Origin of the sequence: Streptosporangium sp. NPDC049046, from assembly GCF_040649155.1 — a bacterium.
GTDB lineage: Bacteria > Actinomycetota > Actinomycetes > Streptosporangiales > Streptosporangiaceae > Streptosporangium.
This window is the reverse complement of record NZ_JBEZEZ010000006.1, coordinates 55,648-170,990: the sequence shown is the minus strand read 5'-3', so window position 1 is coordinate 170,990 and position 115,343 is coordinate 55,648. Positions and strand designations below refer to the sequence as shown.

81 protein-coding genes (1 of these 81 running past the window's edge) are annotated in these 115,343 nt (G+C 69.8%); 36 read left to right on the top strand and 45 right to left on the bottom strand.

Annotated features, from left to right (window positions below; translation table 11 throughout):
• From atpD to thrC, 22 genes are all read right to left on the bottom strand, one after another.
• Window positions 1–120, bottom strand: the beginning of a protein-coding gene (atpD, locus tag AB0B96_RS10450) for a F0F1 ATP synthase subunit beta (protein WP_350948569.1). The gene continues 1,308 nt to the left of window position 1, outside the view; only the first 120 of its 1,428 coding nucleotides appear in the window; its start codon is at window positions 118–120; the stop codon falls past the left edge of the window.
• 1 nt (window position 121) lies between these two features.
• Window positions 122–1,024, bottom strand: a complete 903-nt coding sequence (locus AB0B96_RS10445) for a F0F1 ATP synthase subunit gamma (RefSeq protein WP_362897513.1) — start codon at window positions 1,022–1,024, stop codon at window positions 122–124.
• 3 nt (window positions 1,025–1,027) lie between these two features.
• Window positions 1,028–2,677, bottom strand: a complete 1,650-nt coding sequence (gene atpA, locus AB0B96_RS10440) for a F0F1 ATP synthase subunit alpha (protein WP_362897511.1) — start codon at window positions 2,675–2,677, stop codon at window positions 1,028–1,030.
• A 23-nt stretch (window positions 2,678–2,700) separates the two neighbouring features.
• Window positions 2,701–3,510 carry a F0F1 ATP synthase subunit delta gene (locus AB0B96_RS10435; RefSeq protein ID WP_350948566.1) on the bottom strand — a complete coding sequence of 270 codons (810 nt, stop codon included), beginning with the start codon at window positions 3,508–3,510 and terminating at the stop codon, window positions 2,701–2,703.
• Window positions 3,511–3,556: 46 nt separating this feature from the next.
• Window positions 3,557–4,102: a F0F1 ATP synthase subunit B gene (locus AB0B96_RS10430; RefSeq protein ID WP_362897509.1), complete on the bottom strand. Its 546-nt coding sequence runs from the start codon at window positions 4,100–4,102 to the stop codon at window positions 3,557–3,559.
• Between the two features lie 31 nt (window positions 4,103–4,133).
• Window positions 4,134–4,358, bottom strand: a complete 225-nt coding sequence (atpE, locus tag AB0B96_RS10425) for an ATP synthase F0 subunit C (protein WP_362897508.1) — start codon at window positions 4,356–4,358, stop codon at window positions 4,134–4,136.
• A 65-nt stretch (window positions 4,359–4,423) separates the two neighbouring features.
• A complete protein-coding gene (atpB, locus tag AB0B96_RS10420; RefSeq protein WP_362897507.1) occupies window positions 4,424–5,212 on the bottom strand; it encodes a F0F1 ATP synthase subunit A in 789 nt (262 codons plus the stop codon).
• 67 nt (window positions 5,213–5,279) lie between these two features.
• Entirely contained in the window at window positions 5,280–5,495 is a 216-nt protein-coding gene (locus tag AB0B96_RS10415) for an AtpZ/AtpI family protein (protein ID WP_343975662.1), read from the bottom strand.
• A gap of 72 nt (window positions 5,496–5,567) precedes the next feature.
• Window positions 5,568–5,993, bottom strand: coding sequence for a hypothetical protein (locus tag AB0B96_RS10410; RefSeq protein WP_350948562.1), 426 nt, complete (start codon window positions 5,991–5,993; stop codon window positions 5,568–5,570).
• Window positions 5,994–6,145: 152 nt separating this feature from the next.
• Window positions 6,146–7,525, bottom strand: a complete 1,380-nt coding sequence (locus AB0B96_RS10405) for an undecaprenyl/decaprenyl-phosphate alpha-N-acetylglucosaminyl 1-phosphate transferase (protein WP_350948561.1) — start codon at window positions 7,523–7,525, stop codon at window positions 6,146–6,148.
• Between the two features lie 57 nt (window positions 7,526–7,582).
• The gene (gene glyA, locus AB0B96_RS10400; RefSeq protein WP_362897506.1) at window positions 7,583–8,848 is read right to left on the bottom strand and encodes a serine hydroxymethyltransferase; all 1,266 of its coding nucleotides are present in this window, start codon (window positions 8,846–8,848) and stop codon (window positions 7,583–7,585) included.
• Between the two features lie 218 nt (window positions 8,849–9,066).
• Window positions 9,067–9,447: a hypothetical protein gene (locus tag AB0B96_RS10395; RefSeq protein WP_350948559.1), complete on the bottom strand. Its 381-nt coding sequence runs from the start codon at window positions 9,445–9,447 to the stop codon at window positions 9,067–9,069.
• Window positions 9,448–9,621: 174 nt separating this feature from the next.
• The gene (locus AB0B96_RS10390; RefSeq protein WP_362897505.1) at window positions 9,622–12,435 is read right to left on the bottom strand and encodes a hypothetical protein; all 2,814 of its coding nucleotides are present in this window, start codon (window positions 12,433–12,435) and stop codon (window positions 9,622–9,624) included.
• Window positions 12,436–12,602: 167 nt separating this feature from the next.
• Window positions 12,603–13,268, bottom strand: a complete 666-nt coding sequence (locus AB0B96_RS10385) for an L-threonylcarbamoyladenylate synthase (RefSeq protein WP_350948557.1) — start codon at window positions 13,266–13,268, stop codon at window positions 12,603–12,605.
• Window positions 13,269–13,278: 10 nt separating this feature from the next.
• Window positions 13,279–14,133 (bottom strand): peptide chain release factor N(5)-glutamine methyltransferase, encoded by an 855-nt coding sequence (prmC, locus tag AB0B96_RS10380; RefSeq protein WP_350948556.1) that lies wholly within the window; start codon window positions 14,131–14,133, stop codon window positions 13,279–13,281.
• A gap of 9 nt (window positions 14,134–14,142) precedes the next feature.
• Entirely contained in the window at window positions 14,143–15,195 is a 1,053-nt protein-coding gene (gene prfA, locus AB0B96_RS10375; RefSeq protein ID WP_350948555.1) for a peptide chain release factor 1, read from the bottom strand.
• A gap of 104 nt (window positions 15,196–15,299) precedes the next feature.
• Window positions 15,300–15,518 (bottom strand): 50S ribosomal protein L31, encoded by a 219-nt coding sequence (gene rpmE, locus AB0B96_RS10370; protein WP_350948554.1) that lies wholly within the window; start codon window positions 15,516–15,518, stop codon window positions 15,300–15,302.
• Between the two features lie 277 nt (window positions 15,519–15,795).
• Window positions 15,796–16,440, bottom strand: coding sequence for a response regulator transcription factor (locus AB0B96_RS10365; protein ID WP_350948603.1), 645 nt, complete (start codon window positions 16,438–16,440; stop codon window positions 15,796–15,798).
• Between the two features lie 13 nt (window positions 16,441–16,453).
• On the bottom strand, window positions 16,454–17,773 hold the full coding sequence (locus AB0B96_RS10360) for a sensor domain-containing protein (RefSeq protein ID WP_362897504.1): 1,320 nt from the start codon (window positions 17,771–17,773) through the stop codon (window positions 16,454–16,456).
• A gap of 271 nt (window positions 17,774–18,044) precedes the next feature.
• Complete coding sequence (gene rho, locus AB0B96_RS10355) at window positions 18,045–20,093, bottom strand: transcription termination factor Rho (RefSeq protein WP_362897503.1); 2,049 nt, start codon at window positions 20,091–20,093, stop codon at window positions 18,045–18,047.
• A 466-nt stretch (window positions 20,094–20,559) separates the two neighbouring features.
• Window positions 20,560–21,546, bottom strand: coding sequence for a homoserine kinase (locus tag AB0B96_RS10350; protein ID WP_350948551.1), 987 nt, complete (start codon window positions 21,544–21,546; stop codon window positions 20,560–20,562).
• An 81-nt stretch (window positions 21,547–21,627) separates the two neighbouring features.
• Window positions 21,628–22,686, bottom strand: coding sequence for a threonine synthase (gene thrC, locus AB0B96_RS10345; RefSeq protein WP_350948550.1), 1,059 nt, complete (start codon window positions 22,684–22,686; stop codon window positions 21,628–21,630).
• A 213-nt stretch (window positions 22,687–22,899) separates the two neighbouring features.
• Between thrC and AB0B96_RS10340 the strand changes: the two genes are divergently transcribed.
• A complete protein-coding gene (locus tag AB0B96_RS10340; RefSeq protein ID WP_362897502.1) occupies window positions 22,900–24,471 on the top strand; it encodes a glycosyltransferase in 1,572 nt (523 codons plus the stop codon).
• An 85-nt stretch (window positions 24,472–24,556) separates the two neighbouring features.
• Here the strand turns inward: AB0B96_RS10340 and AB0B96_RS10335 are convergent, their stop codons facing one another.
• Window positions 24,557–26,335 (bottom strand): glycosyltransferase, encoded by a 1,779-nt coding sequence (locus tag AB0B96_RS10335; RefSeq protein WP_362897501.1) that lies wholly within the window; start codon window positions 26,333–26,335, stop codon window positions 24,557–24,559.
• Window positions 26,336–26,745: 410 nt separating this feature from the next.
• Here AB0B96_RS10335 and AB0B96_RS10330 point away from each other — a divergent pair, with 410 nt between their 5' ends.
• The 4 genes from AB0B96_RS10330 to AB0B96_RS10315 are packed head-to-tail and all read left to right on the top strand — an operon-like array spanning window position 26,746 to window position 32,757.
• Window positions 26,746–27,228: a hypothetical protein gene (locus AB0B96_RS10330; protein WP_362897500.1), complete on the top strand. Its 483-nt coding sequence runs from the start codon at window positions 26,746–26,748 to the stop codon at window positions 27,226–27,228.
• Entirely contained in the window at window positions 27,225–28,964 is a 1,740-nt protein-coding gene (locus tag AB0B96_RS10325; protein ID WP_362897499.1) for a glycosyltransferase, read from the top strand. The genes AB0B96_RS10330 and AB0B96_RS10325 overlap by 4 nt, the downstream gene beginning before the upstream one ends.
• Window positions 28,964–30,898 carry a glycosyltransferase gene (locus AB0B96_RS10320; RefSeq protein ID WP_362897498.1) on the top strand — a complete coding sequence of 645 codons (1,935 nt, stop codon included), beginning with the start codon at window positions 28,964–28,966 and terminating at the stop codon, window positions 30,896–30,898. The genes AB0B96_RS10325 and AB0B96_RS10320 overlap by 1 nt, the downstream gene beginning before the upstream one ends.
• Window positions 30,895–32,757, top strand: a complete 1,863-nt coding sequence (locus tag AB0B96_RS10315) for a glycosyltransferase (protein WP_362897497.1) — start codon at window positions 30,895–30,897, stop codon at window positions 32,755–32,757. The genes AB0B96_RS10320 and AB0B96_RS10315 overlap by 4 nt, the downstream gene beginning before the upstream one ends.
• 153 nt (window positions 32,758–32,910) lie before the next feature.
• Here AB0B96_RS10315 and AB0B96_RS10310 read toward each other — a convergent pair whose 3' ends face one another.
• The 6 genes from AB0B96_RS10310 to AB0B96_RS10285 form a co-directional block, all read right to left on the bottom strand.
• Entirely contained in the window at window positions 32,911–33,759 is an 849-nt protein-coding gene (locus AB0B96_RS10310; RefSeq protein ID WP_362897496.1) for a polysaccharide deacetylase family protein, read from the bottom strand.
• A gap of 301 nt (window positions 33,760–34,060) precedes the next feature.
• Window positions 34,061–35,353, bottom strand: coding sequence for a homoserine dehydrogenase (locus AB0B96_RS10305; protein ID WP_350948542.1), 1,293 nt, complete (start codon window positions 35,351–35,353; stop codon window positions 34,061–34,063).
• A 60-nt stretch (window positions 35,354–35,413) separates the two neighbouring features.
• Window positions 35,414–36,796: a diaminopimelate decarboxylase gene (gene lysA, locus AB0B96_RS10300; protein ID WP_362897495.1), complete on the bottom strand. Its 1,383-nt coding sequence runs from the start codon at window positions 36,794–36,796 to the stop codon at window positions 35,414–35,416.
• 353 nt (window positions 36,797–37,149) lie between these two features.
• Complete coding sequence (locus AB0B96_RS10295; RefSeq protein ID WP_362897494.1) at window positions 37,150–37,962, bottom strand: neutral zinc metallopeptidase; 813 nt, start codon at window positions 37,960–37,962, stop codon at window positions 37,150–37,152.
• Window positions 37,963–38,005: 43 nt separating this feature from the next.
• Window positions 38,006–38,761 (bottom strand): DALR anticodon-binding domain-containing protein, encoded by a 756-nt coding sequence (locus AB0B96_RS10290; protein WP_362897493.1) that lies wholly within the window; start codon window positions 38,759–38,761, stop codon window positions 38,006–38,008.
• Window positions 38,762–38,949: 188 nt separating this feature from the next.
• Window positions 38,950–40,857 (bottom strand): glycosyltransferase, encoded by a 1,908-nt coding sequence (locus tag AB0B96_RS10285; RefSeq protein WP_362897492.1) that lies wholly within the window; start codon window positions 40,855–40,857, stop codon window positions 38,950–38,952.
• Window positions 40,858–40,928: 71 nt separating this feature from the next.
• On the opposite strand from AB0B96_RS10285, the gene AB0B96_RS10280 reads away from it, so the two are divergent.
• Together AB0B96_RS10280 and treS are read left to right on the top strand one after the other, a co-directional pair.
• Window positions 40,929–42,587, top strand: a complete 1,659-nt coding sequence (locus tag AB0B96_RS10280; RefSeq protein WP_362897491.1) for an asparagine synthetase B family protein — start codon at window positions 40,929–40,931, stop codon at window positions 42,585–42,587.
• A gap of 554 nt (window positions 42,588–43,141) precedes the next feature.
• Window positions 43,142–44,863, top strand: a complete 1,722-nt coding sequence (treS, locus tag AB0B96_RS10275) for a maltose alpha-D-glucosyltransferase (RefSeq protein WP_350948536.1) — start codon at window positions 43,142–43,144, stop codon at window positions 44,861–44,863.
• 75 nt (window positions 44,864–44,938) lie between these two features.
• On the opposite strand, the gene AB0B96_RS10270 is transcribed toward treS, so the two are convergent.
• The 3 genes from AB0B96_RS10270 to AB0B96_RS10260 all read right to left on the bottom strand — a co-directional run bounded on the left by AB0B96_RS10270 (window position 44,939) and on the right by AB0B96_RS10260 (window position 48,667).
• Entirely contained in the window at window positions 44,939–47,218 is a 2,280-nt protein-coding gene (locus tag AB0B96_RS10270) for an FtsX-like permease family protein (protein ID WP_362897490.1), read from the bottom strand.
• A 193-nt stretch (window positions 47,219–47,411) separates the two neighbouring features.
• Window positions 47,412–48,164, bottom strand: coding sequence for an ABC transporter ATP-binding protein (locus AB0B96_RS10265; protein WP_362897489.1), 753 nt, complete (start codon window positions 48,162–48,164; stop codon window positions 47,412–47,414).
• Window positions 48,161–48,667 carry a PadR family transcriptional regulator gene (locus tag AB0B96_RS10260; protein ID WP_350948533.1) on the bottom strand — a complete coding sequence of 169 codons (507 nt, stop codon included), beginning with the start codon at window positions 48,665–48,667 and terminating at the stop codon, window positions 48,161–48,163. Before AB0B96_RS10260 ends, AB0B96_RS10265 begins: the two co-directional genes overlap by 4 nt.
• Window positions 48,668–48,795: 128 nt before the next feature.
• Here AB0B96_RS10260 and AB0B96_RS10255 point away from each other — a divergent pair, with 128 nt between their 5' ends.
• The 6 genes from AB0B96_RS10255 to AB0B96_RS10230 all read left to right on the top strand — a co-directional run bounded on the left by AB0B96_RS10255 (window position 48,796) and on the right by AB0B96_RS10230 (window position 55,163).
• The gene (locus tag AB0B96_RS10255; RefSeq protein ID WP_362897488.1) at window positions 48,796–50,070 is read left to right on the top strand and encodes an ABC transporter substrate-binding protein; all 1,275 of its coding nucleotides are present in this window, start codon (window positions 48,796–48,798) and stop codon (window positions 50,068–50,070) included.
• A 103-nt stretch (window positions 50,071–50,173) separates the two neighbouring features.
• On the top strand, window positions 50,174–51,502 hold the full coding sequence (locus AB0B96_RS10250) for an ABC transporter substrate-binding protein (protein ID WP_362897487.1): 1,329 nt from the start codon (window positions 50,174–50,176) through the stop codon (window positions 51,500–51,502).
• A 12-nt stretch (window positions 51,503–51,514) separates the two neighbouring features.
• Window positions 51,515–53,137: an ABC transporter permease subunit gene (locus AB0B96_RS10245; protein ID WP_362897486.1), complete on the top strand. Its 1,623-nt coding sequence runs from the start codon at window positions 51,515–51,517 to the stop codon at window positions 53,135–53,137.
• Window positions 53,134–54,009: a carbohydrate ABC transporter permease gene (locus AB0B96_RS10240; protein ID WP_350948529.1), complete on the top strand. Its 876-nt coding sequence runs from the start codon at window positions 53,134–53,136 to the stop codon at window positions 54,007–54,009. Before AB0B96_RS10245 ends, AB0B96_RS10240 begins: the two co-directional genes overlap by 4 nt.
• Before the next feature lie 83 nt (window positions 54,010–54,092).
• On the top strand, window positions 54,093–54,770 hold the full coding sequence (locus AB0B96_RS10235) for a uracil-DNA glycosylase (protein ID WP_362897485.1): 678 nt from the start codon (window positions 54,093–54,095) through the stop codon (window positions 54,768–54,770).
• A 36-nt stretch (window positions 54,771–54,806) separates the two neighbouring features.
• Window positions 54,807–55,163 (top strand): hypothetical protein, encoded by a 357-nt coding sequence (locus AB0B96_RS10230; RefSeq protein WP_362897484.1) that lies wholly within the window; start codon window positions 54,807–54,809, stop codon window positions 55,161–55,163.
• 166 nt (window positions 55,164–55,329) lie between these two features.
• On the opposite strand, the gene AB0B96_RS10225 is transcribed toward AB0B96_RS10230, so the two are convergent.
• Window positions 55,330–56,643, bottom strand: a complete 1,314-nt coding sequence (locus AB0B96_RS10225; RefSeq protein WP_362897483.1) for a deoxyribodipyrimidine photo-lyase — start codon at window positions 56,641–56,643, stop codon at window positions 55,330–55,332.
• Window positions 56,644–56,778: 135 nt separating this feature from the next.
• Here AB0B96_RS10225 and AB0B96_RS10220 point away from each other — a divergent pair, with 135 nt between their 5' ends.
• Window positions 56,779–57,729 (top strand): MerR family transcriptional regulator, encoded by a 951-nt coding sequence (locus AB0B96_RS10220; RefSeq protein ID WP_362897482.1) that lies wholly within the window; start codon window positions 56,779–56,781, stop codon window positions 57,727–57,729.
• A 268-nt stretch (window positions 57,730–57,997) separates the two neighbouring features.
• Window positions 57,998–59,602: a DUF1722 domain-containing protein gene (locus AB0B96_RS10215; protein ID WP_362897481.1), complete on the top strand. Its 1,605-nt coding sequence runs from the start codon at window positions 57,998–58,000 to the stop codon at window positions 59,600–59,602.
• A 57-nt stretch (window positions 59,603–59,659) separates the two neighbouring features.
• On the opposite strand, the gene treZ is transcribed toward AB0B96_RS10215, so the two are convergent.
• The 4 genes from treZ to AB0B96_RS10195 all read right to left on the bottom strand — a co-directional run bounded on the left by treZ (window position 59,660) and on the right by AB0B96_RS10195 (window position 69,687).
• On the bottom strand, window positions 59,660–61,387 hold the full coding sequence (treZ, locus tag AB0B96_RS10210; protein WP_362897480.1) for a malto-oligosyltrehalose trehalohydrolase: 1,728 nt from the start codon (window positions 61,385–61,387) through the stop codon (window positions 59,660–59,662).
• A gap of 3 nt (window positions 61,388–61,390) precedes the next feature.
• Entirely contained in the window at window positions 61,391–63,961 is a 2,571-nt protein-coding gene (gene treY / locus AB0B96_RS10205; RefSeq protein WP_362897479.1) for a malto-oligosyltrehalose synthase, read from the bottom strand.
• Window positions 63,954–66,059, bottom strand: coding sequence for a glycogen debranching protein GlgX (gene glgX / locus AB0B96_RS10200; RefSeq protein WP_350948521.1), 2,106 nt, complete (start codon window positions 66,057–66,059; stop codon window positions 63,954–63,956). The genes treY and glgX overlap by 8 nt, the downstream gene beginning before the upstream one ends.
• Window positions 66,060–66,348: 289 nt before the next feature.
• Entirely contained in the window at window positions 66,349–69,687 is a 3,339-nt protein-coding gene (locus tag AB0B96_RS10195; RefSeq protein WP_362897478.1) for a BTAD domain-containing putative transcriptional regulator, read from the bottom strand.
• A 184-nt stretch (window positions 69,688–69,871) separates the two neighbouring features.
• Here AB0B96_RS10195 and mscL point away from each other — a divergent pair, with 184 nt between their 5' ends.
• The 4 genes from mscL to AB0B96_RS10175 all read left to right on the top strand — a co-directional run bounded on the left by mscL (window position 69,872) and on the right by AB0B96_RS10175 (window position 74,749).
• Window positions 69,872–70,300, top strand: a complete 429-nt coding sequence (gene mscL / locus AB0B96_RS10190) for a large conductance mechanosensitive channel protein MscL (protein WP_362897477.1) — start codon at window positions 69,872–69,874, stop codon at window positions 70,298–70,300.
• Between the two features lie 131 nt (window positions 70,301–70,431).
• Window positions 70,432–73,500, top strand: a complete 3,069-nt coding sequence (locus AB0B96_RS10185) for a BTAD domain-containing putative transcriptional regulator (RefSeq protein ID WP_362897476.1) — start codon at window positions 70,432–70,434, stop codon at window positions 73,498–73,500.
• A gap of 246 nt (window positions 73,501–73,746) precedes the next feature.
• Entirely contained in the window at window positions 73,747–74,484 is a 738-nt protein-coding gene (locus AB0B96_RS10180) for a hypothetical protein (RefSeq protein ID WP_362897475.1), read from the top strand.
• 73 nt (window positions 74,485–74,557) lie between these two features.
• Window positions 74,558–74,749 carry a hypothetical protein gene (locus tag AB0B96_RS10175; RefSeq protein WP_350948516.1) on the top strand — a complete coding sequence of 64 codons (192 nt, stop codon included), beginning with the start codon at window positions 74,558–74,560 and terminating at the stop codon, window positions 74,747–74,749.
• A 41-nt stretch (window positions 74,750–74,790) separates the two neighbouring features.
• On the opposite strand, the gene AB0B96_RS10170 is transcribed toward AB0B96_RS10175, so the two are convergent.
• The 3 genes from AB0B96_RS10170 to AB0B96_RS10160 all read right to left on the bottom strand — a co-directional run bounded on the left by AB0B96_RS10170 (window position 74,791) and on the right by AB0B96_RS10160 (window position 77,422).
• The gene (locus AB0B96_RS10170) at window positions 74,791–75,168 is read right to left on the bottom strand and encodes a cellulose binding domain-containing protein (RefSeq protein WP_362897474.1); all 378 of its coding nucleotides are present in this window, start codon (window positions 75,166–75,168) and stop codon (window positions 74,791–74,793) included.
• Between the two features lie 882 nt (window positions 75,169–76,050).
• The gene (locus AB0B96_RS10165; protein WP_362897473.1) at window positions 76,051–76,869 is read right to left on the bottom strand and encodes an anti-sigma factor; all 819 of its coding nucleotides are present in this window, start codon (window positions 76,867–76,869) and stop codon (window positions 76,051–76,053) included.
• A complete protein-coding gene (locus AB0B96_RS10160) occupies window positions 76,853–77,422 on the bottom strand; it encodes a sigma-70 family RNA polymerase sigma factor (protein WP_350948513.1) in 570 nt (189 codons plus the stop codon). The genes AB0B96_RS10165 and AB0B96_RS10160 overlap by 17 nt, the downstream gene beginning before the upstream one ends.
• Before the next feature lie 128 nt (window positions 77,423–77,550).
• On the opposite strand from AB0B96_RS10160, the gene AB0B96_RS10155 reads away from it, so the two are divergent.
• From AB0B96_RS10155 to AB0B96_RS10145, 3 genes are all read left to right on the top strand, one after another.
• Window positions 77,551–78,150: a hypothetical protein gene (locus tag AB0B96_RS10155; protein WP_362897472.1), complete on the top strand. Its 600-nt coding sequence runs from the start codon at window positions 77,551–77,553 to the stop codon at window positions 78,148–78,150.
• 937 nt (window positions 78,151–79,087) lie between these two features.
• A complete protein-coding gene (locus tag AB0B96_RS10150; protein ID WP_362897471.1) occupies window positions 79,088–86,473 on the top strand; it encodes an RHS repeat-associated core domain-containing protein in 7,386 nt (2,461 codons plus the stop codon).
• A 16-nt stretch (window positions 86,474–86,489) separates the two neighbouring features.
• Window positions 86,490–86,993: an Imm26 family immunity protein gene (locus AB0B96_RS10145; RefSeq protein WP_362897470.1), complete on the top strand. Its 504-nt coding sequence runs from the start codon at window positions 86,490–86,492 to the stop codon at window positions 86,991–86,993.
• A 1,401-nt stretch (window positions 86,994–88,394) separates the two neighbouring features.
• On the opposite strand, the gene AB0B96_RS10140 is transcribed toward AB0B96_RS10145, so the two are convergent.
• Window positions 88,395–89,618, bottom strand: a complete 1,224-nt coding sequence (locus AB0B96_RS10140) for a helix-turn-helix transcriptional regulator (protein ID WP_362897469.1) — start codon at window positions 89,616–89,618, stop codon at window positions 88,395–88,397.
• A gap of 334 nt (window positions 89,619–89,952) precedes the next feature.
• Here AB0B96_RS10140 and AB0B96_RS10135 point away from each other — a divergent pair, with 334 nt between their 5' ends.
• From AB0B96_RS10135 to AB0B96_RS10125, 3 genes are all read left to right on the top strand, one after another.
• Window positions 89,953–90,099, top strand: coding sequence for a hypothetical protein (locus tag AB0B96_RS10135; RefSeq protein ID WP_362897468.1), 147 nt, complete (start codon window positions 89,953–89,955; stop codon window positions 90,097–90,099).
• 255 nt (window positions 90,100–90,354) lie between these two features.
• The gene (locus AB0B96_RS10130) at window positions 90,355–90,699 is read left to right on the top strand and encodes a hypothetical protein (RefSeq protein WP_362897467.1); all 345 of its coding nucleotides are present in this window, start codon (window positions 90,355–90,357) and stop codon (window positions 90,697–90,699) included.
• Window positions 90,656–91,300, top strand: a complete 645-nt coding sequence (locus AB0B96_RS10125) for an ATP-binding protein (protein WP_362897466.1) — start codon at window positions 90,656–90,658, stop codon at window positions 91,298–91,300. The genes AB0B96_RS10130 and AB0B96_RS10125 overlap by 44 nt, the downstream gene beginning before the upstream one ends.
• A gap of 557 nt (window positions 91,301–91,857) precedes the next feature.
• Here the strand turns inward: AB0B96_RS10125 and AB0B96_RS10120 are convergent.
• Window positions 91,858–92,838, bottom strand: a complete 981-nt coding sequence (locus tag AB0B96_RS10120) for a Gfo/Idh/MocA family oxidoreductase (RefSeq protein WP_362897465.1) — start codon at window positions 92,836–92,838, stop codon at window positions 91,858–91,860.
• A 95-nt stretch (window positions 92,839–92,933) separates the two neighbouring features.
• Complete coding sequence (locus AB0B96_RS10115) at window positions 92,934–94,517, bottom strand: peptide chain release factor 3 (protein ID WP_362897464.1); 1,584 nt, start codon at window positions 94,515–94,517, stop codon at window positions 92,934–92,936.
• A gap of 251 nt (window positions 94,518–94,768) precedes the next feature.
• Between AB0B96_RS10115 and AB0B96_RS10110 the strand changes: the two genes are divergently transcribed.
• From AB0B96_RS10110 to AB0B96_RS10085, 6 genes are all read left to right on the top strand, one after another.
• Window positions 94,769–95,530 (top strand): protein phosphatase 2C domain-containing protein, encoded by a 762-nt coding sequence (locus tag AB0B96_RS10110; RefSeq protein WP_350948602.1) that lies wholly within the window; start codon window positions 94,769–94,771, stop codon window positions 95,528–95,530.
• 623 nt (window positions 95,531–96,153) lie between these two features.
• Window positions 96,154–96,720, top strand: a complete 567-nt coding sequence (locus tag AB0B96_RS10105) for a hypothetical protein (RefSeq protein ID WP_350948508.1) — start codon at window positions 96,154–96,156, stop codon at window positions 96,718–96,720.
• Window positions 96,721–96,733: 13 nt separating this feature from the next.
• Window positions 96,734–98,875, top strand: a complete 2,142-nt coding sequence (locus tag AB0B96_RS10100) for a flotillin family protein (RefSeq protein WP_350948507.1) — start codon at window positions 96,734–96,736, stop codon at window positions 98,873–98,875.
• Entirely contained in the window at window positions 98,872–104,049 is a 5,178-nt protein-coding gene (locus AB0B96_RS10095) for a DNA repair ATPase (protein ID WP_362897463.1), read from the top strand. Before AB0B96_RS10100 ends, AB0B96_RS10095 begins: the two co-directional genes overlap by 4 nt.
• A 50-nt stretch (window positions 104,050–104,099) precedes the next feature.
• A complete protein-coding gene (locus AB0B96_RS10090; protein WP_362897462.1) occupies window positions 104,100–104,480 on the top strand; it encodes a DUF488 family protein in 381 nt (126 codons plus the stop codon).
• 197 nt (window positions 104,481–104,677) lie between these two features.
• Complete coding sequence (locus tag AB0B96_RS10085) at window positions 104,678–105,508, top strand: phosphoribosylaminoimidazolesuccinocarboxamide synthase (RefSeq protein WP_362897461.1); 831 nt, start codon at window positions 104,678–104,680, stop codon at window positions 105,506–105,508.
• 148 nt (window positions 105,509–105,656) lie between these two features.
• Here the strand turns inward: AB0B96_RS10085 and AB0B96_RS10080 are convergent, their stop codons facing one another.
• Complete coding sequence (locus AB0B96_RS10080; protein WP_350948503.1) at window positions 105,657–106,460, bottom strand: PP2C family serine/threonine-protein phosphatase; 804 nt, start codon at window positions 106,458–106,460, stop codon at window positions 105,657–105,659.
• Between the two features lie 84 nt (window positions 106,461–106,544).
• Between AB0B96_RS10080 and AB0B96_RS10075 the strand changes: the two genes are divergently transcribed.
• The 3 genes from AB0B96_RS10075 to AB0B96_RS10065 all read left to right on the top strand — a co-directional run bounded on the left by AB0B96_RS10075 (window position 106,545) and on the right by AB0B96_RS10065 (window position 110,513).
• The gene (locus AB0B96_RS10075) at window positions 106,545–108,536 is read left to right on the top strand and encodes an N-6 DNA methylase (protein WP_362897460.1); all 1,992 of its coding nucleotides are present in this window, start codon (window positions 106,545–106,547) and stop codon (window positions 108,534–108,536) included.
• A 25-nt stretch (window positions 108,537–108,561) separates the two neighbouring features.
• The gene (locus AB0B96_RS10070; protein ID WP_362897459.1) at window positions 108,562–109,455 is read left to right on the top strand and encodes a serine/threonine-protein kinase; all 894 of its coding nucleotides are present in this window, start codon (window positions 108,562–108,564) and stop codon (window positions 109,453–109,455) included.
• A 125-nt stretch (window positions 109,456–109,580) separates the two neighbouring features.
• Window positions 109,581–110,513, top strand: a complete 933-nt coding sequence (locus tag AB0B96_RS10065) for an MBL fold metallo-hydrolase (RefSeq protein WP_362897458.1) — start codon at window positions 109,581–109,583, stop codon at window positions 110,511–110,513.
• 81 nt (window positions 110,514–110,594) lie between these two features.
• On the opposite strand, the gene ctaD is transcribed toward AB0B96_RS10065, so the two are convergent.
• Window positions 110,595–112,262 (bottom strand): cytochrome c oxidase subunit I, encoded by a 1,668-nt coding sequence (gene ctaD / locus AB0B96_RS10060; protein WP_362897770.1) that lies wholly within the window; start codon window positions 112,260–112,262, stop codon window positions 110,595–110,597.
• 449 nt (window positions 112,263–112,711) lie between these two features.
• Between ctaD and AB0B96_RS10055 the strand changes: the two genes are divergently transcribed.
• Both AB0B96_RS10055 and AB0B96_RS10050 read left to right on the top strand, forming a co-directional pair.
• Window positions 112,712–114,082: an NAD(P)/FAD-dependent oxidoreductase gene (locus AB0B96_RS10055; RefSeq protein WP_362897457.1), complete on the top strand. Its 1,371-nt coding sequence runs from the start codon at window positions 112,712–112,714 to the stop codon at window positions 114,080–114,082.
• 181 nt (window positions 114,083–114,263) lie between these two features.
• Window positions 114,264–115,229 carry an LLM class F420-dependent oxidoreductase gene (locus AB0B96_RS10050; RefSeq protein WP_362897456.1) on the top strand — a complete coding sequence of 322 codons (966 nt, stop codon included), beginning with the start codon at window positions 114,264–114,266 and terminating at the stop codon, window positions 115,227–115,229.
• Window positions 115,230–115,343 lie beyond the last annotated feature (114 nt).

Below are 115,343 nucleotides of genomic sequence, written 5' to 3'. Positions count from 1 at the left end.
GTCCACCTTGAGGGCGTTGTAGATCTCGGGCATCGCCTCGACGGGGAACTCCACGTCGACGACGGGACCGGTGACCCGCGCGACGCGGCCCACGCCGGTCTCAACAGTCTGTGCAGTCATTTCACTCTTTCCCCGCTGCGGAGTCGGCCAGCGCGTTCGCGCCACCGACGATCTCGCTGATTTCCTGGGTGATCTCGGCCTGGCGGACCTGGTTCATCTGCTGGGTGAACACGCGGATGAGCTCGTTGGCGTTGTCGGTGGCCGACTTCATGGCCCGGCGGCGCGAGGCCTCCTCCGAGGCCGCCGACTGGAGCAGCGCGCTGAAGATGCGCGACTCCACGTAACGCGGCAGCAGCGTGTCGAGGACCTCGCCCGCGTTGGGCTCGAACTCGAAGTAAGGAAGCGGCGTGTCGGACGCCTCCTCCACGCTCTCCTCGACCTCCAGCGGGAGGATCCGCTTGACCACGACCTCCTGCGTCAGCATCGAGACGAACTCGGTGGAGACGATGTGGATCTCGTCCACCCCGTCGTCGTCCGAGAACGCCTCGATCAGCGTGCCGGCGATCGCCTTGGCGTCGGAGTAGGCGGGCTTACGGGAGAACCCCGTCCACTGCCCGCCCATCTCACGGTTGCGGAAGGTGTGCCAGGCGACGCCCTTGCGACCCGTCACGTAGGGCACGGGCTCGACGCCCCTGTCCCTGAGCAGGTTGCCGAGCGCCTCCGCCTCGCGAAGGATGTTGGCGTTGAAGCCGCCGCAGAAGCCGCTGTCGCTGGTGACGATCAGGACGGCGGCCCTGGAGGGCTGCTCCTTGGCCACCGTCAGCGGATGGTCGGTGACGGTGGTGTTGCTGACCACGCTCGTGACGGCGTGGGTGATCTCGCGCTCGTACGGCACCGCGGCCTGCATCCGCTGCTGGGCCTTGACGATGCGGGACGAGGCGATGAGCTCTTGGGCGCGGGTGATCTTCGCCGTGGACTTGACCGACTTGATCCTCCGCCGCAGCAGTCTTAGCTGGGCACCCATCGGCTACTTCTTCTCTACCGAGCGGACTCGCTTCGTGATCTTCTCCTGGCCGACCTCGGCCTCGCCGAGCGCGGCGACCGGCTCGTCGTTGACCAGGTACTCGCCGGAGGAGGTCTCGAAGCTCTTCTTGAACTCGGTGATGGCGTCCTTGAGGACGGTGATCGTGTCGTCGGACAGGTCACGGGTCTCGCGGATGCCGTCGAAGACGCCCTTGTTCTCACGGCCCAGGTAGTCGAGGAACTCCGTCTCGAAGCGGCGGATGTCCTCGACCGGGACGTCGTCGAGCTCACCGGTGGTGCCGGCCCAGACCGACACGACCTGCTTCTCGACGGGGAACGGGCTGTACTGGGCCTGCTTGAGCAGCTCGACCAGGCGCTGACCGCGCTCCAGCTGGGCGCGGGAGGCCGCGTCCAGGTCGGAGGCGAAGGAGGCGAACGCCTCCAGGTCACGGAACTGCGACAGCGACAGACGCAGGGTGCCGGCGACCTTCTTCATCGCCTTGATCTGCGCCGAGCCGCCGACTCGGGAGACGGAGACACCGACGTTGATGGCCGGACGCACACCCGCGTTGAACAGGTCGGTCTCGAGGAAGCACTGGCCGTCGGTGATGGAGATGACGTTGGTGGGGATGAACGCCGAGACGTCGTTGCCCTTCGTCTCGATGATCGGCAGGCCGGTCATCGAGCCGGATCCCATGTCCTTGGAGAGCTTCGCGCAGCGCTCAAGGAGGCGGGAGTGCAAGTAGAAGACGTCGCCGGGGAACGCCTCGCGGCCCGGCGGACGGCGCAGCAGCAGGGAGACCGCGCGGTAGGCGTCGGCCTGCTTGGTCAGGTCGTCGAAGACGATGAGGACGTGCTTGCCCTGGTACATCCAGTGCTGGCCGATGGCCGAACCGGTGTAGGGCGCGAGGTACTTGTAGCCGGCCGGGTCGGAGGCCGGCGCGGCGACGATGGTGGTGTACTCCATCGCGCCCGCCTCCTCAAGGCGGCCCTTGACCTGGGCGATCGTGGAGCCCTTCTGGCCGACCGCGACGTAGACGCAGAGAACCTGCTTGTCGGGGTCGCCGGAGAGCCAGTTCTCCCGCTGGTTGAGGATGGTGTCCACGGCGACGGCGGTCTTGCCCGTGCCACGGTCACCGATGATCAGCTGGCGCTGGCCGCGGCCGATCGGCGTCATGGCGTCGACCGCCTTGAGGCCGGTCTGCAGCGGCTCCTTCACCGGCTGGCGCTGGACCACCGAGGGGGCCTGGAGTTCGAGGGCGCGCAGGCCCTCGGCCTCGATCGCGCCCTTGCCGTCCAGGGGGACACCCAGGGGGTCGACCACCCGGCCGAGGAAGCCGTCGCCGACCGGCACGGACAGGACCTCGCCCGTCCGGCGGACCGACTGGCCCTCCTCGATCTTGCTGAAGTCGCCCAGAACGACGACACCGATCTCTCGGACGTCCAGGTTCAGTGCCAGGCCACGCGTGCCGTCCTCGAACTCAAGCAGCTCGTTCGCCATCGCCGAGGGAAGGCCGGAGACATGGGCGATACCGTCGCCGCAGTCGACGACGGTCCCGATCTCCTCGCGCGCGGCACCTTCCGGCTCGTACGCCTGGACGAAGCGCTCAAGTGCGTCCCGGATCTCGTCCGGCCGGATCGTAAGCTCCGCCATCTCTCTTCAGTCTCCCTATTCGCCTAGCCGGCCAACCGGCGGCGGACTTCTTCGATTCGTCCCGCGATGGTGGTGTCGATGAGGTCGTCCCCGATGTGGACCGAGAACCCTCCCAGCACCCGCGGATCCACCTCGACGTTCAGATGAACGTCGCGGCCGTACGAGGTGCGCAGCCACGTGGCGAGACGCTGCTTCTGCACCTCCGAGAGCACGACGGCGCTGCGCACCACCGCGACGAGGCGCTGCCGCTGGGCGGCGACCAGCCTGCCGAACTCGGCAAGCCCACTGTCCAGGCTACGTCCTCTCGGATGCAGCACAAGCTGGATGAGCAGGCGCAGGGTGGTGGGGGCCACCTTTCCTGCCAGGAGGGAGTTCAGGAGCTCCCGCTTGGCCGGTGCCGGGGCCGCCGGCGCGGTCAAGGTCCGGTAAAGCTCCAGGTTCGAGGCGGTGATCCGCCCGAACCTGAACAGCTCGTCCTCGACGTCGTCGAGCCTGCCCTGTGCCTCCGCCTCGGCCGCGGCGGCGATGACGCCGAGGCGCTCCAGCGCGTCGGCCAGGTCGCCCAGGCGCGCCCACTTGGCGGACACGGCCGCGATGACCGTCTCCAGCGCGGCACCGCTGATCTTGCCCTCCAGCAGCACCCGTACGACCTGCGCCTTCTGGGCCGCGGGACGTGCCGGGTCGGAGAGGTTACGGCGGAGCCCGTGCTCACGGTCCAGCAGGTCGGCGACCGAGAAAAGCTCGTCGGCCAGCGTGCCGAGGTCGGCGCTTCCCGCCACGGCGTTGAAGCGCTCTTCGACCTCGGCCAGCGAGGCCCTGCTCAGGCCCCTCATCGGCTGCTCACCGACACTCGCGCGTCACGCCCGGTTCGCCGCGTCATCAGCGGACCGCCGCGCTGCTCGACTCGAGCTCCTCAAGGAACCTGTCGACGGTGCGGCGCTGACGCGCCTCGTCCTCCAGGGACTCCCCGACGATGCGGCCGGCGAGCTCGATCGACAGGCGGCCGAGCTCGGTGCGGAGCTGGGCGAACGCCTGCTGGCGGTCGGCCTCGATCTGCAGGTGCGCGGCCTCGACCAGGCGGCGGGCCTCGGCCTGCGCCTCCTCGCGGAGCTCGGCCTTGATCTGCGCGCCCTGCTCGCGGGCCTCCTCACGCAGCCGCGAGGCTTCGTGACGGGCTTCGGAGAGCTGGTCCTTGTACTGCTTGAGCAGCGCCTGGGCCTCGGCCTGGGCGTCCTCGGCTCGCTTGATGCCGCCCTCGATCGCGTCGGTCCGCTCGGCCAGGGTCTTCTGGATGCGCGGGGTGAGGATCTTACCGACGACGAAGAGGACGACGAAGAACGCGAAACCGCCGACGACCAGCTCGTAGACGTGCGGCATGAGCGGGCTGTTGCCCTCGGCCGCCAGGAGCTTAGCTGCGGTAGTCATCGATGCAGCCTTCCGTCAGAGGTGTTTTCGATCAGCCGTAGATGAACGGCGCGACAAGACCGATCAGAGCCAGCGCCTCGACGAGCACGAAGCCCAGCAGCATGTTCTGGCGGATCAGGCCGTAGGTCTCGGGCTGGCGGGCGATGGCCTGCAGACCGTTACCGAAGATGAGACCGACACCGATGCCGGGGCCGAGCGTGGCGAGTCCGTAACCGATGGAACCGATGTTGCCGGAGACCTCAGCGATGACGTTCATTGCTGTTTCCTTTACAAGATGGCCGGTGAACGAGTCTCACCGGTCTGAACTGGACGAGAAGGGTCTTAGTGCTCGGCGTGCAGCGAGCCGCCGATGTACATCGCGGCGAGCAGCGCGAACAGGAAGGCCTGGAGGAACTGGATGAACAACTCGAACCCGGTCATCGCGATCGTCATGATGACGCCGACGACACCCACCGGAGCTCCGAGCGGCGTGAGCTGCTCGAAGAGGAACCAGAAACCGACGGCGCTGAAGAAGGCGAGGATGATGTGGCCCGCGAACATGTTGGCGAAGAGTCGCACGGCGTGGGTGAACGGCGCCACGATCATGTTGGAGAGGAACTCGATCGGCGCGAGCAGCACGTAGATCGGCTTGGGCAGGCCGGGCGGGAACATCATGTTCTTGAAGTAGCCGAGTCCGCCCTGGTGCTTCATGCCCAGGTAGATCTTCAGCACGTAGATGCTCGCCGCCAGGACGATCGGGAAGGCGATGTGCGAGGCGATCGGGAACTGCAGGAAGGGGACGACCCCCATCAGGTTCCAGATCCAGACCAGGAAGAACAGGCTCAGCAGCAGGCCCATCCAGCGGTCGGCGTCCTTACCGAGGAAGGGGCGGGCCACCTGGTCGCGGACGAACGTGTAGCCGATCTCACCGATGTTCTGGATGCCCCTGGGGACCAGCTTCGGGTTGGCGAAGGCCGACCAGCAGAAGGCTATGACCAGGAGCGAGCTCAGCAGAGCGAGCAGGACCGGCTTGGTGAACCAGGTGACGCCGGGAATGATCGGGGGGAAAACGAAGAGATCAAGCCCGGGGGCCTTGAACTCGTCGGCGGCGAGGACCGTCAGCGCCTTCACGCGGCGTTCCCTTCAACGTGGTAGTGGATCAAGATTGCTTCCTCAGCGAAGCGACCGCCGCGCGAGGTCAGCGACCGTATTTCCGGTAGACCAGGTAGATGGCGAGAACGACACCGACGATCACTCCGATCGGTGTGAACACAGCCACGCCGGTCCAACGGCTCAGCAACCAACCACCGCCGCCGTACAGAATGATCCCGGAGAGAATGTAACTGGGAACCGACCAGGCAGCATTGGCGAAGTCGCGGCCATCGCTCTCGGGCCTGCGTTCTTGTTCGCTCATTGCGGGCATGACAATAGCAGCCAGGCAGATGACTAGTCATATCGGGTGCCCACCGCCCGGTCATAATACGCCTCACCGGGGGTCGCCCCGACCGGGAACGGTCGCACTCGGGTCGACGTAGAGCATCTTCGTCTTCATGAACCCCCACATCTCACCGGCCGTCCAGACGACGGTGCAGATGATCGCCGACCAGCCGAAGGCGCGGGGCTCGAAGGCGGTGGCACTCTCGAAAGTTTTAAGGAGCGCCATGATGATCAGGACCTTCACCGCGTAGGTGACGATCGCGGCGACCATCATCATGGCGGGAGAGATCCTGCTCGCGTAGGAGACCGCGACCAGGCTCACCGTGAAGAAGACCGCCACCACCAGGAGGCCGAGCGCGGCCCCCAGCGCCCCCTTGCCACCGGAGAGCAGCGTCGCCGCGAGCACGACGACCACGCCCGCGGCGGCGGTGGGTATCACGGCCCCTTTGAGGACGCGCACGTCGTTGGCCTGCATCGGCACTCCCTGTGGCTGTTATCAAGCGAGCGATTGCTACGTCGTAGATCCGGCTGGCCCCCGGACCCGTTAGTGAAAGCTATCACAAGCTCTCGGAAGGCCGCCTTTACCTGCTGTTTCAAGTAAACGATCAAGGTGTTGGCGAAAACGGCTCAAAGCGGCGTCTCAGAGTTCGAGAAACCCTGGCGGGGAGCGCTGAGCGACAGGTCGGGCAGCGCCGAGAGCGTCGCCGTGTCGTCGCCGGCGGCGGCCGGACGGGGTCCCGACGCCTCCGAGGGATACGGATGGGGCCTGCCCCGGTGCGGCTGCCCGCCGGGACGCGCGTGCCGCCCCGGCCCCTCCGCCGGACCCGCGGGACCCGTGGGAGAGGCGGGATCCGGCCCACCACGCCCCTCGGTCCCCCCCTCGGCCTCGCCCTCGGCCCCGCCGAGGTCGCGGCGGGCGCGCCAGCGGGGCAGCGCCATCATCACCAGCACACCGATCGCGAGCAGCACGGTGAGCGGGAACAGGATGAGCGGGACGCCCTCGATGGACAGCGCCACGACCGCGAAGGCGAACAGGAAGGTCCACGCGTACATGATCATGACGCTGCGGCGGTGCGAGTGGCCGATGTCCAGCAGCCGATGGTGCAGATGCCCCCGGTCGGGCGAGAACGGCGACAGGCCGTTGGACGTGCGCCGGATCACCGCCATGATCAGGTCCAACAGCGGGAGCACCAGGATCGCGACCGGCACGAGCAGGGGAAGGATGACGGGGAAACGGTTGATGCTGCTGGAGTCGAGCGGCGTGACCAGGATCATCGTGGAGGCGAGGACCAGGCCGATCAGCATCGCCCCCGTGTCACCCATGAAGATCTTCGCCGGGTGGAAGTTGTGCGGCAGGAAGCCGAGGCAGATCCCGATGAGCACCGAGGCGATGACCGCCGTCGCGTTGATGCTGGTGTTGCCGTAGTCCTTCGACAGGGCCACCGAGTACGTCCACGTGGCCATCGCGGCGATGCCGACGATCCCCGCGGCGAGCCCGTCGAGCCCGTCGACGAAGTTGACCGCGTTGATCATGACGACCACGATCAGGATCGTGATCAGCGGGCTCAGCGTCGAGTCCAGGATGGTCTGCCCGCCCAGCGCGGTGGGCAGCGGGAGCCACGGCAGGCTGACCCCGAAGGTGACGAGCACCCCCGCGGCGCCGATCTGCCCGGCGAGCTTGACCAGCGCGTCCATGCCCAGCCAGTCGTCCAGGAAGCCGGTCAGCGTGATCAGGCCACCCGCGGCGATCAGCGCGATCACGGTCTTGCCCTGGCCCTCGGCCGCCAGCTTGCCCCCGGCGTAGGGCAGCTCTCCGGCGATCAGCAGACCGGCGACCAGGCCACCGTACATCGCCAGGCCACCGAGCCTGGGGGTCGGCGTGGTGTGCACGTCACGGCTGCGAACCTCGGGCATGGCGCCGATCCGAACGGCGAAAACGCGGATCAGGGGAACCAGCAGGTACGTCACCGCGGCCGCGACGAGCGCCATGAGTAGGTATTCGCGCACGGAACCAGTTTCGCGGATAGTCCGGCCACCTGTGACCGGAAAACGACACAGAACAGCTCATAGTTCGCTGGGATATATCTGATGAGCCCTCGTCAACACCTCGACGCGCTCCCGTATCTCCCCCGTCGCGTCCGGATCTCGGATGGCCTGCGCGACCATCGAGGCCACTTCCTTCATCTCCTCGGGGCCCATTCCCTGAGTCGTGACGCAGGGGGTACCGACCCGGATCCCCGAGGTCACCGTGGGCGGCTCGGGATCGTAGGGGATCGCGTTGCGGTTCAGCGTGATCCCGGCCGCCTGGCACCGCTGCTCGGCCACCGCTCCGGAGATCCCGACATCGCGCAGATCGATCAGCGCCAGATGGCTGTCGGTGCCCCCGGAGACCGGCCGCATGCCCTCGGCGGCGAGCGCCTCGGCCAGCACCTGGGCGTTCGCCACCACCTGTCGCGCGTACTGTGCGAACTCCGGCCGCAGCGCCTCGCCGAACGCGACCGCCTTGGCCGCCACCGCGTGCATGAGCGGCCCCCCCTGCACGAACGGGAAGACCGCGCGATCGATCCTGGGTCCCAGCTCCCCCGTGCACATGATCCCGCCGCCTCTCGGACCGCGCAGCGCCTTGTGCGTGGTGAAGGTCACCACGTCCGCGTACGGCACGGCGGACGGCAGGGCCAGTCCGGCCATCAGGCCGACGGTGTGCGCGACGTCGGCGAGCAGCCAGGCGCCCACCTCGTCCGCGATCCCGCGGAAAGCGGCGAAGTCGATCTCACGCGGATAGGCGGTGGCGCCACAGATGATCATCTTGGGCTGGTGCCGAAGCGCCAGCTCCCTCACCTCGTCGTAGTCGATCAGCTCGGTGTCCCTGCGCACGCCGTACGCCACGACGTCGAACCAGCGTCCCGAGAAGTTGACCTTGGAGCCGTGGGTGAGGTGGCCGCCGTGCGACAGCTCCATCGCGAGCATGGTGTCGCCGGGCTGGAGCAGGGCCGCGTAGGCAGCCAGGTTCGCCGAGGCGCCGGAATGGGGCTGCACGTTGACGTGCTCGGCGCCGAACAGCAGCTTGGCGCGGTCGATCGCGAGCCGCTCGGCCCGGTCGACGACCTCGCACCCGGCGTAGTAACGCCTGCCGGGATAACCCTCGGCGTACTTGTTGGTGAGCGTCGAGCCGAGCGCGGCGAGCACGGCGGGTGAGGTGAAGTTCTCGCTCGCGATCAGCTGGACGCCGCCACGGAGCCGGTCGAGCTCGTCGAGGAGCACACTCGCGATCTCCGGGTCCTCGCGCTGCAGGAGACCGAAATCCGGCCCGTAGTACGGTTCTGCGCCCATGGCTCACACCCCGAAGACGACGACTCACCCCCACTGTAAGCCCGCCCGCCCCGGTTGTCCCAGGTCAAGGACGTGCCGCCCCGGAAGGCGTGTCGCGAGGGAGCGCCCTCATCGCAGAGACCGCATCGCAGGAACACCCGTCAGGCAGACGCGACGCCGCCCGGAGAACCGTCCCACGAGACCGCGTGTCCGGAGGTCGGCACCCCGACGGGGCCGCCTCACGAGAACGCGTGCGGGGCTCCGGATCTGACCGGCACCCACCTCGGCGTGTCGGCCGCCTGGTCGCTGATCGACGTCAGGACCGCCTGCCGGTAGAGGCCAAGGCGGGTGCGCCACTCCGTCATGTCCTCGACGTAGCGGCCGGAGACGGGCGCGTCCCAGACGTCGCTGCTCCTGGCGAGCTGGTAGGCCTTGTCCAGGCTGGAGGTCAGCGTGTCGAGCACGGGGAGCACCTGCCTCCACATCATGACCAGCCGCTGGTAGTCGGGGTTGAACTCCCACGACGTGGCCGCGTCCGGGGACGGCAGACCGGTGCTGGCCGAGGCCGGAGGGGTCTCCCCCGGCTGCATCGGCTGCGGTGCGGGTGGATCCACGAACATCACAGGCTCCTCACCCTCGCTGACACGCTCCCTGCCTCCTGCTCACTGACCCTCTTCACTCGCCGACCACGCTCAAGGACGAGGACGAACCGCCGACACACTCACCGCCTGCCGCCCTTCGCTTCCCAGGCGCCTCTCACCCACCCGCTCGCCGCCTCGACGCCTTCGCGACGGTCACCGGCCGTCCCCCGGAGGCGGGATAGGCCGCAGCGGATCTCCCGCTTCCACGTCACCCGCAGGACCGTCGGGCCGGATGTCCATGGGCGCCCAGGCGCCCTCGCCCCAGGTCTCCCCGTCGGGCACGCTCACGCCGGGCATCTCCAGCGGTTCGATCTCTCGGGCGTTGTCGGCGAGCGTCCTGAGCGCGTCGAGGTCGAGCGGACCCGCCTCCGCGGTGACGACGTCGCTGCCGTCGTTCGCCCACCGGGCGACCGAACCCCCGTCCTGCTGTGCGACCGGTTGCGTGTCCGGTCGCACGGGCGGCTGCGCGTCCGGTCGCACGGGCGGCTGCGCGTCCGGTCGCACGGGCGGCTGCGCGTCCGGCTGTACGGCCGGTTGCGCGGACACACCCTCGGGAGCCGCTCCCGCCTGTCCGGAAACCCCCGCCGCATCCTGCGCCACAGCGGAAACCGCGTCGCCGACGGCCGGCACCCGCATCCCGTCCGGCCGCGCGGCGGCCTCACCCGAGGTCGTATTCGCCGTCTGGATCGCGGGCTCGCCCGAAGCCGTCCCGACGGGCCGGAGCGCGGCCTCACCGGTGGACCGGGAAGGGGAGTCTCCCTGCGTCACATCGGCGGGCCTCGGGACGGGATCGCCCGAGGTCGTACCCGTGGACTGGGGAGTCGCGTCGCCACCGGTGCCCGGCGGCTGGACGGTCTGGTCCGTGGTCGGGCCCGCCGTGTCGAGGAGCGGGTACGCGGGCTTGGCGGAATCGAGCGGCTGGTGCGGCTCGACCCAGCCGGGCTGCCCCCCGGTGACGGAGACGTTGTCGACACCCGGCATCTCCAGCGGCGGGATGTCCTCGATGTTCTTCAGCAGCTCGTCGACCTCGGCCGCCGTGGGCGCGTCGAGCGGGATCTGGAGCACCTTCACCCCGTCGACCTCCACGACCTTCGCCCTGGAATCGCCGCTCTGGTCGATGTCGTCGGGGTGATCCTTCCTCGGGGTGTCGAGAACGGTGTCGCCGGACGACCCTCCCCCGTCTCTGGGCGAGCGCTCGTCGCCCTTGGAGCCGGTGTCACTCTTGGCGTCGGAATCGTTCACCGGCACGGTGCCGGTCGAATCCTGCCCGCGCGGCGTCGTCTCATCACCCTTGGAGCCGGTGTCGCCCTTGGCGTCGGAATCGTTCACGGGCGCGTTCCCCGTGGAATCCCCACGCGGCGTCGTCTCATCACCCTTGGACCCCGTGTCGCCCTTGGCGTCGGAATCGTTCACCGGCACGGTGCCGGTCGAATCCTGCCCGCGCGGCGTCGTGTCGCCCGAGTTGATGACCTCCCTCCCCCCGTCGTCGGCCCTGGGCGGCTCCGGCGTGGGCGTGGAGTCCCCCTGCGGCGCCCCGGGCGCGGGGGCGGTGTCCGGGTTGGGAGCCCCGGGCGTACGCGGGAGGTCGGGCGTCTCGCGCGGCGCGGTGTCGACGGGCTGCCCTCCCCCCTGCGGGTTCTCCCCCGGTCCGGGAACCGCGGGCTTCAGATCCTCGACCCTCGGCGTCTCAGGATGCGTCCCCTCGGTTCTGGGGACGTCCGGCGCGGGCGCGGAATCCTGCCTGGGCATCTCCGCGCCCTCGGCGTTCGGGGCACCCGGCGTGGGCGCGCCCTCGACGTTCGGCATCTCGGGGACGCGACCCGGTGCGGGGGCCTCCGGCCGGGTGTCCTCGCCCCTCGGCACGTCCGGTACGGACTGGGAGTCCGGGTTGTACACCTCCGACGGAGGCACGGCATCGTCCCTCGGAGCCTCCGGCACGGGGTCCGGGCGGGGAGGCTCAGGACGCGGCTCCTCGGCCTTCGGAGGCTCGGGACGTGGTTCCTCCGCCTTGGGAGGTTCGGGACGGGGCTCCTCGGCCTTGGGCGGCTCAGGTGTCGGATCGGGCCTGGGAGGCTCAGGACGCGGCTGCTCCGCCTTGGGCGGCTCAGGCGTGGGATCGGGCCTGGAGGTCTCGCGCGGCGCGGTCTCAGCCGGTTTCGCGGTCTCCTTGGGCTTCTCCCGCTCCTCCTTGGACTTCTCCCCCTCCCGCTCCTCCTTGGCCTTCTCTCCTTCACGCGGAGAGGTCTCGTCGGCCTTCGACCCCGTTTCCGGTTTCCGGTCGTCGGCCCCGGACGTCTCGGGTTTCCGCGTCTCCTTCCGATCATCCCGCTCATCCCGCGGGGAGGTCTCGTCGCTCTTCGAACCGGCCTCCGGCTTGGCCTCGTCGGCCTTCGGAGAGTCGTGCTTGCCGTCGGGCTTGGACTCGTGCTTGGAGTCAGGCTTGCTGTCGTGTTTGGAGGAGTCTTTGGGATCGTCGCGCTGGGTGGCCTCCGCCGACTGGTCGCCGACGCGGGGCTTGTCGTCCGCCCCGACGGCCGGCTTGAGCTCGTCCGCCTTCGGGGTCTCGGGCTTGGCCCCGTTCTGAGAACCGCTCTCCGGCTTGGCGCCGTTCTGAGAGCCCGACTCGGGCTTGGCACCGTTCTGGGCGTCCGTCTCCGGCTTCGCGCCCTCGCCCTGGGAACCCGCCTCGGGCTTCGTGTCCCCGGCCTTCGGCTCGGTGGGGGGCGCCGTCCCGTTCTGGCTGACCCTCTTCTCCAGCAGCGCCACGCGGGCGGAGACGTCGCGGACCATCACGTCGCACGCGTCGGCGATCTGGACGGGTCTGTGGGTCGACTGAGAGGACAGGCCCGCCCCGCTCATCATCTGCGAGACCTTGCCTTCGACGTCCCGCATCCGCTCGGCCGCCCGCTGAACCTCGGACAACAGATCGCGGACCAGCTTGGGGTCCATTCCTTCGAACTTGCCCATGGACGTCTCCCAGGAAGTGTCGGCCCACTTCAAGGTACCGGGGAGACAGCCCGGCGTCACGGTGATAATCAGATGGCATGGATCACGGCATATGCCGGAGACGCGCGCTCAGACATCGGGGCGCCCCCGTGGAGGCGCTCGCCCGTGTCCTCACACCGCCCTCACCGTCAGTCGCCGGGCTCCGGGCCCGCGTCCGTGGCGACGTAGCCGATCACGCCGCGCAGCTTCTCCACGCTGATCGCCCCACGCCGCAGGAGCCTGGGCACCGCCGTGGTCAGATCGAGGATCGTCGAGGGGATGTCGCTCTCGCACGGCCCGGCGTCGAGATAGACCGACACCGAGTCGCCGAGCTGCTTCTCCGCGTCGGCGGCGGTGGTCGCCGCGGGGGCACCCGAACGGTTGGCGCTGGAGACGGCGAGCGGGCCGGTCTCCTTGAGCAGGTCGAGGGCGACCGCGTGCAGCGGCATCCGGATCGCGACGGTGCCCTTGGCGTCGCCGAGATCCCACGACAGCGACCGGTTCGCCCGGCAGATCAGCGTGAGCGGTCCCGGCCAGAAGGAGTCGATGAGATCCTGGCCGTACGGACCGAGGTTCTCCACCAGGGCGTTCGCGGCCCGGACGGTCCCGACCAGCACGGGAACCGGCATGTCACGGCCGCGTCCCTTCGCGTCAAGCAGTGCGGTGACCGCGGCGGGCGTGAAGGCGTCGGCGCCGACACCGTAGACGGTGTCGGTCGGGAGCACCACGAGCTCCCCCCGCTGGAGGGCGGACGCGGCCTCGAGTAGGCCCGTGGCGCGCTGGGTGGCATCCATACAGTCAAAACGTCGGCTCACGGCGTGCATCCTATTCCTGGCCGAATCGAGCGGTGACGAAGCGGTCCCTGCGAGTCAGGTCCTGGCGGCTGCGAACGTCGCGCCAGCCGTTCTCCTCAGAGAAGATCAGATAGACCGGAGTGCCCTGCTGGTCGGCGTGTTCCACGGCGACGAACCCGCCGGGGCGCAGCAGCCGCCTCGCGGTCCGCTCCACCGCCCTGACCTCGTCGAGGCCGTCGCTGCCCGATCCGTACAGCGCGCGGTGCGGGTCGTAGTCGCGGACCTCGGGATCACGGGGGATCGCGCCCGGCGGGATGTAGGGCGGGTTGGAGATCACCAGGTCCACCTGGCCGTTCAGCTCCGAGAGGGCGTCGGCCAGGTCCTCGGGGTGCAGGTGGACACGGCCCTGGCCGTGTTCGATGATGTTGCGTTTCGCCCAGGTGTAGGCGCCGGGATCGACCTCGACCGCGTGCACGGTGGCGAGCGCGACCTCCTGGGCGATGGACAGCGCGATCGCGGCCGAACCGGTGCCGAGATCCACGACCACGGGCGAGGCGACGTCCATCTCCCGCAGCCGATCGATCGCCCAGCCCACCACGACCTCGGTCTCCGGGCGCGGCACGAACACGCCTGGCCCGACCTCCAGGGACAGGTAGCGGAAGTAGGCCCGCCCGGTGATGTGCTGGAGCGGCTCGCGGGACTCCCTGCGGGCGACGCCCTCCCAGAACAGGGCGTCGAAGTCGGAGTCCTTCACCATGTGCAGCTCACTGCGGCGTACGCCGTGCACACACGCGGCGATCTCCTCGGCGTCGGTGCGCGGCGACGGCACACCTGCCTCGGCGAGCCGGGCGGTGGCGAGGGCGATCTCGTCCAGCAGAAAGGTCATGGGCGCGTTCTATGAATGGGCGGCGAGCTTCTCCGCCATCTCGGCGTCGAGCAGGGACTGGATGACGGCCGTGAGATCCCCGTCGAGCACCTGGTCGAGGTTGTAGGCCTTGAAACCGACGCGATGATCGGAGATGCGGTTCTCGGGGAAGTTGTAGGTGCGGATGCGCTCGGAGCGGTCGACCGTGCGGATCTGGGACTTGCGCTCGGCCATGGCGGCGGCGTTCGCCTCCTCCTCGGCGATCGCCTGCAGGCGTGCCCGCAGGATGCGCATCGCCGACTCCTTGTTCTGGAGCTGGCTCTTCTCGTTCTGGCAGGAGGCGACGACACCCGTCGGCACGTGGGTGATCCGCACGGCCGAGTCGGTGGTGTTGACACTCTGCCCGCCGGGTCCGCTGGAGCGGTAGACGTCGATACGGAGATCGTTCGGGTCGATCTGGACGTCGACATCCTCGGCCTCCGGGTAGACGAGCACGCCGGCGGCGCTGGTGTGGATGCGCCCCTGCGACTCGGTGACCGGGACCCGCTGGACGCGGTGCACGCCGCCCTCGAACTTGAGCCTCGACCAGACGCCCTCGTCGCCCCTCGCCTTCAGGGCGATCGTGACGTCCTTGTAACCGCCGAGGTCGGAGTGGGTGGCGTCGATCAGCTCGGTCTTCCAGCCGATCCGCTCGGCGTACCGCAGATACATCCGCAGGAGGTCTCCGGCGAACAGGGCGGACTCCTCGCCACCCTCGCCCGCCTTGATCTCCATGATGATGTCCTTGTCATCGTTGGGATCGCGCGGGACGAGCAGGTGCCTGAGCTTCTCCTCCAGCTCGGGAATCCGGGCCTCCAGCTCCTTCGCCTCCTCGGCGAACCCCTCGTCCTCCGAGGCGAGCTCCCTCGCCGTGCCGAGGTCGGACTGGACGCCCTCAAGCTCGCGGTAGGTGGCGATGATCGGGGTCAGCTCGGCGTAGCGCCTGCCGAAGGTGCGCGCCTGCTTCTGGTCGGCGTGCACGGAGGGGTCGGCGAGCTTGAGTTCCAGCTCGGCGTACTCACTGAGCAGCTCGTCGAGATTCACCGTGCGTCCTTCCTTGAAAGCCCTTGTCAGCCTGCCTCATCACCACGAACGCCGACCCGGGCACCCCGCGAAGGGGGTTATCCGAGCCGGCGCCGAGATGAGAGCTACTGGCCCGCGGGCTTCTTGCCGAAGCGCTTCTCGAAGCGCGCCACCCGGCCGCCGGTGTCCAGGATCTTCTGCTTGCCCGTGTAGAAGGGGTGGCAGGCGGAGCACACGTCGGCGTGGATCACGCCGTTCTTGGCGGTGCTGCGGGTGGTGAAGGAGTTACCACAGGTGCAGGTCACCTGCGTGGCGTGGTACTCCGGGTGGATGTCGGGCTTCATGTTGCCTTTTCCTCTCCAAAACGCGGTCGCCGGGTCGCCACTGTCTCTCGCCTGTAGGGCTTGCGCGCTGAGCACACCGAGGTGCGCGCGGGCGGGAACCGGAACCGCTACGGTTCGGCTACCAGTGTGCCAGATCCTCCAACCATCCCAGGCCACAAGACATTCCCCGCCCCCGTGACCTGCCCCTTCAGGCCACTCACGGCCCCCGCCTGGCCCGATATCCGCAAGGAGGCCGCGCCAGGTGGACCTCCGCGAGGAAGCCGGGCGCTCCAGGCTGTCACCGTCCCAGGTACGCCAGCACGGCGAGAACACGGCGGTGATCGTCGGCGGCGGGCTCCAGCCCGAGTTTGCAGAAGATGCTGGAGATGTGCTTCTCCACGGCGCCCTCGGTGACGAGCATCCGTCCGGCGACCGCGGTGTTGGAGCGCCCCTCCGCCATCAACGCCAGGACCTCGCTCTCCCTCGCGGTCAGGGACTCCAGGGGATCGCCCCTGCGCTGGCGGCTCAGGAGCTGTCCGATCACCTCGGGGTCGATGACCGTCCCACCGGCCGCCACCCGGCGTACGGCGTCGAGGAACTCGGCCACGTCGGCTATCCGCTCCTTGAGCAGGTAGCCGACCGCCGCGGCGCCGCCGCCGATGAGTTCGGTGGCGTACTGCTCCTCGACGTACTGCGACAGGACGAGAATCGGCAGCCCCGGCCGCCTGGACCTCGCCTCCAGTGCGGCGCGTAGCCCTTCGTCGGTATGGGTCGGCGGCATCCGCACGTCGACGACGGCGAGGTCCGGGTCGTGCTCGTCGACCACCGCCACCAGCCCGGGACCGTCGCCCGCCACCCCCACGGTCTCGATGCCCCCGTCCGCCAGGAGTCTCGCCAGTCCCTCACGCAACAGCACCGAGTCCTCGGCGATCACCACCCGCATGGGTCCCACGTTCTCACCATTCGCAGGGCAACTCCGCCCTGATCATCGTGGGACCGCCCAGCGGGCTGTCGACGCTCAGGGTGCCGTCGATGGTCGCGGCCCGGTCCGCCAGCCCGGCGAGGCCACTGCCCGGCCGCGGCACGGCGGCGCCGACCCCGTTGTCGTAGACCTCGACGATCACCCGCTGCCCCTCGCGGCTCACCCGGACGAACGCCTCGGTGGCCTCGGAGTGCTTGGCGAGATTGCTCAGGCACTCGGCCACGACGAAGTAGGCGATGCTCTCCACCGCGGGCGGCGGCCGGTGGGAGACCTCCACCGACAGGTCCACCCGTACGGGCGCGCGGGCGGCGAGCGACGACAGGGCCGCACTCAGCCCCCTGTCGGTGAGGATCGCCGGGTGGATGCCCCTGGCGAGGTCACGCAGCTCGGCGATGGCGGCCTTGGTGCCCCGGTGCGCCTGGGCGAGGAGCTCCCTCGCGGCGTCGGGGTCGGAGTCCAGCTTGGCCTGGGCCCGGCCCAGGTCCATCGCCACGGACAGCAGCCGCTGCTGGGCGCCGTCGTGCAGGTCCCGTTCGATCCGGCGCCGCTCGGCCTCCGCCGCGTCCACCCCGCGGGCCCTGCTGGCCCTCAGGTGGGCGGCGCGGGCCGCCAGCCGGTTCTTCTCACTCGTCCCCAGCAGGGCGACGCCGAACAGGACGTGCAGCCAGGCCATGCCCCGGGTCGCGTACAGGGCGGCGAGGAGGAAGCAGGCCCCGATCAACGCGCACAGCAGCACCCTCGGCCCGCTGTCGATCGGCAGCCCGCCGATGGGTGTCATCGGCTGCCCGGCCAGCAGCAGGGGCAGTGGCGCGAACGTCAGGCCCAGCCCGAGGACCCACAGGACCGCCGTGACGGTGAACTCCGCGATCCCGACCGGCAGCAGCAACAACAGGTAGAGCAGGTCCTTCCAGGTCGCGGGGTCGACGAACATGTCCTTCCAGCGCAGGAACAGGTTGTCGCCCTCGGAGGGCCGGTAGGGGCTGGGGATGTCGACGCCGAAGGCCAGGCGCAGGAACCGGCGCTCCAGCATCGCGGCGCCCCGCCAGGCGAGCATGGTCAGGGCGAGCAGCGGCAGCCCGATCCACACGAGCACCATCACCAGGGAGGCCGGGATCACGGACGCGAGGAACGCGAAGCAGGCGAGACCGTAGAACACGCTCACCAGCAGGTAGGGGACGGCCCGCCAGGTCATCGGGTCGACGAGCATGCCCAGGGGACCGTTCGGCCCGAGCGGGACACGCCATCTGAGCGGCGTCCTGACCGGGGTCGTGCCTCCCAGCGTCTCGGCCGTCATGCGCCTCCTCCGCCCCCGGTGCCCACCCTCGTCATCTGTGCCCCCGACGTTCCCGCCGTTCCCGCTGTCCCCGGCGTCTCCCCGCGCCCGTCCGCCCCGGTGCGCCGCCCTCCTCGCGTGCCGTCCGCACTCGCGACCGTCCCGGGCACGAGAGTCATGGGGAAAGGGGTCCTGAAGTAGGGATATCCCGAAGTACCGGGTCACACAAGGGCTTTGGAAAACGTGAACGCCCCGGCCGGAGGGGCCGGGGCGTTCGACGTGCGGCGGACGATCAGTCGCGGTCGGAGCTGACCGTCGTCTTCTGCACCTGGAGCAGGAACTCCGCGTTGGACTTGGTCTCCCTCATCTTCTCCAGGAGAAGCTCAAGGGCCTGCTGCATGTCCAGGGCGTGCAGCACGCGGCGGAGCTTCCAGATGATCTGGAGCTCGTCCTTACCCATGAGGATCTCCTCCTTACGGGTGCCGGACGCGTCGACGTCCACCGCGGGGAAGATCCGCTTGTCGGCGAGCTGCCGGTTGAGCTTGAGCTCCAGGTTGCCGGTGCCCTTGAACTCCTCGAAGATGACCTCGTCCATCTTGGAGCCGGTCTCGACCAGCGCGGTGGCGAGGATCGTCAGCGAGCCGCCGTTCTCGATGTTGCGGGCGGCACCGAAGAAACGCTTCGGCGGGTAGAGCGCGGTGGAGTCGACACCACCGGACAGGATGCGGCCGGAGGCCGGGGCCGCCAGGTTGTAGGCGCGGCCCAGACGGGTGATCGAGTCGAGCAGCACGACCACGTCGTGGCCGAGCTCCACCAGGCGCTTGGCGCGCTCGATGGCCAGCTCGGCGACCGTGGTGTGGTCCTCGGCGGGGCGGTCGAAGGTCGAGTGGATCACCTCGCCCTTCACCGACCGCTGCATGTCGGTGACCTCTTCCGGACGCTCGTCGACGAGGACGACCATGAGGTGGCACTCGGGGTTGTTGCGGGTGATCGCGTTGGCGATCGACTGGAGCACCATCGTCTTGCCCGCCTTGGGCGGGGAGACGATGAGACCGCGCTGGCCCTTGCCGATCGGCGCCACCATGTCGATGATCCTGGTGGTCAGGATGTTCGGCTCGGTCTCCAGACGCAGGCGCTCCTGCGGGTAGAGGGGGACGAGCTTGTTGAAGTCGGGCCGCTGCCGCGCCTGCTCCGGGTCCATGCCGTTGACCGTGTCGAGGCGGACGAGCGCGTTGAACTTCTCCCTGCGCTCACCGTCGCGGGGCTGGCGGACGGCGCCGGTGACGACGTCACCCTTGCGCAGGCCGTTGCGACGGATCTGGGCCAGCGAGACGTAGACGTCGTTGGAGCCCGGCAGGTAACCGCTCGTCCGCACGAACGCGTAGTTGTCGAGGATGTCCAGGATTCCGGCGATCGGGATGAGGACGTCGTCGTCGCCGACCACGGGCTCGTTGCTGTCGAACCGCTCGCGGCCACGGCGGTTGCGCTCGCGGAACCGGCCACGGCGGCCACGGCGGTCGTCGTCGTCGCCCACGCCGTGCTGGTCGTTGCGGTCCTGCGGGCCTCGGTTCTGCGGGCCCCTGTCACCACGGTCGCCTCGCTCGCCCCTGTCACCACGATCGCCGCGGTCGTTGGTCCGCTCACCGCGGTCACCGCGGTCGTTGAGACGGTCTCCGCGGTCGTTGGCCCGCTCGCCACGGTCGTTGGTCCGCTCGCCGCGGCTCTGGCCGGTGTCGGTGGCGCGCTGGTCGGGGCGGCCGTCGGTCCGGTTGTCGGGGCGGGTGTCGCCACGCTCGCCACGCTCGCGGCGCTCGCTGTTGCGGCCACGGCGCTCGCCGCGCTCGCGACGGCTCTCGCGCTCGCCACGGCCCTCGGCCGGGGCGGTCTCGATGGTCTGCTGCTCCACGACGGGCTCGGGCGCGACGACGGCGGCCACGGGCTCGGGGGTGGGGGCGGAGGGCGCCTGCTCCACGACGGGCTCGGCGGCCACGACGGGACGGGACCGTTCCCTGCGGGTGCGCGCCGGACGCTCGGCGACCGGCTCGGCCACGACGGCGGGGGCGGCCACGGCAGGTGTCTCCTTGACGGCGGCGGGAGCCTGGGCGCTCTCGGTGGAGACGCCCTGCTTCTCCTGAATGGCCGCGATCAGCTGGCTCTTGCGCATCCGCCCGGTCCCGCTGATGCCGAGCCCGGAGGCCATGGCCTGCAGCTCAGGCAGCACCATGGCGGAAAGGCCGGTGCCGGAGCGACGGCGCGGCTTGGCCGCGGGGCGGGTGGGGGTGTCGCCGGACGCCGGCGCCGTGCCGGTGACGTCGGAGAGGAGTTCGGTGGTGTCGCTCACTAATGGGTCCTTCCCAGGGGTCGGGCGTGGCCATGATCAGCCAATCGTCCCGGTGGTGCGATCGACCCGGTGGGACAGACCGGGTCGGGTTGCACGTTGCGATCCTCGACGGCCCATCGAGAGCCGCCGCCACTGTCGGAGAAGGGCGGATCCAGGCCGTCACCATCGAGAATCGCCGACGGTGGGACTTGGAGGACACCCCCCGGATTGCTACCGGCAACCAGATGTCGAGGTGGTTCGAACGCGCATGCCCCCCTAAACGCCGCTTCTCAATGCCCCTACCGAAATACGGGGCATTCGGAGGCAACGGATTCGGGGAGGCCACTGCGGCGCCCATGTCTCACCAGGTGAGACATGGCACAGCGATGTGTGGCTGACAAGCACGCACCCAACGCGGGGCACCTGGTGCGGCTATCAGCCTAACATCACCAGCGCACACAGCTATTCCCTGAGGGTCGAAGAGGTGTCAGCGTGTCTCGAGAGAAACAACGCGGGCTCCTCTGGTTTCGACATCCAGTGGCTGGATGTGCCAGTCATTACCCACTTCCGGTGCGATCAAATCCTGCGTATTCACCGTTGAAAACGCAAGAACCGTGGGCCCCGCTCCCGAGACGACAGCGGCGACCCCCGCCTCGCGCAGCCGTCGCACCAGATCGGCGGTCCGCGGCATGGCGGGTGCGCGGTAATCCTGGTGGAGACGGTCCTGCGTGGCGGCGAGCAGCAACTCGGGCTCGGGTCTGGCGGTCAGCGCCGCGACCAGCAGCGCGGCCCTTCCCGCGTTCGCGGCGGCGTCGGCGTGCGGGACGTCCTTGGGCAGCAGCCCGCGGGCGACCTCGGTGGACAGCCGGTGCGCGGGGACGAGGACCACGGGCCTGACGGCCTCGTGGGGCGGCAGCCGCACCAGGTGCGGCACGCCCCCGGCGTCCGTCCACGCCACGGTGAACCCGCCGGCCAGGCACGGCGCCACGTTGTCGGGATGCCCTTCGATCTCGGTGGCCAGCGCGAAGACGGCGTCGTCGGTCAGCTCGGGCGGCCCCTCCGGCGACCGATCCCCGCCACGGTCGTCTCGCGCGTACGGGGTGGCGGCGAGGGCGCGGGCGGCGAGGATTCCGGCGCAGATCGCCGCGGACGAGGAGCCGAGGCCACGGGCGTGCGGGATCCGGTTGAGACAGCGCAGCCGGATGCCACGCGGCCGCGGGAGACCCATCGCGTCAAAGGTCGCGCGCATCGTGGTGACGATGAGGTGCCCCTCGCCCAGGTCGAGCTCCGCGGCCCCCTCGCCCTCGACCACGATGTCGACGCTTCGGGAGTCCGGCCCGCCCTGGGGATCGAACAGCTCCGCCTCGATCTCGTCGTGAAGGTCGAGAGCGAGCCCCAGCGTGTCGAATCCGGGCCCCAGATTGGCCGACGTCGCGGGGACGTGGACGGTCACCTTCGCCGTGCCGCCGGTCATCGGGGTCCTCGGGGGGCCGTGAGGGGCACGTCGCTTCTCCTGAGGTTCACGTGATGTTCACTGGGCGAGCTTGAGGTCCGGCTAGGCGAGTTCGAGGGCGGTGGCCGCCGCGTGCGCGTCGATCGGGATCGTCACCGGCGTCGGGGCGCCCGAGATGGCCCAGTCGGGGTCCTTGAGGCCGTTTCCGGTCACCGTGCACACGATGCGCTGTCCCGGTTCGACCAGGCCCTGCCCGTGGGCCTGGAGGAGGCCCGCCACGCTGGCGGCGGAGGCGAGCTCGACGAACACGCCCTCCTCCTGGGCGAGCAGCTTGTACGCGGCGGCGATCTGACGGTCGGTGACGGACTGGATCACACCGCCCGACTCGTCGCGGGCGGCCTCGGCGAGCTGCCACGAGGCGGGGTTGCCGATGCGGATCGCGGTCGCGATCGTGTGCGGGTGGGTCACCGGCGCGCCGTTGACGATCGGCGCGGCGCCGCTGGCCTGGAAGCCGAACATCCGCGGCGTCCTCGTCGCGACGCCGTCCCCGGCGTACTCGGTGTAGCCCATCCAGTACGCCGAGATGTTGCCCGCGTTGCCGACCGGGATGCAGTGGATGTCGGGGGCGTCCCCGAGCGCGTCGACGATCTCGAAGGCGGCGGTCTTCTGGCCCTGGAGCCGGAACGGGTTCACCGAGTTGACCAGGGCGATCGGGTAGTTCTCCGACAGCTTCCTGGTCATCTCCAGGCAGTCGTCGAAGGACCCCTCGACCTGGAGCAGCCTCGCCCCGTGGACCAGCGCCTGGGCCAGCTTGCCCATCGCGATCTTGCCTCGGGGCACCAGAACGGCGCAGGTCAGGCCCGCCCGGACCGCGTAGGCGGCGGCGGAGGCGCTGGTGTTGCCGGTCGAGGCGCAGATGACGGCCTTCGCCCCGTCCTCGACGGCCTTGCTGATCGCCATGGTCATGCCACGGTCCTTGAAGCTTCCGGTCGGGTTGAGGCCCTCGACCTTCAGATAGACCTCGCAGCCGGTCAGCGCCGACACCCGGTTCGCCGGGACGAGCGGGGTGCCGCCCTCCAGAAGCGTGACAACGGGCGTCGCCGTGGTCACCGGAAGTCGGTCACGGTACTCCTCGATGAGGCCACGCCACGCCCTGGTCATGATTGCTCCTCACCGCGCACGGCCGATCCGTGCGCGTGCTACCTGCGGTATTGGGAAACGAGTCTACGGGCAACGCGCTCGGCTCCGGGATGCGATGTCCACCAGATGGACAAGCCAGGCGTCTCTCCAGGGAACTCTAAGGATCAGCCGATATGGTCTGCGAGCCTTGACAGGGCTTGACAGACGGGGAATCGAGACAAGGGGTGCCACATCATGACGGGCGGCACGGCGGCGGACCTGCCGCCGATCCGGCACAACGACTACTCACCCCTGGACCCGCCCGCGCTCGGCGCGTGGGATCCGGAGCTTTCGGTGAGCGTGATCATTCCGGCCCACGGCGGGCAGCACAGGCTCGACCTCGCCCTCGCCGCCCTGGCCGCGCAGACCTACCCCGATCACCTCATGGAGGTGATCGTGGTCGACGACGGCAGCGACCCGCCGCTGCGGCTGCCGGAGATCGCTCCGAGTGGCGCCAGGATCGTGACCACCGGTTCCTCGGGCTGGGGGATCGCCCACGCGGTGAACACCGGTGCCGCCCTCGCGGAGGGGCGGATCATCCAGCGCCTCGACGCCGACATGGTCGTCTGCCGCGAGCACATCGAGGCTCTGGCCCGCTGGCACCACCTGGCCGGCTACCTGGTCACGATCGGTGCGAAGAAGTTCGTCGAGGAGCCGGCGCTCACGGCCGCGCGGGTCCACGAGGGCGTGCGCGCGGGCTCGCTCGCGTCCCTCTTCGACCTGTCGGCCGCCCTGCCCAGCTCCACCGAGCAGACGATCTCCCGCACCGACGGCCTGCGTGCCAGCCGCAACCCCTACCACGTGTGCACGGGGCCGACGGTGTCGATGCGGCGCGAGATCTTCCAGGCCGTGGGCGGGGTCGACCCCGGGGTGCTGCGGGGTGAGGACACCGAGTTCGCCTACCGGCTGGCCGCGCACGGGGTGGTCTTCGTCCCCGACATGGCCGCCCAGGCCGTCCACCTGGGGCTTCCCGCCCAGCGGCGCGATCCGGGGCGGGCGGTGCGGGTCGTCGCCCCCTACCTGGCCCATCGGGTGCCGCTCCGCCGCGACCTGCGCAAGGACCGGGGCCGTCACTGGCTGGTCCCGTACGTGGAGGTGGTGCTGTGCGCCGACGGGCCCTGGGAGAAGGTGCGCGAGGCGGTGGGCGCGGCGCTCGACGGGTCGCTCGGCGACGTGATCGTCACCCTGGTCGCCCCGTGGTCGAAACTGTCCGGGGAGCGTCGCCCCGTGCTGGACGATCCCCTGTTCGACCTGCGGCTGCTGCGCGAGCACTTCGCCCACGACGAGCGGATACGCTTCGCCGACGAGATCTCCGCGACCCCCGCCCCGATCGCGTTCCGCTACACGGGCCCGGTCTCGGTGCCGCTGGGACGCGAGACGCTGGAGCGGATGATCCGCGTGATGCAGGACGACCGTTCCGGCATGCTCGTCGCCGATCTCGGCGACGACGGCGAGGCGAGGCTGGAGCGGACCGAGGCGCTGGGCCGGGCGAGGCTGCTGGGCGCGGACGACGTCGCCGCGTCGATCGAGGCCACCCACGGCGTACGGCGCGGCGACCGGTCGGAGTTCTGGCCCGCCTCCCCGATCCCCGCTCCTCCGCCCGCCCGGGTTCCGGCCACGTCCGAGAGTCCGGCCCCGGATCGGGGACGGGAACCCGCGAGACCCGTGGCGGAGCGGGCTCCCGGGCAGGAACGGCACCAGGAGGGAAGCCGCCGGGAGGGGCGTGGCTCCCTCCTCGGCAGGCTCCGCACCGCGCTCAGGAGCTGAGCGCGGACGCAGGTCCCCGGGGCGTCTCCTGAACGCGGAGCTCCGCGTTCAGGAGACGAGCGGCGGCCGAGATGCGGTCATGTCGTCAGCGACGGCGGGTGATGGCCCGTTTCACGGAGGACAGCAGCCCGTACTGGACGACCTTCCTGGCCGCCGCCAGCTCCTTGCGCAGGGTGCCGACCTCTCGGCGCAGTTCGACGGTGCTCCTGCGCCAGCGACCCGCCTCGTCGCGCCACTTGACCACCTGTTCACGGAGCCGTTCCGCCTCTTTGGCGAGGCGCGCCACCTCGGCCTCCGCCTCGCTCCTGACCCGGTAGGCGCTGCGGCGGCCGGTGAGGGCACGGGCCTCCGGCGCGAACCCGTAGGTCTCGGCGTCCACCCAGATCACGCCGAAGGTGTCGTCCACGGCGTCGTCGAGATCCTCCCCCTCCCTCGACACGATCGCGGCGCGCGCGAACGCGGCGGCACGTTCCAGCCGCGCCGCGACGACCCCCCGCCCCGAACCCGTGCCGTCGGTGCCGTCAGCGCTGTCGACGCCGGCGCCGTCCTCCTCGGCCAGCAGTACCGAGACCAGGCCGTATCCCTCGTCCACGGCCAGGTCGAGCAGGCGGGCCAGGGTGTCCTCGCCCGGCACCCACCCCGCGGGCAGCCGGAGACGGTACGGAACCGCCGGGGCGGGACTCGGCGAGGACCCCGGCCGGTCCCGGGGAGCCTCGGCGGTCTCGGCGGTCTCGGCGGTCTCGGCGGTCTCGGCGGTCTCGGCGGTCTCGGCGGTGAAGCGGACCCTGGGTTCGTGGGCGTAGTGGCCGCGGATCAGCACCAGGTCCAGGTCGGGGTCTCTCAGGGGGGCGCGCCCCTCGACGCCGACGCGGTCCCACGGCCCGGTGAGGGTGACCGCGACGTCGGGCACGGTGCCCGCCAGCACGGCGTCGACGGTGGCGCGGACCTCGTCGTAGGCGTACTTCCCGGGCCCTCCTGTTCCGCCCGGCTCGACGACCACCTCGACGTACGGCACCTTCCACTGTCTGGCCGGGTGGGAACGGAGCCAGCGGTAGGACGGGATCCGGTCGGCCACGAAGGCGTGGCTGACCCGGTCGATCGGCGCCTTGTCGCGCATGCGCATGGTCGGGCCCAGGTGAAAGGCGCGCGACAGCGGCTCGGGGACGAAGACGGCGCCCGCCTGGGCGAGCCGGTAGCCCATCTCGGTGTCCTGGCCGAGGATCAGGTCGGTGTCCATCGGCCCGGCGGCGGCGAGCAGCGCGGCGTTGACCGAGGTCGCGCCGCCGACGTGCATGCTGAACGCGCGGTGCGGGTTGGCGGTGAGGCCGTCGGTGCGCTCGACGAGGTCGACCAGCCAGGCGTGCGGCTCGGCGGGCTCGAAGAGTTCGGCCAGGTCGTCGGCGGCGGCGACCACCTCGGGGGCCGGCAGCGCCGCCGGGGTGAAGCGCAGGTATCCGGTGACCACGAGATACGGGGCGGCGTGGTGCCAGCGCATGTGCGCCTCGACCGACCTGCGGTCCAGGACGACGTCGGAGTCGAGCCAGTGGATCACGTCGCCGGTGGCGGCCGACAGCCCGGCGTTCCTGGCATGGGCGCGGCCGGGGACGGGGCAGACGATCAGGCGGGTGTTCTCGGGACACAGCGCGGGCAGCCGCAACGGCGGGCTGCTGCCGTTGTCGACCACGATCACCTCGGTCAGGGCCGCGGGGTAGGTCTGGGTGGCCAGCCCGGCGAGCGCGAGGTCGAGTTTCTCCTGGTCACCGTAGGCGGGGACGACGACGCTGACCCGGAGCGAGGGTGTCAGGGAGCCCAGGGCGGCCGGCGTGAGGCTCCGGTAGTCGTTACCGACGATCCGTGCCGTCATGGCACTTCCAGGGCCGGGGTCCGGCGAGGACCGCGTCCCGGGTTCAGGGCGACGCAGGGGAGCCGGCGTCGAGGGGGCCTCGGAACCGGGTGTCGGGGCGGGTGATCCGGGCCGCCGGCGCGGTGGGCGCTCACTCGCGGGAGGCCCGCCGGGGTGGCCGGAGAGGGCGGGGAGGGGGAGGTCGGCTGCGCGGGCACGAGCGAAGGATAGCGAGGCAGGAAGATCCCTTCTCACCACACTTCCCACTTGACATTGAGGATCACTGCTAAAGGCTCACAGCTGTCACACAGGTCACAGGAACCTTCGAATTTCTTATTTGTCGACGTATTTGCACTTGAAGAGCCGATAACCTCATTTACCACTGACAAGGACAGGTAAAGATTACAGAGCGGCACGGAAGGTAAGCGCGGATGTCCACACCCCGAAAACTGACGCTTCTGGCGGCGACACTCGGCCCGGTGTTCCTGATCGCGCTGACGCTGCTCGCGAGCTTCGAGATCATCTCGGTCACCGCGGCCATCGTGCTCGGCGCGATCGCGACGGTGCTCGTCGTCCAGGTGTTCGCGGTCGCGACCGTACGCAGGGTCGACGGAAAAGCCCAGCGGATCGACGCCCGGGTCAAGCGCTACGAGACGGAACTCGCCACGGTCAAGGCGGCCACCCAGCGGCTCGACCGGCGACTCGACGAGATCGTCGAGTTGCTCAAGAAGCACGAGCACAAGCGCGACGAGGATCTGCAGGCGATCCTGGTCTCCCTGGGAGAGGACCGGCTGGCCTCCGTACCCCGGCATCAGGAAATCGAGGAGATGGTTCACGACCTGCTGCCGCGCCTGGCCGCGGTGGAGGCGAGAACCGCACGGGGCGCGGGGGAGAAAGTGGAGGGAAAGGCGTGACCGGGACTGGTTTCGCCACCCCCGACACCGCTTCCCTCACCTCTCCCGCCCACCCGAGCGACGACCGGACCGCCGTCCCGCGCGCCGGGGTGAGGCACAACGACTACGGCTCCCTGCTCCCGCCGGACCTGGGCACGTGGGAGCCCCGGCTCAGGGTGAGCGTGGTGATCCCCGCGCACGACTGCCAGGAGGCCCTGGACCGCACGCTCGCCGGGCTGGCCGCGCAGACCTACCCCGCGCACCTCATGGAGGTGGTCGTGGTCGACGACGGCAGCGACCCGCAGATGCGCGTCCCCGAGATCACCCCGGCCAACACCAGGCTCGTCCGGGTGCCCGAGGGCCGCTGGGGCCGGGGCTGGGCCCGTCAGACCGGCGCCACCGCCGCCGCGGGCGACATCCTGCACTGGGTCGACTCCGACATGATCCTCGACACCGAGCACGTCGAGGCGCACATGCGCTGGCACCATCTCCTCCCCTACGCCGTCGTGATGGGCGACGTCCGCTTCACCCCCGGCGGGATCGGGCCCTCGGCCGACGAGGTCTTCTCGGCCGTGAACGCCCGGGACGCGGAGAAGCTGTTCGACGAGTCCGCGCCGCACGAGTGGCGGGCCGGGGTGCTGGAGGAGACCCGGTGGCTGCGGGACGCGGGCACCGGGGCCTACCGGCTCCACTCCGGCGCCACCACCTCGGTCCCCCTGACGCTGCTGCGCTCGGTCGGCGGCGTGAACACCACCCTGAACATGGCCGAGGACACCGATCTCGGCTTCCGTCTCGCGCAGGCGGGCGCGGTCTTCATCCCCGACCCGCGGGCCCGCGGCTGGCATCTCGGACCGTCCACGGTCATGATCCGGGAGAAGGAGGTGCACCGGCACAACTGGTCGGTGCTGCCCGATCTCATTCCCGACCTGCGATGGCTGCGCACCCACCCGCGCAGGACCTGGCTGGTGCCGTACGTGCACGTCGTCGTCGACGCCCGCGACGCCTCCTACGAGGACGTGCGGGCGAGCGTGGACTCCGCGCTCGCGGGCACCCTCGTCGACGTCGCCGTCACCGTGGTCGGGCCGTGGACGGACCTCCCCGCCGGGCGCCGCCCCTCCCTCGACGAGCCACTGCTCGACCTGCGCCTGGTGCGCAACCTGTACGCCCACGAGCCACGCGTCTCCTTCACCGAGGAGACGCCCGCCGACTCCGCTCCCGCGCCGTTCAGGCTCACCCTGCCCGCCGGATGGGCGCTCGGCGCGGAAAGCCTGGCCGAACTGGTCGAGCTCGCCGAACGCGAGGAGTACGGGCTGCTGAGCGTGGCACTCGACGAGGGGCCCTCCGGGGTGAGGTCGGCCAGGTTCGAACGCACCGCCGCCTTCGCCAGAGCCGCGCTGGTGAGCGGCGATGGGTGCCGGAGCCTCGGCAGTGATCCCGACGGTGACATCGACGGTGGCATCGACGGTGACATCGACGGGGTCGTCCACGAGCTGTTCGGCTCACTCTGGGTGGGCGCCGCCGAGGTCGGCGTGACGACCGCGGGCGAGGCGGAGCCCGTCGCCGGGGACACCGCGAGATGGCGGGCCGACTCCGCGCGCCGGAAGCGTGAGGCGGAGAGCCTGAGGAGCGAGGTGAAGAGCCTCCGCGCCGAGACCGAACGGCTGCGGGCGAAGAACGCGCGCCTGGAGGACGAGCTGCGGCGCGGGCCACTCAAAAAGATCATCTCAACGGCCAGGCTGCGGGGGAAGACCGGCTGATGTCCCTTCTGATCGATCTGGTCCGCGCCGCCAGGGAGCGCGCCGGCAAGCGACGCGTCCTCGTCTACTGCGTGGGCCTCGAGACGCTCGGCGAGCTGGAGGCGTACGGGGCGATGGACCTCGACGGCGACCTCGACGGCCTCCCGCGCGCCGAGGAGGGCGCCGCGGAGATCCTGGTGCTCGCCCGCACCGCGACCGACGTCCGCAGGGCCGCGAGCCTGCAGTCGCTGCTCGCCATGGCCCCCCGGGTCGTCGTCGCCGTACTGGAGACGCCGCACTGGTACACCGCGCCGGTGCTGTCCCCGACCCCGGCCCACCGCTGGCGCGCGCTCGTGGAGCTCCGCGTCCACCAGCCGAAACAGCCCGCCTGGGTGGTCGAGGCGGGCTTCTCCAAACCGGTGCCCGCCGGGCGGACGCTCGCCGCGACCGCGCGGGCGTTCGGCGGACACCGGATGGACGCCGTCGCCGGCCCCGTCGGCGCGCTGGCGGGCCCGGGAGCGGCCCACTGGCGCCCCGGCGACCCGAACGCGGCCCCCGCGCCCCTCACTGGCCCCGTTCCCGACAGGTTCGGCGCCCGCGGCGCCGACCTGGTGGTGCGGGCGGTCGGCGAGGAGCCGCCGCCCTGGTCCGGCGCCGATCCCACCGGCGAGACCACGGTGGACCGCCCGGTCGCCGAGCTGATGACCTGGGAGAGACTCGGCCGCCCCGGTGGCGGCAAGATCCTGGAGAACGGCATCGGCGACCTGTCGGAGCCCTGGACCATTCCCCCGGTCGACAGCCGCTCGGTCAACCCCATGAACTTCGTCACCGTGCCGACCCTCGGCACGGCCGACCTGTCCTCCGAGTCCGGGCGCTGGACGATCACCTGCGGGGGCGGGACGCTCACCTCCTTCGACGCCTCCGGCCGCGTCACGGACGTGGACGTCAGCCGGATCAGGCAGGTCAGGTGCGTACGGGTGGACTGGCGGCACAGCCACACCGGCCCTGCCGCCGCGCTGCGGGTCGTCACCGGACTGGCCGCGGCCGGGGTTCCCCTGATCTGTGAGACCGTGCCGCGCTGGGCGGGCGCCCTCGGCCCCGAGCTGGCCAGACTGATCACCTCGGTCGACGAGCCCGCGCTCAAGGACGACCTGGAGCGCGAGGAGCACAGCATCCGGTTGCGCCGCGAGGCGCTGCGCCTGCACGGGGTCCGCGCCCGATGGGAGCAGCTGGGCGCCCCTGTGGCGCCCGCGCCGACGGTCTCGGTGCTGCTCGTCACCCGCCGTCCGGAGATGGTGGGCTTCGCGCTGAGGCAACTGTCCAGGCAGCGCGGCGCCACGTTCGAGGTGATCCTCGCCCTGCACGGCGTCCCCGCGACGCATCCGGGCGTCGCCGAGGCCCTCGCGTCCTTCGAACGGCCGATCACCGTGGTCGAGGCCGACCAGCAGACCGTGTTCGGAACCGTGCTGAACCAGGCTGCGGCGAGGGCGTCGGGGTCGTTCCTGCTGAAGATGGACGACGACGACTGGTACGGGCCCGACTTCATCTCCGACCTGCTGCTCGCCCACTCCTACTCGGGAGCCCAGGTCGTGGGCATGGTCCCCGAGTTCGTCTATCTCGCCTCGATCGGGGTGACCGTCCACCGCGAGCAGATCACCGAGCAGATCACGAACTTCATCGCCGGAGGAACCATCTTCTCCGAACGCTCCGCATTCGAGGCCGTGGGCGGCTTCCGTCCCCTGCCGGGAACGATCGACGCCCAGTTCCAGCACGCCGTGCAGGCCGCGGGCGGACAGATCTACCGCACTCAGGGACTGGGTTACATCCTGCGGCGCGGCAACGTCGCCAACCACACCTGGCGCGAGCCGATCGGCACGTTCCTGCGGCGCAACAAGCGCCAGTGGCGCGGCTTCCGGCCCAGCGCGCTCATGGAACTCTCCACGGAGACGCCGTGAGCACGCCGCCCCCCTCCGACGCACGGCGTGTCCCCGGCACGCCGTACCCGACACCGACATCGACACCAGCTCCGGCCCCGTCCCCGGCTCCGGCTCCGGCTCCGGCTCCGGCCACGGAAGGCGCTGCGGGCACGTCGCGGGCCCTCGCCGGCGACGCCGTCGCCACGCCCCGGATTCCGGGCAACGACTACGGGGTGCTGCCCGCACCCGCGCCCGGCACGTGGGAGCCGCGCCTGCCGGTGAGCGTGGTGATCCCCGCGAGGGGACGGCAGGACAGGCTCGACCTCACGCTGGCCGCACTCGCCGCCCAGACCTACCCCTCCCACCTCCTTGAGGTGATCGTCGTGGACGACGGCAGCGCGCCCCCGCTCCGGCTCCCCGAGATCGCCCCCGAACACACCCGGCTCGTCGGCAACGCCTCGGGGCGCCGGGGCATCGCCTGGGCCCTGGAGACCGGCGTGGCCGTCGCGGACGGCGAGGTGATCCACCGGATGGACGCCGACATCGTCTCCTACCGGGAGCACGTCGAGGCGCACATGCGCTGGCACCATCTGGCCGGCTACCTGGTGGTGACGGGGACACTGCGCTTCACCGCCATGGCCGGCACCCCGCCCACCCCGGCCGAGGTCCAGATCGCCGTCGCCAAGGACAGGGCCGACTCCCTCTTCGAGGAGGATCCCGAGCACGGGCACGACTGGATCGGCGAGCTCGTCGCCACCCACCGCGACTTCCGCGACGCGCCCAGCTCGCTCCTGCACCGCGTCCACGTGGGCGCGACGGTCTCGCTGCCCGCCGCCCTGCTAAGGGAGGCGGGAGGGCTGGACACCTCCCTCGCCCTCGGCGAGGACACCGAGCTGGGTTACCGGCTCACCCAGACGGGCGCGGTGTTCGTCCCCGACGCCGAGGCGCTGAGCTGGCACCTGGGTACGACGACGGCGATGCGCAGGCCCGCGGACGTCAGGCGGCACAACGACCCGTTCATCGCCGACCGGATCCCGTACCGGCGCCACCTGCGCACCGACGCGGGCAGGCAGTGGCTGGTGCCCTACGTCGACGTCGTGGTGGACGCCGAGGGCGCCTCCTTCGAGGACGTCAGGGCGAGCGTCGACGGGGCGCTGGCCAGCACCCTGCCCGACGTGCGCGTCACCCTCACCGGGCCATGGGGGTCGCTCACCGGCGAACGCCCGGCCCCGCTGGACGACCCGCTGCTCGACCTGCGGCTGCTGCGCGGCCAGTACGCCCACGACGGCCGCGTCTCCTTCGCCGAGCACGTCCCCGCGACCTCCGCGCCCGCACCGTTCCGCCTGCTCTGCCCCGCCGGATGGGTACCGGGGACGGACTCGCTGGCCACGCTGATCGAGCGGGCGGAGAAGGAGGACGAGGGCCTGCTGCTCGTGGCGCTGGACGAGGACGAGTCGGGGGTTCTCGCCGCCCGCCTGGAGCGGACCTCCGCCGTCGCGAGGGCGATGCGCGTGGCCCGCGAGGGCGAGCGGCTCGACGACGTGATCGCCGACCTGCACGGGGCGACCTGGCTGGACGCGGAGTCGTGGAAGCTGCGGCCCGCGGCCCAGGCCTACCCCTACTGGGCCGTCAACCGCAACAGGGAGGCCGCGCGCTGGAAGGCCGCGGCCGAGTCGCGGGCGAAGGAGGCCGAGCGGGCCAAGCGGCAGGTCGCCGCCCTCAAGGCCGAACTGAAGGAGTTGCGCTCCAAGGCCGCCAAGGGCAGCCGGGACACCCTCAGGTGGAAGGAGAAGGCCGAGCAGCGCCGCCTGGAGGCCGTCGCCCTGCGCCAGGCCCAGCAGCGCTCCCTGCTCTCCCGCGCCGCCCGCCGCCTCCGCAGGCTCACCGAGGGCACCTGACGCCCCGCCGCCTCCACAGGCTCACAGGGCACCTGACGTCCCACTGTCTCCGCGGGCTCGCCGAGGGACCTGACGCTCCGCCGCCTCCGCGGGCTCGCCGAGGCTTGCCGCCGCCGAGGACACCCGGATGTCTCCGTGCGGTCTCGGCCGCGTTCACTCCCGCACGGGCAGGGGGCGGTAGCGGGCGCCGACGGCGCTCTGCAGGGTACGCACGACCGTGCCGTGCGACTTCCTGGTCCCAAGCCAGTCGAGGAACTGATTCAGGAGCCTGGGAGTCGTCGAGTAGAGGCCGCAGTCGTCGCAGACGCGGTGGAAGACGAGCGGAACCAGCCCGCCGCCGGTCTTCTCCGCGTTGAGCACCTGCTGCTTCAGGTGCCGCAGCAGGGTGTCCTCGCGGACGGAACCGGAGGTGCGGATGTCGTAGCGGTCCTGCGGGCGGAAGGGCTCACCGGCCGGGCAGCCGGGGCAGCCCCACTCCTTGAGCCCGCCGACCCCGCGGGCCGCGTCGTAGCCGCACCGCCGCGCCACCGCCTTGGCGTCGGAGTCGACCGCGCCGAACGGGTAGGCGAGGGTCGTGGGCCGGTACCCCCACGCGATCAGCGCCCTGCGGTCGTCGCAGATCTGACCCTCCTGCTCGCTCCGGGTGAGCTCGGTGAGGCGGACGTGGGTCAGCGTGTGACCGCCGATCTCGTGCCCCTTCTTCGCGATCGCGGCAAGCTCGCGCCGGGTCAGCTTCTCCTCGCCGCCGACGGTGTCGGTGTTGATGTAGAACGTGCCACGCATACCGCGTTTCTCCAGCATGCGGGCGACGGCGGGGTGGGTGGAGTCGCCGTCGTCGAAGGTGAGCGCGACGATCGTTTTGATCTTCTTCGAGGGACGCGCGGTCGCCGCGTGGGCGGCCGGGCTCAGCGTCGCCACGACGGCCAGCGCCGTGGCGAACGCCACCACCCGGTGGAAGACCTTCACGGTGGACTCCCTTTCGCGGAACGGCAGACAGGGCATGAAAGAACCCTATAAGTCGGTAAAGGCCACCAAATGAACCGTTATCAAATGCCCAGGAACCCGATGCCGAGCCGACACGGCATGATCACCGCGAGTGCCGGGAGAGCCCTCGGCAATGTCGGCGACGGTGCCGACCGACAGCGGTCCGCGCCCGCTCGGCCCGGTGTCGGGCCGAGCGGGCCGACGCCGAACAGGCTCGGGCGGGTGGACCGGCCACGGCGGACCGGCAGGTGCCGCCAGGAGGCGCGTCCCCGCCCTCGACCCGCCGCCCACGCGGAGGAGAACAGTCCGACGGATGCCGCTAGGAGGCGTCCTCGCCCTCCACCCGCATGACGCTCACCACGTCGCGGACGATGTCCAGCTCGCGCAGGCCCTCGATCGTGGCGGAGAGCGCGGCGTCGCTCGCCCGGTGGGTGACCAGCACCAGCTGGGCGTCCGCGCCGTGCCCCTCCTGCCTCACGGTCTGGATGGAGACGTCCTGCTTGGCGAACATGTCGGCGACCCTCGCGAGCACGCCCGGCTTGTCGGCGACGTCCAGGGAGACGTGGTAGCGCGTGACGGTCTCGCCCATCGGGTGCACGACCAGGTCCGCGTATGTTGACTCCTCAGGTCCCCGGGTGCCCGCCAGCACGTTGCGTCCCACGGCCACGATGTCGCCGAGCACGGCGCTCGCGGTCGGGGCGCCGCCCGCGCCCGCGCCGTAGAACATGAGCTGCCCGGCGGAGCGCGCCTCGACGAACACCGCGTTGTACGCCTCGCGGACCCCGGCCAGCGGGTGCGTCCTGGGGATCATCGCCGGATGCACCCGTACGCCGAACGACCTGCCGTCCTCGGAGCGGGCGCAGATCGCGAGCAGCTTGATGACGTATCCCATCGCCTTGGCACTGGCCACGTCCGTCGCGGTGATCTCGGTGATGCCCTCGCGGTGCACGTCGGCGGCCGTCACCCGGCTGTGGAAGGCGATCCCCGCGAGGATCGCGGCCTTGGCCGCGGCGTCGAAGCCCTCCACGTCGGCGGTGGGGTCGGCCTCGGCGTAGCCCAGCGCCTGCGCCTCCTCCAGCGCGTCGGAGAACGAGGCCCCGCTGGAGTCCATCTGGTCGAGGATGTAGTTGGTGGTGCCGTTCACGATGCCGAGCACGCGATGCACGTGATCACCGGCGAGCGACTCGCGCAGCGGCCTGATCAGCGGGATCGCGCCCGCGACGGCCGCCTCGAAGTAGAGGTCGGCGCCACCGGCCCTGGCCGCGGCGTGGATGGTCGCCCCGTGCTCGGCGAGCAGCGCCTTGTTCGCCGTGACGACCGACTTTCCGCTGTTCAGCGCGGCCAGGATGAGTGCCCTGGCGGGCTCGATGCCGCCGATCACCTCGACGACGACGTCGATGTCGTCGCGGGTGACCAGGGCCTCGGCGTCCGTGGTGAGCAGGGCGGGGTCGACGTCGGCGTCCCGCCTGCGGCCCAGGCGCCGTACGGCGACCCCGGCGAGCTCCAGCGGCGCCCCGACGCGGGCGGCGAGGTCGTCGGCCTGCTCGTGCATGAGCCTGACCACCTGGGAACCGACGACGCCGCATCCCAGAAGTGCGACTTTCAGTGCCATCCGGTCACGCCCCCTTGTCACTCACACCGTGGACGGCGCTCTCGGCCGCTCCGGGTCGTTTCACAGCTGTCCTCTCAGCAGGTCGTCCTCGGTCTCCCTGCGGACGATCACGCGAGACACCCCGTCCTTGACCGCGACCACGGCGGGCTTGGGGAGGTAGTTGTAGTTGTTGGCGAGCGAGCGGCAGTAGGCGCCGGTGCCCGCGACGGCGATCAGGTCGCCGGTGGCCAGGTCGGCCGGGAGCCACAGGTCGCGCACGACCATGTCGCCGCTCTCGCAGTGCTTGCCGACCATGCGGGAGAGCATCGGCTTGGCGTCGCTCTCCCTGGAGGCGAGGCGCGCGGTGTAGTCGGCACCGTAGAGGGCGGTGCGGATGTTGTCGCTCATGCCGCCGTCGACGCTGACGTAGGTGCGCAGGCCCTCGACGTCCTTGATCGTGCCGACCTCGTAGAGCGTCACGCCGGCCAGCCCGGCGATCGCCCTGCCCGGCTCGACGGTGAGCTTGGGCACCGGCAGGCCGGCGCCCCTCGCCACCCTGCTCACGATCTCCCGCAGGTTGTCGGCGATCTCCTTGACGTCGGGCGCGGTGTCGCCCTCGACGTACGGGATGCCGTAGCCGCCGCCGAGGTCGAGCTCGGGCAGCACGACGTCGTGCTCGTCCTTGATCTTTACCAGGAGGGTGGCGAGGCGGGCCGCGGCCACCTCGAACCCCGCGGTGTCGGTGATCTGGGAGCCGATGTGGGAGTGCAGGCCGACGAGCTCCAGCTGGGGCAGGGCGAGGATCCGCCGTGCCGCCTCGGCCGCCGCGCCGCTGCTCAGCGAGAAGCCGAACTTCTGGTCGTCGTGGGCGGTCGCGATGAACTCGTGGGTGTGGGCCTCGACGCCCACGGTGACGCGGATCATCACCTTGGGACGCGTGCCGTGCTTGTCGGCGAGGAAGCCCAGGCGGGCGATCTCCTCGAAGGAGTCGGCCACGATGTGCCCGATCCCGGCCTCGACGGCCTTCTCCAGCTCGGCGAGGGACTTGTTGTTGCCGTGCATGGTGATCCGCTCGGGCGGGAACCCGACGCTGAGCGCGACGGCGAGCTCCCCGGCGCTGCAGACGTCCAGGCCGAGGCCCTCCTGCATGATCCAGCGGGCGACCTCGCGGCACAGGAAGGCCTTGCCCGCGTAGTGGACCTCGCCGCCGGAGAACGCGCTCGCGTAGTCACGGCAGCGGGAGCGGAAGTCTTCCTCGTCCACCACGTAGAGCGGGGTGCCGTGCTCCGCGACCAGGTCCCTCACGTCCGCGCCGCCGATCGTGATCGAGCCGTCGGCGCGGCTCGACGTTCGGGGCCAGATGGTCGGATCGAGCGCGTTCAGGTTTGCGGGTGCGTGCGGAGGGCGCTCCTCGGGCAGCACTTCTGCATGCCGGTCACCGGCGGGGTGGACGAATCGACTCACCCGATCGAGGCTATCGGACCCGGTGATCCCCCTGAGACGATTGCCCACCCATCGAGACGCGATCCTGCTCGAACACGCGAACTTTTTACGTTATGGGCCGTTTTGGCGACATATTTTAAGGTCGCACCGCGACACGATCCTCGGGAGAGACCGGGTGAGCGCGTTCCCGGAGGCCGGAGGACCGAGCGCTCGGCGTGGCGGGTACGGCGGGAAGCCGGACGCGCCGAGCCAAGCGTGAGGGTACGGCGGGAAGCCGAACGCGCCGCGCTCGGCGCGGAAGACAGGCCGGGGAGCCGGACCGAGCGCTCGGGTGCGGAGGGTACGGCGGGAAGCCCGGCGAAGGCCCGCCGAGCCTAGGAGACCTGCTCGGCGGGAGCGCCCCAGGTGTTGCAGGACCCCACGGTGCCGCCCTTCTGGCCGCGCAGCATCCACCCGGCGCTGCTCGTCCCCGAGCCGTGCGACTGCCGGTAGCCCGCCTCCGCCCCCTCGTCCGCGCCGGGGCCGCGCCCGGCGAGAAGGCGCAAATTCTCCAGCCGGCGCGGTGCGACGCCTCGCAGCGCCACCGCGGCCAGGCAGTCGGCCTGCAGTTCGAGCCGCCGCGACCACGCCTCGTCGAAGGCCTCGGAACCCCTCTGGTCGGCGATCCCGCTCACCTCCTGGACATGGTGGGCGTACTCGTGCGCGAGGGTGAACATCATCGGGAAGGCCCGCTCGCCCTCGACCAGCACGTTCACCACGCGAGGCCCCGGACAGTAGATCCCGGCCCAGTCGTAGTCGTCGATCCCGCACGCGGCCTCCTCGGGAGCGTCGACCAGCCGCACCTCCCCCGGCGGCTCGTAGTCGATCTCCGCCCGCGCCAGGGTGGCCGCCCACATCCGTTCCAGGCAGCCGGCCAGAGCCTCCAACGACGCCCTGACGTCGGCGTCGATGTCTTTCGGCAGGGTGTCGCAGCGGCCGTCGACCGGCTCGGTGTCCCCGTAGAGGCGATGCTTGGCCGCGGCCGAGATGGGCGAGCCGGGGGCGGTGCCGAGGAGCTCCCTGAGGTCTCCGCCGAGATAGGCGAGCCCGCCGAGGATGACGGCGAAGGCGAGCAGGGTCGGCAGCGTCCGCCGGACCACCCCTGATCGGCGCGGCTCGTGCGCCTCCCAGTCACGAGGCCCGACCATTCACCTCTCCCCTGATCCTTTTGAACTCCTTTGGGAGGGTCTATCACAGTCTCTCGGGCGCCGTCTCGCCGAGCGCCGTCAACGCCTCGGCCAGCACGTCCCGCACGGCCCGCGCCAGGCGCACCCGGGCGGTGTGGAGCTCCGACGGCTCCTCGTCCCCCGAGGGAAGCGCGGCGGCCCCCTCGAACGCGTCGTGGTACGCCAGCGCCAGCTGCTCGGCGTAGGCGGCCCACCCGGGGTCCCGGCTCACCCGCCTGCCGTGGATCTCGGCCAGCAGCCTGAGCACCGCCCGGTCCCTGCGGTCCTCCAGCAACTCGGGCCTGAAATCCCCGCCGACGCCGAGTTCGACGGCCCAGCGCTGTACGGCGACCGCCCGCGCGTGCGCGTACCTGACGACGAACCCGGGGTTGGCCCACGTCCTGGGCAGGTCTCCCCACGCGGCCCCTCCCCCGAGCGTGTCCACGGGAACTCCGCCCTCGGCCACCGGAACGACGGAGGTGTCACCGGGGGCCACGGGGACCTCCCTCGCGGGAACGAGCTTTTCGCCCGTGGGCACGGGAACGGTCGCGCCGATCTCCGTGACGAGTTCGCCGGGAACGGCCACCACGATCTCCAGGAAACCCCGGGGCCGTACCCGGACGGCCGTGATCCCCGGCAGCGCGCGCAGCCGCTCCGCCAGTTCCTCGGGGTCCTCGCCCCTGCGCAGCGCGACCGGGGAGACGTAGACCGCCTCCCCCGCCCACGTCCCCCTGGGAATCGGCGGCAGGCCGAGAACCTCGCCGAGCGTGCCGGGCGTCATCGAAATCCCTCCAGCGTGGCGACCCCGGGCTTCGGCCCCGGAGAGGAAGTCAACCCGGCAGCCTGACTTCCCGGTGAGGTCGTCAGGCGGCGACGGGGGCGGTCGGTGGTCGGTGGTCGGTGGTCGGTGGTCGGTGGTCGGTGGTCGGTGGTCGGTGGCGCCGTCGACCGCCCGACGGTCGCCGGTGTTCAGACCAGGGCGTGCGGGTCGGCCGGACCGTAGTCGACGAGCTGGGCCGAGCCGAGCAGCCAGCGGTCACGGTCGCGGAGGCAGACGTAGCCGAAGCGGTCGGCGGAGAAGACCTTGATCCCGTCCGCGCGGCACTGCCGCATCAGCACGTCGGCCCAGTTGTCCGAGACGTCGGCGAAGCCGATGTCCCGCAGGACCGCGCGGCGGGCCAGCAGGGTGGCTCCCGCGACGTCGGGCAGGTAGGAGTACTCGGCCGAGGGCTGGCGCAGCACGGTCGCCGCGACGTCGCGCAGGTGGGCGTAGTAGGCCGCCTTGCCGACGATGTCGGCACTGGCGAACAGGAACGCCCGGCTGAGATCGGCCAGGTAGTGCTCGCCGTACCGGTCGCGGGCGTCCATGACCGCCACCAGGTCGCCCTGGCACAGGTCGAGGGCCCGGTTGAGCAGGCCGCCCGTGGTCAGGTTGGAGGTGGGGCGGCGCACCGTGACGTGCACGCCGTCGGGCATCGCGTCGCGGGCACGCGCCGCGGCGTCCGAGGCGTCCGACAGCAGCACCAGCTGCACGACGCCCTTCTGCGGCGCGACCTGGGCCAGCGCGTAGTCGAGGTCGCCCCGGTCGATCATGATCACCGAGATGTTCAGGGTGGCCCTGCCGCTGGGCAGGCCGATCGCGTCCAGCAGGTCGTCGACCTTGTTGGTCATCGTGCCCGAGGCGTACGCCTGGCGGAGCGCCAGGTGGGCGCGGCGCGCGTCGGGCTCGGTGCCGATGGGGGTGCCGCAGGCGGCGAGCTCCGCCATCCGCCAGGGCTCCGTGCCCGGCGGGCAGTCGACCGCGACGGGCCAGCGGTAGGAGGTGAGGACGTCCGGGTACGACAGGTGCCCCGGAAGCAGCTCCTCCAGCGAGAGCACCCGCTCGAACCGGTCCCCGGCGAGCGGCAACGGGTTGTGCACGCGCGGCTGGATCGCGAAGGGCAGGATTCCCAGCGAGGGCGCCCGGCGTCCCTGCTCGGGCTCTTGGGCCGCCAGCGCGGCGCCCCACGGCCCCACGGACTTGGGCAGCGCGGTCACGACGTGCTCGAACAGCCGGGCCGCGGCGACGAACTCGGCGGGCGTGCCCCCGGTGTGCCAGAAGACCGTGCGGATGCCCCGCTCCGCGCACCAGGCCAGCAGCGCGTGCAGTCCCTGGCCGGGCCGGCGCAGCTCCTCCGCCCACGGCCCCTCGGTCACCGACTCGACCAGCAGCAGGTGCGGGACCTCGGCGGCCAGCACCCTGGCGAAGTCCTTCGGCGTGAAACCGGTGGTCTGGCGCCACTCGTAGCGCAGCAGCGCCTCGCCGTGCGGCGCGGCGATCACGGCCGCGGTGAGGTGCGGGCGGGTGTTCGGGCCGGTCGGGACGCGGTACGGCTTGAGCTTCACCGGCCTGCCGCCGACGGTCCTGACGGAGCTGGTGGCCTGGAAGGACGCCCCGGGCACCGGCGCCTTGTCGCCCGCCTTGCGCGGCACCGGCTGGCGCTTGGGAGCGGTCGGGCGCTTGGCCGGCTTGGCCGCCCCACGCAGGCCGCGCGCCAGCCGCACCGGGTTGCTCTTGCCCGTCTTGATCGCGTCGCCCAGCCGTGACCAGCGGGCCACCTGCACCGAGGAGAGCTTCCACTTGGCCACCTCGGCCTGGTAGCGCTGCTCCGCCAGCTCCTTGCGGAGCTTCTCCTCGGCCGCGTTCGCGGCCTCGAGGCGCTCCTCGGTCTCGCCCAGCAGCTCCTTCACCCCGCGCAGCTCCTCGGCCGCACGTTCCGCATCGGCGATCTTGGCCTGTGCCGCGTCGAGCAGGCGGGCCAGCTCGGAAGCCCTCTCCGCGTGCGCCACCGCCTCCCGCAACGCCTGTCGTGTGCTTTCGAGTTGCTCGCCCGCCACGCCGTCCTCCGTTTCGTGAGCCGGGCGAAAGGATACCCTTTGGTCAATCGCGACACAGAGGAGTCAGCACGGTGCAGTGGCCGACGTTCAATGTGAGGCCGTACGTCTGCGGCGGCATCGGACACCTCGACGAGGCCGTCCTGGAGAGGTTGCGCGAGGCGGGGCCGCGGGTCAGACCCGCCGTCCAGGCTCAGAACGCGGCCCTGTTCAGTTCCTCCCCGCTGCCCCCGTACCGGCGCGACGAGCGCACCTGGGCCTTCGCCTGGGGTGAGCGCAGGCCCGGCGGCGCGGCGCCGTGGATCACGGTGGCGGAGACCTACGAGACGCCCGGCCTGATCGACGACGGTGAGCGGATCACGCTGCACACCGGAGGTCTCGGCCTCGTGGACGTCTACTACCTGTCCTACGGCGGGGCCGTCTACTTCTCCTCGCTGCTGGAGCCGCTGCTCTCCCTCGCGCGCACGCCTTACGAGATCAACTGGGACGCCTGGGCCTCGATCATCCAGCTCACCTTCCCGCTGCGCGACGACACCCCGTACACGCAGGTGAAACGGCTCGCGGGGGCGAGCGCGCTCGTCTTCGACCGGGCGTCGGACCGGATCGGCGTCGAGCGGATGCTGCCCCGCTGGCTGCGCGAGGAGCCCTACGAGGCGGGCAGGACCGCCGGGGAGATCCTGGAGATCCTGCACGAGGTCTACAAGGAGTTCGACGGGCGCCCGCTGCTGGTCCCGGTCAGCGGCGGCTACGACTCACGGCTGCTGTGCTCGGTGGCGGTGGCGCGCGGCGCCGACGTGGAGTCGTGGACGACCAGCCCCGACGACGGCACCGACACCGACATCGTCTTCGCCAAGGCGATCACCCGCGAGCTGGGCGTACGCCACAGGGTGATCACCCAGGACGCCGACGCCTATCCCGACGACGCGCTGGCCGCGGCGCGGCGACTGGAGTTCCTCACCCCGCACCACGCCTGGTACACCCCGTTCGCCCGCGAGGTGCACCGGGCGGGGCGGACCCTCGTCGACGGGCTGGCCGGCGGGCCGCTGCTGAAGAACTTCATGGTCAGCGGGGCCGCGCTCGGCGCCTCCACGCAGGCCGAGCGCAAGGCCGCGCTGCTCGGCTCGCTCGCGCTCGGCTCCCCGTCCGTGCCGTTCCTGTCGGAGGGGGCCGAGGCGTGGATCACCGACAGCGTGAGGCACGCCTTCACCCAGTCGACCGCGATGCTCAACGGCCACCGGGCCGAGCTGCCGCTCTCGGTCCTGCACACCAGGACCGCGCGGGGCATCGCCCGCTCCCCGGTCAACCTGGTCGGCCCCGAGGCGTCCTTCGCGGCACCGTTCATCCACCCCGCCTTCTTCGACGCGGCGCTCTCGGTCGGCGTGCACCGCAAGGACCAGGGGCGCTTCTACCGCGAGGTCCTGTACGCGGCCAACCCGCGCGTGGCCGCGCTGCCCTCCACCAACGTGGTCAAGCAGCCGCTCCAGCGGGTCCCGCTCCGCTCGGCCGCCGCACCCGCCAGGGAGTACGGCCACCTGATGCTCACCCGGGTCGCCGGCGCCGTGCCCTCGCTGCTGTCGGAGCAGCTCCACGCCGTGGTCGCCGAGGGCCCCGACGCGCTGGCGCGGTTCAACGGCTGGAACGACCGATTCTGGGTGCGCGGCCTGGTGCTGTTCGGCGCCTGGCTCGGCGACTACCGGGACCACCTTCCCGACCTCACCCCGCCCTGGAACTGATCCCCTCCCCTTCCGCGCCGGGAGCGGTCTCCGTCCGTCCCGTGCCCGCCCCGGCCCTTTCCGAGGCGTCCGTTCCGTGAAGGTTTCTCCGTGCCCCGGAGTGCCCCCGGAGTGCCCTGAGAATGCTTTCGGGAATGCTTCGGGGACCCGATGCGCAACATCCGCGCAAAGGACCGGCTCCCGGCCGCGCGGGAGGGTCCGTGTATCGGCCGGATCCCCGGGCATAGGACGAGGTCACCCCTCTGCGGCGTGTCGTGTTTCAGGCAGGAAAACAATCAGCGACGCGACGATTACGCGGTCGTGGCGCGATGCGCGCGAAAATTCCGTGGGGCGGGGGCGATGTACCACACCAAGAGGGCTTCGGGGGTCCCAGGTGGCTGGTAGTGTTCGGCCCAGAAAGCGCCACAACGGACAGCCCTGAATCACAAATTCGTCCTGTCCGCGGCCATGGAGCTCGTGGGGATGACGGCTCCCGCCGGCGCGGTCACCAAACATCATCAGCCGGAGCATCCGGTGACTTCGTCCTGCCCTTCATCACCGTGAGCGAGAACACGATGAACCCATCCCCCCTCCCCTCCCCTTCCCAGGAGTCCGTGGCCGAGGACTTCGTCTCGGCGGATCCCCAGTGGTACAAGCGCGCGGTCTTCTACGAGGTGCTGGTCCGCGGCTTCAAGGACTCCAACGGCGACGGCACCGGTGACCTGCGCGGTCTCATCGAGAAGCTGGACTACGTCGAGTGGCTCGGCGTCGACTGCCTGTGGCTCCTTCCGCTGTACGAATCTCCCCTACGTGACGGCGGATACGACATCTCCGACTACATGAAGATCCTTCCGGACTTCGGGGACCTCGGGGACTTCGTGGAGCTGATCGAGTCGGCGCACCAGCGGGGCCTGCGCATCATCACCGACCTGGTGATGAACCACACCAGCGACAAACACCCCTGGTTCCAGGCGTCCCGGCACGACCCCGAGGGGCCGTACGGCGACTTCTACGTGTGGTCGGACACCCCGACCGGGTATCCCGACGCGCCGATCATCTTCATCGGTGCCGAGGAGTCCAACTGGACCTACGACCCGGTCCGCAAGCAGTACTACTGGCACCGCTTCTTCCACCACCAGCCGGACCTGAACTACGAGAACCCGGCGGTCCAGGAGGCGATGCTGGAGGTCCTGCGGTTCTGGCTGGACCTGGGCATCGACGGTTTCAGGCTCGACGCGGTGCCCTACCTCTTCGAGCGCGAGGGCACCGACTGCTCGGGGCTGCCGGAGACCCACGCCTACCTGAAGAAGATCCGCGCCGAGGTCGACCGTCTCTACCCGGACCGGGTGCTGCTCGCCGAGGCCAACGGCTGGCCCGAGGACGTGGTCGAGTACTTCGGCGACCCCGCGACCGGCGGCGACGAGTGCCACATGGCCTTCCACTTCCCGCTCATGCCGCGCATCTTCATGGGGGTGCGACGGGGCAGCCGCGAGCCGATCTCCGAGATCATGTCGCGGACCCCGAAGCTCCCCGACAGCGGCCAGTGGGGCATCTTCCTTCGCAACCACGACGAGCTGACGCTCGAGACGGTCACCGAGGAGGAGCGCGACTACATGCACGCCGAGTACGCCAAGGACCCGCGCATGCGGGCCTACCTCGGCATCCGGCGCCGCCTCGCCCCGCTGCTGGAGAACGACCGCGACCAGATCGAGCTGTTCACCGCGCTGCTGCTCTCGCTGCCCGGCTCCCCGGTCATGTACTACGGCGACGAGATCGGCATGGGCGACAACATCTGGCTGGAGGACCGCGACGCGGTCCGCACCCCGATGCAGTGGAGCCCCGACCGCAACGCGGGCTTCTCCACGGCCGACCCCGGACGCCTGTACCTGCCCGTCGTCATGGACCCGATCCACGGATACCAGGCGGTCAACGTGGAGGCGCAGCAGAAGAACCCCGCCTCGCTGCTCCACTTCACCAGGAACATGCTGGCGATCCGCCGCAGCCACCAGGTCTTCGGCACCGGCGTCTACAACGAGCTGTGGTCGAGCAACCCGGCGGTGCTCAGCTTCGTCCGCGAGGACGGCGAGGACCTGATGCTGTGCGTCAACAACCTCTCGAAGTATCCGCAGCCGGTCGAGCTCGACCTGCGCCGCTTCGCGGGCATGATCCCCGTCGAGGCGAGGGGCGGGGTGCGGTTCCCCCCCGTGGGCACCCTGCCGTACCTGCTCACCCTGCCCGGCCACGGTTTCTACTGGTTCTCGCTCAAGAACGCCGACGTCCCCGGCATCGACGGCTGAACCCCCCTTTTCCTGGACGGCCCCGGGACGGTCATCGTCCCGGGGCCGTCCAGGGTGAACGCCGACGGTTCAGGGTCATCTCGCGGTGACCGGGACCTGGGCGCGGGCCGCGTACCCCGCCGGGATCAGCGTCACCAGCAGGGCGCTCCCCACCGCGACGAGCACCGCGACGGCGAGCGTCAGGGCCGAGGGCGTACGGCCGATGCCCGCGCCGACGCCGCTGGTGTGCCCCTGCAGGTCGATCAGCCCGCCGACGAGTGAGGCCCCGGCCGCGGTGCCCGCGACCACCCCCAGCACGATCAGCAGGCCGGTCCCGGTGACCAGGGTGGCCGCCACCTGCCGGGGGGTGAGGCCCATCGCCTTGAGCACCGCGAGGTCGAGGGCGTGGTCGCGCAGGCCGAGAGCGCTCGCCGTCAGGAGGTTCGCCAGGCCGAGCAGGGCGAGCACGACGATCAGCGCCACGATCACCACGCGGATGATCGCGAGCCGTTCCGCCGGATTCACCACCCGCCGGACCTCGAGGGCCTCTCCCGAGGCGACCATCAGCCGTGCCCTCACCTCCGCCGGGTCGGCGCCCGGCCTGAGCACCAGACTGTAGAACTGCGGCGGCACCGCGTCCTTGGCCGCGAGGCTGTCGATCCCGAAGGAGAGCACCTCGCCGTCCTGGTCGGGCTCCACCACCCGGCCCACGAGGTGCACGATCAGCGGGGTGCCGCCGACGGTGAGCCGGATCCGGTCTCCGATCTTCACGCCCAGCAGGTCGAGCAGCCCCTGCCCCGCGACGGCCTCCCCCCTGGCGGCGTACATCCGCCCCTCGACGACCGAGAAGGGGTACGGCTCGGCGGAGGTTCCGGCGGCGCGGGCCAGCACGCTCCTGGTCTGCTCGGGCTCCAGCGCGGGCACCTCGGTGCCGGGGTAGACCGCCAGCACCCCGGGGTCGGCCCTCGCGATCCGCAGCGCGTCGTCGGCCGAGAGCTTGTCCGGGCGCACCGTGAGCGCCGCCGCCTGGCCGACCCGCTCCGGGTGCCGCAGGAAGTCGTCCAGGGTGGCCCAGCAGCCGAGCCCAATAGTGATCATCATCATCGGGATCGCGACGCCGAAGATGCTCAGGAACGCCGGGACGCGACGGGTGAAGGCGTCCCGGGTGCCCAGGACCAGGGCGGGAGGCAGCCGTACGAGGAGCGCCAGGCGCGCCAGCCGGGACAGGTGCCTCCTGGGCGGCGCGACGGGCGCCGCGGGGACGGGAGGGGTACGGCCGCCCCGCCAGGCGGGCAGTGCCACCGCGATCAGGACCACGGCGGCGGTGCCGCCGGTGATGGCGAGCAGCGGGACCGGGGAGAGCGGAAGTATCGGCACCCCGTCCAGGACGAACGAGGCCGCGATCTGCCCGCAGACCAGTCCGAGGGCGATGCCGAGCAGCCCGAGCGCGCCGTGCTCGGCCATGAGCACGCCGAACACCTGGCCCCGGGTGTAGCCGAGGGACTTGAGGGTGGCGATGTCGCGCGTCTGGCTCAGCACCCGGCCGCCCACCGCGTTGGCGATGGCGAGCGCGGCGGCCACCAGCCCGGTGATTCCGAACAGCGCGAGCAGCAGGCCGAGCAGCCGGTTGTCCAGCTCCATCGAGGCGCGGACCTCACGCCAGGTGGACATCCGCTGGATCTGCTCGTCCAGGAGGGTGACGGCGCCGTGGACGGCGGGCAGCGTGGCCTCCCCGTCGGCCAGGCGCAGCCCGGTGACCGACTCGCTGCGCCCCAGCGCGGGCTCGACCCTGGCCAGCACGGGCGCGAGCGTCCAGGCGAGGCCGGGCGTCCACTCGGGGTAGAACCCCTGGTCGGCGGTGTCGGCCAGGCCGACCACGATGAGCGGGTGGGTGGCGCCGTTGAGCGCGGTCACCGGGAGGGCTCCGCCCACCCTCAGGCCGAGCGCTTTGGCGAAGGAGCGCTCGACGACCACGCCGTCGGTGTCGCCGGAGCGCAGCGGGCGCCCCTCGCGGATCAGCGGGGCGGCGACCCGGGGCGGCGTCGCGGACATCTCCCGCAGCGCCACCGGCGACCTTTTGCCGTCCAGCGTGAGGGTGACCGGAGCCGACCGGTAGGGGCCCGCGACCTGGACCACGCCGGGCAGCCTCGACAGCGCGGCCGGGTCGGGGGCGTCCTTGGTGTGTATCCACACGTGCGCGCCCCTGGACTCGGCGAACAGCCCCCGCCATGGGTTGGTGCCGTCCTCCAGGAGGGTCGCGGAGGTGATCAGCGCCGTGACGATCCCGGCGACGGCGAGCAGCGTGAGCAGCGCCTGGCCCCTGCGGGCCCTGATATCGGCGCGGATCCACCTCACGGAGGCGCGGACGGTGCTCACCGCGATGCCTTCCACATGATTCGCGAAACCCGTGGGGCCCCCGAAGCCCGCGGGGCCGTCGGACCGGCGAGCCCCGAAGGCACCGGCGGAGGCGAACCCGTGATGCCGCGAGCGACGACGTCGCCGACCCGGAAGAGCCTGGGGAGCACGGGACGGGGCGGACCCTCGGACGGGAAGGGCAGAAGGCGCACCGTCAGCCTCTCAGCTCGACGACGTCGCCGGCACTGCCCTTGGGGCGGCGGCGGACCAGCCCGGCGCCCCCGTCGTCGACGACCTGGCCGTCCAGGAGGGAGACCACCCGGTCGGCCAGGCTGGCGACCCTGGCGTCGTGGGTGACCAGGATGATGGCCTGGCCCTCGCGATGGACCTCGCCGATCAGGCGCAGGACGTCGCGGGTGTTGCGGCTGTCGAGGTTGCCGGTGGGCTCGTCCGCGAGCAGCAGGCTCGGCTCGTTGGCCAGCGCGCGGGCGAGCGCGACCCGCTGCTGCTCGCCCCCGGCGAGCTGCGAGGGGGCGGCGTCGGCGCGGGCGGTGAGGCCGAGCTCGCCGAGGAGGTATTCGCGGCGGCGGCGGGCCTCGCGCGTGGAGGCCCCCGCCAGCAGCGCGGGCAGCTCGACGTTGTCGGCCACGGTCATGTTGGCGACGAGATTGAAGAACTGGAAGACGAAACCGATCCTCCGGCGGCGAAGCAGCGCCCAGGCGCTCTCGCTGAGCGTGTCGGCCCGCTGCCCGTCGAGCCAGATCTCACCGCTGGTCCTCGCCTCAAGACCACCGATCATGTGGACCAGGGTGGACTTTCCCGAGCCGGAGGGGCCCATGACCGCCACGAACTCCCCCGGGCTCACCCGCAGGTCGACCCCTCGCACCGCGGGCACCGGCACCCCGCCGTCCTGGTAGATCTTGACGAGGTTGACGGTTTCGACCACGGGAACCACGGGAGAGGTCAACTCAGCTCCTCCTGGCAGCGTTCGAGCCAGTCGAGGTCGGCCTGGAGGTGCAGCATGGCCCCCTCGACCAGCAGGAGCGCGACCTGGTTCTCCGGGTCGGTCCGCTCGGCGAGTTCGTTGAGGTCACGCATGAGTCCGAGGTAGTGACGGCGCTGGCGATTGATCATCGCCATTCTGTCGGCGATGCCGGTCATCGGGGCCAGCACGAGCTTCATGAAGAACTCGTCCCGGACCCTGGGGCCCTCGGTGGGCTCGTCCACCCACGTGTCGAGGATCTCGCGGCCGGCGGCCGTCAGGTAGTAGACCTTCTTGTTCGGCCGGTTGGACTGCTCGACGTCCACGGCGCGCACCAGACCGTCCTTCTCCAGACGGCCGAGCGTGACGTAGATCTGCCCGATGTTCGGTGAAGGGTAGGCGCTGCCGAAGATCTGTTCAAGTGCCTGTTTGAGCTCGTAGCCGTGGGCAGGTTCCTTCGCGAGGAGCGCCAGCAGCGTCAGCCGCACGCCCCACCTCCTCGGAGAGCTCGTTACGTGAGCGTTACGGGGTTATCCGTTGACGGTGATGATACCGCTATGCATAACATGCATGCATCTACCTAACACGTATGTAACCAACTGGAAATCGGGAGGTCATGGTGCGCCGACTCATCCCCGTCGCGCTCGCCGTGCTTCTCGTGGCGGGGTTGGCGGGATGTTCGGCGGCCGGTGCCCAGGAGGATGAGCGGTTCGGCGGGACCGGTCCGTTCACCCTGGTGATCGGACGCCCCGCGACCGCCTACCTGCAGCCACTGCTCGACCGCTGGAACCAGGCCCACCCCGGGGAGCGGGCGACCCTGCTCGAACTCCCCGAGGCCGCCGACGAGCAGCGGGCGCAGATGGTCGCCAACCTCCAGGCCAAAAGCGACCGATACGACGTGATCGGATTGGACGTGATCTGGACCGCCGAGTTCGCCGAGGCCGGCTGGATCCTGCCGCTGGAGCGCACGATGTTCCCGCTCGACCGGTTCCTGCCGCCGGTCGTCGACACGGCGGTCTACCGGGGAAAGCTCTGGGCGGTTCCCTACACCAGCAACGCCGGCCTCCTCTACTACCGCAGGGACCTGCTGGCCAAGGAGGGCTTCAAGCCGCCGAGGACCTGGCAGGAGTTGCGCACCCAGGCGCGCGCCCTGCACGACAAGTACGGCATCGGCGGCTACGCGGGGCAGTTCCTGGCCTACGAGGGCCTGACCGTCAACTTCACCGAGGCCGTGCAGTCGGCGGGCGGGCAGATTCTCAGCCTGGACGGCACCAAGGTGACCATGGACGTGGCCAAGGCGAAGGCCGGCCTTGACTTCCTGATGGACGGGTTCCGGGAGGGTTGGATCCCGGAGGAGTCGCTCTCCTACAAGGAGGACGAGGCGCAGCTCGCCTTCGAGGAGGGACGGCTCGCCTTCGCCCGCAACTGGCCGCACGCCTACGGACCGGCCACCACCTCGGCGGTCGCCGGCAAGTTCGGGGTGACCCGGCTGCCCGGTCTCGACGGCCCCGGCACCGGTTCGCTCGGCGGCTACAACCTCGCGGTGAGCGCCTTCTCCAAGCGGCAGAAGTCGGCCACCGAGTTCATCCGCTACTTCACCGGCCTTGAGAACCAGCGGCGGGTGCTCGCCGACGGCTCGTTCCCGCCCGTGTGGGCCGAACTGTACGACGATCCCGATCTGATCAGGCGTTTTCCCTACCTGCCGGTCCTGAAGCAGAGCATTCTCTCCGCTCGGCCCAGGCCCGCCGGCGCCAACTACAACCAGGTGAGCCTGGTGATCGCCAGCGCGGTCTCCAACGCCCTCACACCGCCTTTCGCGAAGGACGGCGACGGCGACGACGTCGTCTCCTCCATGAAGGGCCAACTCGAAGAGATAATCCGGGCCCAATGAGGCCGGGGCATCCCCCGGCAGAAGCCGTCATCCCCATTTCGGCTGGTTGTTCGTCCTACATATCCCGATTTCAAGCCTCAATGTCTCAGGAGGTCTGTTCAGTATGCGCAAAACCATCGCAGCGGTGACGACGGCGGGACTCGCCCTGGCACTCGCCGCGTGCGGCGGCGGCGAATCGGCCGCCCCCGCACCGGCCACGAGTGACAGCGCGCCCGCGTCGGCCCCGGCCGCCAAGAACCTCGAAGGGGTGACCGTCGAGGTCGCCGCCAAGTGGACCGGCGCCGAGCAGACCAACTTCGAGCAGGTGCTCAAGGCGTTCGAGGAGAAGACCGGCGCCAAGGTCACCTATGCCTCCACCGGTGAGGACACCGGCGCCTACCTCGGGCCGCGCATCGAGGGCGGCAACCCGCCGGACGTCGCGATCCTGCCCCAGCCCGGCCTGGTCCAGCAGTACGCGGACCAGAAGGCGCTCAAGCCGCTCACCGCCGAGGTCCAGAAGCAGATCGACGACAACTACACCCCGTACTGGAAGGAGCTCGGCTCCGCCGACGGCCAGGCCTACGGCGTGCTGGTGAAGGCGGCCCACAAGTCGCTCATCTGGTATCGCGACCAGGCCTTCCAGGACGCCGGTGTGACGCCCCCCGCCACCTGGGACGACCTGATCAAGGCCGCCCAGACGATCGCCGACTCGGGCACCCCGCCGTTCTCCCTCTGCGGCGCCTCCGGCTGGACCCTGACCGACCTGTTCGAGAACGTCTACCTGTCCTCCGCGGGCCCGGAGAACTACACCAAGCTCTCCAAGCACGAGATCCCGTGGACCGACCCCAGCGTGACCACCGCGCTGGAGAAGATCGCGCAGCTCGTCGGCAAGAAGGAGTTCCTGCTCGGCGGCTCCGCCGGCGCCCTGCAGACCGACTTCCCGACCTGCGTGACCCAGGTCTACGGCCAGGACAAGTCGGCGATGGTCATCGAGGCGGACTTCGTGGGCGTCACGGCCGAGCAGTCGGGCGCGAAGCTCGGCGAGGAGGCCAAGTACTTCCCGTTCCCCAAGGTCGGCGACACCGAGCCGGTCGTGCTGGGCGGCGACATCGCGGTGGCGCTGAAGGAGTCCGAGGGCTCGATGGCGTTGCTGGAGTTCCTCGCCTCCAAGGAGGGCGGCGAGGTCTGGGCGAAGCTTCCCGGCTACCTCTCTCCCAACCGCAACGTCTCGCCGGACAACTACCCGGACGACATGACCAAGAAGCTCGCCGAGACGATCATCGCCGCCGGTGACACGGTCCGCTACGACATGTCCGACCTCGCGCCCAGCGCCTTCGGTGGCACCGACGGCAAGGCCCTGTGGAAGTACCTGCAGGACTTCGTGCGCACCCCCTCGGACATCAAGGGCATCCAGGACAAGCTTGAGGCCGAGGCCAAGAAGGCCTGGAAGTAGGGGAGTAAGGCCGTGACCGACCGGTTAGACGGCCCGCAGGGTTCGCGTGGCGGCGACGACGACGCCGCCCGCGGTCCCTCCTCCGGACCTGACGACACCCAGCGGCCGGCGCGAGGCGCCGGCTCCCCCCACACCTCTGACGCCACCCCGTCCGCCGACGAGCCCTCGAAGACCTCCGGGACCCCTGAGACCCCGGAGACCTCGGAGAAGACGGACGGCGGGGACCACCCGGCCCTCGCCGACGTCAGGTCGGACGACCCGGCCGCACCGGCCGCCGAGCCGGAGCTCGCCACGGCGGGGGCGGCCGCCCCGGCGGCCACGCCCGCGAAGGTGCCCGCCGGGGCCACCCGGCTGGGGCCGCCGCCGAGGATGGCGATCTGGTTCCTGCTGCCGGGCGCGCTCGTACTCGGCGTGATGGTGATCTACCCGATCATCTACTCGATCTTCCGTAGCCTCTACGACGCCGGCGGCAGCACCTTCGTCGGGGCGGAGAACTACGCGACGATCTTCAGCGACTCCTCCACCCTGACCACGATCAGGAACAACCTGATCTGGGTCGCGGTGGCTCCCGCCCTGGTCACCGTGATCGGCCTCGTCTTCGCGGTGCTGACCGAGCGGATCCGCTGGGCCACCGCGTTCAAGCTGGTCGTGTTCATGCCGATGGCCGTCTCCCTGATGGCCTCCGGCGTCATCTTCCGCCTCGTCTACGAGCAGGCCCCCGACCGGGGTGTGGCCAACGCGGTGATCACCTCGGTGACCGGTCTCTTCGGCTCCGGCAACGGCTACCCGGACGCCCGCCCCAGGGAGAACGACCAGTCCCCCGTCACCGCGGAACAGGGCGGCGGGGTGGTCACCAAGCAGCCCGCGCAGCCGGGGCAGGCGGTGCTCCTGCCGCTCGTGGGCGTGAAGCCCGACACCCTCGCCTCGGCCTCCACGGCGAAGGCGGTCCAGCCGGGTCCCGGCGAGCTGGCGGGGACCGTCTGGGTCGACTTCACCCAGGGTGGTGGCGGCGCGGCCAACGAGGTGGACGGCACCGAGAAGGCCCTGGCCGGGATGACGGTCGAGGCGGTGCAGGACGGCGCCGTCAAGGCCACCGCCACCAGCGGGGCCGACGGCACCTTCCGCTTCACCGGGCTCGCTCCGGGCGACTACCAGGTGCGACTGCCGCAGTCGAACTTCGAGGCGGCGTTCGGCGGGATCCCCTGGCTGGGCCCGACACTGATCACTCCGGCGATCATCGGCGCGTTCGTCTGGGTATGGGCCGGATTCGCGATGGTACTGATCGCGGCAGGGCTCGCGGCCATCCCGCGCGACGCGCTGGAGGCGGCCCGCATCGACGGGGCCACCGAATGGCAGGTGTTCCGCAAGATCACCGTTCCGCTGCTCTCCCCGGTACTGCTCGTCGTGTTCGTCACGATGATCATTAATACCCTGAAGGTCTTCGACCTGGTCTTCGTCATAGCACCGGGATCGGTGCAGCCGCAGGCCAATGTGATCGCGCTGGAGATGTGGCGGGTCTCGTTCGGCGGAGGCAGCAACCAGGGGCTCGGCAGCGCGCTCGCCATCTTCCTGCTGCTCCTCGTCCTTCCCTTCATGATTCTCAACATCCGCCGGTTCAGGAGGGACAACCAGTGACGACCTCCACCCTTGGCACCCCACCTCGCGGCGTCCTCGGCAGGATCGTGGACCGGCTGGGCAACGGCCTGGTCCAGGCGGTACTGGTGCTGGTCGGCCTGTTCTGGCTGGTTCCCACCCTGGGCCTGTTCGTGGTCTCGATCCGCGAGGAGGCGGCCAACAACTCCAGCGGCTGGTGGACGATCCTCACCAAGCCGGCCGAGCTGACCCTGGAGAACTACTCCAACCTGCTCGCCACCGGGTTCACCGCGTCGTTCTGGAACACCGTGTTCATCACGGTGCCCTCGACCATCCTGGTGATCGGCATCGCCGCCATGGCGGCGTACGCGTTCGCCTGGATGGAGTTTCCCGGCAGGGACGCGCTGTTCCTGGTGGTGGTCGGCCTGCTGGTGGTGCCGACCCAGATCGCGCTGATCCCGATCGCGAAACTGTACGGCTCGGCCGGGATCTTCGGCTCCATCGCGAGCGTGGTGCTCTTCCACGTCGCCTTCGGCCTCCCCTTCGCCATCTTCCTGCTCCGCAACTTCTTCGCGGGCATCTCACGCTCGCTGCTGGAGGCGGCGCGGATGGACGGCGCCGGGGAATGGAAGATCTTCTCGACCGTGGTGTTCCCGCTGGCCAAACCGGCGGTCGCCTCGCTCGGCATCTTCCAGTTCCTCTGGGTCTGGAACGACCTGCTCGTCTCGCTGGTCTTCGCCAACACCGAGAACCAGCCGATGACCAAGGCCCTACAGTCCCAAATGCGGCAATTCGGGACCAACGTGGACATTCTTGCGCCGGGTGCTTTCCTGTCGCTGATTATCCCGTTGATCCTCTTTTTCGCCTTCCAGCGGTATTTCGTCCAGGGGATGATGGCTGGCTCGGTGAAATAGTTAACAGGGGCAGGCCCGGTGCGGCACGCGCTGATTGCCGGCACGCGCCGTACCGGGCCTAAAACCTCGATAGGGTCCTGCACATGGCCGCACGTCCCTTGAACGAAGTCGTGGAAGCCGGGTGGGCCGAGGCCCTCGAACCCGTCGCCGAGAAGATCGCCGAGATGGGCGAGTTCCTCCGGAGGGAGGTGGCGGAAGGCAGGCAGTACCTCCCCTCGGGCGCCAATGTGCTCCGCGCCTTCCAACAGCCGTTTGACCAGGTCAAAGTGCTGATCGTGGGCCAGGACCCGTACCCCACGCCGGGTCACCCGATCGGCCTGAGCTTCTCCGTCGCCGCGGACGTGCGCCCGATCCCGGGCAGCCTGCGCAACATCTACAAGGAGCTCACCGAGGACCTCGGGCTGCCGATGCCGAGCAACGGCGACCTCACCCCCTGGACCGAGCAGGGCGTACTCCTGCTCAACAGGGTGCTCACCGTCATGCCGGGCAAGCCCGCCTCACACCGGGGCAAGGGCTGGGAGGAGGTCACCGAGCAGGCCATCAAGGCCCTCGTCGCCCGCGACAAGCCGATGGTGGCGATCCTGTGGGGACGCGACGCCCGCAACCTGCGCCCGATGCTCGGCTCCGTCCCGGCCATCGAGTCGGCGCACCCCAGTCCCCTGTCGGCCCGCAGCGGCTTCTTCGGCTCCCGCCCGTTCAGCAGGACGAACGAACTTCTCGAGAAGCAGGGCACCACCCCCGTGGAGTGGAAACTCCCTTAGGCCGGCCCACCCCACCCAGGCACTAGGATTCACACCATGAGTGATGTATCGGGCACCGAACGCTACCTGCGTCTGACCGTTGAGCTGACCGTGGAGGTGCAGGACATCGCCGCCCTGCAGGCCGCCGCGCTGAAGGAGATCAGCCACCCTGACGCCGACCTGGACGACGACGAGCGCAAGGAGCAGGCCGAGCTGGTCTCGGCCGACGACACCGGCGCCACCGCACTGCAGTGGCTGATCGAGCCGGACCACGTCCTTGGGCTGATCGAGCACGTCGACCAGATCGAGCCCCGCGAGGCCGTGCTGGGCGTCGAGCCCTCCGACGGCCCCTCGGACGAGGACGACGACGAGGACACAGACCACGACCACGCGGGTCACGACCACAAGCACTGAGACCGCGAGACTGAGCACGCGGCACTGAGAACGACCCCGCCACCCCGGCGGTGGTGGGCTTTCCCGGCCAGGCGCCTCGGCCGGGAAAGCCCACTGCCGCCGGGGCTTCTCATCGTGAGGCCCCGTCGCGAGGGCTCGCGCCTCGGCGGGCGACGACCCGGCCGGCTCAGTCCATGGCCACCAGGGGCGCCGGATAGCCCGGGACACCCGAGGGGAGCCTCCAGGGCTCGTGGATCATCCTCGTGGGCACGGTGCCGAGCTCGGGGACGTGACGGCGGACGTACTCGCCCTCCGGGTCGTACCTTTTGGCCTGCCGGATGTGGTTGACGGGCCGGTTGGGCCGGGTGTCGTTGCCCGTCCCGGCGACCCACTGCCAGTTGCCGTAGTTGTTGGCGACATCGCCGTCGAGCAGCAGATCGAAGAAGTGGTCGGCGCCGACGCGCCAGTCGACGCCGAGCCGCCGGACGAGGAACGAGCCCACGATCATGCGGGCCCGGTTGTGCATCCATCCCTCGCTGAGCAACTGCCGCATCCCCGCGTCCACGATCGGGACCCCGGTCATGCCCTCCTTCCACGCCTGCGCCGCATGGTCGTCGTCGCGCCACTCGTGCCCGCGCGGCCGGTAGTCGTCGCGGTTGATGCGCGGGAAGGCCCGCGTCACCTGGTAGAAGAAGTCACGCCAGCACAGCTGCCTGACGAACTCCTCGGCACCCCCGCCTTCGCCCTCTCCCACGCCTCCCACCTCCCTCGCGAGCGCCTCCAGCTCCAGCGGCGAGACGCAGCCGAAGCGCAGGTAGGGGCTGAGCCTGGAGGTGCGGTTACCCGCCATGTCGTCGTGGCCGTCGGCGTAGTCGTCCACGCAGTGCTTCAGCCACTGCCTCATCCTCCGGCGCCCGACCGTCTCACCGCCCCTGAACAGCTCGTGCGACGCGCGCCCCGGCTCGGGCGGCCTCCCGGCCCACACGCCGTCGGGAACGCGCACCACACCGGGGGCCTTGAGCACCTCCCTGCGCAGCTGCCGGGCCCAGGCCCGCCAGTAGGGCGTGAAGACCCGGTAGTGGTCGCCTCCGCCCGACGGCCTGAGCGCGTCGGGGGGCACGATCGTCAGACCGGGGAACATGTGGAACGCCGTCCTGGCGCGCTCGCACTCCTCGGCCAGGCGCCGCTGCCTGCGTCGCGCGAGGGTGCTGACGTCCATGCTGACGTGGACGGCCCGTGCCCCCGTCTCCCGCGCCAGGCGCATCGTCTCGGCGATCGGATCACCGCGGCGCACGATCAGCTCACCACCCCGCTCACGGAGCGACTCGCGCAGGTCGGCGAGGCACTCGGCGAGAAATCCCCGGCGGTCGCCCCCGGGCACGGAGGGATCCGCGACGAAGAGGGGGACGACATGACGTGCGTGCTCGCACGCCGCGGCGAGCGCCGGATGGTCGTGCACCCGGAGATCGCGGCTGAACAAAACGATCACAGTATCGGTCACGATTTCCTTTCGCCCGGTCACACTCCGCTGGTTGCATCCACCAGGGGCCCGGAAATCGAATAGGTGTTCATGGAGCGACCGCTCGCGCCGCCTGTCAGGCTGGTACGACAGGTAGCAGGCCTAAAATGGGACGGGATGGATGAGCAGCGTCAGGTGGCGACCGTAGAGGAACCGAGCTACGGCATCGGGGCCGTAGCTCGACGCCTTGGAGTACCCGCCCCCACACTGCGGACCTGGAACCTACGCTACGGCGTGGGTCCGAGCCGCCGGAGCCCGGGGGGGCACCGTCGTTACGACGCCCGCGACCTGTGGCGCCTGGAGGAGATGAACCGGCTCATCAGGAGCGGGGTGCCCGCCTCCGACGCGGCACGGGAGGTCCTGAAGATCGAGACCGTTCCACCGCCTCCGGCGGAGCGGGAGTCCGGGCGGCCCGCCCGCGAAAAGATCCCGTCCCTCCCTGCGGCGCGGCCGCCGAGCGTGCCGACGGTGGCGATGCTGACGCGGGCGGCGATGACGCTGGACAGCGGGGCCGTCCAGGAGTGGATCGGCGCGGCGCTGGCCAGACACGGCGTGCGGTGGACCTGGGAGTGCCTGGCCCTGCCGGTCTTCGAGACGATCTGCAGGCGCCAGCTGGAGAACGGGGCGAGCATCGAGATCGAGCACCTGTTCTCCGACCGGCTGCTCGCCGCGCTGATCGCCCTCACCGAGCGCCCCGCCCGGCCGGCCGGTGACCGCCCCGTCCTGCTCGCCTGCGCCGAGAACGACCTGCACAGCCTGCCGCTCTACGCGCTCGCCGCGGCGCTCACCACCGACCACCGCGTGGAGACCAGGGTGCTGGGCGCCAGGACCCCGTACCCGGCGCTGGCGGACGCGATGCGGCGGCTGCGTCCCTCGGTGGTCTTCGTCTGGTCCCAGCAGCTCGAGACCGGCGACCCCGCCCCCCTCGCCTCTCTGCCCACGCTCCGCCCGTCGAGCCTGATCGTCGCCGGCGGCCCCGGCTGGTGGGACAGCCTGCCCGCGTCCGTCCCCCGGGTCACGTCGTTCCAGGACGCCCTCACCCGCGTCACCACCGCGGCCCTCGCCTGACCCCTTCCCGGCACGCCGTCCTCCGCCCTCGGCTCCCTCGGCCCGCCCTCTCCTGACCGTCCCGCGTCGCCTCCTCCTGTCACGCGGGGCCACCTTTCGGAAACGTCCCGCCTTCTTCGCTCCCGGTCGCGTGGTGTCGTCCTCTTCTCACCGAACTCCCCGCCGGACCCGCCGGACCTGCGGATATCTCCCTGCCCCCACTTGCGATCACCGCCGTCGAGCGGCTATGAATAAGTTTTGAGTAGGTTATTGAGGCAAGGGGGGCATCATGACAGACCACCTGAACACCCGGTTCGCCGAGGGCGACGAGGCGGCCCTGACCGAGTGCCTCCGCACCCACGGGCCCCTCATCCGCTCCTACCTGCGGCGATTCGTTCGGCCACAGGATGTGGAGGATCTTCAGCAGGTCGTGTTCGCGGAGGTCTGGCGTTCCCGGCACCGCTTCGACCCGGAACGCAGCCTCCCCGCCTGGATGCTCGGGATCGCCCACAAGCGCGCGGTCGACCAGCTGCGGGTACGCACCTTCCAAACGGTGCCGCTGGATGTGATCGCGGACCCCGTCGGCGACGACGGCCGGGACGACGGCGAGCAGCTGGCGGAGCGCGACCAGGTGCGGCGGGCACTCGCCAGGCTGCCCGAGCCGCAGCGCCAGGCGATCGAGCTGGCCTACTACGACGACCTGACCCAGCGGGAGATCTCCGAGAAGCTGAGCATCCCACTCGGCACGATCAAGGCCCGTACGGCACGCGGTCTGCGCCGCCTGTCCGGCATCCTCGGCACCGCCACGACGCGCGACCGGGACGCCGTACCACACCGGGAGAAAGTGTCCGCCGTGCGTGGCGCGAGCGGTTCGAGCGCGATGGACGAGATGGACAAGGTGGGCGAGATGGACGAGATGAACGGAACCGGCGAGGTGGGCCGGCGGGCCGTCAGGCCGAGGGTCGCGGTGTCCAGTTGCCTGATGGGCGAGCCGGTCCGGTTCGACGGCGGACACAGCCGCAACCGGTTCCTCAACAACGAACTGGACAAGCACGTCGAGTGGGTGCACATCTGCCCGGAGATGGAGATCGGCCTCGGCAGCCCGCGCGAGACGCTGCGCCTGGAGCGCTCACCGGAGGGCACGCGGCTGGTCACCAGGAAGAGCCGGGTGGACCTCACCGACAGGATGACCGCCCTCGCCGCCGAGCGGGTTCCCGCCCTGCTGGAGGTGGACGGCTACATCCTCAAGTCCAAGAGCCCCAGCTGCGGGGTGCACGGCATCCCCGTCCACGCGGGCGGCACGACCGTGGGCCGCAAGGGCAGGGGGGTGTTCGCGGGCGTGGTCCTCGACGCCTATCCACTGCTGCCCGTCGAGGACGAGGGACGGCTCAACGACGCGCTGCTCCGCGAGAACTTCGTGGAACGGATCTTCGCCCGCGCCCGGCTCCGCGCCCTGCTGGAGAGCGACTGGCGCCCTCGCGACCTGGTGTCCTTCCACGCCCGGCACAAGATGCAGCTACTCGCCCACGACCCCGTCGCCTTCAGGGAGGCGGGCCGGCTGGTGGCCGGCGCGGGCACGCGGCCCCGTGAGGAGCTGGCCGCCGACTACACCCGGGTGTTCGACACGGCGTTCGCCACCAAGGCGAGCATCGGCCGGCACGTCAACGTCCTGCAGCACTGCGTGGGAATGGTGGGCGACGCGCTCGACCCGGCACGCCGGGCCGACCTGGCGGAGATCATCGCCTCCTACCGGGCCGGGCAGGTGGCGCTGAGCGTCCCGGCGACCCTGATCCGCCACCACGCCCAGAGCCTCGCCGCCGACTACGTACGGGACCAGACCTACTTCTCCCCGTACCCGGAGGACCTCCGGCTGCGTAACCACGTGGCCGCCTGACCGTCACCGCCGACGCGACGGCCCGACGGTCAGGCGGATCAGGGGATCACCGGCCGGTCAGAGCACCGGATCCAGCCGCACGATCGCGAGGGATCGGGGAGGCAGGAAGAGCTCCTCCCCCTCCACGGTCGCCGACGGGTCGGAGGCGAGCAGGATGTGACCGGGTGCGGCCCTGCCCGTCCCGAGCCTCACCGTGAGCGCGACCGGGCCGAGGTTCGCCGCCACCCTGAGCCCTCCCCGGTGCACGACCAGCCAGGACTCGCCGTGATCGACGCGTACCCGGTCCAGCCTCGGGTCCGTCAGCTCCGGGTGAGCGCGGCGCAGCGCGATCAGCGCCCGGTACCAGTCGAGGTGTGCCCGGTGGGCGTCGTCGTCCAGCTCGCTCCAGTCGAGCTTGGAGCGCAGGAACGTCATCTCCTCACCGGGATCGGGGGCCTTGTCCGCCCAGTCGTCGTAACCGAAGCCGACGAACTCCCGCCGCCGCCGATCCCCCTCGCCCTCGCGCAGCTGCGGCTCGACGTGGTCGGTGAAGAACAGGAACGGCGATCGCGTCCCCCACTCCTCCCCCATGAACAGCATGGGCGTGAACGGCGAGGTCAGCAGGAGTCCCGCGGCGAGCCGCAGCGCCTCGGGCGCCATCCGGTCGCCCTCGGCCCGGTTGCCGATCTGGTCGTGGTTCTGCGCGCAACAGACGAAGCGGTAGCCGGGCATGTGGGACGCCGGGCGGCCGTGCGAGCGCCCTCTGAAGGAGGAGTAGGTCCCGTCGTGGTAGTAGGCGCGAGCCAGCACCTTGGGCAGCGCGCCGTGGAAGTCGTCGTAGTAGCCGTGCCGCTCACCGGTCACCGCCACGTGCAGGGCGTGGTGGACGTCGTCGTTCCAGGCCGCCGCGAGGCCGAACCCCCCGGCCTCGCGGGGGGTCATCAGCCGGGGGTCGTTGAGGTCGGACTCGGCGATGAGGGTGAGCGGCCTGCCCACCGCCGCCGACAGCGCCTCCGCCTCGACGGCGATCTCCTCCAGCAGGTGCACGGCCCGGTTGTCGTGCAGGGCGTGCACGGCGTCCAGCCGCAGGCCGTCGATGTGGTAGTCGCGCAGCCACTGCAGCGCGTTGCCGACGAAGTAGGCGCGCACCTCGTCGGAGCCCGGGCCGTCGAGGTTCACGGCCTGCCCCCAGAAGGAGGAGGCACTGGAGTGGAAGTACGGGCCGAAGGGGGCGAGGAAGTTGCCAGAGGGGCCGAGGTGGTTGTAGACGACGTCGAGGATCACGCCGAGCCCGCGCCGGTGGCAGGCGTCCACGAAACGCTTGAGCCCGTCGGGGCCGCCGTAGGTCTCGGTGACGGCCCACAGGTCCACGCCGTCGTAACCCCAGTTGCGTCCGCCGGGCACCGGCGGCACCGGCATGATCTCCACGAAGTCGACGCCGAGCTCCGCCAGGTGCTCCAGCCTGCCGATCGCCGCGTCGAAGGTGCCCTCGGGGGTGAAGGTGCCGATGTGCAGCTCGTAGATGACCGCGCCCGGCAGGTCACGCCCCCGCCACAGCGCGTCGCCCCACTCGAAGCGGCCGTGGTCGTAGACCCGGCTCGGCCCGAAGATCCCCTCGGGCTGCCACCTCGTCCTGGGGTCCGGCAGCGCCTCGCCCCCGTCCAGCCGGAACCGGTAGTCGGTGCCGTGCCCCGCGCCGGGGACCTCCACCGCCCACCAGCCGCCGCCCGCCGACGACATCGGGTAGCGGACCTCGCCGATCTCCACGTCAACCGCCGTCGCCGACGGCGCCCATACCTCGAACATCGGTCAGACCCTTTCCAGAAGCGCGACAGGGTGAACGGAGAGCAGGTGGGCGAGCGGGATCCGGCCGGTGTACTCGGTACCCGACAGCAGGTCCCGCCAGGTGCCATGCGGCAGGGTGAGCGTGGTGCTCCCCCACCCGCCGCGCCGCTCCAGGCCGACGGGCAGCCGGGTGGCCACCGTCACGGCCCGCTCCCCCCTCGCGAAGGCGATCGCGTGCTCCCCGGCCTCGATCGGGACGTACGGCGCCTCGGGGTCCAGCCTCCGGCGCAGGTCCAGGGCACGGGCGGTGATCGCCAGTTTGGCCTCGTCCCAGCTGAGGGCGGCCGTGGCGGCGGGGCTCGGGTGCGGCTCGTCCGGGTGTTCCTGGCTCGCGTGGGCCTGGGCCGCCGAGAGCATCCGGCGGCGCCGCTGGAAGTCGACCGGGCGCCGGTTGTCCGGGTCGACCAGGGAGAAGTCGGTGATCTCGTTGCCCCAGTACACGTCGGGCACGCCGGGCAGCATGAGCTGGACGATCTTCTGACCGAGCGAATTGGACCTGGCGTACGGCTCGATCCTCGCGGCGAACTCCGCGACCGAGGCGCCGCACTCCTCGACGGCCCGGCCGACGAAATCGCGGATGCCGCGCTCGTAGGCCGGGTCGGGGGTGGCCCAGGAGATCGAGGTCTTGGCCTCGCGGGCCGCCTTGAACAGGTAGTCGAAGAACCTGTCGGGCCCGATCGGCCAGGAGGCCATCAGGTTCTGCCAGGCCAGGTAGTCGAGGGCCGGGTCGAAGGAGACCTTCGACGACCACTCGCCGACCGCGGCCGCCCACTCCTCCGGCATCTCCGACAGCACGGCGAGCCTGGCCCGTACGTCCTCGGAACGCTTGGTGTCGTGCGTGGAGAGCGTCGTCATCGTGCCCGGTGACATCTCCCGGCAGAACGCGTGGAACTCCTCGAGGGACCCGCCGAAGCGGTCGGGCTCGCCGCCCACCTCGTTCAGGCAGGACAGGGGGTACCAGCGGTACAGGGCGGTGTCCTCGACCCCCTTGGCCATCACGGGGCCGCAGGTCTGCTGGAAGCGGGTGACCGCGTCGGCGGGCCCGGTCAGGACCCGCTCGACGACCTCCGCCACCGGGGCGCCCTCCGGCAGCCGTCCGGCGGCGACCCGCCCCGCCTCCTCGACGATCCTCGCCGAGACCTCGGGCACCGGCTCCCCAGGCACCGCGTAGGCCCGGTAGACCGGCATCGCGGCGAGCAACTCCACCAGCGTTTGACGGTCGGAGCCGACGACGGCGTGCAGCCGGTCGATCTCGGCGCCGAAGAACAGGTTCAGGACCTCCGCCTTGGACTCGCGGACCACCGCCGCGTAGTCGCCGCCGACCCCGGTCAGCCGGGTGAACAGCTCGACCAGCGGCTCCCTGCCCGCCGGGTCGACGAACAGGCCGGTGATCCGGTTGAGCGTTTCGTAGCCGGTGGTGCCGTCGCACTCCCAGTCGGCGGGCAGCCGCTCGGAGCCGACCAGGATCTTCTCCGCCACGGTCCACACGCCCGACCTCTCGCGCAGCCGCGACAGGTAGCCGCGCGGCTCGGCGAGCCCGTCGGGATGGTCCACCCGCAGCCCCTGGATCACCCCCTCCTCCACCAGCGAGAGGATGACGGCGTGCGTGGCGTCGAACACCTCGGGGTCCTCGACCCGCACCCCGATCAGCGAGGACACGTCGAAGAACCGGCGGTAGCCGGGGCCGCGCCGCCAGTCGACCAGCCGGTAGTACGTGTCGGGCAGCGGGAACTCGTGGTCGTGGTAGCGCAGCACGTCGCCGTCGGCCACCGTCTCGCCCTCGTCACCGAGCACCGGCATGTTCACCTTGCCGACCCCGCCGTCGCCGTCACCTTCACCGTCCTCGACGGACCAGTCGATGTCGAACCACGACGCGTACGGCGAGCCCGGCCCGTCCTTGAGCACCGACCACAGCTGCGCGTTGCCCGACTCGGGCACCGGGATCGTCATGTGGTTGGGCACGATGTCGACGACGATGCCGATCCCGTGCAGGGCCATGGTCGCCGACAGCTCCCGCAGGCCCTCGACGCCGCCGAACTCCTCGCGCACGCGCGAGTGGTCGGTCACGTCGTAGCCGTGCCGCGACTCCGGCACGGCCTGCAGGATCGGCGACAGGTAGACGTGGCTCACTCCCAGATCACGCAGGTACGGCGCGAGCTCGGCCACCTTGTCGAACCCGAAGTCGGGGGTGAGCTGGAAGCGGTAGGTCGAGACCGGAACCTCGTACGAGCCGGGCGACGGTGGAGGCGCGGGCGCCTCCTCGGGGAGCTCGAAGGGGTCGGTCACGTCCCCGCCGGTCCCGAGGGCGGCGTCCGCGAGGAGTTCGTCATGGCCGACCTGCGGCGGCACCGAACCGGGCCGGACATCGGGCAGGGGGTCCGGCGGCAGGCCGGGCCCGGGAACCGGCTCGGGCAGCGGATCCGGCGGCAGAGCGGGCTCGGGCACCGGCTCGGGCAGCGGATCCGGCGGCAGAGCGGGCTCAGGGACGGGCTCGGGAACCGGCTCGGGGACCGGCTGGGTCGTCGGCTCAGACACGGCGCAGCACCCTCACCGAGCGGCCGACCACCGGCACGCTCTCTCCGGCCCGGCAGACCCGGGTGTCGACCGTGATCGGCATCGCCGTGTCGATCTCCGTCAGCCACATCTCGCCGTAGTCCTTCGGAAGCGTGAACTTGATGACGTCGTGGTGGGCGTTGAACAGCAGCAGGAACGAGTCGTCGACGATCTGCCGGCCCCGGCGGTCCGGCTCGGTGATGGCGTCGCCGTTCAGGAAGACGGCGAGCGACTTGGCGTACCCCACGTTCCAGTCCGCGTCGGTCATCTTCTCCCCTCTCGGAGTGAGCCAGGCGATGTCGCTGAGGTTCTCCTCGGAACCGCGTACGGGCCGCCCGTAGAAGAACCGGCGCCGGCGGAACACCGGGTGGTCGGCGCGGAGCTTGGCGAGCCGCCGGGTGAACTCGAGCAGCAGCCAGTTCTCCCTGATGTCGGACCAGTCGACCCAGCTCAGCTCGTTGTCCTGGCAGTACACGTTGTTGTTGCCCCGCTGGGTGCGGCCCAACTCGTCACCGTGGGAGATCATCGGAACACCCTGGGACAGGAACAGCGTGGTCAGGAAGTTGCGTTTCTGCTGCTCGCGCAGGGACTCGATCGCGAGCGAGGCGGGCCCCTCCTCACCACAGTTCCAGGAGCGGTTGTCGTCGGCGCCGTCCCGGTTGTCCTCGCCGTTGGCCTCGTTGTGCTTGTGGTTGTAGGAGACGAGGTCCTGCAGGCTGAACCCGTCGTGGCAGGTGACGAAGTTGATGGAAGCGGCGGGGCGGCGGCTGTCGTCCTGGTAGAGGTCGCTGGAGCCGGTCAGCCGGGAGGCGAACTCGGGCAGCGCGGCGGGCTCGCCCCGCCACAGGTCGCGGATCGTGTCGCGGTACATGCCGTTCCACTCGGTCCACCTGGCGGGGAAGTTGCCCACCTGGTAGCCGCCGGGCCCGACGTCCCACGGCTCGGCGATCAGCTTGACCTGCGACAGCACCGGGTCCTGCTGGACCAGGTCGAAGAAGGCGCTCAGCCGGTCGACCTCGTGCAGCTCACGCGCGAGCGTGGAGGCCAGGTCGAACCTGAAGCCGTCCACGTGCATCTCGATCACCCAGTAGCGGAGCGAGTCCATGATCATCTGAAGCACGTGCGGGGAGCGCATGAACAGGCTGTTGCCGGTGCCCGTGGTGTCCATGTAGTACCGCTTGTCGTTGTCGACCAGGCGGTAGTAGTCGGCGTTGTCGATGCCGCGCATGCTCAGCGTCGGACCCAGGTGGTTGCCCTCGGCCGTGTGGTTGTAGACCACGTCGAGGATGACCTCGATGTTCGCCTCGTGCAGGGCCTTGACCATGGCCTTGAACTCCAGCACCTGCCCGCCGCGCTGCCCGGTGCTCGAATAGGCGTTGTGCGGCGCGAAGAACCCGATGCTGTTGTAGCCCCAGTAGTTCGTCAGGCCCCGCTCCGCGAGAACGTGGTCGGTGACGAACTGGTGCACCGGCATGAGCTCGATCGCCGTCACCCCGAGCGCGGTCAGGTGATCGATGATCTCCGGGTGGCCGATCGCGGCGTACGTGCCGCGGATCCGCTCGGGGATCTTCGGGTGGTTGATCGTCAGGCCCTTGACGTGCGCCTCGTAGATCACCGTGTCGTGGTACGGGGTGCTCGGCGGCCGGTCGTGCCCCCACCCGAAGAACGGGTTGATCACGATGGAGCGCGGCACGAAGTCGGCCGAGTCGGCGTCGTTGCGGCTGTCGGGCTCGCCGAAGCGGTAGCCGTACACCGCCTCGTCCCATTTCACATCCCCCTCGACCGCCTTGGCGTACGGGTCGAGGAGGAGCTTGGCGGGATTGCACCGCTGCCCTCTCGGCGGGTCGTACGGGCCGTGCACCCGGTAGCCGTACCGCTGTCCCGGGCCGACGCCCGGCAGATATCCGTGCCAGACGAAGCCCTCACACTCGGTGAGGGTGACCCTGGTCTCCTTGTTCTCCTCGTCGAACAGGCACAGCTCGACGCGTTCGGCGGCCTCGGTGTAGAGCGCGAAGTTGGTTCCCGCGCCGTCGTAAGTGGCCCCGAGAGGATAAGGGTCACCCGGCCAGATCTCGATCATCAGTCCCTCTTGAGCGTGGTGACCCCCGCCTTCAGGCGGGGGAGGGAACACGGCGCATCGCCGTACTGCGGTTTCTCTCGAAAGTATGAGCGGACTCGGCCGGTGGGGAGGACGTCAACGCACCGCCTTTCGGCGGTGGAGAGATATGCCCCATGTTCGCGTGGCCATGCGCACATTCCCATTCCTGTGACGGTGATCTCTGCCCGGCCGTGAACCTCCTCGCACCTTCATCACCTAACCCGCTCGTCACGGGCGAAACGTACCGGCCCGGCGAGCGGACCGCGAGACGTCACGGCGAGCGGAGCCTCTCGCCCAGCGCGCGGATCGCGGGCTCGTAGACGCGTGTCCCCGCCCCGGCGGCGAACGCCTCGGCCGCCCGCAGGTGGGCCTTCGCCTGATCCTCGTCACCGCCGAGCAGGGCGAGCCTGGCCAGGCACAGGTCGGTCAGGGACCAGCCCAGCAGACGGCCCGCGTGCGGGGCGAGCCTGCCGTACAGGATCTTCCCCGCCGCCTCGTCGCCCAGCGCCGCGCAGACCTCGCTCACCGCGTCGGGGACGAACCGGTAGGACAACTCGGGACCTATCTCCGCGAACCCGTCGCGGGAGAGCTCGGCGAAGGCGTCGCGCGCCTCGGCCGTGCGGCCCAGGTCGATCAGGGCCAGGCAGCGCAGGACACACCAGGGCTTCTGGCCGGGGCGCCGGGCGAGCATCGCGTCGGCCAGCGCGAGCGCCTCGTCCGCCCTGCCCCGGTCGCGCCCCTTCCCCACCTCGTGAGCCCCGCCCGGCCCGTGCCCCGCACCCACCTCGTGCGGCCGATCCGGCCCGTCGCCCTTGTCCGCCGCCCGCAGGGCCAGGAAGCGGAACATCTCCCGGCGCAACGACGCGTCGTCCCGCCCCAGCGCCCCCTCCGGGTGGGCCGCACCGGAGGCGTCGGCCGCGGCGAGCGCGTCGTCGAAGCGTCCGGACAGGTAGGCGTGCACCGCGGTCTGCCAGGCGGCCAGGCTGATCATCGAGGGAAGCCTGAGCCGCTCCGCGGTCTCCCGCAGCCAGGCGAGCAGCTCCACGGCCCGCTCCGTGTCCCCACTGTCCCCGCTCGCGTTCAGCTCGACGTACTCGTTCTCCCTGCCGATCCACTCGACGACCAGGTCCCCGCCGCGGCGGCCGATCTCCGCGATCTCGCGGGCGACCGCCTCACGGCGCCCGTGGTCGTGGCCGGAGCGCAGCAGGATCTGCAGGGCGATCAGCGTCCTGGACAGGGTCCGTTCGTCACCGGTGAGGCGGGCCATCCGCACCGCCTCCTCCGCCATCTCCGTGCTCCGCTCGACGGGCCGTACGGTGGAGCCGGTCAGCGCGGCGGCGGCGAGCAGCCGCGCCCGCCACGGCGAGTCCCCGGCCAGGCCGGAGGCGAGGACCCGGTCGATGCGCTCGGCCAGCCGGGCGATGCCGGTCATCTCCTCGTACATGGCGGAAGAGATCGGGTCGGAGAACCCCAGGACCGCCCTGGCCAGCCGGTTGTCGTCGCCGAACCGTTCGGCGATCTCCGCGGCGGCCTCCAGGGAGGCGTGGGCCGCGGCGCTCATCCCCGCCGCGGCCTGCGCCTCGGCCAGGTCGAGCAGGAGGTCGCAGCGGAGCGCGTCGTCGGGGCCCGGCAGCCGGTCGATCATCGCGATCGCCCGCTCCAGGTTCTCCACCGCGTCCTCGTGGGCGAACTGCGCGGTCGCCTGGGCCGCCGCGCGCCGGGTGTAGCCGATCGCCCTACCCGCCATCCGGGAGTTCAGCAGGCCCTCGCGGTAGTGGTGGGCGATCTCGGTGAGGCGCGTCCCGCTGCGCTCCTCCAGCACCTCCGCGATCCGCGCGTGCAGCTTCCTACGGCGCAGGGGCGGCAGTGCCTCGCGCAGCACGTCACGGACGATGTCGTGAACGAACCGGCAGCTCGGCCCGTCCCCCTCCACCAGCAACCGGGCGCCCACGGCGGCGTCGACGATGTCGAGGATCCGCTCCTCCGGCAGCTCCGCCACGCGCGTCAGGATGTCGGTCGCCGCCTCCCTGCCGAGCAGTGCCGCGACGGTCAGCACCTCCTCGGTGCCGGGCGGCAGACCGGCCATCCGGCCGCGCACGACGTCCGACAGCGCCTCGGGGGTCTCCCCGAGTTGCAGCACCTCCCCCAGGAAGAACGGGTTGCCCGCGGTCAGCCTGTCCATCTCCGCCGCCAGGTCCGGGTCGGCGCCCGCCCGTCCCAGATACTCGCGGATCTCCTCCTCGGCCAGGCCGCGCAGCAGCAGCCGCCGCACGTGCGGCAGCCGCAGCAGCGCGCCGAGGGCGTGATCCAGCGGTTCGCCGGGGCGTACGTCGGTGTCGCGGTACGTGGCCACGACGGTCAACTCGGGACAGAGCCTGGTGGAGGCGAGGAACTCCAGCAGCCGCAGCGACGAGGTGTCCGCCCACTGGAGGTCGTCGAGGACCACCAGGACCCGGCCGTGCTCGTTCAGCAGCCGGGCGAACGCCTCGTACAACGCGAACTGCCCGGCCTGCCCCGCGCCGGCCTGCCCGGCTCCGGCCAGCCGCGCCAGCTCGCCGTCCCTGCCGACCAGGTCCAGCACGGCCTGCGTCCAGGGCCAGAAGGGCGGCGCGCCGGCATCGCTCCAGCAGCGCCCCCACACCACCCGGTGGTCCCGCGCCCGCGCGGCCTCCGCGGCGTGCTCGGCCAGGCTGGTCTTGCCGATACCGGGCTCCCCGGCGAGCAGCACCACCCGATGCCCCTCACCGGCGACCGCCCGCTCCAGCACCTCGGCCTCGGCGTCCCGGCCCACCAGCCCGGTGGCCCTCTCCCTCGTCGCCTGGCCCGTGCTCGCCACGAGGCGGGGCCTCAGCTCGGGATCCTGGTCGAGGATGCGCCGTTCCATCTCCCTCGACCGGGGATCGGGGTCCAGCCCCATCTCCTCCATCAGCAACCGGCGTCCCTCGGCGAGCACACCGAGCGCGTCGGCCTGCCGTCCCGCCTGGTAGAGCGCGTGGGCGGAGAGCACACGCAGCCGTTCCCTGAAGGGGTGGGCGCCGATCAGGTGGGCGAGCCCGCTCGTCAGCGCCGCCCCCCGGCCGAGCGCGAGTTCCGCCTCGGCCAGATCCTCCTCGATCGTGAGCCGCAACTCCGCCAGGTGTGAGCTCTCCTCCACCGCCCAGGAGGTGTCGGAGAGGTCAGCGAGCGGCTCCCCCCTCCACTCCCCCAACGCCAGCCGCAACTGCCCGACCGCTCCCTCGTGGTCGCCCCCGGCCCCCAGGCTCCTGCCCTCGGCCAGCCGCTCCCGTACCCTGCCCAGGTCGATCGCGCCGCCGGGGACGTCCAATACGTAGCCTCCCGGTTTGCTGACCAGAACCGTCGGGGGAACGTTCCTCGTCCTGCCCGGCTCGAAGACGCGGCGGAGCTTGGAGACGTACGCCTGCACGGTGTTGAGCGCTCCCGGAGGGGGGTCGCCCTCCCAGAGCGCGTCGATCAGCCGGTGCGGGGCGACCGGCCGCGGGGCGGCGAGGACGCACATGGCCAGCACCAGCCGCTGCTGGTAGGGGCCGATGTCCAGCGCGCCCCCTTCGTCGGTGAACGCCTCGACAGGGCCCAGCACACGAAAGTCCATCCGGCCACCTCGCTCGTGAATGCGCTGATAGTAACCTTTCACCCTCGCTGCCCTATTCAGCCGGTACGGCTGCGCGCAGGCTTGCCGGTATTGTCCTCACCGGAGAAAATCCCGGAAAAAGACGGAAGTTTGGCCGCCGCCAGGTGGGCAAAGCGACCGTCCTCACGAGTGAAGGACATGAGTGATGGGCGGATTCAAGAAGTTCCTGATGAGGGGCAACCTCGTCGAGCTCGCCGTGGCGGTCGTGATCGGAGCCACCTTCAGCGGGCTGGTGCAGGCCCTGGTCAAGGACCTCATCACGCCGCTGATCGGGGCGATCACGGGTGGCAGGGAGCCGGACTTCTCGCAGTACGTGTTCACGATCAACGGCTCCAAGTTCATGTACGGCGACTTCATCAACCACCTGCTGAGTTTCCTGATCATCGCCGCGGTCATCTACTGGTTCGTCGTGATGCCCATGACCCGGCTGGTCGCCTTCTTCGACAGGAACAAGAAGGCCACCGAGAAGGACTGTCCGGAGTGCCTGAGCAGCATTCCGGTCGAGGCCAAGCGCTGCGCGTTCTGCACCGTGGAGCTGTCGCGGGTCGCCGCCGCCGACAAGCCGCCGGCGTAACCCGGCCGCGACGCCCGCATCCCGCCCCGGCACCCGGGCGCCCTCGGGGCCCGGGGGTCCTCAATGATCATTGACGGGCGGTGGAAAGGTCGGGCAAACTTGGCCACTGCGAAGTCTTCCAGGGGAGTGGTATGGACTTCTCCGTCCTGGGGCCGGTCGAAGTGCGCGCCGACCACCAGGCGCTTCCCCTGGGCGGACGCAAACAGAGGGCCCTGCTCGCGGTTCTGCTTCACCACGCCAACAGGTCCGTGCCCGACGACCTGCTCGTGGACGCGCTCTGGAGCGAGCAGCCGCCGAAGACGGCCGCCAGCAACCTGCGCCTGTACGCCTCCCGTGTCCGCCAGTCCCTGGGCGGCGACCGGATCCTGCGCCGGCACGGCGGCTACCTGCTGGTCGTGCACCCCGGCGAGCTGGACGTCCATCGATTCCAGTCACTGGCGGTGGAGGGCCGCGACGCGTTCCTGCACGGCGACCACCACGAGGCCGCCGACCTCCTCCACCGGGCCCTGCGGCTGTGGCGCGGCCCCGCGTACGCCGACCTGCGATTCGTCGACGACCTGTCCGGCGAGGCGGCGCGCCTGGAGGAGCTACGGCTCACCACCCTGGAGAACCGCGTCGAGGCCGACCTCACGGTGAGGTTCCAGCCGGAGCTCGTCGCCGAACTCACCGGCCACGTGAACGCCCACCCGCTCCGTGAACGCCTGCGGGCGCACCTCATCCTGGCGCTCGCCCGCTCCGGCCGGAGCGCCGAGGCGCTCACGGTGTACGCCGACGCCCGGCGCCTGCTGAACGAGGAGCTCGGCGTCGAGCCCGGGGAACGGCTCCGCGACCTCCACCGGCTGATCCTGGCCGGGGAGTGGGCGACCCCCGAGCACCCGCAGGACGACCAGCCGGAAACCGGACAGGGCCCGCCCGAGTCGCGCGATCCTCCCGCGGAGCTGCCGATGAACATCGCCGACTTCGCGGGGCGCGACGAGCAGGTCAGGGAGCTCGTCGCCCGGCTGGAGGAGTGCTCCACGACGACCGTCTCGGTCATCACCGGAATGGGCGGCATCGGCAAGACGACGCTGGCGCTGCACGTGGCGCACCGGATCGCGGACAGGTTTCCCGGAGGGCAGCTCTACGTCGACCTGCAGGGCGCGCACGAGGAGGAGCAGGCGCACCCCGGCCACGTGCTCGGACGGTTCCTCGTCGCGCTGGGGGTGCCCGGGTCGAGCATCCCCGAGTCGGTCGAGGCACGCGCCGCGCTGTACCGCAGCCGCCTCGCCCGCGAGAAGGTCCTCATCGTCCTCGACAACGCGGCCTCCGAGGAGCAGGTCAGACCCCTGCTCCCCGGCGTGTCCGGCTGCGCCGTGATCGTCACGAGCCGCGCGAGGCTCTCCGGCCTGGAAGGCGTACGGCCGGTCGAGCTGGACGTCCTGAGCACCCAGGAGGCCGTGGACCTGCTCTCGCGGATGATCGGGCACGACCGCGTCGCCGCACAGCTCCCCGCCGCCACCGAGCTCGTCTGGCTGTGTGACCGCATCCCGCTCGCCGTACGCGTCGCGGGCGCGCGGCTCGCCGCCCGCCCCCGGCAGAGCATCGCCTGGCTCGTGGGGCGGCTCGCCGACGAGCGCGGACGCCTCGACCAGCTGACCGTCGGCGACCACGCGGTCAGGGCGAGCCTCGCCCAAAGCTACGTCGGCCTCCCGGAGAACGCGCGACGCGCCTTCCGGCTGCTCGGCCTTCTCGACGTGCCCGGCTTCGCGAGCTGGGTCCCCGCCACCCTGCTCGACCGCCCCGACCAGGAAGGGCAGACATACCTGGAGCTCCTGGTGGACGCGCAGCTCGCCACCATCTCCGGGATCGACGCCACCGGACAGGCCCGCTACCGCTTCCACGACCTCGTCCGACTGTACGCCCGCGAGCGCGCGGAGGCCGAGGAGGAGCCCGCCGAGCTGCTGCGCGCGACGACCCGGGCGTTCGGCGCGTGGCTCTGGCTGGCCGAACAGGCGATGGAGCACGTCCACGGCGCCTGCTACGCCGTACTCCACGGCCCCGCACCGCGCCGGGCGCTACCGGGGGAGATCGCCGCGTCCCTCCTGCGCGACCCCCTCGCCTGGTTCAACGCCGAACGGACCGCGCTCGCCGGTCTCGTCGAGCAGGCCTGCGCTTTGGCACTCGACGACTTCGCCTGGGACCTCGCCGGATGCCTCGAACGCTACTTCGACTCCCACGGCTTCTTCTCCGAGTGCCGGCGCCTCAACGAACGGGCCATGCTCGCCTGCCGTACGGCGGGAAACCTGCTCGGCGAGGCCGTCATGCTGCGCGGGCTGCTCGACGTGACCACCTGGACCGGCATCGAGCACGAAGGCGGCGCGATGGTCGCGCTGCACACCAACGCCGTCCGGCTCGCCGAGATGTTCGCCGAGGTCGGCGAGCTGCGTGGGCTGTCGGACGCCCACGTGATGTGCGCCTGGGGCCTGGCCGCGCAGGGATTCGTCGAACCGGCCGTGGAGGCGGCGGAGACGGCGCTGCGCCTCGCCGAGGAGACCGACCACCTCGGCGGCCGGGCACGCGCGCACCTCGCCCTCGGCATCACGAACGGCCAGCGGGACGTCCCCTCGGCGATCCCGCACCTGGTGAGCGCGCTGCAGGTGGCCGAAATGCTGGGAAACCCGCGCTTCGAGGCGACCTGCCTGCAGTTCCTCGGCCTCGCGTACGTCGAGACCGGCCAGTTCGAACCCGCGGAACGGTGTCTCAACCGCTCGCTCGTCATGTCCCGGATGGCGAAGGACCCGGCCTCCGAGACGATGACCCTGGTCACGCTGGCGAAGCTCTACAGCGGCGACGGCGACGAGCGGGCGCGCCCCACGGCCGAGACCGTGGAGGAGCTCAGCCGCCGCTACAACCTCACCCACCACCTCGCCGACGCCCTCTGGATCCTGGGCGACCTCGACCGCGCCGACGGCGACTACCCGCGAGCCGTCGAACGCCTCACCGAATCCGTGGCGCTGTGGCGCACCCGCAGTTGGACCACATACCTGGCGGGCGCGCTCCGCAGCCTCGGCCTCGCCCACGTGGCGGCCGGCCACGGTGAGAAGGCCCTGAAATGCTGGCGCGAGTCCCACGAACTCTTCACCCTCATCGGGGACAGGGCGAAGGCGGACGACCTCGCCGGACTACTCGGACGCCACTCCTCGATCACCGGCTGCCCCTGATCAGCTTTTTTTGTATGCGGAAAATATGCAGTCGCTCCGTAGGGTCCGAGTGGCAGGAGATTTAGTGGTCGTCTGAAGCTTCACGATCCGTACGAGAATGAGCAGACTCGTTCTCACCGGGGTCACACAGGGGCTGACCCTTCCCGCGTATCGTGAGCCCTCGGCCATCAGCGTGTCCTCCGGGCCGATCACCCGATCGGTCCGGCCCTTTCCCTCCGGGAGAGGCACCCGGAGGACAATGGAACCGTGAGTTTCGAACTGGCCGTCTGGTACGAGCCCAAACCGATCACCAGAGAACGCGCGGAGAACGTCTTCCTGAGCCTCCGGGACCCGCGTAACACCGAGCCTCGGCCCGACGCCGGGGCGGCTCCCATCGGGGAGTCCCATGACGCCGGGACGCCTCATGACGCCGAGACGGCTCCCGCCGGGGAGCCTCAGGACGCGGGTCCCCGTCCCGAAGAGGGGGAAGACGCCGCCGAGGCGCACCCGGGGCTGGTGGCCTTCGCCGATCGACTCCCCGGGGCCGAGTGGCTCTCCCCCGACCACATCCTGGTCAGCATGGACCCCGAGCACGCCGACGAGGTGTCCTCCGAGGTCTTCGCCCTGGCCACCGAGTGCGGGCTCGTCTGCTACGACCCGCAGCGCGGCCTGGTGCACAACCTGTCTCCGCGGGGCGTCTACCCGACCATGGAGATGCGCACGGGCGACGGGATGATCGTGGTCTCACCGGACCTCCAGTTCATCTCCGACGCGCTCGCGACCATGTCCCCGCAGAACCCGTTCACCGCCCTGGTCGTCTTCGGCGAGCACTTCGTCCAGAGCTCGCCGGAGATCTCGGGCTACGAGCTTGAGTACAAGGACAGCGTCAGGAACCGGATGTTCCGCACGCACGTCCCGGACCTGAAGGCGGTCCAGGAGGCCTTCACCGAGTACGCCACCGGCGAGCGCGCCTTCTTGGAACGCCACGACTGGAAGCTCGTCTGACTTCGTTTTGACGGGGCGGTTCCATTTTCCGGGGCCCGAGGCGCCTTCCGGGGGTGCCGTGTGGTTTTTCTCGGTGCTCATTGAGCTGATCTCAGCGAATTTCGGTTGGATGATCGTGCTCGAATTGGGTGAGGACGAGGGCGGCGCGGGTGATGTCGCCGATTTTGCCGGGGCCGGCGGTGATGCGCCGGCGGCCTTCGAGCCTCATGGCCCGGGCGGACGTCGTCGCAGAATACGAGAAATTCCTGATCTCGCGACAAACTGAAAGCCGACGAACGGACGAGCCTCATGGACTCGCCCGTTTCATCAATAGGTGATGGTGCACTGACTGGAAGTGGGAAGAGGCGGCGAGGTGGTCGTCATAGGCATGTCGATCTCGAACCCGAAGTTCGCGTACTGGTTCGGCAGGATGGCGCCATTCCACGACGCCGGTCTCCACACGGTCGTCGAGAACCTATTCACGTTCCAGAACAGGTGAACGACCGCGCCCGCCGAGAAGGGAAAGTTGATGACCGCCTCCCAGGTGGTCGACGGTGTCGTGCCGGTGTTGGTCAGCCGCGCATCGACCTGCCACCTGTACTGCCCGCCGACGGTCCCCCGGTAATTGGCTTGGAACGTCAACGTGCAGGTGGTGGCGGCGTTGGCGGGTGTGACGACGGTGAACGCGCCGAACAAGGCGGCCACCAGCCACATGATCAGGCGCCGTCGCCGACGGACGCGCCGTTCTGTCATGGGCCTCTCCTGTCAGGAAGTGCGCGCGATGAAAGACACACGCATAGGCGATGATCGAACGATACGGTCGGCATCGAATATCGTCAACGGCACTGAAAGTTTCAGCTATTCAATGAAATGATCTCAGTGGAATAGTTCCGACAGCTGGGATTTCTGAGACATGAATGGTGGAATTCCAGGCTTATCGGGAGAAGTCTCGGCCGCGACCACAAGATCTCCCGTGTCACCACCTACCGCTCCATCGACGAAGGAATCGAGATCCTCGCTCAAAGGCCGACGGCGCACACTCCAGCGCATCACCGCCGACCTCAGCCGGATCAGCGCCATCGTCAAAGCCGCACTCGTCCTCACCCATTTCGAGCACGGCTACATGACGTAGGAGTCGCTGAGATCATCTCATTGTGGTTGTTCGTATTCTCATACGAGCGGGCGGGTGCTCTTTGTGCCCGCTGCGGTGGGCGGGTGCTCCGGCCGGCCGTCTCAGTTGCGCTCCGGTGTTTCAGGCCTCCGGCCTGCTCGGGCGTGGTGGTTGCGGGCTCTTTTTAAGCCGGCCGGAGCACCCGCCCACCTCCGCTGCACGTGTTCGGGCCGTGCGGGGTGCGGGCCGTAGTTGCTTTCTTTCCGGCCGCCCTGACGACCCGCCGCCGCTGAAGCGTCTTTCAAGGCACGTTCAGGGTGAGTCGCCGTAGCTGAAGCGTCCCGTGCACGACCCGGTCCAGGGCTGAGGCGCCACAGGCCGCCCCCGCGCAACCCGAATGACCGTTGGCCTCCTGTTAACCGGATTCTGCGTGGACACGCGAGCCGAGCCCGCCGCCGATGCGACGGGCTCGTCCCCTATCCGTGCAGGGTTCCGCGCAGGAAGCTGTCAGAGGAATGTCCGGGATCTCCGTCGAGCGGTTCGCGCGAAACGTCCACAACCGGATAGTCGGTGGTCCTGACGTTCGCGGGCAAGGGGTATGAGGCCTCTCCCGAAGGGCCCAGCGTTCCGAGCGAGATCATCCGCTTCGCGGCCTGGTCGAGCAGCCAGACCTCGTAGAAGCCGTCGGGTGCGGGCAGCCCGCTGAGACGGACCTGCAGGCGGTCGCCGTCCGATCCGGTCCTGAGCTCCGCCACGCCGTCTCCCTGCTTGCCCGGCAGTGCGCTGAGCACCGTCTGAGCCACGACGGTGTCACGATTCGGAGCCAGCCCCTGGAAGAGGAACGTACCGCCGATCCCGATGACCAGACCGGCGGCCACGGCGGCGAGCAGTTGGACGCGGCGGCCGACACGCGACCTCGCCGCCCCGCTGCCCGCTTCGCGGGAAGGACGGAGCGGGCGGGGCCGCGCGGGCGCTACGGCAGGAGCGGCCGGGTCCGGCGGAGCACTCGGGCCTGCGGACCCGCCCAGGCCGGGCGAGGCCTTCGGCTTGGCCTGGACGAGCGGAGCAGCCTGAGCAGGTCCGGGCAAAAGGTCGGGAGAAAGGCCAAGCTCCGCGCGTATCCCCTCCCATACATCAGGGCTGGGATGCTCCAGCGGTCCCTGCCTGACGGCGGAAACGACCTGAGCGAGCCCCTCGAGACGTTCACGGCAGTCCGGGCAGGTGGCCAGGTGCGCGGAATCGCTCTCCTCCCCCAGGGCGATCAGCGCGAGCGTGTCATCATTCAGATGGTGCACCGTTCACCCCCAGACGTCGGCGCAGCCGGTCGAGCCCTCGGCTGATGTGACTTTTGACCGTGCCCAGTGGCAGATCCAGCTTGGCAGCGATCTCGATGTGCGTGAGCTGCTGGTAAAAGGCCAGTTCAAGGATGGTACGTCGCGGCTCGCCCAGCTTGTTCAGCTCGTCGGTCAGCAGGACACCGTCGGTCACCGTGTCCAGGGCGGGAGGCTCCTCGACGGCGGAGCCCACGGTGTGGGAGATCTTCTGATCCCGCTGAATCAGCCTCCAGCGGTCGGCCACCTTGTGACGGGTGATGCCGGTGAGCCAGGCGGCCAGGGATCCGGCCTCGGCGTTGTAGCCGGCTCTGCCCTTCCACGCGGCGATGAACACCTGTTGGGTGACGTCCTCGGCATCGGCGGCGTGCCGCAGCGAGCGCAGCGCGAGCGTGTAGACCATCGGGGCCCATCGGCGGTACGCCTCGGCCAGGCAGCGCTCGTCTCCGCCGCGCAGGCCGTCGGCCAGGGCGTCCTCGTCCAGTTCGGCTCTGTCGTCGTCAGTGCTGTGCGACATGTCCGGTGGGGGTGGTCGGGAACAATCATCATCCATTTCTTCGGCGGCGAATGGGGGGTGAAGGTGCATCCATGCGGCGCCCGGCCCAAGAAGAGGGGGTGATGTCGTCAAGGAAGGGAAAACCTACCATGCGCCTTCTTCGTACGCTGAGCTCGGTCGCGGCCTGCACCGCCCTCCTCGTTCTCCCTCTCCAGGCTCCGGCCTCGGCTGCCACGACCGCGCCCGTCAAGGGCGGCGAGACCAAGGTCACCACGGTCCGGGGCCTGGGCAAGGTCCTTCTTGAGAACGGAATCGCCGTCTACGCCACCTCTCCCGGCAAGACCGGGGTTCACCTCTCCGGCGACAACCTGGCGCTCTCCTTCAGCTACCCGGTCACCGGTGGCCGGGCCTCGGTCGACCCGCTGGCCGGGAAGGTCGGGCACCGCGGCGACCTGGCGTTCGTCAACGTGAAGAACGGCAAGCGGCTCAAGGTCGGCGACTTCGTCATCGACCTGGCCAAGGGCAAGATCAGTGGCAACGTCAACGACAACCCCAAGTCCCGCGTTCCAGTCTTCGACCTCGACCTGTCGGTCGCCAAGCTCAAGGTGGACGGCTCGGTCGTGCACGCCCGCAACATCCGGGTCAAGCTGACCGCCGTCGCGGCGGGCGCGCTGAACAAGACGCTGAAGACCCACCTGTTCTCGGGAGGCCAGCGAATCGGCACCGCGTCGACCACTCTGCGCCTCTGAGCGACCCCGACGCCGCTCCCACGTGCTCTGCCGCCCCCATCCGGGGAGGCCACGGTCCTGCCTGATGAGCTTTCAGCTGATCAGGCAGGACTGAAGATTTTCAGCCCGGACGGTGAGCCTGATCACCGGCGAGCGCGCCTTCCAGGAACGCCATGGCTGGAAGCTCGTCCAACTTCGTTTTGTTGGGCTGTCTCCCCTTTCCCCACGCTTGAGGGGTTTCCCGGGTGTTCGGTGTGGCTCATGTACAGCGGGTGGGTGAAGTGGGCGACCTCAGGCTCCCCGTTGATGACGGCGATGACGGCGCTGGAATCGATGATCATGCGGGAAGGCCGGTGTTCGGGTCGTACAGGTCTTCAGTGAACAGCCGGTCCTGTGGGGCCATCATCCCGGACCCCGAATGTCTGCTGGCCCGCCTCGGTGTGCTCCGGATCACACTGGCTCGCGACCTTCCCGCCTCCACCTTTCGACCCGCAAAGAATCACCTTCAGCCACTCCAACACCATCGTCACCACCTTCGACCCGCCCCAAAACCGCGCGTTCAAACTCTTTGCTCCCCCTCGGACCATCGCGAGATCGCCATATCCCGTCGCTCGCGGACCGCGTTTTCAGAAAAACCCAAAAGACGAAGCACCCGACATGAACCGTGAGCTACCGACACCTTCCCCTGCGTCACTGTTTCGGCCCACCTCTTTCCATCACCGAACGTCACCGCGAGAACGCGGCCTCAATACACGGCACTTTCAAACCCGAAGCCCGTGTCCTATTTAGCCCCCCTTACACATATTGCGCACATAAAGACTTCATGGGTACTTTCTGATCGTTTGCTTTTGGCACGCTCCGAACCATTGACCCCGGCCGTGGGCTGGAACCTGTCGTGGGCTGGGGTAACGCGGGGACGATTGGCTTCCGCGCTGACTTGTTCGGAGGGTGACGGCGTATGCGCCGGAGTCTGTCATTGCTGCGCTCGGCCCGCTGGACGCATTTGGCGTTACTCGTGGTCGTTCCCGGGTTGTTGCAGATCCCGGCGCTACCGGCTGTGGCCGGCGTCGAGGTGTCACCCGCGTTGGCGGGGTTGCCGCTGGTGACGCCCCGTCAGCTGACCGGATCAGCCGCCGGTTTGCCGACTCTGGTGGGCACTGAGGCGACCAGTGAGGTGCTGGCGGCGGTGGTCGAGGGCCAGTGGCGATCCGACATCGAACCCCCCGAAGACGCGGTCCCGATCGAGGAGCGGTTCGTCAACCAGCGGGAGGGCGATACGCAGAGCGGGTCGTCGGCGAAGAAGTCCCCTCCTGCGGCACAGCGGCAGGAGTCGCTGCTGGTCGATGAGCCGGTGTTGCTGAACACCTTCCCGCGCAGCGGGATGTTGATGGATTCGCTGACTCCCACGTTGCGGGCCCAGGGGCGCAGTGTGGTGGGCGGGTCGGTGCGGTATGCGTTCAAGATCTGTGACAAGGACACGATGACCGGGACGGGGTGCACCTCCTCGGGCACCTTGGCGGCTGGGGTGAGCACCTGGAAGGTGCCGGCGGCCAAGCTGGCGTGGGGGAAGCAGTACTGGTGGACGGTCACCGTCACCGACACCTCAAACTCGACCTCGACCCTCTCGCCGGTGCACACCTTCGTCACTGGGGTTCGCCAGCCCGTGGTGACCTCCCTGCTGGCCACCTCCGGCGCCGACGGTCAGGAGTTTCATCAGCAAAACGGTAACTACACCACCACCGCCACCGACCTGTCGGTTCCCACCGCCGGGCCGCCGTTGTCGGTGACGCGTTCCTACAACAGCATGGACCCGCGCACCGATGGCCTTTTCGGGGCGGGGTGGTCGACCCGCTGGGACATGAAGGTCGTCAAGGAGGTGCGAGGGGCGGCAGTTGCGGCGTTGGTGACCTACCCCGACGGCCGTCAGGTGCGGTTCATGGGCACCGGAGCGGGGGCCTTTCAGCCGCCGCCGGGAATGCACGCCACCTTGGCCGAGGACAGCGGCGGCACCTGGCGGCTGATGGACAAGTCAGCCACCACCTACGCCTTCGACGCCCAAGGCCGCCTCAACGAGGTCGTCGATTCCCGGGGCCGCGGCGTGGAGTTGACCTACGGCACGGGTGGGAAGCTGACGACGGCCACAGCCACCGGTGGGCGATCGCTGTCGTTCACCTGGACCGGCGCTCACGTCACCTCGGTCTCCAGTGACCCGGTGGGCGGTGCGCCGTTGACGTGGACCTACCACTACGACGGCGATCGACTGACCGGAGTGTGTGCGCCGGTGGCCGCCCCGAACTGCACCCACTACAGCTACGGTGTCGGCTCGCAGTACCGCAGCGGTGTTTTGGACGCCGACCCGTACGCCTACTGGCGGCTGGGCGAGACCTCCGGAACAACGGCCACCGACCAGGGCGCCGGCCAGGCAGACGCCACCTACCAGTCGGTGGCCTACGCCAAGCCTGGCGCGCTGGCCGGTAGCACCGATACCGCGGTGGAGTTCAGCACCGGCTCGGCGCTGAAGCTGCCCGCGCACACGGTGCCGCATCTGGGCGATCAGATCTCGGTGGAGATGTGGTTCAAAACAGCGCAGTCCGGGGTGCTGATGGCCGCCGGAACCCAGGAAACCTCCGGGATTCCATGGGGGCCAATGTTGTATGTCGGCACCGACGGCAAGCTGCGCGGCTCGCTGGCCGCGGTCGCCGCGCCGATCACCTCGGCCGGTGTGGTCAACGACAACACCTGGCACCATGTGGTGCTGAGCGTCTCGGGCTCGAATCAGACGTTGTTCCTGGACGGGGCGCAGGTCGGCACGCTGAGTGCGGCGGTGACCGCCTGGCGCAACAGTGCGACGATCGGCAACGGGGTGGCCGACCCGGCGACCTCCCCGGCGGTGCCCTCCCCGCGGGCGGCGTTCGCGTTCAAGGGGCTCATCGACGAGGTCGCCCTCTATGACAAGCCACTGACCGAGGCCGAGGCGAGCGCCCACCATGCGGCTCGAGCCGAGGCGGCGCACAAGCTCACCGGCCTCACCCTGCCCTCGGGCCGAGCCTGGGCGGCCAACACCTACGATGCGGCCACCGACCGGCTCAAAACCCATGTTGACCGTAACGGCGGCACCTGGCAGATCGGCGCACAAACCTACGACCCCCAGAGCGGCGCCGCCCGCGTCACCGTCATCGACCCGCGCACCGAGCAGTTGAAGTACCTCTACGACGCCTGGCGCGGCTATCGCATCATCGGCGAGACCGACCAGCTGGGCCACACCTCCTGGCATGAGTACAACCTGTCGGGCTCGCTGGCCAAGCTGATCGACCGCAACAACATCGTCAACGACGTCTACTTCGACGAGCGCGACAACCTCATCGCCCGCAAATACTGCCGCGCTCCGGGTCAATGCGCGATCGAACGCTGGAAATACCACCTCAACACCGGTGACGCCTTCGATCCGCGCAACGACCAGGTGACGGTGTACCGCGACGGACGCTCAGCTTCTGAGACCGACACCACCTACGCCACCGTCACCGAATACACCTCCCACGGTGAGGTGACGAAGGTGACCAGCCCGGCCACCCCGGACTTCCCCACAGGCCGCTCGACGATCTCCACCTACACCGACGGCACCGAACCCGCGATCGGCGGCGGAACCACCCCAGCCGGACTACTGGAGTCCGCCAAGGACCCCAAGGGCAACGAGACGACCTACCGCTACACCGCCTCCGGACAGGTAGCCGAGCAGACCAGCCCATCAGGGCTGAAGACCACGTTCGGCTACGACGCGGTCGGCAGGTTAACCTCCCGCACCGAGGTCTCGGCGGCTCATCCGGGCGGGGTGAGTACGGCCTTTACCTACGACGGGCTGGGCCGTCTGCTCACCCGCACCGATCCCGGGGTGAAGAACGAGGTCACCGACGTCACCCACACCACCAAGACCACGCTGACCTACGACGCCGACAGCAACCCGCTCACCACCACGGTGACCGACCTGACAGGCGGCGATGCGCCGCGCACGACCACCTACACCTACGACGCCCTGGGGCGAGCGCAGACCGTCACCGATCCTGAGGGCGGCGTGACCGCCTCCACCTGGGATGTCACCGGCGCTCAAACCTCGGCGACCGACCCGGTGGGCACGACGTTCACCTTCGCCTACACCAAACGCGGTCAACCGGCTTCTGCCACGGTGAAGAACTGGACCGGCAGCCCCCTCAACCCGCAGAGCGCCCAGGACGTGGTGCTGACCTCCTCCTCCTACGACCCCGGTGGTCGGCTGGCCGGTCAGGTCGACGCGATGGGCCGCAAGAAGGCCTACACCTACTGGATGGACAACCGCGCGGCGACAACGGTCGGCGACGACGTGCGCCTCAACGGCTTGACCAGCCCGGCCGATGTGGTGCTGCAGGAAAACGAGTACGACCCGGCCGGCAACCTCATCCGCCACGTCAGCGGCGGCGGCAAGACCACCATCGAGTCCGTTTATGACGCCGCCAGCCGCCTCACCTCCACCACACTGGATCCCGCTGCTTTGGGGCGCAAAACCGCTTTCGAGTACGACGCGGCCGGCAACGTCACCAAGAAGACCTTCACCGCGACCGGCACCACCCGCACCGAATCCACCTCCTATCTGCACAACGTGCTGAACCAGGTGACCCGGCAGACGGTAGAGAACGGCACCGACGACCTGATCACCACCCACACCTACGATGACCGGGGCCTGCTGAGCGCGACCACCGACCCACGTGGAAACGCCTCCGGCGCCACGGCTGCGGACTTCACCACCACGATGCACTACGACCTGGCCGGACGGCTCGTAGAGACCAAGGCCGCGCAGGTGACAATCGAAAAAAACGGAACCACCACCGCCACCGGGCAACCCACCGTGAAATACGGCTACAACAGCGTTGGCCTGCAAACCCACCTCGTCGATGCCGAAGGGCGCACCACCACCTCCGTCTTCGACAAGGCCGGGCGCCTGACCTCGACCATCGGCGCGTCCTACACCCCGCCGGGCGGCAGCGCGATCACCCCAACGGTGAGCTTCGGCTACGACGCGGCCGGACGGCAGACCACGGTCACCGACCCGCGTAACCACGTCACCTCCACCGTCTACGACGCGCTGGGGCGCCCGGTCAAGGTCACCGAACCCGGCCCCTCCGGGCCAGGCGGCGCCTGGGTCGGCGAGTACAACCTGCTGGGCGAACAACTCGCGGTGATCGACCCCACCGGCGCCCGGAGGGAGGCCACCTACGACGACCTGGGCCGTCAGATCACCCAGACCGTGATCGAGCGCACCCCCACTACCGCCGCGCACACCACCGCCCTGACCTACGACACCGCCGGCAACCTCGTCAAAACCGTCGCGCCCGGTAACAAGACCACCACCTACACGGTCAACGCCGCCGGAGAGGTCACCACCACTATCGCCCCGGCCACCCCCACCACCACCGCTCCAGCTAGTCGCACCACCACCGCCGCCTACGACCTGATGGGCCGACAGACCAAGGTGACCGACGCGCTCGGCAACGCCACCGAGGTCGCCTACGACCTCGCCGGCCGCAAGATCTCCGCCAAGGACCTCACCGGCACCAGCCCTGTCACGGTGCTGCGCACGGTCGGCTTCGGCTACGACGCAGCCAGTAACCCGACCAGCACCACCTCCGCCGAGGGACACGTCACCCAGCGCACGTTCGACGCCGCGGGACGGCTGACCTCCCTGATCGAACCGGTCTCCGCGACCTCGTCGATCACCTCGACGTTCGGCTACGACGCCAGCGGGGCGCGCACCCGCACCACCGACGGGCGCGGCAACGCCACCTGGACCACCTACAACACCCTCGGCCTGGTCGAATCCGTCATCGAACCATCCACCACCGCCCACCCAGGCGCCGCCGACCGGACCTGGACCAACCTCTACGACGCCTCCGGCAACGCCACCGCCACCGTGCAGCCGGGCGGAGTGCGCATCGACCGCACCTTCGACCACCTGGACCGGATGACCGCCGAGACCGGCAGCGGCGCTGCGATGGCCACGGTGAACCGTGCGGTCACCTACGACAGTGCGGGCCGCCTCACCGCGATCGGTGACTACAGCCTGGAGTACAACGACCGTAGCCTGCTGACCAAGGTCTCCAAGGCCACCAACCAGGTCGCCGCCTACGCCTACGACGCGGTAGGTAACCTCACCCAGCGTATCGACCCGACCGGCACGGCCACCTACACCTGGGACGCCGTCGACCGGCTCAGCACCGCCTCCGACCCGGTGACCGGCCGCACCTGGACCTACGGCTACGACAACGCCAACCGGCTCACCAGCGAAACCTCCGCCAACCCGGTCGGCACCCAGACCTACGGCTACGACGCCATGGACCGGCTCACCTCCCAGGCGGTGAAGAACAACTCCGGCACCGAACTGTCGAAGATCGTCTATGGGTGGGACAAGGACGACAACCTCACCACCAAGACCACCACCGGCACCGCCGGAGCCGGAACCAACACCTACACCCATGACCGCGCCGGACGCCTGACCTCCTGGACCGCCCCGGGCGGCGCCGTCACCGCCTATGAGTGGGACGCCTCCGGCAACCGCACCAAAGCCGGCAGCAACACCTTCGTCTACGACCAGCGCAACCGGCTCACCTCCGGCGCCGGAGTCGACTACACCTACACCCCGCGCGGCACCCTCGCCACCGAGACCAAAGCCGGGGTCACCCGCGATCTGGCCTTCGACGCCTTCGACCGCATGGTCTCCGATGGAGAGGCCACCTACGGCTACGACGCCCTGGACCGGATGACCTCACGCACTGCCGGCGCTACCCAGCAGCGTTTCACCTACTCCGGACTGAGCAACGACCTCGTCACCGTCGCCGACGGTGTGGGCGCCGTCCAGGCCAAGTACGGTCGCGACCCGTTCGGCGGCCTGCTCAGCCTGCAAGAAGGCGCAAGCCCCGCGCTCGCTGTGATGAACGACCTGCACGGCGACGTGGTGGGCACCTTCTCCGCCACCGCCCTGGTCGACTCGGTCGCCTACGACCCCTTCGGCGAAGTCACCCACCGCACCGGCACCGCACGCAGCCTGGGCTATCAGGGCGAATACACCGACCCCGACACCGGCAAAGTCAACATGCACGCCCGCTGGTACCAGCCCGGCACCGGCACCTTCACCTCCCGCGACACCGCCACCCTCAACCCCGACCCATCAGTCCAGGCCAACCGCTACACCTACGCCAACGCCGCCCCCCTCACCAACACCGACCCCACCGGACACAACAGCATCCCCATCCTGGGCGGAGGCTCCCAAACCGGAACCTCCGGGATCTCAGACTGGCAGTCCTACGACACAAGCAGCTACTGGGACAAATACCTAGACCGAGGTTCCTCAAACTGGACCTTCAACCCACCAGAGGTCATCCCAGGGCAGCCGTACTATTCATGGCCCGATCAGCCATGCTGCCTCATCGAGATGGACTGGTGGTTCGACGAGGAAAGAGGCAGAAACCTAGGCGTCACAGAGAAAGGAAAAACAGCACCGAAAGGCTATTGGGACGGAACCAAAAAGGAGCGGGCACTCCTCGACTCACTTACAGAGGGCATAGATGACCCAAAGATTATCAACCATCTATGGAAGTTAATCAAGTCACTTAAATCCAATACAATCCCAGCTTCCGGCAAGACAGTTCCTCCGCCAGGATGTTGCGAAAAATACAATGCTTGCGTAAAGAAATTTGGCGCCGGGAAGTGTGAAATGCCGCCCGCGTACACCCTTTATGGTGACCTTATTCTGCCGCCGTCGACGGCCGCGTATAGCAAATGGCTCAAAAATGCGAAGCAGCATTACTGTAACCAGCGGCTACGGTGCTCCGGATGGGAGTCCGCTCAAGGCCAAGCCATGCTACACCTGTACATCTGCGGTCACAACAAGACGTGGTGCGGAGACACGTGGGCAGCGGGAAATGAACTAGAGGAAATGGCGGCCGTTCCTGCTGCACGCCTGGCAGCTATTCTTGCCGCAGGAAAAAAGCTCGCCGCCGGACTAGCAAAAAATTATGTTTATCTTGGCTATTCGGGTAACAAAGTTGTTTATGTTGGCATCACCAATAACTTGAAGAGTCGCACTTATAAACATGGCAGTAGATTCACAAGTGTGGTGCCATTCGCCAGCGGCCTGACTCGAGGGCAAGCCCGCGCAGTCGAGCAGGCTATTATACACAGACATAAAATAGTGGGAGGACCTAACAGCTTTCAACTAACCAATACAATTAATAGCATCGCACCAAAGCATCCCCACTACCAGCACATGGTCAACTGGGGAGTCCGATGGCTCAGGAATAACGCACCACACCTCCTATGAGTGGTAGGATTCAAGGATGAACGACGATAAACTTCACTTCGAGAAGCTGAAGAGCTCACGCAAGCGCCTGACTGCCGGGGACCTGTTCACTTTTTCCGTGAAGAATCGCGGGAATTTTTTTGGACGCGTCATTATTCCATCCATGCCAGAAGACCATCCACTGACCGACGCTGCTTGTTTAATCTATATCTACGCACTCGAAAGCCCTAGTATCACCATTGATTATCGAACTATAGATACACGATCATTCCTAATACCGCCGCTCTTTACGAACCGCAGGCCATGGACAATGGGTTACTTTCAAACCCTCGCCAGCCCTCCCCTCGGAGAGCGCGACATCCTCAAAAAGCATTGCTTTTGGGATATCCCTTTCGGTAAATACGTAGATGAGATGCGACGCCCAATAGAGAGTAAGGTAATGCCGTGTGGCATGTTCGGCGTCGCTAGCTATTCCGCCATCAGTAGCGAAGTCGGTAGGGCATTAGGATTACCCACACTCGAAGGACCAGAGGATTACTGACTTTGGTCGATCGTGCTTCCTGCCACGTATGAGACGGCGCTGGCCGGTCGCGTCCTCGGAGCGGTGTAAAAGGCTCGACGAGGTAGGTGCCGTGGGCTGATCTTAGGCGGCTGCTGTTTCGGGTGTCGAGTCGGTGGCCGGGGTAACATCACCACGGTAGCGCGCAGCGGTCGCCGCGTCCTGGAGCGGCGCCGCGGAGCTAGGGGCCAAACAGTCCGCGGTTTCCTACGCGCTCGCCGATAGATCCCCGGGCGCCTGGCATCGGCAGGGTGCCATCACCAGCGTGCGGGTGCTCTCGTCCAGGTGGGCCACCATCTCCGATCCCAGGCAGTAGCGGCACCCCAAAAAGGCGGCGGCCGCGGGGTCGGACCAGATGCGGTGCTGGCCCGACCGGCCGAGCTGGCATATCTGTCACGATTGATGAGATCCACAGAATATTAATATCGAAATCATGCTGAGTAGGTATGGGATTTAAACTGCGCCGCTACATCATTCTCACCGTGATAACTTTAGTTGTGTTAGGAGGGAGCATCTATCTTGGGTTTATTCCCTGGGGGCCATTCGGATACGGTTGCGCCGACTCCGACAAGCGCCTCGCTCCCGCCTTGAAATCATTGAATATCTTTGATTCTCACCCTCCGGATGCAATTCCAGAAAAAGATATCCACACTGGATGCGAGCCTGACGATCGATACGCATATGCTGAGATAACGTATCGATTTTCGGGCCCTAAGGACAATCTACTATCTTTCTATAGGGATGCAGCTACTGTCGATGGCTGGACTTTCGAAGCCTCCCTACTAGGCCCTGAGAGTCAGGACAGCAAATTGTGCTTCAGCAAACCAATTGGGGATATCACCGCACTTCTTTCCCTGAATATTCTCCAGGATAAAAATAAAGACCAGAACGGTAGATACCTTATAAGCGCAGCCGCCAGCCACAGTGGTTCCGCCCCGTGCTAATACTTCAGTCGCATTTCGGGATGTGAGCTGGGATGGAGCACCTGTCGGTACACCTGTTGATACCTGTCGGGGTAGCCATAGGCCGGTGGGAAGCACACGGCCACCGCTGTGATCATTCAGGTGTTATGTAGCTGAAGATCGTACGGTGGCCGCGTTGTCCAGAGTAGAGCAACTCGACTGCGGGCCGGGTTGAATGAATAATGCGTTCACCCAGGTGGCAGGCCGGTTCGGACGGCGGGAGGTACGCGTGCACGTCCGCTTGATCGGTTTCAGCTGATGAAGGTTTCCACCTGATCTTCCTGTTCGCCGCAGACAGGTAGCACAGCGGTCTACCCGACGCTCTGGCGGGCTGCGATAGGACCAGATCACTCCTTTCCGAGACGGCAGAACGTGTCCGCGCTGGTCAAGTGGATGCCAGCAGAGTACGCAATCGAACGTCTCAAAGGATGTTCATGCGTACGCCGAGGCGGCGGATGCGTTCGCGGTAGCTGTAGCGTTCCAGGTCCAGCAGGGTCCGTACGGCCTGCCGGGCCATGGGGTGGTTGCGGATGAGGAGGGGGGCCGCCTTCTCGGCGTGTTCCAATTCCGCTGTGGCGGCTTCGCGGTGACCGCACCAGAGCAGGGCGCGAGCGTAGTCGAGGTGGTGGTATCCGACGCGGTTGGCCTGTAGGCCCTTCGGGAGCTGGATCATCTTTGCCCTGCTCATGGCCTGGGGGCCGTCACCGAGTTCGACCGCGACGGCTACGCCGTGGATATCGACGTTGGTCTGGCTGGTGCACAGCTCGTAGTAGTTGGTGCGCTGACGAGCTCCGAGCCGGGTGACCGCTTCTGCCGCGAGCCGGTGTCGCGACCACGCCTCGCCTGCGTCGTTCTTGCGGGCCGCGGTGATCGCCGCGCACAGTTGCAGCGCGCCCCAGACGGCCAAAGCCTCCGGCCGATCCGCGGTGTACTCGTCCTCGATGCTCGCGCAGGCCGAGTCGAGCACGGTGAGCGCGTCGTTCCACGATGCACTGGCCCACAGGTTCCGCGCGCGTCGTCGCATGGCCACCGCCAAGGGGTACGGGTCTCCCGAACGTTCGGCGGCCCACTGGATCCGGCCGGTGGCCAGCAGAGCAAGATCGGCATACCCGAGGTCGTAGACGGCCGAGTCCGCCGCCCGGTAGACAGCCGAAAGCAGTCCGAAGGCCGCGCTGCGGTCAGGCTCGGCGTACAGGTGGGTCGCCGCCTGAAGTTCGGAGAGTAGCGCCGGCAGTGCGTCGGCCAACTCCGCGTAGCGGGTCTCTATCCGCAGGCGGCAGGCGTGTTCGGTCGCGGCACGCAACTCGGGCAGGGAACGCACCTCACCGGCCCATTCGGGGTCGAGGTCGTAGCGCTCCAGCTGGCGGCGGATCTCGGGAATCGCCGTGTGTCCCCGATCCTCTGTTGGGTTGCCGCCCCGGTAAGGGCGCGCGGTCAGTTCGTTGGGATGTACACGTAGGGCGCGGGCGAGGGTGTTGACGAGCGCGATGGAGTCCAGGGGAAGGCTGTCGTTCTCGATCGCTGATACCCAGGACTGGGCGCGGCCGACGCGCCGCGCCAGTTCGGTCTGGGTGATGCCCACGCGCTTACGAGCACGCCGTACGCGGGTTCCCACGCTCTCCGCCGCCGGGTCCAAGTAGGCCATGGGCTCACGGTAACCCGCCGTGACCTGCTTGACCTCCCCGCGCGCCAAAGTATCAGCGGCACTGATGTCGGTATCTCTACGCGTTCATAGCGTCACCTTTCGTGAGCGACGACAAGTGTGGGAGCGGCAGGAGATACCCCTGCCCGCTGAGCACGCCGTCCGCGATCACAGCGGTCCTCAGGCAAGCGGCCCCCACCCACACCAGGGAAGCCCCTTTGACCTAAGACGACTACCGACATCCAGGAAATCAGAGCCCTGGAACCCCACAAAACGGCTCTGCCAGGCGAGTGACGTCGCCTGGCAGAGCCTCGCCCGCACACTGGAGGTGCGAACTATGCTCAACCCTAGTAGAGCCATCAAGATCATCCGGGTTCGATGGCACGCCGAACGACCACCCTCACCCCTGGGCTGCCGCTGGTGCGGCCATCCCCCCTACGCCCACAACGCGGCCAGCCTGCCCCACCGCCCCGGCCACCTGTGAGAACAACCCACCGCCGCCCAGGTCCGCACCCGCATGACGGCCCGACGCCGCCTCGGGCCTCTGCAAGAAACCGCCCACGCCTACCCTCACCGCCTGCCCACCGCACCGCCCCCTCACGGGCACTCTCCCCAGCAGCCACGGACGCCACGCGCAACCGGCCTCCACGACGCACACCCCGCCGTACGAACGACAATCACCACCAGGTTCGCGACCCGGAGCAGGCAGACACCAGCCACGCCGCACGGCGGTGACAGCATGATCTCCGCCCACACCACCTCCCGGCACGGCCCCATCGAGGAGACCAGCACCGACCACCAAGCGCCGCACACCCCGGCGCCGCGGTTCTTCGGCTGGCACCTTTGGTACGGCAAGGCCACCGGCCGTTACTGGGCGCTCTCCCCCGCCTGGTGCCGAGAGCGCATCGGCCTGATCGAGGCCACCACCCCCGCCGAACTCGCCGCACAGATACAGAACATCGAGAGCTACCACCCCAGAACAGAAAACCCGCTCCCACGCGACGAGAGCGACACGACGGAAAACGCGGGAGGTGACCGAGATGACCGCATGCCTGTTGTCCCTGCTCGTCGGCGTACTCGCTGACCGCCTCCGCACCACGATGACCACCCGTGCCGTACGGTCACCGCACCTGGGACGGATCCCTGGCTGGTCGGCGTCCCTCGGCCACACGCCCGTTATCTCTCAGCGGTTCGCCGCCACCCCCGAGCAGGTCAGACCCGCACGCGCCTTCGTCGCCGAACTCCTCGGCAACGACCACCCGCTCCGCGACGACGCCATGCTCCTCACCAGCGAACTCGCCACCAACGCCGTCGAACACTCCAACGGATCACTCGACGCCCGACCGGCCGATACCGAAGCCATCGACACCGGACCGTACGACGCGGGGCCGTGCGGTGCAAGGCTATACGAGTACGACGCGGGGAAGGCCAAGCGGTCACGGGAGTTCGTCGTCACGGTGGCCTTCCTCCCCCACGGCGTGCTCATCACCGTCCAGGACCCAGGCGCCTCACAGATCCCCTGCACCAGAAAGCCCGGCCTGGAGGCCACCGGCGGCCGAGGACTCATGCTCGTCAATGACCTCGCCACCCGCTGGGGATTCCACCGCGACTCCACCGGAACCGTCGTCTGGTTCGAACTACGCTCGACCGACGGGCAATCCCGGAGCACGGACGTGTCTACGTAGTCGACCCCGAGGACCTTGGCGATGGACAGCTGTGATCCCCAACCGGGACGCCCTTGACCGTCTCGGCTTCCAACGCGATGACGCCGGTGTCCACGACGAGGGTCTTGCAGCGCGCCGGTAGTGCGGCCTGTGGCGCCTCAGCCCTGGACTGGGTCGTGCACGGGACGCTTCAGCTACGGCGACTCACCCTGAACGCGCCTTCAAAGACGCTTCAGCGGCGGCAGGTCGTCAGGGCGGCCGGAAAGAAAGCAACTACGGCCCGCACCCCGCACAGCCGGAACACGTGCAGCGGAGGTGGGCGGGTGCTCCGGCCGGCTTAAAAAGAGCCCGCAACCACCACGCCCGAGCAGGCCGGAGGCCTGAAACACCAGACAGCAACTGAGACGGCCGGCCGGAGCACCCGCCCACCGCAGCGGGCACAAAGAGCACCCACCCGCTCGTATGCGAACACGAACACCAACCACACCGGCGCAATGAGCACCCGCACAGCGCACCCGGAAAACTCCGGGTGCGCCGAAAGGGAACAGCCCCAGCTATAAGAAAAAACGCCCGCTCAACTATTCACCCGGGAAACGGACACCCACCTGCGAGCGGACCTCGTCCATGATGCCCATCACGTCCAACGTCGCCTGCCAGGGCATCAGCGGGCTCTCCAGCAACCCCTCCCGCAGGCAGCGCATCGCCTCGACCGCCTCGTGCAGCATGCCCTTGCCCTCGAAGGGGACGTGGAAGGTCTCCGGCTCGCCCTCCGTGGGATGCAAAACGAAGGTGTCGGGGCGGAAGAACGGGCCGGGCACCTCGATCCGGCCGAGCGGGCCGGAGATGGACGCGGCGACCGGGCTGTGCGTGGTGAGGCCGCAGGACAGCAGGGCGACCGCGCCGTTGTCGTAGCCGAGCAGCACGCCGGTGTTCTCGTCCACCCCCTCGGGGGTGAGCCGTGCCCAGGAGCGCACACCGGCCGGGACACCGAGCACCATGTGAGCGAAGGAGATCGGGTAGACGCCCACGTCGAGCAGGGCGCCGCCGCCGAGTTTCGGGTTGCGGAGTCGGTGCTCGGGCGGGACGGAGACGGAGAAGCCGAAGTCGGCGTGGACGGTGTTGACCGGGCCGATGGCGCCTGCCTCGACCAGTTCCATGACCTTGCGGACGGCCGGGAGGCAGCGCGTCCACATCGCCTCCATCAGGAACAGGCCGCGCTCCCGCGCGAGGTCGACCAGCGCGGCGGCCTCGCCTCGGTTGAGGGTGAACGCCTTCTCGCACAGGACGGCCTTGCCTCCTTCGAGGCAGGTCCGTACGGCGTCGTGGTGGGCGTTCTGGGTGTTGGCCACGTAGACGATGTCCACGTCGGGGTCGGCGGCGAGCTCGGCCCAGCTTCCGTGGGCCCGCGGGATGCCGTGCCGGTCGGCGAAGGCCCGTGCGGACTCCTCCGACCGCGATCCGACCGCGACCACCTCGGCGTCAGGCAGGAGCTTCAGGTCCTCGGTGAAGGTCGCGGCGATGCCGCCGGTCGCCAGAATGCCCCACTTAATCACACTCATAACGACATATCTCACCATGAATGTGCAACGGGAAGGTCTCCTGACCTCCCCGTCTCACCTCATACGAGCCTCACGCGACCCGTCTCACCTCGACATCACCCGCGCGTGTCCGCGAGCAGTGCGTTCAGCACCAGGTCGGGGTGCTCGCGCAGCACGCCGCGCATGCGCCACTCGTCGGTGAACAGCGCGAGCAGCACCCCGTCCAGCGAGCGGGTGAAGACCTCCACCCCGCGCTGGCGGGCCAGGATCAGCGCCGACTCGGCGTCGGTGAGCCTGGCGATGCTGAAGTCGAGCCGGTCCATCAGGATCTCGGTGTTGAACTCGGCGGCCATGCGGTGCTTGACCACGTCGAACTGCATCGGCCCCACCGCCGCGAGCACCGGCGACTGGTCACCGCGGACGTCGGAGCGCAGCACCTGGACCACGCCCTCGGCGTCGAGCTGCTCGATGCCCTTGCGGAACTGCTTGGATCGGCTGGAGTCGCGGACCCTGGCGGTGGAGAAGTGCTCGGGGGCGAAGCTCGGGATCCTCGGGAACTCGACGGGCGGGCCGTCATACAGCGTGTCACCGGGCCGCAGGGCGCTGGCGTTCACCAGTCCGACCACGTCGCCGGGATACGCCTCGTCGATCGTGGCGCGCTCCTGGCCGAAGACCGACTGGGCGTACTTGGTGGCGAACGGGCGGGCGGTGGCCGCGTGGACGAGCACCATGCCGCGCTCGAACCTGCCCGAGCAGACCCGGACGAAGGCGATGCGGTCGCGGTGCGAGGGGTCCATGTTGGCCTGCACCTTGAAGACCAGGCCGGAGAACGGCTCCTCCAGCGGGCGCGGGTCGTCGGCGACATCGGGGCGAGGTGTGGGGGCGGGGGCGATGTCGACCATGGCGTCCAGCAGGCGGCCGACGCCGAAGTTGGACAGCGCGGCCCCGAACAGCACCGGGGTCGACTCGTGCGCCTCGAAGGTCTTCTGGTCGTGGTCGGCGCCGATCGCCGAGAGCAGGTCGATCTCGTCCTTGGCCCGCTCCCAGTCGCCGCCCAGCTCCGCGAGGGCCTGCTCGGCGCTCAGGTCGGTCTCGATGGCCTTGGTGGCGCCGCCGGGGGTGCGGGTGTAGCGGACGATCCGGTCGTCGGTGCGGTCGGCCACGCCGTGGAAGAAGCCGCCGGTGCCGATCGGCCAGGTGATCGGCGTCGGCTTCAGGCCGGTGCGCTCCTCGATCTCGTCCAGCAGCTCCAGGGCCTCGCGGCCCGGCCGGTCCCACTTGTTGACGAACGTGATCACGGGGATGCGGCGGTGCCGGCAGACCTCGAACAGCTTCAAGGTCTGCGGCTCCATGCCCTTGGCCGCGTCCAGCAGCATGACCGCGCAGTCGACGGCGGCGAGCACCCGGTAGGTGTCCTCGGAGAAGTCGGCGTGGCCGGGGGTGTCGACGAGGTTGAACATGTGCCCGCGGTACTCGAACCGGAGGGCGGCGGAGGTGATCGAGATGCCTCTCGCCTTCTCCATCTCCATCCAGTCGGAGGTGACCCCGCGCCGCCCGGACTTGCCGTGCACCGCACCCGCCTGGCTGATCGCGGAGGCGTGCAGCGCCAGTGCCTCGGTCATGGTCGACTTACCCGCGTCGGGGTGGCTGATCACCGCGAACGTGCGACGACGAGCCGCCTCCTGAATGATCGCGGCCATTACTGATCTCCTAGCGATGCGTGAGGTGGGGCAATCCGGGCACAGTGCGGGGGTGCTGGAGGGACCCCGCGTGGCGCTGAAACCAGCTTACGCGCCACCGTGGGTGTCAACAGATGTGGCAACACTTCCCCAGGCCGCTTGCGTCACCATGGTGTTAAGTGGATTGTGGAACATCTCGGTTCGCCCTATGCCCATCCCAACTGTCCGAAAGCGGCTCAGCTCGTGCAACTCGACGATCCAGTGATGTGCAGATGATCACGCTGCGCTATACGGCAGGTTCCGACGTCGGCCGGATCCGGCAAGGCAACGAGGACGCCGCCTACGCGGGCGCCCGGCTTCTCGCCGTGGCCGACGGGATGGGCGGCCACGTGGGCGGGGAGGTCGCCAGCTCGGCGGCGATCGCCAGCGTCGCCTCCCTTGACCATGAGTGCCCCGGCGACCTCGCCGCCGCCGCCGAGGCGGGGGTCCGCAAGGCCAACCAGCGCCTGCGCGAGCTGGTCGAGGAGGACCCGTCGCTCACCGGCATGGGGACCACCCTGACCCTGATGCTCTGGAACGGCTCTCGCGTCGCCCTCGCCCACATCGGCGACTCCCGCGCCTACCTCCTGCGCAACGGTGACCTGTACCAGATCACCTACGACCACACCCTGGTCCAGACGCTGATGGACGACGGCCGGATCACCGCCGAGGAGGCGGCCCGCCATCCGCACCGGTCGATCCTGCTGCAGGTCCTCGACGGCGGCGACAACCTTGAGCTCGACCTCTCCCTGCGGGACGCCGAGCTCGGTGACCGCTATCTGCTCTGTTCCGACGGGTTGTCGGGGGTGGTCGACGCCGAGCGGCTCCGCCAGGTGCTGGCCGAGGTCGACGATCTCGACGAGGTGACGCGGCAGCTGATCGCGCTCGCCTGCGAGGCGGGCGGGCCCGACAACATCACCTGCGTGGTCGCCGACGTGGTCGAGGGGGAGATGTCGGACACCTCGGTGGTGGTCGGCTCGGCCAACCCCTCGTAGGGACCGGCTCGGCGAGAGCCTGCCTCCCGCGAAGACCGGATTCTCGCGGGAATCAACCCCTTGAGGAGACCTGACTCTCACGGAACTCTCACGGGGGAAACCGGCTCATGGGTGCCCTCTCGTGCAGGGAGCCGTTCCGGTAGGTGAAGGGTCCTGGTCGCCGACGGAGACAACGGCTATCGTCGGAGATCCTCGCCGATCACCGCCCCGGAGGGATGTCCTCATGTACAAGGAGTTCGCCATCGAGGCCGTCGTGTGGCTCATTCCGATCGTGATCCTCGTCGGTCTCGCCTACATGATCACTCGCCCCGCCTGACCTCCGCGACGGTTTTCCGGAGCGTCTTCTCGCGACAGAGCCGAGGACGCGGAGCCCGCTCCCGCTCCTCCGCTTCCGCATGCCCCCTGCCACCGGCCCTCGTACGCGCCGGTAGCCGCCGCACTTAAAGATCATGCGGATTCTGTCCGCTTCGGGAACTATCTCCTTTAACTGTTCTTTATCTGTATATAGTCACCTACACGTGTTCAGGGGACCACGTTCCGACAGATCAGCGGGGGGATTTCGCACGCCAATGGGCCAGTTCGTCGATGCCGCACTGTCTTTTCCGACCGTCCTGTTCACGTTCATGCTTGTGGTGATCATCGCGTACTGGATGCTCGTCGCGGCCGGCGTGTTCGGGTTCGACGGTGATGGCGGCGACGGCGGTGACGGTGCCGAGGCGACGGGGGCCACCGGTTTCCTCAGCGGTCTGGGACTCGGCGGAGTCCCGGCCGCGGTGGTCGTCTCGCTGCTGGTCGTCGTCGCGTGGTTCGCGAGCCTCGTGGGCGGCACGCTGTTCACGAGCACCCCCGCCCTGGTCGCCGTACTGGTCGCGGCACTGGTCTGCGCCTGGGCATGCACGCGCCTCGTCGTCCTCTCACTGCGACGGCTCGTCCCGAAGGAGCGCGTCCCCTCCCGCGCCGACTTCGTGGGCCGCGTGTGCGTCATCCGCACGCGCCGCGTCGGCCGTGACTTCGGCCAGGCCGAGGTCACCTCCGCCGACGGCTCTTCCGCTCTCGTTCAAGTACGACAGACCGGTGACGAGGATTTCGCCGCCGGCAGCGTCGCCCTGATCTTCGCCTATGACTCCCCCGGCGAGTTCTTCTGGGTGATGCCGTACGACGCGGAACTCGACCCTGATCGTTCCATTTAACCGAGGGGCCACATTGGACGTCATATCCACCGGGCTCGGCATCCTTCTCGCCGTCGTCCTCCTCGTCGTCATCGGCATGCTCTTCATGATCAGCCGGTTGTTCTACAAGGTGGAACAGGGCAAGGCCCTGATCATCTCGAAGATCAACAAGGTTGACGTCACCTTCACCGGCGCCGTCGTGCTGCCCGTCTTCCACAAGTCCGAGCTGATGGACATCTCGGTGAAGACCATCGAGATCGCGCGCACCGGCCGTGAGGGCCTGATCTGCCGCGACAACATCCGCGCCGACATCCGCATCACCTTCTTCGTCCGCGTCAACAAGACCGTCGAGGACGTGGTGAAGGTCGCCCAGGCCATCGGCACCGCACGCGCGAGCGACCAGGAAACGCTGCAGGAGCTGTTCAACGCCAAGTTCTCCGAGGCGCTCAAGACGGTCGGCAAGCAGCTCGACTTCGTGGACCTCTACACCCAGCGTGACCAGTTCCGCGACCAGATCATCCAGGTCATCGGCACCGACCTCAACGGCTACAGCCTTGAGGACGCGGCCATCGACTACCTGGAGCAGACCTCCCTGGCCGCCCTGGACAGGAACAACATCCTCGACGCGCAGGGCATCAGGAAGATCACCGAGCTCACCGCCATCGAGCACGTCCGGACCAACGAGTTCCAGCGGCGCGAGGAGAAGGAGATCACCCGCCAGAACGTGGACGCGCGGGAGGCGATCCTGGAGCTGGAGCGCCGGCAGGCCGACGCGGAGACCAAGCAGAAGCGCGAGGTCGAGACCATGCGGGCCCGCGAGGAGGCGGAGACCGCCAAGGTCCAGGCCGAGGAGCGGCTCAAGGCGCAGGCCGCGCACCTGCGCACCGACGAGCAGCTCGGCGTCCAGCACGAGAACCAGGCCCGTGAGATCGCGGTGGCGGCGAAGAACCGCGAGCGGGTCATCGCCATCGAGACCGAGCGCATCGAGAAGGACCGCCTGCTCGAGGTGATCGCCCGCGAGCGCGAGACCGAGCTGTCGCGCATCTCCAAGGACAAGGAGCTGGAGGGCGAGAAGCGCTCCATCGCCGAGGTGATCCGCGAGCGGATCGTGGTGGAGAAGACGGTCGCCGAGCAGGAGGAGAGCATCAAGCGCCTGCGCGTGGTCGAGGAGGCCGAGCGGACCCGCCAGGCTGTGATCATCCAGGCCGAGGCCGAGGCGCAGGAGAGCCTGGTCAAGGACATCAAGGCGGCCGAGGCCTCCGAGGCGTCGTCCAAGCACCGGGCGCGCGAGGCGCTGGTGCTGGCCGAGTCGCGGCAGCAGGCGGCCGAGCTCGACGCCCGCGCCAAGATCCGTCTCGCCGAGGGCGTGCAGGCCGAGGCCGCCGCCGTCGGCCTGGCCGAGGTGCAGGTACGCGAGCGGGACGCCGCGGCGATCGAGAAGGTCGGCCGCGCCGAGGCCGCCGTCGAGCGGGAGAAGGCGCTCGCGATCGCCGAGGGCGAGCAGGCCAGGGCCCACGCCGCCGCCACCGCGGTCCGCGAGAAGCTCAAGGCCGAGGCCGAGGGCGAGCAGGCCATGGCGCTCGCCGCGGCCGCGACGGTCGGCGAGAAGCTCAAGGCCGAGGCCGAGGGTCTCACCGAGAAGGCCGCGGCGATGGCCGCGCTCACCGACGCGACCCGCTCCCACGAGGAGTACCGCCTGCGCCTGGACGCCGAGAAGGAGATCCGCCTCGCCGGGGTGAACGCCCAGTTCAAGATCGCCGAGGCGCAGGCCTCCGTGGTGTCGGCCGGATTGTCCAAGGCCAACATCGACATCGTCGGCGGCGACACCGTTTTCTTCGACCGGCTGATGAACTCGATCAGCATGGGCAAGGCCGTGGACGGCTTCGTGGAGAACTCCGACGTCACCCGCACCCTGGCCGGGCCCTACCTGGACGGCTCGGCGAGCCTCCCCGCCGACCTGGGCAGGGTGATCGGCTCGATCGACACCGCCGACGTGCGCAACCTCTCGCTGTCCGCGCTGCTGATGAAAATGATGAACGAGGGCGGTCCCGACGCGGACAAACTGCGCGGCCTGCTGAGTGAGACCCAGGCGCCGGCCACGACCGAGGTCCCCGTCGCGGCGCTCGACACCGTCGGCAACTCCACCGGCAACTCCACCGGATCCGTCAAGCGGTGACGTCCTCCACGGCGGAGGCCGTCACCGGCGCCCCCGGCGAGGGGGCGGGGCTGGACGCGGGCACCTACGAGGTGCTCCGCGCCCGGCTGGCCGAGCAGGCCGCCGAGCTGGCCCGGCAGTCCGACGCGCTCAACGCCGAACGCCTCGCGGTGTTCGGCGGGGCCGAACTGCGTCTCATCGGCACCGAGCGGATACGCACCGAGAACAATTGCGTGCCTCGCGACATCGTCTCGGTCGGCGGGCTCATGCTCTTCGGCTACAACGTGTTCATCGGGATGAAGCCGGAGACGACCATCGAGGACGTCTTCTCCGCGCACACGTTCGTCCGGGAGGACGGGGGCGGCGGGAGCGGCGGGAGCGGCGGGAGCACGGAGAACGGCGGGAGCGCGTTCCGGTTCGACCCCGTGCCGATGTTCCGCGACCCGCGCTTCGAGCGGGACTTCGCCGACCTCTACCGGTACTACCGGGAGACCCGGCTGCTCCAGCTCCGCCGGGTCGAGGGCAAGTTGCTCGCCGTCTTCCAGACCGGCCCGCAGGACACCCGCGTGCTGCGCTGGCAGGTCGATGCCGACGGCACGCTCTCGTACATCGACGACCGTGGCGAGCGCGACCACACCTTCCCGCCCTCGCACGACTTCGAGTGGATTCCCACCACCCGCGACGACCACGTGCTGGGCCGCCACCCGCACATCTCGATCGAGGGCGAGGTGTTCGTCGAGACCGTCGGCGGCGACCTCACCATCAAGATCGAGAACAACACCGAGAGCGGGGAGGGCGTCTACCGTGAGCCCGTCACGGAGCCGCTGCAGAGCCTCGCCGACGCGGAGGTCCACCACGCCAGGATCGGCCCGCTGATCCTGCTGCGGGTGCGGCCGTACAAGGAACCCGAGTGGCGCCACCTGGTGTTCAACACCCGGACCAAGGAGGTGGTCCGCCTCGACGGCATCGGGCAGGCCTGCCAGCGCCTGCCCGAGGACCAGGGGATCATCTTCCCCGGCGGCTACTACCTGTCCACCGGGGTGAACAAGACGTTCGACACCGACGTGTCCGAGCTGGAGTTCGAGCGGGTGATCCGCTCCCCCAACGGCGAGGACGTGCTGTACGTCTTCCACGCCCGCGCCGAGGGCCGGTCGCTGCTGCTGCCGTACAACGTGATCCGCAAGCGGGTGGAGACCCCGCTGTCGTGTCATGGGTACTCGCTGTTCGACGACGGCACTCTGGTCGTCTTCAGGGCCACCTCCGACGAGCCCACCCGCGTCCACCCCATGCAGGTCTGGCAGACGGCCTACCAGTCGGACGTCTACGCGGCCGGGCGCCCGGTCGGCACCGGGCCGCTGGAGCGGATCGGCAACGCGGAGCTGGTGCGCGGCATCTCCGACTGCCTCTCGGTGGCGCGGATGGTCGAGGAGATGGCGCCGTCGATCCCGGTCTTCGAGGCGCTGATCGCCTCCTGCGCCCGGGTCTTCGACCACTACCACTGGCTGGGCGAGCACCGGCTGCGCGGCCCGCTCGCCGACCTGCGGGCCACCGCCGAGCAGGTGCTCGACGAGTTCGAGAAGGTCCAGTCGCTCACCCGGCAGGCCGCCGAGGCGCTGGAGACCGCCGAGGCCGAGGTCACCGCGCTCGTACGGCACACGCGGGCCGACGCGCCCAGGTCCGCGCGGGGCTGGATCGACCGGCTGTCGGAGCTGCGGCGCTCGCAGGGACACCTGGTGACCCTGCGCGAGCTGCGCCACGTCGACACCGCGAGGATCGACGCGCTCGACGCGGAACTCACGACCGAGCTGGGCGGCACCGCGCGGCGCGCGGCGGAGTTCCTGCGGGGGGACGACGCCTTCGCCGGGTACCACGCGGAGGTCGAGCGGCTGGTCGCCGACGCGGGCGCCATCACGACCGTGGCCGAGGCGGGGCCGGTCGGCGAGCGGCTGGAGGGGCAGGCCCGCGGCCTGGAGATCGTGGTCGAGGTGGTCGGCACGCTCGACATCGCCGACGCCACGGTGAGGACCGCCATCCTGGAGCGGGTCGGCGAGGTGCTCGGCGGGGTGAACCGCGCCCGCGCCACCCTGGAGGCCCGGCGCGCGGAACTGCTCGCCGGTGAGGGGCGGGCGGCCTTCGCGGCCGAGTACGCCCTGCTCGGGCAGGCGATCACCGGGGCGCTCGCGATGTCCGACACCCCCGAGCGCTGCGACGAGCAGCTGGGCCGCCTGATGCTCCAGCTGGAGAACCTGGAGTCGCGCTTCACCGAGTTCGACGACTTCCTGGGGCAGCTCGCCTCCAAGCGGGAGGACGTCTACGAGGCGTTCTCCTCGCGCCGCCAGGCGCTGCTGGACGAGCGGGCCCGCCGCGCCGACCGGCTCGCCGACTCGGCGACGCGCATCCTGTCGAGCGTGCGGCGCCGGGTGGCCGGGCTGACGTCGCTGGACGAGGTCAACACCTACTTCGGGTCCGACCCGATGGTGCTCAAGCTGAAGGGCGTGGCCGGGGAGCTGCGCGCGCTGGGCGACCAGGTGCGCGCCGAAGAGCTCGAAGGCCGGATCAAGTCGGCCCGCCAGGAGGCTGGCCGCGCCCTGCGCGACCGGCTCGACCTCTACAGCGACGGCGGGGAGACCATCCGGCTCGGCCGCCACCTGTTCGCGGTCAACACCCAGGCGCCCGACCTCACCCTCGTCCCGCACCAGGACCAGATGGCCTTCGCCGTCACCGGGACCGACTACCGCTCCCCGGTGCGCGACGCGGCCTTCGAGGAGACCCGGCCGTTCTGGAACCAGCTGACGGTCTCGGAGTCGCCCGAGGTCTACCGGGGCGAGCACCTCGCCGCCTCGATCCTCGCCGCCGCCGAGGCCGGCACCCTGTCCCTGGGGTCCCCGGGCTCCCCGGGCGGGCGGCAGGTCTCCCTGGACGCGCTGCACGAGGCCGCGGTGGACGGCGGGGAACTGCTGGAGATCGTCCGCAAGGTGGCGGAGACCCGGTACGACGAGGGCTACGAACGGGGTGTCCACGACCACGACGCCACCGCGATCCTGCGGGCCGCGCTCCGCCTGCACGCGGGCGCCGGACTGCTGCGCTACCCGCCCGCCGCGAGGGCCGCCGCCCAGCTCTTCTGGGCCTTCGGCACCGACGAGACGGCCCGCGCGGCGTGGACCACCCGGGCGACGTCGCTCGTGCGGGCACGGGCCTTGTTCGGCGGGGTGGAGGCGGTCCAGGAGACCCGCGCCGCCCTCGGCTCCGCGATCACGTCCTTCGTCCGGGGTCTCCACGACCGGCCGGGCAGCGCGGCGGGCGCGCTCGCCGTCGCCGCCACGAGCACGGCCGGGGAGTCCCGGACGGGCGGGACGCGCACGCGGGGGGACGAGGGCGTCTTCGAGCTGGCCGGGGAGTATCTCTTCGAGGAGCTGCCCGGCAAGCCGTTCGGTTTCGTGACCGGTGCGGGGGCGCGATCGCTGCTCGACCGGTTCGACCGGGCGCTGGGACCGGCGCGCGGGGAGTTCGAGGACGACCTGCGGGCGCTCGGCGACGACCTCGCCGCACGCCACCGCCTGGCCGAGGCGTGGCTCTCGGCCTTCGAGGGCTCGGCTCCCGGCTCAGGGTCGGGTTCGGGCTCGGCACTGGGTTCGGGCTCGGCGCTCGGCTCGACGTCGGCGGGAGGCCGGGAAGCGGGCGCGGGAGGGGCTCCGGGAGCCGGTTCCGCGGAGCTGGTGGAGGCGGTGGCCGTACTGCTGTGCGAGGTGCCCCGGCACGACTCCTCCGCGGCGCTGACCGTCACGGTCGAAGGGCTGCTCGGCACGCACCCGCGGATCTCCGGGCACGCGATGGAGCTTCGCCTGGACGAGTTCCTGACCAGGACCCGGCACTTCCGCGACCACCGCGTCCCCGCGTACCGCGCCTACCAGAGGCGGCGCAACGAGCTGGTCGCGGCCGAACGCGAGCGGCTGAGGCTGGAGGAGTTCCAGCCGAAGGTGATGACCGCCTTCGTCCGCAACCAGCTGCTCGACGAGGTCTACCTGCCGCTGATCGGCGACAACCTGGCCAAGCAGCTCGGCGCGGCCGGGGACGCCAAGCGGACCGACCAGATGGGCATGCTGCTGCTCATCTCCCCGCCGGGCTACGGCAAGACCACCCTCATGGAGTACGTGGCCAACCGGCTCGGGCTGATCTTCGTCAAGGTCAACGGCCCGGCCCTGGGCCACCTGGTGACCTCGGTGGACCCGGCGCAGGCGCCCGACGCGACGGCGCGGCAGGAGATCGAGAAGATCTCCTTCGCGCTGGAGATGGGCAACAACGTCCTGCTGTACCTGGACGACATCCAGCACACCTCCCCCGAGCTGCTGCAGAAGTTCATCTCCCTGTGCGACGGCCAGCGCCGGATGGAGGGTGTATGGGAGGGGAAGACCCGCACCTACGACCTGCGTGGCAAGCGCTTCGCGGTCTGCATGGCGGGCAACCCGTACACCGAGGCGGGCAAGCGCTTCCGCATCCCCGACATGCTCGCCAACCGCGCCGACGTGTGGAACCTCGGCGACGTGCTGTCGGGGCGGGACGAGCTGTTCGCGCTGAGCTACATCGACAACGCGCTCACCTCCAACCCGGTCCTGGCGCCGCTCTCCACCCGCGACCGGGGCGACATCCGCCTTCTGGTACGGCTGGCGCGGGGCGACTCGGGGGTCCGGGCCGACCAGCTCTCCCACCCGTACTCCTCGGTGGAGCTGGAGCAGGTCCTCGCGGTGCTGCGCAAGCTGCTGCGGATCCAGCGGGTGGTGCTCGCCAACAACCAGGCGTACATCGCCTCCGCCGCCCAGGCGGACGCGTCACGGACCGAGCCTCCGTTCCAGCTCCAGGGCTCGTACCGGAACATGAACAAGCTCGCGGCCAGGGTCGTCCCGGTGATGAACGACGCCGAGCTGGAGGCCGTGATCGACGACCACTATCTCGGCGAGGCCCAGACCCTCACCTCGGGCGCGGAGGCCAACCTGCTCAAACTGGCCGAGCTGCGCGGCACCATCACCCCCGTGCAGGCCGCGCGGTGGGCCGAGGTGAAGACCGCCTACCTGCGTTCCCAGGCTCTCGGCGGCGCGGAGGACGACCCGATGACCCGCGCGGTCGGCGCGGTCGGCCTGCTGGCCGACCGGGTGAGCACCGCCATCGAACACGCCGCCGACCGCCTCTCACCCGACTGATCGACTCCACCGGGTGGCTGCCATTACCGTCACCCGGGAACGACCACGTCATGGCTGACGAACCAGAAGTACGGGTGCGCCGGATCTACGAGGAGCCGGAGGCCGAGGACGGTGCCAGGGTGCTGGTCGATCGGGTCTGGCCGCGCGGGCTCTCCAAGGAGAAGGCGCATCTTCAGGAGTGGTGCAAGGCGGTGGCGCCCTCGACCGAGTTGCGCAAGTGGTACGGCCACGATCCGGCTCGGTTCGAGGAGTTCCGCCACCGCTACCGGGCCGAACTGAAGGACCCCGAGCGGGCCGCCGCGCTGGAGCACCTGCGGGAGCTGGCGAGGCGGCGAACGGTGACGCTCCTGACCGCGACCAGGCAGGCCGACATCAGCGAGGCCGTGGTCCTGGCCGACCTGCTGCGGAGTCGACCGCGGCGTCCCACGTGAGCTTGGCACCGAAGGGAGCACGGCCCTGCGAGTAGCGAGGGCCGTCGGCCAAGGGGGTCGCGAAACTCTCCCCCGAGCAGGTGAGGGGGTGCCCGGTTGCCGGGTCGCCGCCGGATCTCGAATACGGTGGGCAGGTGTCGGTCAGCGACCGGTGGCCCGCGAGGTGGCCGCCGGGTCGAGCGAGAGCAAGGAACGCAGTGAAGCTTCTTCATTCAGGGAAGGTCCGCGACGTCTACGAGGACCGCGGGGACATCATCCTGGTGGCGTCCGACCGGGTGTCGGTGTACGACGTGATCCTGCCCACCCCGATCCCCGACAAGGGGAAGATCCTCACACGGCTGTCACTGTGGTGGTTCGACCAGCTCGCCGACATCGTGCTCAACCACGTGATCTCGGCGACCGACGTGCCCGCCGAGTTCGAGGGGCGCGCGGTGCGGTGCAGGAAGCTGACGATGGCGAAGGTCGAGTGCGTCGCGCGCGGCTACCTGACCGGAGGCGGTCTGAAGGAGTACCGGGAGCACGGATCGGTCTCCGGCGTACCGCTCCCGCCCGGTCTGCTCGACGGCTCCAAACTGCCCGAGCCGATCTTCACCCCGTCCACCAAGGCACCGCTCGGGCAGCACGACGAGCCCATCTCCTTCGAGGACGTCGTCGCCCTGGAGGGCGCGGAGGTCGCCGAGGAGTTCCGGCGGATCACGCTGGAGATCTACCGGCGAGGCTCCGAGCTCGCCGCGGAGCGGGGCGTCATCATCGCGGACACCAAGATCGAGCTGGGCTGGGACTCCGAGGGCACCCTCGTGCTCGGCGACGAGGTGCTCACCTCCGACTCCTCCCGATTCTGGCCCGCCGACCGGTGGGAGCCCGGCCACGCGCAGTTCTCCTTCGACAAGCAGTACGTGCGCGACTGGGCGACCGGCACGGGCTGGGACAAGAAGGAACCCGCCCCCGAGGTGCCCGCCGAAGTCGTGGAGATCACCCGGCAGCGCTACATCGAAGCCTACGAACGCATCACCGGCAAAACCTGGTAAATCCAGGAGCCCGGCGCCACCAAGCCGCGTGACCTGCCGAACGCCGGGAGCCGGTGCCCTCGGTGAGCGTCGAAGGCCAGGGCCCGCGAGTCGGGGGCCCGGGGTCCTCCTGCGGGAGGTCGCCCTCGGCCGTCCGCGGGATCGCGGGTCAGAGGGGAAGTTTCCGCTCGACCGCGGCGCCCACGATGGCCGGGCCCGGCTGGGCCGCGCCGGTGGGCGCCCCGAAGTCGGCCACGATGCAGGTGATGTTGTCGGGGCCGCCGCCCCGGTTGGCCAGGTCGATGAGCCGGCGGACGGCCTCGTCGGGGTCGGAGATCTCGGTCAGCGTGTTGAACAGGGTCTCGGGGCCGACCACGGCGGTCAGACCGTCGGAGCAGAGCAGGTAGCGGTCCTGCGGGTAGGCCTCGCGCAGCGAAAGGTCCAGCTCCCCGTCGCCGGTGCCTTCGAGGACCCGCAGCACCATCGACCGGCGCGGGTGCTCGGCGGCCTGCTCCGGGGTGATCCGCCCCTCGTCCACCAGCGACTGGACCAGGGTGTGGTCGTGGGTGATCTGGTACAGGGCGCCGTCGCGCAGCATGTAGGCCCGGGAGTCTCCCACGTGGGCCAGGGCGAAGGTGGCACCGTTCCAGAGCATCGCGGTCAACGTGGTGCCCATGCCGCGGAGCGTGGGGTCCTGCTCGCTCATGTCGTGCAGCGTGTGGTTCACGTCCCTCGCCGCGCCCTTGAGCGCGGCGAGCAGGTCGACACCGTCGGCGGGCAGGGTGTCGTCCAGCTTCGCCATGGCTGTGACGGCAAGTGAACTGGCGACCTCTCCACCCGCGTGACCACCCATGCCGTCGGCTATGGCGAGCAGGCGTGCACTCGCGTAGCCCGAGTCCTCGTTCGCCTCACGACGGACACCCACGTCGGAGCGGGCCGCGTAGCGCAGTGCAAGTGGTTGGTTCAGTGCCATGAGGGCAGTAAATCATTGGTTGAAGCACTTCACAAGCAAAGTCGTTGTAGACCGTTGCGGCACGGTCAACTACTGTGACCCACCATGGAGGAGAGTCAGGAGATCACCGTGAACGCGGGCGACATCGCCCGGCTCGCCGGGGTCGGCAGGGCTGCGGTGAGCAACTGGCGCCGCCGCCACGAGGACTTTCCCCAGCCGGTGGGCGGCACCACCTCCAGCCCGCTGTTCTCCCTGCCCGAGATCGCCGTGTGGTTGCGCGCGAACGGCAAGTCGTTCGAGGTCTCGCTCGGCGACCTGGTCTGGCAGCGGATGCGCACCTCGGTCGACGACCTCAGGCTGGGCGAACTCGTGGGCGGGGTCGGCGCGTTCCTGCTCTTCCTGCGCCGCGAACCCACCCTCTGGCGTGATCATGGTACGAAGTCTCTCACCCGCGTGGCCGAGGTGACGACGGATCTTCCCGGCTCCGCCGATCTTCTTCTGGACGACCTCGCCCTCGTCCGGCTGGTGGCCGAGCTCGCCGCCGAGCGCGACCCGCTGGAGGTCTTCGAGTTCCTGTTCCAGCGCTACGCCGAGGCCCACTCCCGCCAGCTCCCGGTCACCAGGGACGACGTGGCCGCGCTCATGGTCGGGCTCGCGGCCGGGGAGGGCGGCGTCGTCCTCGACCCCGCGTGCGGCGTCGGGACACTGCTGCTGGGCGCGGACTCCCTCGCCGGGCCGCGCACGGGCTCACGGACGGACTCGCGCACGGGCTCACGGACGGGCCGCAGGGGGCGTACCCGGTCGGAACGGAAGACCGTCCTGATGGGGCAGGAGATCAACGAGTCGAACGCGCTGCTCACCGCCGTACGGGTGCTGCTGCGCGGCGCGGAGGCGCGGATCGTCGCCGGCGACTCGCTGCGCGAGGATCGCCTCGCCGGTGAGCTCGCCGACGCCGTGGTCTGCGACCCGCCGTTCAACGAACGGGTCTGGGGACACGAGGACCTCGCCGGTGACCCGCGCTGGGAGTACGGGCTACCGCCGCGCGGGGAGTCGGAGCTGGCGTGGGTGCAGCACTGCCTGGCCCGGGTGAGACCGGGCGGCCTGGTGGCGATCCTGATGCCCACCGCCGCCGCCAGCCGCCGTCCCGGCAAGCGGATCCGCGGCAACCTGCTCCGGGCGGGCGCGCTGCGTGCCGTGGTGACGCTCGCGCCCGGCGGTCCCGACCTGTGGATCCTCCGCAGGCCCGACGGCGGGCGTCCGCCGTCCCGGCTGCTGCTGGTGGACGCCGGTGACGACCTGTCGATCGTGGAGCCCGCCTGGCGCGCGTACCAGAAGGACCCCGAGGCCGAGCTGTCCGGCGAGAGCAGGACGGTACGGATCATCGACCTGCTCGACGACGAGGTCGACCTCGCCCCGTCCAGGCACCGCCCGCAGCACGGCGGCCCCGACCTCCTGCGCGACTTCACCGACGCCCTGGCCGGCTTCAAGGAGACCTCGGCCCTGCTCTCGGACGCCACCCCCGCCCTCCAGCCGCTCGCCGAACGGCAGGACCTGCCGACCACCACGGTCGGCGAGCTGGCCAAGGCGGGACTGATCACGATCCTGCAGGCACCGGCGAGGATGTCCGCCGACGAGGGTCCCCTGCCGGTGCTGACCGCCGAGGACACCGCGGCGGGCACGCCGCCCTCCGGCCGGACCACCCTCGACCCGGCCCTGGTCATGATCCGGCCGGGTGACGTGGTGACCACCGTGCTGGGCGCGGTCAGGGTGATCACCCACGGCGGCGCGGCGCTCGGCCCGCAGCTCACGCTCTACCGGGTCGATCCGCAGCGGCTCGACCCCGGGTTCCTCGCCGGGTTCCTGCGCTCCGCCGACGCGGCCAGGATCCATCCCAGCTCCAGCCGCCTCGACGTGCGGCGGGCGCGGGTGCCGGTGCTGCCGCTGTCCGACCAGCGGATGTACGGCACCGCCTTTCGCGAGCTGTTCGAACTGGAGGACAAACTGCGTGAAACACGGACGCTGGGGGAAACGCTGATCCGGCTAGGCTTTGACGGACTGGTCGACGGCCATCTCCGGCCGTGCGACCAAGGGGCTTGATGCCCGCAGGTCCAGGGGAGGGTCGATGGTCATCGGCGACCGGTACGTGCTCGACGACCTCCCTCTCGGCCAGGGAGGCATGGGGGCCGTCTACGGCGGTCACGACAAGCATCTCGACCGCAGGGTGGCCGTCAAGTTCCTGAAGTTCCTCACCGGCCCCGACGAGGAGCTGAAGCGGCGTTTCCTGCGCGAGGCCCGCATCCTGGCCAGGCTGGAGCACCCCGGCGCTCCGGTCCTGTACGACTTCGGCACCTTCGACCAGCGGCTCTTCCAGGTGATGCAGTTCATCGAGGGCGTCACCGTGGCCGACGTGGTCAGCGAGCACGGCCCGCTCCCCGTGCCCTGGGCGGCGGCGATCGCCGCCCAGGCGTGCGCGGTGCTGACGGCCGCCCACGCGCTGTCCGTCTGCCACCGCGACCTGAAGCCGACCAACCTGATGCTCTGCCCCGACGGGAGCGTGAAGGTCCTCGACTTCGGCCTGGCCGTGCTGCGCGAGTCCGACTCCACCCAGTTCACCCGGGTGGGCCAGATCCTCGGCACCCCGTCGTACATGGCCCCCGAGCAGATCCAGCGCGGCCTGTCCGGCCCCCGCAGCGATCTCTACGCCCTCGGGTGCGTGATCCACGAGATGCTGACGGGCCGCCAGCTGTTCACCGGCCCCACCGAGTACGCGGTGTTCGAGCGCCAGGTGAAGGAGCGCCCGCCGCGGGTGCCCGGCATCCCTGACGAGCTGAACCGCCTCCTCGCCGACCTGCTGGAGAAGGACCCGGACAACCGCCCCTCGGGAGCCGACGTCCTCTACGAGCGGCTGCAGCCCTTCGCGGTGGACCTGCCGATGCTTCCCGGCTTCCTGCACCCGTCGTCGGTGCCGAGCCCGGGGCGGATGTACGCGCGGATGGTCGGCCGGGTCCTGGGGTGAGGCCCTGAACCGAGGCGCTGCGCTGAGGCCCCGGACCGGGGGCCTGCGCTGAGGCCCCCGGGCTGAGGTCCTGGGTTGAGGTCCCAGGCTGGGGGCCTGCGCCGAGGTCCCGGGTTGGGGGGAGAATGCGACTCGTGGAAGGTCGATGGGTCGAGGTGGCGGACCGGGTGCTCGTGCGGCGGTACGCCGAGCTGGACCTGTCCGTGGGGCTGGTCATGGGCGACGGCGGCTGCCTGGTGGTCGACACGCGGGGAGACGAGCGGCAGGGGGCGGAGCTGCTCGCGGAGGTGAGACGGATCACCCGCGACCCGTGGACGGTGGCGATCACCCATTCACACTTCGACCACAGCTTCGGCACCCGGTCCTTCCTCGGCTGCCCGGTCTGGGCGCACGAGGACTGCCGCGCCGACCTGGTCGAGAACGGCGAACGGGCGAGGGACGGGTGGGAACGGTACTACCGGGATCTGGGGCGGCCGGACATCGCCGACGACATCGCGAGGACCGAGATCGTGCCGCCGGACCACCTGGTGACCGACCGGACGCGGCTCGTCGTCGGGGACCGCCCGGTCGTCCTCGCCCACCTCGGCCGCGGCCACTCCGGCAACGACCTCGTCGTTCACGTGCCGGACGCCGGGGTGATCTTCGCCGGGGACCTGGTGGAGAACGGCGCGCCGCCCGCCTACGAGGACGCCTATCCCCTCGAATGGCCCGCCACACTCACCGGGCTCCTCGGCCTGCTCGACCGGCCCGACGACGGTCCCGGTCCCGATGGAACGACCGAGTCTTTCCCCGCCTCCGGTGACACGACCACCCCCACCCCCACCCCCACCCCCACCTCCGGCTCCGGCTCCGGCTCCGGTGGCACGGTCGTTCCCGGGCACGGCGACCCGGTCGACCGTGCGTTCGTCCTCGCCCAGCACGCGGAGATCGCCGCCCTCGCCGAGTTGTGCGGGCGGGTGGCGGCAGGTCTGCTCTCCCCCGCCGACGCCGTACGCCTGTCGCCGTACCCCGAGGAGACCACCGAGATCGCCCTCGGCCGCGTCACGGGTGGCCCCTGAGAAGGGCACAGGGAAGGGAGCGGACCGCCTCGCCGGGCCCGGACGCCCTGACGGCCCGTCGCATCACCACCGTGCCGCCGGTCAGATCTCCTCTTTGAGCCTCGCCGCCGGGTCGAGCTGGCGCGGCTGCATCGCCACCCTCGGATGGTGCAGGTCGAAGGCGGGCCGCTCGGAGCGGATGGCCGGGATCGAGGTGAAGTTGTGCCGGGGCGGGGGGCAGGAGGTGGCCCACTCCAGCGAGTTGCCGAAGCCCCACGGGTCGTCCACCGTCACGCGCGGAGCGTGGCGAGCGGTGTACCAGAGGTTGTACAGGAACGGCAGCGTGGAGAGGCCGAGCAGGAGGGCGCCGATGGAGGAGATCAAATTGAGGGTGGTGAACCCGTCGAGCGCGCTGTAGTCGGCGTAGCGGCGCGGCATGCCCTCCGCGCCCAGCAGGTGCTGGACGAAGAAGGTGACATGGAAGCCGATGAACAGCGTCCAGAAGTGCAGCTTGCCCAGCTTCTCGTTCAGCATCTTGCCGGTCATCTTCGGCCACCAGAAGTAGAAGCCGGAGAACATCGCGAACACCACGGTGCCGAAGACCACGTAGTGGAAGTGCGCGACCACGAAGTACGAGTCGTGCACGTGGAAGTCCAGCGGCGGGGAGGCCATGATGACCCCGGTCAGCCCGCCGAACAGGAACGTCACCAAGAACCCCACGACGAACAGCATGGGCGTGTCGAATGAGATGTGCCCCCGCCACATGGTCCCGATCCAGTTGAAGAACTTCACCCCGGTCGGGACCGCGATCAGGAACGACATGAACGAGAAGAACGGCAGCAGCACCCGGCCCGTGGCGAACATGTGGTGCGCCCACACCGTCATCGACAGCCCCGCGATGGCGATCGTCGCGCCGATCAGGCCGATGTAGCCGAACAGCGGCTTGCGGCTGAAGACGGGAATCACCTCGGTGATGATGCCGAAGAACGGCAGCGCGATGATGTAGACCTCCGGATGGCCGAAGAACCAGAACAGGTGCTGCCACAGGATCGGCCCCCCGGTCTGCGGGTCGTAGATGTGGGCGCCGAACTTGCGGTCGGCCAGCAGGGCGAGCAGCGCGGCGGCCAGCACCGGGAAGGCCATCAGCACCAGGACACCGGTGAGCAGCGTGTTCCAGGTGAAGATCGGCATGCGGAACATCGTCATCCCCGGGGCCCGCATACAGATGATCGTGGTGATGAAGTTCACCGAGCCGAGGATCGTGCCGAGCCCGGACATCGTCAGGCCCACGATCCACAGGTCTCCGCCGAGCTGCGGGGAGTAGGTCGCGTGGGAGAGCGGCGTGTACCCCGTCCAGCCGAAGTCGGGGGCACCCCCGCCGGTGAGGAAGCCGAAGCTCGCGATGAGCCCGCCGAACAGGAAGAGCCAGAAGCTCACCATGTTGAGCCGGGGGAAGGCCACGTCGGGCGCCCCGATCTGCAGCGGCATGACCACGTTCGCGAACCCGGCGAACAGCGGTGTGGCGAACAGCAGCAGCATGAGGGTGCCGTGCATGGTGAACAGCTGGTTGTACTGCGCCGTGGTCAGCACCTGCAGTCCCGGCTGGGCGAGCTCCCCCCTGATGACCATGGCCATCAGCCCGGCGAACAGGAAGAAGACGAACGATGTCATCAGGTACATGTAGCCGATGACCTTGTGGTCGGTGCTGGTGAGCCAGCGCACGACGATCGAGCCCGGCTCCTTCGCGCGTGGCGCCAACGGTGAGGTCAGCGGCTCCTCGCGTGACTGTTCGGAGGTCGTCACGACCCACCCCCTTCGAACCGGCTCGCCCTCGAACCCGCCGTCCCCGAAGAGGGGCCCATCCTCGGACCGGCCCATCCCCGAAGCAGACCCGCCCCCGAACCGGCCGTTCCAAACCGGCCGATCCTCCAACAAACCGGATCATCCTCGAATCGGCGCGGCATCTGGATTCCACCGCCTTCTCCCGGCCATCCCCAGGGAAAGCGGCTCCCACTCGCCCGCCCCGCCATCTTGCCCGCCCGATGACCTGGCGATTAATCCTCCTTATCCGCTCCCCGGGCATTCCGCGGCCCCGCGTCCCACCCGCTCGCCGCGGCGTCCGTACGAGCCGCGTGGGCAATATGGGACGGCCCATCACGCTTGACCCGGGGGTAGAGGGGGCACGCCGCTGGAAACGGAGTGCCGAAAGGAGCGACGTCATGGGTGAACGACAACGAGTCGTCGTGATCGGAGGAGGGTTCGCGGGTTTCACCGCGGTCCGTACCCTCTCCCGGATCGCGAAGGGCGCGGTCGAGATCGTCCTGATCAATCCGACCGACTACTTCCTCTACCTGCCCCTGCTGCCGGAGGTCGCGGCGGGCATCCTCGACGCCCGCAAGGTGGCGGTCCCGCTGGCGGGCGACTATCCCGGCGTGCGGTATCTGCTCGCCACGGCGGACAGCGTCGACATCGAGGCGCGCCGCGTGAAGTGCACCGACGCCGAGGGCAACCACCGCGAACTGGGCTACGACCGCCTGGTGGTCGCGGTCGGCAGCGTCAACAAACTCCTGCCCGTACCCGGGGTCGCCGAGTACGCCCACGGCTTCCGCAGCATCGTCGAGGCCCTCTACCTGCGCGACCACCTGATCCGCCAGGTCGAGCTCGCCGACGCGTCCGACGACCCCGAGGAGCGCGCGGCCAGGTGCACCTTCGTGGTCGTGGGCGCCGGGTACACCGGAACCGAGGTCGCGGCGCAGGGCCAGTTGCTCACGAACGCCCTCCGCAGACACCGGCCGAGGCTGCGCGACCAGCCGATGCGCTGGATCCTCGCCGACATCGCCCCGCGCATCCTCCCCGAGCTGGACGAACGCCTGTCGCGGAGCGCGTACCGGACGCTGTCCGAGCGGGGCATGGAGATTCGCACCGAGACGAGCGTGGCCGAGGCGACGGCCGAGGGGGTGAAGCTCTCCGACGGGGAGTTCGTACCGACCAAATCCCTGATCTGGTGTGTCGGCGTGCGCCCCGACCCGATGGTGGAGTCCCTGGGCCTGCCGACCGTGAAGGGGCGGCTGCGCGTCGACGAGTACCTGAGGGTGCCCGGCCACCCGGAGATCTTCGCCTGCGGCGACGCGGCCGCGGTCCCCGACCTCACCCGGCCCGGCGAGTACACGGCGATGACCGCCCAGCACGCGGGCCGCCAGGGCAGGCGGGCCGCCCGCAACATCGCCGCCTCCTACGGCCACGGGCGGCTCCGGCCGTACAAGCACAGCGACCTGGGGTTCGTCGTCGACCTGGGAGGGACCGGTGCCGCCGCGAACCCGCTGGGCGTGCCGCTGTCGGGCATGGCGGCCAAGGTGGTCACCCGGGGTTACCACCTGCTGTCCATCCCGAGCAACCGGGCGCGCATCGCGGGAAGCTGGCTGCTGGACCTGCTGACGCCCCGCCAGACCGTCCAGCTGGACGTGGTCCGCGGCACGGCGGTCCCGCTCAAGCACACCACCCCCCAGGCTCCGCACGCCCCGGACGGGGAGGCGTCGAAGGCGGACACCCCACGAAAGGCGGGCGCCTCCGCGAAGGCGGGCGACTCGTAGCCGGGTCACTCGTGGCCGGGTCACTCGTGGCCGGGTCACTCGTGGCCGGGCGATCCACCGACAGACGACTCGAAGGCGGGCGATGTGGAGGCAGGCCACTGGTAGATGGGCGATTCGTAAAGGACGGCGATATTTTCGGCTCTTCCGGCGATGCTCGCGGAAAGCCGGGTAGGGGCGGGGTATGGCAAAGATCGGTTACACGATGATGTGTGAGCAGACGCCCGCCAGGCAGCTGGTCCAGGACGTCGCGACGGCCGAGCGGGTCGGTTTCGACTACGCGGTCATCTCCGACCACTACTTCCCGTGGCTGGAGGAGATGGGCCACTCCCCGTACGCCTGGTCGGTGCTCGGCGCGGCGGCGCAGGCCACCCGGCACCTGCCCCTGATGACGTACGTGACCTGCCCGATCATGCGTTACCACCCCGCGGTGGTGGCGCAGAAGGCGGCGACGATGGGCGTGCTGAGCGAGGGCCGCTTCACGCTCGGGCTGGGCGCGGGCGAGAACCTCAACGAGCACGTGACAGGTCAGGGCTGGCCGTCCGCCGACACCCGGCACGGGATGTTCCGCGAGGCCGTGCAGATCATCAGGGAGCTGTTCGAGGGCGGGTACGTCACCTACCGCGGCGAGTTCTTCGACGTCGACTCGGCCAAGCTGTACGACCTGCCGGACCGGCCCGTCCCGCTCGCGATCGCCGCCTCCGGCGGCCGGTCGGGGAAGATCGCCGCCGAGCACGGCGACGCGCTGGTCGCGACCGATCCCGACTCGGACCTGGTGCGCCTGTTCGCCGGGGAGGGCGGCACGGGCAAGCCCGTCTACGGCCAGCTCGCCGTCTGCTACGACCCCGACGTGGAGGCCGCCAGGGAGCGGGCGCACCGGATGTGGCGCTGGTCGGTGGCCGGGTGGAAGGTGATGGCCGAGCTTCCGGGGCCCGTCAACTTCGCCGCCGCCACCGAGACCGTGCGCCCGGAGGACGTCGCGGCCAAGGTGCCGTGCGGCCCCGACGTGGACGCCGTGGTGGAGGCGGTACGCGCCTACACCGACGCCGGTTTCACCCACGTCGCCCTCGTCCAGATCGGTCACGAGCACCAGGACGCGTTCTTCGACTGGTCGGAGAAGGAGCTCCTCCCCGCCCTGAGCGACCTCTAGCCGCCGCCTGCACCGCCTCTCCCCCCGGTCCCTGGCCCTGAGGCCACCTCCGGCCACCGGCTTTCCCCGGCCCTGAGCGGCCTGGCCTCCGCGCTCCCACCCGCCCCGGCCCCA

Bases quoted from the DNA above. Each gene is read 5' to 3' on its own strand.
- AB0B96_RS10445 (WP_362897513.1), bottom strand. From the start codon at position 1,024: ATGGGTGCCCAGCTAAGACTGCTGCGGCGGAGGATCAAGTCGGTCAAG.
- atpA (WP_362897511.1), bottom strand. From the start codon at position 2,677: ATGGCGGAGCTTACGATCCGGCCGGACGAGATCCGGGACGCACTTGAG.
- AB0B96_RS10435 (WP_350948566.1), bottom strand. From the start codon at position 3,510: ATGAGGGGCCTGAGCAGGGCCTCGCTGGCCGAGGTCGAAGAGCGCTTC.
- AB0B96_RS10430 (WP_362897509.1), bottom strand. From the start codon at position 4,102: ATGACTACCGCAGCTAAGCTCCTGGCGGCCGAGGGCAACAGCCCGCTC.
- atpE (WP_362897508.1), bottom strand. From the start codon at position 4,358: ATGAACGTCATCGCTGAGGTCTCCGGCAACATCGGTTCCATCGGTTAC.
- AB0B96_RS10415 (WP_343975662.1), bottom strand. From the start codon at position 5,495: ATGAGCGAACAAGAACGCAGGCCCGAGAGCGATGGCCGCGACTTCGCC.
- AB0B96_RS10410 (WP_350948562.1), bottom strand. From the start codon at position 5,993: ATGCAGGCCAACGACGTGCGCGTCCTCAAAGGGGCCGTGATACCCACC.
- glyA (WP_362897506.1), bottom strand. From the start codon at position 8,848: ATGGGCGCAGAACCGTACTACGGGCCGGATTTCGGTCTCCTGCAGCGC.
- AB0B96_RS10395 (WP_350948559.1), bottom strand. From the start codon at position 9,447: ATGTTCGTGGATCCACCCGCACCGCAGCCGATGCAGCCGGGGGAGACC.
- AB0B96_RS10390 (WP_362897505.1), bottom strand. From the start codon at position 12,435: ATGGGCAAGTTCGAAGGAATGGACCCCAAGCTGGTCCGCGATCTGTTG.
- prmC (WP_350948556.1), bottom strand. From the start codon at position 14,133: ATGACCTTTCTGCTGGACGAGATCGCCCTCGCCACCGCCCGGCTCGCC.
- rpmE (WP_350948554.1), bottom strand. From the start codon at position 15,518: ATGAAGCCCGACATCCACCCGGAGTACCACGCCACGCAGGTGACCTGC.
- AB0B96_RS10365 (WP_350948603.1), bottom strand. From the start codon at position 16,440: ATGCGGGTGGTGATCGCCGAGGACTCGGTGCTGTTGCGTGAGGGACTG.
- AB0B96_RS10360 (WP_362897504.1), bottom strand. From the start codon at position 17,773: ATGACGGCCGAGACGCTGGGAGGCACGACCCCGGTCAGGACGCCGCTC.
- AB0B96_RS10350 (WP_350948551.1), bottom strand. From the start codon at position 21,546: ATGACCGGCGGCACGGCGAAGGTGACCGTCCACGTCCCCGCGACGTCG.
- thrC (WP_350948550.1), bottom strand. From the start codon at position 22,686: ATGACCAGGGCGTGGCGTGGCCTCATCGAGGAGTACCGTGACCGACTT.
- AB0B96_RS10340 (WP_362897502.1), top strand. From the start codon at position 22,900: ATGACGGGCGGCACGGCGGCGGACCTGCCGCCGATCCGGCACAACGAC.
- AB0B96_RS10335 (WP_362897501.1), bottom strand. From the start codon at position 26,335: ATGACGGCACGGATCGTCGGTAACGACTACCGGAGCCTCACGCCGGCC.
- AB0B96_RS10330 (WP_362897500.1), top strand. From the start codon at position 26,746: ATGTCCACACCCCGAAAACTGACGCTTCTGGCGGCGACACTCGGCCCG.
- AB0B96_RS10320 (WP_362897498.1), top strand. From the start codon at position 28,964: ATGTCCCTTCTGATCGATCTGGTCCGCGCCGCCAGGGAGCGCGCCGGC.
- AB0B96_RS10310 (WP_362897496.1), bottom strand. From the start codon at position 33,759: ATGCCCTGTCTGCCGTTCCGCGAAAGGGAGTCCACCGTGAAGGTCTTC.
- AB0B96_RS10305 (WP_350948542.1), bottom strand. From the start codon at position 35,353: ATGGCACTGAAAGTCGCACTTCTGGGATGCGGCGTCGTCGGTTCCCAG.
- AB0B96_RS10295 (WP_362897494.1), bottom strand. From the start codon at position 37,962: ATGGTCGGGCCTCGTGACTGGGAGGCGCACGAGCCGCGCCGATCAGGG.
- AB0B96_RS10290 (WP_362897493.1), bottom strand. From the start codon at position 38,761: ATGACGCCCGGCACGCTCGGCGAGGTTCTCGGCCTGCCGCCGATTCCC.
- treS (WP_350948536.1), top strand. From the start codon at position 43,142: ATGAACCCATCCCCCCTCCCCTCCCCTTCCCAGGAGTCCGTGGCCGAG.
- AB0B96_RS10255 (WP_362897488.1), top strand. From the start codon at position 48,796: ATGGTGCGCCGACTCATCCCCGTCGCGCTCGCCGTGCTTCTCGTGGCG.
- AB0B96_RS10250 (WP_362897487.1), top strand. From the start codon at position 50,174: ATGCGCAAAACCATCGCAGCGGTGACGACGGCGGGACTCGCCCTGGCA.
- AB0B96_RS10235 (WP_362897485.1), top strand. From the start codon at position 54,093: ATGGCCGCACGTCCCTTGAACGAAGTCGTGGAAGCCGGGTGGGCCGAG.
- AB0B96_RS10230 (WP_362897484.1), top strand. From the start codon at position 54,807: ATGAGTGATGTATCGGGCACCGAACGCTACCTGCGTCTGACCGTTGAG.
- AB0B96_RS10220 (WP_362897482.1), top strand. From the start codon at position 56,779: ATGGATGAGCAGCGTCAGGTGGCGACCGTAGAGGAACCGAGCTACGGC.
- AB0B96_RS10215 (WP_362897481.1), top strand. From the start codon at position 57,998: ATGACAGACCACCTGAACACCCGGTTCGCCGAGGGCGACGAGGCGGCC.
- treZ (WP_362897480.1), bottom strand. From the start codon at position 61,387: ATGTTCGAGGTATGGGCGCCGTCGGCGACGGCGGTTGACGTGGAGATC.
- glgX (WP_350948521.1), bottom strand. From the start codon at position 66,059: ATGATCGAGATCTGGCCGGGTGACCCTTATCCTCTCGGGGCCACTTAC.
- AB0B96_RS10195 (WP_362897478.1), bottom strand. From the start codon at position 69,687: ATGGACTTTCGTGTGCTGGGCCCTGTCGAGGCGTTCACCGACGAAGGG.
- mscL (WP_362897477.1), top strand. From the start codon at position 69,872: ATGGGCGGATTCAAGAAGTTCCTGATGAGGGGCAACCTCGTCGAGCTC.
- AB0B96_RS10185 (WP_362897476.1), top strand. From the start codon at position 70,432: ATGGACTTCTCCGTCCTGGGGCCGGTCGAAGTGCGCGCCGACCACCAG.
- AB0B96_RS10160 (WP_350948513.1), bottom strand. From the start codon at position 77,422: ATGTCGCACAGCACTGACGACGACAGAGCCGAACTGGACGAGGACGCC.
- AB0B96_RS10155 (WP_362897472.1), top strand. From the start codon at position 77,551: ATGCGCCTTCTTCGTACGCTGAGCTCGGTCGCGGCCTGCACCGCCCTC.
- AB0B96_RS10150 (WP_362897471.1), top strand. From the start codon at position 79,088: ATGCGCCGGAGTCTGTCATTGCTGCGCTCGGCCCGCTGGACGCATTTG.
- AB0B96_RS10145 (WP_362897470.1), top strand. From the start codon at position 86,490: ATGAACGACGATAAACTTCACTTCGAGAAGCTGAAGAGCTCACGCAAG.
- AB0B96_RS10140 (WP_362897469.1), bottom strand. From the start codon at position 89,618: ATGGCCTACTTGGACCCGGCGGCGGAGAGCGTGGGAACCCGCGTACGG.
- AB0B96_RS10135 (WP_362897468.1), top strand. From the start codon at position 89,953: ATGCTCAACCCTAGTAGAGCCATCAAGATCATCCGGGTTCGATGGCAC.
- AB0B96_RS10130 (WP_362897467.1), top strand. From the start codon at position 90,355: ATGATCTCCGCCCACACCACCTCCCGGCACGGCCCCATCGAGGAGACC.
- AB0B96_RS10125 (WP_362897466.1), top strand. From the start codon at position 90,656: ATGACCGCATGCCTGTTGTCCCTGCTCGTCGGCGTACTCGCTGACCGC.
- AB0B96_RS10120 (WP_362897465.1), bottom strand. From the start codon at position 92,838: ATGAGTGTGATTAAGTGGGGCATTCTGGCGACCGGCGGCATCGCCGCG.
- AB0B96_RS10115 (WP_362897464.1), bottom strand. From the start codon at position 94,517: ATGGCCGCGATCATTCAGGAGGCGGCTCGTCGTCGCACGTTCGCGGTG.
- AB0B96_RS10110 (WP_350948602.1), top strand. From the start codon at position 94,769: ATGATCACGCTGCGCTATACGGCAGGTTCCGACGTCGGCCGGATCCGG.
- AB0B96_RS10105 (WP_350948508.1), top strand. From the start codon at position 96,154: ATGCTTGTGGTGATCATCGCGTACTGGATGCTCGTCGCGGCCGGCGTG.
- AB0B96_RS10090 (WP_362897462.1), top strand. From the start codon at position 104,100: ATGGCTGACGAACCAGAAGTACGGGTGCGCCGGATCTACGAGGAGCCG.
- AB0B96_RS10080 (WP_350948503.1), bottom strand. From the start codon at position 106,460: ATGGCACTGAACCAACCACTTGCACTGCGCTACGCGGCCCGCTCCGAC.
- AB0B96_RS10075 (WP_362897460.1), top strand. From the start codon at position 106,545: ATGGAGGAGAGTCAGGAGATCACCGTGAACGCGGGCGACATCGCCCGG.
- AB0B96_RS10070 (WP_362897459.1), top strand. From the start codon at position 108,562: ATGGTCATCGGCGACCGGTACGTGCTCGACGACCTCCCTCTCGGCCAG.
- AB0B96_RS10065 (WP_362897458.1), top strand. From the start codon at position 109,581: ATGCGACTCGTGGAAGGTCGATGGGTCGAGGTGGCGGACCGGGTGCTC.
- AB0B96_RS10055 (WP_362897457.1), top strand. From the start codon at position 112,712: ATGGGTGAACGACAACGAGTCGTCGTGATCGGAGGAGGGTTCGCGGGT.
- AB0B96_RS10050 (WP_362897456.1), top strand. From the start codon at position 114,264: ATGGCAAAGATCGGTTACACGATGATGTGTGAGCAGACGCCCGCCAGG.